Below are 115,343 nucleotides of genomic sequence, written 5' to 3' on the forward strand. Positions count from 1 at the left end.
GGATTGGCATCCGTAATTCTATCGGCTTCCGCTCCTCGCTTATTGATAATATATAGATCTGGAAAGTGTTGGAAGTTTTCTTTTTGAAATACTAAGGTGGTTCCATTTTTAGCCTTGTCCACACCGGTAATCAAAAAGTTATCAGTTTCAATCAAAGACTGTTTTTTGCCGTTTTTAGGGTTTAGGCTAAATAAGGAACTCGACTTGTTGGTTTTGTCAAATGCCGAAATCAAGATGCCTTTATCGTAATAGGTCGTTTTTGTACGATACTCTGGGTCAAGTCTAAAACTGCGGAATTCAATATTGTTTTCTCTGCCCGTTCTAGTGATGTTTTTAGGTTTGTCAGTTCCTGAAAGTTCCAAACTCCAAATATCATATTGATCGTAAACCAAAGCCTGACCGTCTTTTGTAAATCCACCAAACCCATAAGCTCTCGGAAGCATAGGTCGATCATTTTTTTCGTCAAAGAAATTGACTGTAAGATTCCTGGTGAGATTGACTTTTGTATTGGTTTCGAGATTTAAAGACCACCAAGATTTTTCTTCTTGGTCATAATAAACAGCATGTTTGTGATCTGGCGCTAAAATTGGTCGCCCAGAAGTCCCTTTTAAGGCCAAGCGTTTCTCTCCAGTATGGGTATCTACAATAAAGTAGTCCTGTAACGATGGGTAGTCCCAAGAACGCTCAATCTGGTAAGGTGAATTGGTGTATCCCAGAACGTAACGCTGTGTATGTTCTTGATCAAAACTTATATATTCCATGCGTTGATCGTGCAGCGAAATAATTTTTTGGGTATCAGTATTATAAAACGATTGATAAGCCTTGTCTTCCAATTGTTTCAACTTAGCTTTTTGTTCAGGTTGGATAAGTTTATCGTGATAGGACCAAATATCAACCTCTGGAATTTCATCGTCCAAAAATGTAGTGTCTCTATGGAAATGGCGTTTTGGTCTTGAATAGAAAAAGAGCCGTTTGCCATCTTTCGAAAAATAGGGACGTTGTACGGCACTCAGCTCCCAATCTTTTCTCAAATTTTTCCCTAAACTGTCCACAATCTTTATGGGCAATTTGTGGTTGACATAGAACAATTCGTATTTCAAGGAATCGGATTTAACGGAATCTTGTGCTGCCAAGAAAGCCATTTGCCTACCAGTATGATCAATGCTCAAACCTTTATAAGTATAATGACTACTGTCCAAAAGTGTTTGGCTGCCATTCTGAACGTCATATAAAAACACCCCTAAATCCGTTTTCTTTTCACCTTCGGAAGTGGAGAAAATAAACTGCTGCCCTTCTCTTGGAAGCTGAAAATCCTTGAGTTGGAATAGGGTATCACGCGATTGTTTTTTGATATTGTAAACAATCCCATAATCTGCTTTTTCTGCCAAACGTTTAATAGGTTTCTTCTGATCTTTTTTCACTTCTGAAGAGTCTGCTTTATCCTTTTTCGGAGGTTCGTTTTTATGGTGCTCCAACACCACCCATCCAGAAGATTCTTTAGGAATTTTATAAGACTTGATGCGCATCATGGAATCAGTCAGCTGATTCTTTCGAACATCATAAACAAAAAAGTCATCTTTGGTGCGTTGGTCTTTTTTAACATCTTCTTTTCTTTCTTTTCTCTCCAATCTATAAGCTAGTTTTCGTAGAAAAAACACATAATGGCCATCATGCGAAATGCCTGTTTTATATCCATTTTTAAATTGAAAGGTTTTACCCGTTCTTACATTGTGGATCTTTAAATACCCATCGCCTCGACCTGTGCTTGTTGAGATGGTGGTTACCACAATATCACCATTATTGGAGACTTGCGTATGGTCAATTTTTTTCCAAAGATCATAATCCTTGTGGCTAAGAGATTTTTTTTGTTGTGCGTGGCTTGCGCTAACTGCAAATATCAGAGCAAGCAAGAGAAATCTTGTAAACATATAACTTAGTTTTGGCAGTGAGGATTTAAAGCGTTTCAATTCCGGATTCAATCGGTTTTTAAGTTTCGAAAAGGAATTAACGTTGAAATAATCACTTATTTCGTTGAATAAATTGGAAAAAACCTATGAATTGTAAAACTACAATTTATTTTAAATATTGAGAAGTTAGCCATGGCACTGGTCCACAACTTTAATCTTTGGTATAGTATACAGAAAGTTTAAAGCAATACCAGTCAAAAAAATATGCTTTGCGCCAATCTAAATGTATTGGCATGTGCATCAATAATGGTTTTGATCTCAGGTGAATAACCGCCGCCCATACTACACATTACCGGTATTTCATTGTCTTTACAGGTTTGCAGTACAAAACGGTCGCGTTCTTTACAACCTTCAATAGATAGGCTTAGTTTACCCAATTTGTCAGTTTCAATCACATCTACACCAGATAAATAGTAAATGAAATCTGGATTTTCCGCTTGAATCAATTTTGGTAAAGTGTCTTTAAGAATAGAAAGATAGGTATTATCATCGCAACCATCCTCAAGCGCAATGTCCAAATCGCTGACCTCCTTTTTAAACGGATAATTACTTTTTCCATGCATGGAAAATGTAAAAACGGAAGGGTCGTTTTCGAAAATTTTAGCCGTACCGTTGCCTTGGTGCACATCCAAATCCACAATTAGAATTTTCTCAGTCAACTGCATCTCTTGCAGATAGCGCGCTGCAATGGCCTGATCATTTAAAATACAAAACCCCTCACCGCTATCGGCATACGCATGGTGTGTGCCCCCGGCAATGTTCATGGCAATTCCGTGGTCTATGGCCAATTGGCTGGCTTTTACAGTGCCATCGGCAATAATTATTTCACGTTTGATCAATGCTTCACTTAGTGGAAATCCGATTTTTCGAGCAGCCCTTGCATTTAAAGTGAGGTACTTTAAATCGTTTAAATAGTCGGCAGTATGGACATTCAGGATATAGTGATCTTCCAAAGTAGAAGGTTCAAAAAAATTATCTTGAGTGCAGGTGCCTTCATATAGTAATTGATCGCGGAGCAATTCATATTTGAGCATTGGAAATCGGTGACCTGCGGGTAATGGGTGTTTATAAATAGGGTGAAAAGCGATTTTGAGCATCAGACAGTCTAAGTTATCCGTCAAAGATAAAACATCTTCATGGAGGCACAAGTGCTTTTCAAAGTACTGTTGTTCCGAATCTGAATTTAACTACAACCCATATTAAAACTGCATCAATTCAACTAAGGTTTAGCACTACACTTGATAGACCTGACAGATTTCTTACGAATACTAAGTCGTTATCTACGAATCCTAAAACACCCCCAATTTAACGTCAAGTTACTAATACATTAGTACTATAAATCAAACCATTAAAACCATTTATCATGAAAAATATCGTTCCATTTCTCGTTTTGTTGATTAGCATTTCCTTTGCAAACGCACAGGAATTCCAAAAAACCGATGCTTACCAAGTTTCAATAAATCCCATAGTCAATGACAAAGAACACACGCTCTACAATGTGCGTGTGGCTCTCACCGATCGGCCGGAAAACCTTGTGACCAACTTTAGAATCATGTCACCAGAAGGCATAAAATCGATTTCCATACAAAGTCTTAAACAACCAGATTTGTTAGATGTGGAAGAAATTATAAAAATGGAATTGACCTATTTTGAACCTCAAGCCTGCACCATTTCTAAATACGTTTTGGTAAAAGAAAATGGTGCCTACATCGATTTACCAGCTATTGTAAATATGAAAGAAAATTATCCAAAAATCGAAACCACTTATGTATTCCCAAATCAAGCATTGGGGCAAATCAATAAAATTATCACCTTGGAAATTACGTATTCTGATGCGTTTTCAATTGAAAATATTGAGGTGATAAAGGCATTTGCATGGCAGGATAATTTTGACACCTCGCATAAAGTCTCTGCACTGTATTAATTATAAAAATCCGACAGGTATGAAATCACTTATAATCCTTTTATTATCATGTTTTACTGTCATGTCTTGTGATGATACTTCAACTGATCATCTTGAAGAACCTACAAAAACTATTCAAAAACAATCGGTGGTTTTTATCGTTGGAATTGATGAGGATGACAACTCTTTTTACAAGAATGCAAAAGCGCATTTCAGTCAGCAGAACATAACTGTTGTGGAAGATATTCGTGCACTTGATGCTATTATTTTATGGCTTAATAACAATGCTGACGACAAAATTTATGACCAAATCCATATAGCGAGCCATAGTAATCCATGGGAAGAGATGACATTGCTAACATCTGAAGATGGTGAGCGAATAACCGCAGCATCTCTTAAAAATAAGGCACTGCCACAACCAAGTGATGGCATCACAGAAAACACAAAAATCATCATTCATTCTTACGGATTGGGTGCAAATAAAAACTTGATAAAAGCGTTGAAATTGGTTTTCTCATCAGATGTTATGCCAAGTATTTATGCTTCTGAATACTTTAGCGTTTTTGGAGGTCAGTTTGCTTCACATTATTTGGCACAACCATTTTATGTGTTTTACTCAACGACAAACTCCCCTGGAAACAAGGCGCTTTCCAACGAAATAGCTCAGAAATATCCAAACGCAAACCTTAATTGGTTGACGGCCTTAGGTACTCATGAAGAAACAACAGCAGGAGCAATCTATTCTTATCGTTTTAATATTCCTATCGATTGGGAAATTGTTTTTGATGATGCATCCGAAATTCCGCAGTTGACTACTGCTGACAGCATAATGGATTATATTTTAGAAAATGATGAATTTTCCTTTGCTCTATACGATTTGGGAATTCCGATGGAAAAATTCCAATGGACCAGCAGCAGTGAGGAAAATATTTTAAAAATACAAGGAAACACAACAGTCCTCACGGTCCTTATGCCAGTAATGAATACTTATGAACCAGCCGAATATACAGCTCCAGAGTTTACGCATGCACGTTTGTTTTCTCAATTTTAGGATTTTATACCGCAGAGTTAGGCATAGTTGATAAGTTGTTATTTAAATTATCAAAATCGGCTTTTATAAAATCGTTTTAATAAAACGTTTAGAATACGATATTAGAAAAACACTTCCAAGTCTACTTTGTTTATATTTGTTTGTATCATTTCACAACTATGACATTACCCATTTCCCGAATCTTTTGTGTTTTTCTATTCTTAATTTCAATAGGAATTGGCTTTGGACAGAACAACCAATTGCGAGCATATACCTTGGAAGATGGCTTGCCACAATCGCAAGTTTATGCCATTGAGCAAGATGCCATTGGGTATTTGTGGTTGGGGACACAAGGCGGCGGCCTGGCACGTTTTGATGGCGACACTTTTAAAACCTTCAATGAAAATGATGGTCTCGCTTCCAATTATGTTAATGTTTTGAAATTTGCCAACGACACTTTATTCATTGGTAGTAGGCGCGGACTTTCAATAAAAACAAAATCTGGTTTAAAAAACTATGAAGGGCCACAAGTCACCCATATTTTTCGACATCAGAACCATACTTATTTGGGAACAAAAACTGGTGTCTATCGCTATACCACATCAAAATCACTGGAAAAGTTAATATTGAATCCCACTATAGATATCAGCCAAGTCAATGCGATGCACTTTGATGGCTCCTATTTTTGGATAGGATCCGACGAAGGGCTTTTCAAAAGTAAGTTGCTGACTCAAGACTCAAATTTTGAGAGGGTAGAAAAATACAACTTTACGTCTCTTGTTCAGTACAATTCCAAGTTGATGGCTTCAACGTTTACCCACGGAATTCTGATAAAAAATCTTGAAAATGGTACTGACGAATGGATTGAAGAGTTGCAGCGCATCAATAGTCTATCCATTATAAAAGATCAGCTTTGGGTTGGTGCAGAGGGTGATGGCGTCACCGTTTTGGATATGATAAATTATCAGATTCAGAATTTCATTGATAGTCGCTCTGGGCTTGCGGTGTCGCACGTTCGCGACTTTATACTGGACCAACAAGGCACGATTTGGATTGCCACGAGTGGCGGTGGATTTTACAAATATTTTGAGGATAAATTCACTCATTTTGATAGTGAAAGTGGCTTGCAGGGCAACCAAATCTATGCGGTTCACAGCGCCGGCAAAGCATTATGGATATCCAATTCAGAAGCTGGTTTGGTGAAAATTGACTCTTTGGGACTTCATCCTGTTCCAAGAATCAGAGGTTTTGATCATGTAAAAATTAAAACTATCAGGCATGATGCGAATGGTAATATTTGGGCAGGATCAGATGGAAAAGGCTTGCTGTTTCGGGAGCATACCACGCGTGATAGTTTGATTTTAAATCGTTCAGATTTTAATAACCTAAACTTTCATACTGTCCAAATTCCCGAAATTAAGAACCATGTCCTTAATACTTCCACTGGATTTCCTTCCGATTGGATTAGACAGTTGCAAATTGAAAAAGATACAATTTGGGTAGCCACCCATAGTGATGGAATCGTGAAAATGCAATTTGATTCGGCTATGGAAAAAGCTGAAATTCTAAAAATCTATGGTAAAGAAGATGGGCTTGAGGATCTTTTGCTAAAAGACATGAAGTTAGATGGGCAAGGGCGACTTTGGTATGGCACGCAAACGGGACATGTTGGCTTTATTGAAAATGATCTTGTCAAGGATTTGGGGCAAGTTTTAGATGATAAAACAGCCATCAATTCTTTGTTGTTACGAGGTAGCACAATGTATCTGGGAACCGCAGGAAATGGCGTGTGGTTTGCTGATGTTAATGATAGGATGGTTTTTAACAAATTGGTGGGCGATAAGCAATTGACCTCGAGCAATTGTAACCAGCTTATTTTTGATAGCGAAAACAATCTTTGGGTTGGTTCTGAAAGAGGGGTTGATAAGGTGGTTTTAAATCAGGATAACAAGATTGTTGATGTCTTTCATTATGGCAGAAATGATGGCTTTTTAGGTATCGAAACCACTTTAAATGCTGTGGATATGGACCATAATGGCAATTTGTGGTTTGGCGCCGTTTATGGGCTTAGCAAATATGAGGTGGGTCAGGATCTTGAAGAAGTACATTCCAAACCTACTATCGATTTTGAATCCGTTGAAGTGGACTATCAGCCTATTGATTCCATAGCGTATTATACATCTAACAAAAACGCCATGGTTTTGCAGTTGAATCCTGATCAAAATCAAATAGCATTTGTCTATCGAACGGTCGATTTGACCCATCCAAAAGATATTCAATATCGGTTTAAACTGAATGATGATTCTTGGAGCCCATGGTCCAAAATCAATCAGCAAAACTTAGTGGGTTTGAGTTATGGTCCACATATTTTTTACGCACAATCACGGGATTATCGCTGGCAAAATAGTGAGGTTATCGCATTTCCTTTTAATATTGAAACGCCTTTACATCAGAAATCATGGTTTCAATGGTTGGTCATTGGGGTGGCATTAGTTCTGATTTTAATGTTTGGTTGGATGTATTTGCGTCGCTTGAAACGGAAAAATATTGAAGCACAAGAACGCTTACAAATCCAAAACCATTTGTTGACCTTAGAACACAAAGCACTGCAATTGCAAATGAATCCGCATTTTATTTTTAATGTACTCAACGGAATTAAAGCCATGGGAAACACCAATCCCCAAAAAATGAACACGACCGTCAATACTTTTGCGACCTTGTTGCGTGATGTTTTAAACAATTCCAGAAAGGACAGTATTACTTTAGCGCAGGAAATAAAAACCTTAACCCATTATATTGAAGTGGAGCAATTGATGTCTCCCAAAGCTTTTGTTTATGACATTCAAGTGGATTCCAATATTGATCCGGAAGAAATTTTGATTCCACCCATGTTGATTCAACCATTTGTTGAAAATGCCATCAGACACGGAATATTGAAAGGGCCGAGAGATGGCGAGTTAAAGATACTATTCAAGACGGAAAACGACTTTTTAACTTGCACAATCATGGATAACGGTAGTGGTATTTTTAATTCGCAAAACAATAAAACAGCTACCGATCATCAATCTATGGCGTTGACCGTAACAAAAGAGCGTATCCAATCACTTTCTGGAAAGGATACCCTGAAATTAGAGGAGATCACATCAAATAACCAAATTTTAGGAACAAGAATTAGCTTTCAGATTCCGCTTAAAACAGACTTTTAATCACTATGCTCACAGCAATTATTATAGAAGACAATCCAGACGCACTTCAATTACTGAAAAGTGACATTGAAACGCATCATCCCGAAATTGAGGTGATCAACACTGCCCAGAGTGTTGTGGAAGCGGCTAAGATACTGCGAAAATCACAACCAGATATTTTGTTTTTGGACATCATGTTGGGTGATGGCACTGGATTTGATATTTTAGAGATTTTTCCAGACCTGTCAAGCAAACTCATCTTTGTGACTGCAAGCGACGAATATGCCATTCGTGCATTCAAATTTGCTGCCATCGACTATGTCCTGAAACCCTATTCTGAAGACGACTTAAACAAGGCCATTCAGCGTGCCAAAGCACAATTGCAACCCAACAAGGAACGACTCACTATTTTAAAGGAAACCTTGGCAGCTCCAGAAGCCAAACCCGATAAAATTTCGTTGCACACCTTGGATAAAATCATTATTGTCAATCTTGATGATATCATACGATGTGAAGCCGATAACAACAATACCATCTTTTATCTAAAAGATAGCCCAAAGGTTTTTGTGACCAAAACGCTCAAATATTTTGCCGATATGTTGGACAGTTATGAGTTTTTACGTGTACATCAAAGTCATTTGGTCAACATTCAATTCATCAGTGCATTTATCAAAACGGATGGTGGTTATTTATTATTGAAAAATAAGGAGACCGTACCAGTGTCTGTTCGAAAAAAGGCGGAAGTGATCGAGATCTTGGATCGAATGCATGGATAGGACCTGGAGGTTTGGCTGATTATCGCTATTAGTCTGTGCTGAGTAAGTTTTATGATGTAAAAATTATTATTTTTTTAACATCATAATAGATTATCTTTGTAATCTAAAATTAGCATGATGTTTGCGTTAAAAGCTGCCATACTTTATTTTTTTGGATGGTTTGTGTTGTTTGGATCAGCTGACCCCACGACATTGCCAAGTGCATCTTATACGCCTGTAGATAGTATTTCTGCACCATACGATCAAGATCATAGTCCGTTGTTTTTGGATGCTGTTTTTGAGGTTAATCAGGCATCTACACATGAAACACCATCCGTAAAAACCTTTTCGCAGCCAACTGATGCGTACCAACGAACAGTAGCTGCATCCTCTTATTCCCTTTCATATTATAATATTGGCCAACAAATTGTGGTCAACTTCACTATAAAGGATATGATTTTTCCTTTTCATTGTTTTACATAGGCTGATTTTTTTCTCGTTTAAAATCTTATAGGTGTCAATCACACCTCTTCAAGTCTATAACATAATACCAAGTTAACAATGTCATGTTGTATTCAAGCTTGTTCATTTTCCGTTCTATTTCCTTGTTTATAATTCCCATAGCTAAGACTATGCAAATTAATCACAGCGAATAGAACAAAAAGGCAACATCGCTTTCTGTACGACATTACAAGATTAAATTGGTATAATTTAAAAATATAAAACAATGGATATATCATTAAATATGGTGATGCTCATCGTAGTACTCATCGTTATCGTTCCTTTTGCCTGGTTTATTTGGGCAGAAAAAAGTGCCGTTTCTAAAAAGAAGAAAACATTCCAAAAAATTGCACAGTCAGAAAATCTAAAATTCACGAAGGTTGAATATTGGAACAATCACTGCTTGGGTTATGACGGCCAAGAAAACATCTTGTTATATAACAATTTAAGCACTTCAGATTCTGAATTTCAAAAAGTGGAATTGGATGATGTCAGAAAATGTGTTATCAATAAAATTAATAAAGATTATAAAAATGGTGATAAGCATTATTCTGAAATGGTGCGTCTGGATTTAGAGTTTACTTTTGTGTCCAACAAGCCTCCAATGACCATTACGCTATTTAATGTGGACGATAATTTTTCACAAAATCAAGAAGTAGCACGTGCCGAAAAATGGTTGGCATTGATCAATAAACATAAATACAACAAAAACAATATTGTAGCGGCATAAATAGCACAGACTCATAAAAAGCCATCTCTTATAGACCTTTTGATCATTTTTAATTGGAAGTATTACGGAGATGGTTTTTTTTACTTTTATCTCTTTTAAATTAAAACTGATTAGGTAATAGTTGGAGCCATATTGAATTTCTGAAATTTAGTTTATAATGACCTCCATTTTTGTTTTATTGGGTACAATTAAAGTTAAGACGATATACTTATGTGCATCTATTTTTGCTTCCAAAATTTTGACACGTTCTGATAGCTATCGGATTCACCAATTTTCACGGATTCCTTCCTGAAAAGTTGTAAAATTTTTTTGCTATCTATTTCACGAATGCAACGGACTTTTAGTCTGTTATAAAAACCCCTACAAGGACATCTGTCTGGCTGACCCGCGAAATGGCGTCGAAAAAAAATATGGTACTTTAGTCCCTAGTAGATTAGTTATAAGTAAATCCGAAAATTAAGTTTTTAATCCAAATTCAAATAGCGTGTAGTCAATGTTTTAAGCTTAAAGTCTTGAGTCTTGGGTCTTTTAGCGCAGCGGTCCTGTTTCTTTTCTCTGACATTATTTATCTTTCATAAAAATTTTTCCTTGGCGATATTTCGTGTCAATTAATCGTCTACTTTTGACAAAAATTAATTAGGCTATGTTGCTCGCTAGTTTTCTTATTGTTTTAGGATTTGTTCTTTTAATAAAAGGTGCAGACTGGATGGTCAGTGGTTCTACACTGTTGGCCAAAAAGAATAAAATTCCAGATTTGGCCATTGGATTGACCATAGTAGCCTTTGGAACTTCCGCACCTGAATTGGTTGTAAATACAGTAGCCTCTTATGAGAACCATTCTGATATCGTGTTGGGAAATGTTATTGGAAGCAATAATTTCAACCTGTTTATGATCTTGGGTATTGTGGGACTCATTTTTCCAATTGCTGTCCAATCGTCTACGGTTTGGAAAGAAATTCCGATTTCATTTTTTGCGGCTTTAGTATTTTTGGTATTGGCCAACGGCTATCTGTTTTCTGATATCGGCCTGTCCAGAATTGATGGAAGTATCTTGCTTATATTGTTCTTACTCTTTTTATTTTATATCTATAAACAGATGAAAGGTGATACATCAAGCGATGAAATTGCTGTGATTACAGCATCCAACTTTAAAATCTGGGGTTTGATTGTTTTGGGATTGATTGGGTTGATTGTTGGAGGCAAATTGATCGTGGACAATGCGGTGACCATCGCTAGCGATTTGGGCGTGAGCGAAAAAATTATTGGATTGACTATTATTGCTGCTGGAACTTCGTTACCAGAATTGATGACCTCCGTAGTAGCAGCCATGAAGAAAAACAGTGATATTGCCATCGGAAATATAATCGGCTCCAATATTTTTAATATTTTTCTAATCCTTTCAGTGAGTTCGCTTGTGCGCCCAATTACTTTCAGTTCAGTTTTCAATACCGATGTTTACCTATTGTTGGGCGGAACCATATTCGTGTTCGTGGCCATGTTTACAGGTAAAAAGAAAACATTGGACCGATGGGAAGCCGGACTGCTCTTATTGGTTTTTATTGGATACACTGCATACCTTGTAAGCAAAGAATTGCAGTAAATTCCTATTTATGCAATTTTAGCTGGATACGCTTCCGCGGAATATCTACATCCAAAACCTTAACGATGACCTGTTGGTGTAAGGCAACATGTGCGTTCACATCAGAAACGAAAGTATCCGATAGGTTGGATATATGAATCAAGCCACTTTCTTTGATACCGATATCTACAAACGCTCCAAAATTGGTCACGTTGTTGACAATTCCAGGTAATAATTGGCCTTCCTTCAAATCATTAATGCTTTTAATGTTTTGGTCAAACGTAAACACTTTGGCTTGCTCTCGAATGTCCAATCCTGGTTTTTCCAACTCTTTGATAATGTCCTGAAGCGTCGGTAACCCCACAGTTTCTGAACAGTATTTCTTTAAATTCAGTTTTTGAAGTTCTGTTTTGTTGCCGATTAAATCAGATACTTTTTTACCTAAGTCCTTTGCCATCTTTTCAACTATCGCATAGCTTTCAGGATGTACTGCAGAATCATCCAACGGGTTTTTGGCCGATTTCACCCTTAAAAATCCAGCACCCTGCTCAAAAGCCTTATCGCCTAAACGCGGTACTTTCTTGATGTCTTTTCGTTCTGAAAACGCCCCGTGTTCGTCGCGGTAATTGACGATATTTTCGGCCAATTTAGGACCGATGCCTGATACATAGCTCAATAAACTTGCACTTGCGGTGTTGAGATTTACGCCAACGGCATTCACGCAACTTTCAACTACTACGTCTAATTCCTTTTTTAGTTTGGATTGGTCCACATCATGCTGATATTGACCAACGCCAATGGACTTGGCGTCAATCTTGACCAATTCGGCCAAGGGATCTTGCAATCGTCTTCCGATAGAAACCGCGCCTCTAACCGTCACATCATAATTGGGAAATTCATCACGTGCTATTTTTGATGCCGAATAAATACTGGCACCAGCTTCACTGACCACAAATACTTGAATGTCGTTTTTAAATCTTATTTTTCGTATAAAAGCTTCAGTCTCTCTTGAGGCTGTGCCATTTCCAATAGCAATCGCTTCAACATTATAAGCTTCCGATAGCGAGCTTATTTTTTTCATCGCACCAAGTGTATCATTTTTAGGTGGATGTGGATAAATGGTTTCATTGTAAAGCAATCCGCCTTGGGCATCGATACATACCACCTTACATCCCGTTCTGAATCCGGGATCAATGGCGAGTATACGTTTTTCACCTAAAGGCGAACCCAGAAGCAATTGCTTTAAATTCTTTGCAAAGACTGAAATGGCAGCTTCATCGGCTTTTGACTTTGCATCTTGAAGTGCTTCGTTGGAAAGTGATGGCAACAGTAATCTTTTGTAAGCATCCTGAATGGCGATTCTAATCTGTTCAGTACTTTCGTTGTTGGAGCGGATGATTCGGTCTTCAATTTTGGCCAGAGCTTTGTCATCATCAATGGTGATTTTATATTTAATAAAGCCTTCGGTTTCGGCTCTCAGAATAGCTAACAACCGATGCGATGGTATGCGACTCAATGATTCTTCCCAATCAAAATAATCACGGAATTTTTGTGCCTCATCGCTTTCTGCTTTTGATTTAACGGCTTTTGTTGAAATCATCGCAAAACGTGCCAATTGATGACGGATATTATTTCTGATATCGGTGCGTTCGTTGATCCATTCCGCAATAATATGGCGTGCGCCTTCAAGTGCTTCTTCCGCTGAAGCGATATCACCTTTGATATATTTATAGGCAACCGATTCTAGGTCCGACGCATTCTGGCTCATCATAATTTTAGCCAAAGGTTCCAATCCGTTTTGTCGCGCCGTGTCGGCTTTGGTTTTTCTGCTTTTTTTAAAGGGTAGGTATAAATCTTCGAGCAGAGTCAAGTCTTGTGCCGCCTCAATCTTTTGTTTTAATTCTGGTGTTAAGGCCTCTTGCTCTTCAATTGCTTTTAAGATGGCTGTTTTACGCTTTTCCAGAGCTTCAAATTGCTCCTTATATTTTACGATATCACCAATTTGAACTTCATCAAGATTGCCTGTGCGTTCTTTTCTGTATCGAGAAATAAACGGAATGGTGGCATCTTCATTTAATAATTCGACCGTGTTTTTAACTGAAGATTCAGGAAGTTTTGTTTGGGAAATAATATATGGAATCAGCTGCATGACTTGGGTTTTTATTTTATTGAATTGCAAATATAGTTAGATAATATGTGATAAAAAGATACGACAGATGCCGTATAGGAAAACAGGATTACAGTTTTTAAATTTGTGAGTATGCTTAGGAAACTTCTTTTTTTTAGCCACTTTTTAGCACTCCTGCTCGTCCTACATCATATATTGATGCAATGGGTTTTTGATATTGGATTTCAGCAATCCTTATTATTCTGGATAAAAATGATTGTGGTTATTTCAGGTTTGTTGATTGCGATTCGATTTTTCAAGACCTTAAAATGGCGGCAGTTTTATTTTGCGCTTTACCCTTTGGGAGTGGCCATTTTTTCGTTTGGTTTTATGTTTCGTGGTATTTTGGGAGGGATCCTGATGTCTACAATCCAATATCCCATAATAGCAGATGAGGTAGCTTATCAAAAAGAGAATATCACCATTTATACCAAATACACAGGGTTTTTTAGCAGGTGTTGTACCTATAGAATAACAGCTTCCTATTATAAGATTTTAGAAAAGGAAATTGGAGATTTTAGGACCGAAGGGCAGGATAGGCTAATTGTTAAAAGTTTAAAGAATACAACGACGCAACTCACGGTGACTTTTGAAGATTATCTATTTGATGAGACGCTTCAGGAGCTTGAACTTCAAGATCGTGTTTTGGTTTTTGATAAGTAAATATACGGCATTTGTCGTATGGTGTTGAATGTGTTTGAAACCTATGTTTGTTGTCAATAACATGAAATTATGAAAAAATTACTACAGATGGTGATGCTTTTATCACTGACGACGACAGGGTTCTCCCAAGGAAAAATAGATTTAGAGTCATTCTCTTATCCTGTACTCACTAATTACCTCTATTACGGTATTGGGAATGCAGAGCGCACGAAGGATGTCAAAGAACTACACCTGAATTTTATGGATGGTGGTCGCTATTTTTCTTATTATTTTGATGGTCAAGGGCGTTTGTTAAAATATATTAGCAAATTCAGCAATGAGCTGATTCAATATCATTATGAGAATGATCGTATTACCCATGTGGAGAAGAAAGATAACTATGGGAGTTTTAAAAAACCAGTGGTTTATAGCCCAGACGGGAAGGTGTATTCACATCCGAGTCTCATAGGTAGCTCAGGCAATCGGGTCTTATATTACGAATATGATAATCAGGGCAATGTTGCGAAGATTTGGGAACATTCTAAAAATAATTTAGAGCCATCTGATCTAAACGATATAAAGCCAAGCTACAGTTTTAAATATGACGATAAGAATCGTCTTATTGAAGCTGATTATGGGTTTTCCGTTGAAACATACACTTATAATTTCATATACAGTACTGTTGTTGAGGTCACGGAAAGATCTGTTAGTACTTCTGGAAACAGAAAACCAATAAGTAATGCATTTAAATACAATGATTATGGTCTTTCTGGTAGTTACGCCATGGACCAAAAGGGCAATTGGATTGCTCGTGATATAAACAGGAAAAAAGAAATTGTATTTCGAAGAGTGGTGTACGCTGACGGAACAATTTCCGAATATAAATTGAAATAATATCCTATAAAAACCCTGTGGTTTGTAATCTCCCATTAAGTTTCTTTCAATTTTCCAAAGCCATTTATGCTAATGATAGGGAAAGGATGAGCAATTTTATAGAGACCGAAGCAATACCATTATTTTGAAATATTTTGTTTAAAACCATCAGAAAATAAAACCCTAAAACCCATGAGACAATTAACTATTCTTTTTTCATTTTTTATTTGTGCAAATGTATTTCCACAAAAAATAGATTGGATCAATGCACCAAATAACCCGATACCATTAGCATACACTCTTAATCACTTTCAGTTGAAGGACGATGTCAAAACAAGTGAAGTTTTTGGATTCAATAGTATATTGTTTACAAGATTTAAATATCATTTTAATCAAAATGGATTTATAGAGCAGTCCGTTTATGTTAATAAAAATGAACCTTTAAAAAGTACTTACACCACCTACTTATATAATAATGATGGGACCGTTGCCTCTAAAACAGATACAAGAGAAAACCAAATTACCTTAATTGTAACTTATAAATACAATAAGAAAAAGCAGCTAATCGCGTCTTATTTTGACAATAAAAAGAATCCACAACCCAAATACTATGATGAATTTGAATATCACAGCAATGGATTTCTTTCAAAGCATACGCAATTTAAAGATGAAAAGGCAATTTCAATGGATACTTATGATTACGATAAATTGAATAGGTTAATACAAGAAGAGTCCTTTAAAAATGGAAAGCTGACAAAATCAAGTGTTTATCATTATAACAATACCTCAGATACCATTCTCGAAGTTACAGTAAGCAATTCCAATTTTAGGGATTCGCGCACTGATGAGGTTACTGAAGTAAAGACCTATAACAATGGGTATTTGGTAAAAGAATCTTGGGGCACCTATACCTTGAAATTTGATTCACAGAACAATCTTTTGGAATCGTCATTTAGAAAATTGGGAAATAATTTTGGAGGGAAACGATTTATAAACATCTATTATAATCCTGCTCACAATAATGCCGATAACTTTATAGAGATAGGATGTGTGGCCGGGAATTGTTTGGATGGGTATGGCACTTACCTGTCAGGAGATGGATATATAAAAGCATTTTTCTCTAATTCAGCAATTAATGGTTTTAGTTTCTCTGTTAAAAACGACGATCCAGAAACAACCACTCTACTTATTGCAAATTCTGGTCAGCCTGTTAAAACCATCAGGTTTTCTAAAAATCGAATGCTTGAATATGTCAACTTTATAGAGGGAAAGATATCAGGTAAGTATTACTATGTCAAGGAAGGAAAAACAACCATTGCTGAAGTTGAAAATGGCAGTATCCGAACAAAATACGATAACAATAAAAACGATGGTTCTGTCCGATGCATCACGGGCGATTGCGAAAATGGATTTGGTAGCATTCTCTTTGAAAACGGAGATTTATTTGAGGGTTTCTTTAAAAACGGACAATCTACAGAGGGAATTCTGAAACTTTCAAGTGGCCATAGTTATATAGGTGCTTTTGCAAATGGTAAGAAATTTCAGGGTTCGGGGGTGCTATTATTTCCAAATGGCGATAAATATATGGGATTTTGGGAAAATGGACTTCGACACGGACAGGGCGTTTATCAATTCGCAAATGGAATGGAACAAGCAGGCATATGGAACAATGATGAGTTAAAAACTAAAATGTAAATCTGATGAAAAAACTTTCTTTTATCACACTGGTTTTATTTATCACAACTGGTTTTGCTCAAAAAATAGATTTGATAAACGCACCAAAAAATCCGGTTGCTTATAATTATAAAAAAGAACATTTTGATTTAAAAGGTCCTGTTTATTCCTTTAAAAATAAAGTCTTCTCAAAGGCAGGCTTGTTGATTTTTGACAATGTTTTTGGCGGAAATTCCTTTTATTATGATGCAAATGGACGTCTTACCCATACATCTGAAGGGAATGAATTTAAGTATGGATCCAATGGTTATATCGAGTCTTATACTTATGCTTCTTTGGGCATAAAAACAACGCAATATTTTTATAACGACAAAGGCTTGTTGGTTGCGGAAAAATTTGATAAGGCATCAAAAACGAATGATTATGAATATACCTATGACAGCCAAGATAGAGTCATTAAAAGCTATAGGAATGATAACAACTATACCACCTATGCCTATGAAAAAAGGGGAGATGATCTCATTATTCAAGAAAATGACGTAAGGGACGGTCTCGCAACACTAAAAACTCTTAAATATACCAAAGGCATACAAGTATCCTATGACGATGTTTTGATGAGTACTTATAATAAGATGGATGCCTATGGCAATTGGACAAAGGATTACAGTCCAGTGATTTTTTATGATGACCTCAAAAGCAACGGCAATGTGTTTACAATGATATATACCAAACAAAACAACTATACAATAGATAAACTAATGGACTGTGAATTCTTTTTAAATGGTAAACAAACGGATGCTATATACAGACGCTCGTCGAAGGCTAATGAAGTAATCATCTATAATCCATTTGATGAGAAATATTACATCATTAAAAATGCGGTAGATGACTCCCGATCTGGTCAAGTACAAGCCTTTACGGAAGTAATTATATCAACACCAACTTATCTTGAGTTCATCGAATCTTCATCTTACAAATTAGTTCATAGGGGTGCAGAGTATCAAAATAACCTTTATTTGAGGTCAGGAAGTCTTGTGGTGAGAACGTATCAGAATAATTATATCGTTTATGATAAATTTGCAGATAAAACTTTTTTTGCACCATATGATCCTGATGAAAATTTTAACATCTACGGACTCAAAAATGTTGAAGGAACCAATATCATCTACATTAGGAAAAACAAGGAAAATGGCTTTATTGCATTCGATAGAGGAAAGCCTGTCGAATCAACATATACCTTCGGTTATGATGGGAATGATGGCGTTTTATACAACGGCCAAACGCCAGAATATTATTTGCCTCAACTTAAAACCAGCAGTGTGGGAGTAGTACATCCTGGGAGAAAATATAATGCGTCAACTGACAAACGAGCTGGTACGGATTACTCAAATACGGCGACTTCCACATCATCTACTTCTGCCTGTATTACTGGAAACTGCACTGAAGGTTTTGGAGAGATTAAAACCCAACACGCCACACTTACAGGGTTTTTCTCAGGCGGGAAAGCCAATGGTTATGGCAAAGAAGTCTATAGCGATGGAACAGGATATTATCAAGGAGAATTCGTTAGTGGAGAACGGCATGGTTTCGGAATGTACACGTGGAATAGTGACCAAAGCTATTATATTGGACAGTGGAAAGAAGGCCAGCTTCACGGCTACGGCTATTTAAAAAAGGGAACTCAAGTGCTCCAAGCAGGGTACTATGAAAACGGAAAACTGACACGTAATCTGTTGAGCCAAGATTATATCAATCAACGAGCGGTGGGAAATTGTATTGGCGATTGCCAGAACGGATTCGGGTATTACCAATTTTCAAATAATGATAAATATGTGGGGTTTTTCACCAATGGACAGTTTAATCATATTGGAGCCTATACTTGGGTTTCTGGAGATGTTTTCATTGGAAATATTAGAAACAGTGAATTTAGTGGTCAGGGCATACTCTATTATAAGTCTCTAATGACGACGTATTATGGCAATTTATCAAATGCTACAAGACAGGGCATGGGCGTTTACTATAATAAATCGGGAAACATTGAGAGTAAGGGCTACTGGGATAAGGGCATACTCAAAACTTCATTTTAGGGGTTCAATATTGCGATGAGGCTTTTGGCGAGTTGTCCTTTATTTCCATCACTTCAAAAAATATTTTCAATAATAGGAATGGGATTATAGAAAAAATGACGGCATGGTCTGTAAATAAAATGAATTTTTTAGAAACTAAAAACCAAAGCAATATTCCGAGAACTATTGATACGTGCAAGGTGATTACTCCTTTTGATAATGATGTATTGAGATTAATTTGTTCAGAACCAATGCGATAAATAGCAATTTCTCTTAATAAAAAGGTAAGCAAAGTAATATTAAAGAATGTGTTTTTAAAGAAGAGCACTTCTAAATTCATGATGATTAAGTCATGATCTTTCCAATTGATTACCAATCCAAAAATTACAATGATAAAAACGATATAAATAAAAAGGAAAAACAATCTCGGCTTTATTCCATTAAGAACTTGAGCTGGGTTTTGGAATAGGTCTTTTTTAAAGTGATACCGTAATCTATAAAACACGGTCTTTAAAAATTCATCCCACCAAAACAAGTAGATAATATAGAATACAGAAATGTTCTTATTGTAAATGGCAACAATGGTGATAAGGATCATTGCTGCTAAGGACAAATATTGTGATAAGCGTGCGTGTGGTTTGTGCATCAATAAATTAGCTCTGGGTTTTAAGTGTCTAAAATAACCCAAATTCAGTTCGATGGCCTAAATTTTATTGAATTTTTGTCTTTTTGTATAAACATCACGATGTCCTATTCAATAGTTCAAGGAACGTCGTTAGGTACTCATGCACGACTTTCAGAACGACTATTTTTCACTAAAAAACTAATCATAGTGCTGTGTTGTTTTCCAAAAGATTAATCCCTTACTTTTTTCAAAACGTAGAGATCTTGTAAGTCTCCAGTGTTTTTATTGCCTTCACTGTCCAATAATGTCAGTGTGTTTTCACCAACAAAAAACGGATTTCTGTCATTGGATAATAGGATTCTTTGGCCTTGATCATCCCATTCAAAGGTGCCTTTGGTTTCAATTGGCGTCGTTTCTTTTCCTAAATAGGTTTCCTGGATAATATAGGTGTTATCACTGTTAATGGTAACAACGGTTTTGATGCCCTCACAATCGGCGCATGGCAATTCGCCTTCATATACGCCATCCCAATCTAAGGAGGTCATGCTGTTGTCTCCCGTAGCTTTCATCTCCACTTCCTCTATTTGAGGCTCCTCGATTGCTTGTGTCTCTTTTTTCTTTCCAGAATTACAACTTGTAACGAATAAAATAAGCGTTATACATAAGGTGTTTATAATATTGGTTTTCATTTTTAGTGTTTTAATTATAGTTAATCTATTGAAATTTATTAAAAAGGGAATTGATTTAAAGGAACTTTAACAGTCTGGTTAATTAGCATTTTTATCTGTAGAAGGCTCGAATGACGCTAAAATATAGCCGTTCTCATCTACAAATGTCAATTCGCCGTCGGTAATAGTATAACTGACCGCTTTTTTTAAATTGCTCATAAAAACGTTCTCAATACTGCTTCCTTCACAATATCTCATGGTGGCCATCATTTGGGAGAATTCTATTTGTTGGTTATCTTTAAGGATATAAGTACCGCCAAAAGAATTACAGCCCCCATTCCCACCGATACCATTGTCTTTGGACGATAGCTTTATATAAGGCTGTTCCAACTCTGTTTTGCTCAGATTCAAGACGTCTCCATTGAGTTTGGTCAATACCCATTTTGTGCCAACAAAGGCAGTCTCCGAAGTGCTTGAAGGCTCTTTTGGGGGCATTTGCGATTTGCAGTTAAATAAAAGAAAGCAAACCAATACTGATAAACTAAATATATATTTCATGATGGACGAATTTAAAATGTGTTTATCAAAGTTAAGGAACTATTTTAAGTCATATCCGAAATAAAATAGCTGTTTTGCTATAAATCGTAAATTAGCTAATCTGTAAGCCGTTAGGAACTTTGGACTTAGTGGCTGTGTCAGGATTTACAAATACCAATTTTCCGTCTTCAGATTCAGTCATCAATATCATGCCTTGACTTTCAACACCTCTTAATGTTCTTGGTGCTAAATTGACCAATACCGTCACACGTTTTCCAATAATTTCTTCAGCAGTAAAGGATTCGGCAATTCCAGAAACTATCGTTCGCACATCAATTCCAGTATCAACTTTCAAAACCAATAACTTATTGGTTTTTGGCATTTTTTTGGCTTCTATAATGGTCCCTACCCGCAAGTCTAATTTTGAGAAATCTTCAAAACTGATGGTTTCTTTTTGTGGCTCTACTTTTTTGTTAGCGGCTTCATTCGCTAATTTGCTGGCCATAAGTTTATCTAACTGGGCCTGAATGGCCTCATCTTCAATTTTTGAAAATAAAAGTTCTGCCTTGCCGATTTTATGTCCTGTAGGAAGTATTACAGTCTTAGATGAAATATCCGTCCATGAATTTTTGGCTTCACCTGAGTGGATGTTCAATATGTGTTTCAGTTTATCAGCAGTAAAAGGTAAAAAAGGCTCGCTCAATGTTGCCAATGCTGATGCTATTTGAAGCGCTACAAACATGATGGTTTTGGTGCGTGCTTCGTCGGTTTTAACCAATTTCCAAGGTTCTTCATCTGCCAAATATTTATTGCCCAATCTGGCCAAATTAATGAGTTCCTGACTTGCTTCCCTAAACCGGTAGCGTTCAATGGAACTTGCAATCACATCAGGGTAGGCCTTTACTGCCGCCAATGTTTCTTGATCAACCGCACTAAATTCTGATGGTTCAGGAGCAACGCCATCATAATATTTATCGGTCAAGACCACGACACGATTGATGAAATTGCCAAAAATAGCCACCAATTCATTATTGTTTCTTGCCTGAAAATCTTTCCATGTAAAATCGTTGTCCTTGGTTTCTGGCGCATTTGCAGTCAATGCATAGCGCAAGACATCCTGTTGATTAGGAAAGTCTTCTAAATACTCTGGCAACCAAACCGCCCAGTTTTTTGATGTGGATAGTTTGTTGCCTTCCAAATTCAGAAATTCGTTGGCAGGAACGTTATCCGGTAAAACATAAGAGCCTTCTGCTTTCAGCATGGCAGGGAAAATGATACAGTGAAATACAATATTATCCTTTCCTATAAAATGCACCAATTTGGTGTCTTTATCTCTCCAATACGGTTCCCAATCTTTTCCAACGCGTTCGGCCCATTCTTTGGTAGAAGAGATGTAACCAATTGGCGCATCAAACCACACATATAAAACTTTACCATCAGCGCCTTTAAGCGGCACTGGAATGCCCCAGTCTAAATCTCTGGTCACCGCTCTTGGACGTAAGCCATCGTCAATCCATGATTTCACTTGTCCGTAAACATTAGATTTCCAATCTTTTTTATGGCCTTTTAAAATCCATTCTCTCAAAAATTCCTCGTGCTTGTCTAAAGGTAAAAACCAATGTTTGGTTTCTTTAAGCGTTGGTACATTACCACTTATAGCCGATTTCGGATTGATCAAATCAGTAGCATTTAAACTGCTTCCACATTTTTCGCATTGGTCGCCATAAGCTTCCTCATTACCGCATTTTGGACAAGTGCCCGTTACAAAACGGTCAGCTAAAAACTGGTCAGCTTCTTCATCGTAAAGTTGTTCGGTGATTTCTTCAATAAACTCACCTTTATCATATAAGGTTTTAAAGAATTCTTGAGCCGTTTCATGATGGACTTTAGCCGTGGTACGTGAATAGTTGTCAAAACTGATTCCGAAATCCTCAAATGATGTTTTGATAATGCCATGGTATTTATCAACAATATCCTGAGGTGTCACGCCTTCCTTTTTGGCTTTGATGGTAATGGGTACACCGTGTTCATCACTTCCGCAGATAAAAATAACATCTTTTCCGATGAGTCTTAAATAGCGGGTGTAAATATCAGCTGGCACATAAACTCCGGCTAAATGACCAATATGGATGGCTCCGTTGGTATAAGGCAATGCTGCGGTAATGGTATATCTTTTAGGTTGATTCATCAACTAATAATTTAATGGTTGTTGCAAGTAACGAGACGAAATAACAAAGTTTAGTTTTGAATTTACAGATTGCTTCGTTTTACTCGCCATGACGCTTATTTTTAGAAGCCACAAAAGTACACATTTTGACCTCGATTTGGAAAAAAAATGTATTTTTACATTATGTCGAAAATCTCATTTACCCTCGTATTAAGTTGCCTTGTTTTGATTTTAGGAATTCAAGACTTCTCGGCACAAGAAAAACCAGCATTCATGAAAGAGCAAACGCTTGTGCGTCCTCCATATTTAAAAGCTGGAGACACGGTTGCCATTGTTGCTCCTGCAGGAATTTTAAAAAACAGACAAGCAGATATTCAACGCGCTCAAGAGTTAATGACCAGTTGGGGCTTGCATACTGTTTTGGGCGATCATTTGTTTTCTACAGCCAATCATTTTGCAGGCACTGACGAGCAACGTTGTGCCGATTTCCAAAAAGCTATGGACGACCCTACCATTAGTGCTATTTGGGCGGGACGCGGTGGTTACGGAACGGTAAGGATTATAGATAAATTAGATTACACCAAATTCAGAAAGAAACCTAAATGGGTGATTGGTTATTCAGACATCACAGCACTGCATAATCAATTGCACAATCAGGGATTCGAATCTATGCATGCCATGATGGCGGCAGGCGTTACAGAAGATCTGAACGATATCAAGGAAACGGTCGCTACCTTTAAAGATGCTATTTTTGGGAAACCTTTGGCTTATACATTAGAAGGTTCAAGCTATAACAAAGTAGGAACGGTATCGGGCGAATTGATAGGTGGTAATTTAACTTTATTGCATACCATGTTGGGCTCTAAAACTAGTATGGATACCTCAGGGAAGATTCTTTTTATTGAAGAAATTGGGGAGTATGCTTACCATATTGATAGAATGCTACAAAGTTTAAAGCGTGCAGGTTATTTTGACAATTGCAAAGGAGTGATTGTGGGCGATTTTTCCAAAATGAGAAAAAATACCACGCCTTGGGGAAGCTCCGTTGAGCAATTAATTTTGGATGTACTGGCAGACTATGATTTTCCAATTGCGTTCAAAATGCCAGCGGGTCATGAAGATGATAACAGAGCCATGATCTTTGGTCGAAATGTTGAACTTTCGGTTGGGAAAGAGGTGTCAACATTGAAATTTGACAAGTAGATCTGTTTTAAGCAGAATACTACTGCTGGTTGCAAACTGAAAACTCGTGATTTTATATTAATTTATATCAGGATGGCCCTGAAGCTTCGGGCTGCTATCGCGTGAATTATGGCACACCACAACGAACTCGGTAAAATTGGCGAGAAACTTGCCGCCGAATACCTTCTCTCAAAAGGGTATGAAATTGTGCGCAAAAATTACTATTATCAAAAAGCTGAAATTGATATCATAGCAAAGCACAATAATATAATGGTCTGTGTAGAGGTCAAAACCCGGAACTCCGACTTTTTTGGTGATCCTCAAGATTTTGTAACACCCAGCAAAATAAAATTATTGGTAAAAGCAATGGATGCGTTTATTGTTGAAAATGATATTGAATTGGAATCGCGATTTGATATTATCGCCATCTTGAAAAATAAAACGAAAGAAGAGTTGACGCATTACGAAAATGCATTTTATCATTTTTAAACCTCTACGAAGCATGGTGCTTATGAAACCAATCTATACATCTATTTTCGAGTTATTTTTTTACTTGTAATTTAAGAGAATGAAATCTACAATTTGATTGCAGTTACTTCAATTTCTACTGCTGTTTTATCCACTGGACTTAATTGTGAGTCTTTTTCTTAATTCTCTGTAGAAGGCTTAAATACTCCAAAGCTTGCCTTAATCGAAAAAACTATGGTTTATTCAGAACTCGGGTTAAGTTCACAAGGTTCTTGATTCTTAATAGTAATTATCTGTTAATAAAAATTATAGACCGAAAATTCAAAGTAACATATTTTCAGTGTAAAGCGGTTTTGATTATATCATCAATTAACATTAAAAAATTGATTTTCTACACAGATCCTTTTAGGGGTCTCAAATTATACAGCATATTCTGAACCTAGGTTCATCTTTATGAAACTAAGGCAATTAATACGGAATAACGCATGACAATTGTCATCTTTTGGGATATAATATTTGATAACATTTGGGGCTTATTTATTAAAAAAAGAATACATTATGATCATATCTAAACAAATCCATAGTTTTCATATTCCTGTTATGGGTTTAGCTTACACTATTGATAGCCCAATTCGTGTTGCCCATTTCGGAATTTCATCCGTCATTTCTATTATTGATGATGAATTAATCGAAAAGATGAACGCTTTTTATAGTCAAAAATTTAGCTTGCCTTATCAAGAAATATCGAAAAAAGCTGAAGATTATCGTGCTAAGCGTATCACTGCCTATTTGAATTTAGTGGACACTATCGTGAAAGATAAGTTTGTAAAATTCAAGGAGGAATTATCAGAAAGCAAATCGGCGCTGGAAAACTTTGTAGCAATGCTTCCTAATAAGTCAAGCATTAAACAAGGCCTTTCAAAGATGTTGGAAGAAGGGGTTTTCATTAAGGAAACAATTAAAAAGTATATAGATGTCCATTTGTCTCCTGGAGAGATTGATGTAAACATCATGACTAAAATTGATAAAGACAACTTTAAAGGCTCAGAGCAATTGCCAATCGAATTTAATGACGCCCATGCATCATTGCGCGGTTTTGCAAATAGTAATTTGTCGTCATCTGTTGTGCTTTCCGCAGGAATGAACCCAAGATTATACAGCTATTTTGAGAATTTCAAAGATTTTTTTCCCGATGCTGAAGGACATCTAAAAAAGAAAATTATTTTAAAGGTGAGCGATTTCCGTTCTGCTTTGATACAGGGAAAATACTTAGCTAAAAAAGGATTATGGGTTTCTGAATACCGAGTGGAATCTGGTTTGAATTGTGGTGGGCATGCATTTGCTACTGAGGGGTATTTACTGGGACCTATTTTGGAGGAATTTAAAACAAAAAAAACGGAATTGTTACAAGACACACATGATGTTTTTGTGAAGGCTTTGGTTGATAAGGAGATTGCTGTCCCTGAGCATCCTTTAGAAGTAAAGATTACGGTTCAGGGAGGTGTTGGCACCGCAGCTGAACATAACTTCTTGATTGATAATTATCAAGTAGATTCTGTGGGTTGGGGGACTCCTTTCTTATTGGTTCCGGAGGCGACCTCTGTAGATGATGAAACGCGAAAATTGATGACAGAGGCTAAGGAAGCCGATTTGTATTTAAGTAATATTTCGCCATTGGGTGTGCCTTTTAATACACTGAAGGGGACCTCCAATGAGTTCTATAAGCAAGCCCGTATTGATAATAATAAAGCGGGTAGTTCTTGTCCTAAAAAGTTTTTGGCCTTAAGTAAAGAGTTTGGACCTGAAGGTATTTGTACGGCTTCAAAGAAATATCAAGATGTGAAACTGTCAGAACTTGATTCCAAAAAGGAAACTATGACCGCTTCACATTATGATATTGATAGAAATAAAATTACAGAAAAGGCTTGTCTTTGTGTTGGCTTGGCTAATGCCTCCTACCTTGAAAACGAAATTCCAATAAAAGGACAGCAACAGGGTGTGGTGATTTGCCCAGGACCCAATTTAGCGTATTTTGATCGGGAAGTTTCGCTATCGCAAATGATACAGCATATTTACGGTGAAGCTTCTGTGCTTTCGGAAACGTACAGACCAAATATGTTTGTAAAAGAATTGAAAATGTATGTGGAGTATCTAAAAAATGATATTGCAACCTTTACGGATCAGTTATCTGCTAAAAACATTAAAAGATGGTCGGCCTTTAAAAGTAATTTATATGATGGAGTTGCCTATTATCAAAATTTATTTAATGAAGCGTTTCATTCAAATTATGATAAGATCCAATCGGATATTATGATTTATAAAAACGAAATTGATAGAATTGAAATTCCTGTTCCGTAAATCGGACAAAAAAATCAGTTTTTTTTGATGAATTTGCGATACAGATATAAACCTAACTTCTCCTACTTTTGAAGGAGAAGTGGGTTCTGCTTTCGGAGAAAAGGGGAAAATGAGGTCGTAGGTGGTTTTTTAATTATCTGAATGTAGAGATCCCTGTTGTAGTATATTTTTGAGCACCGTAGATCGGCAGGACTGAATTTACCTGTAAAAATTCATTTCATCCACATATTCCCATACGTGCTCCGGTAACATGGGCTTGACATTTTTGTTCGCTTTGATGGATTTCCTAATAAATGTAGAGGATAGCTCCATAATAGGAGCCTCCACACGATGAATTTTTGGATGTTCATCAAATTGAGTTTCAACTTTTCCTTCTGATATTCTTGGATAAACATAAATATGGTGATTGGCCAAGATCAGTTCGTAATTTTTCCATTTATGGAGACTTTTCAGATTGTCTTCTCCCATGATCAGTGCAAACTCATGCATTGGGAATTTTTCCAGTAAATAGGTGAGTGTATTGATTGTATAATTGGGTTGCGGCATTCCAAATTCAATATCGTTGGCCCGCAATTTAGGATAATCGGCTGTGGCGCGATATACCATTTCAAAACGATCATGATTATCTAGCAAGGATGCTTTTACTTTAAACGGACTTTGGGGCGTGACCACAAACCAAACTTGGTCAAGATTACTATGCTCGGCCATGTGGTTGGCAATGATGAGATGTCCAATATGAATCGGATTAAACGTACCAAAATAAAGTCCAATTTTCATTTTTCTGTCGTTATTTTACTGAATTTGGTTCATTTACAAAATCGGATACGAGTTTGTAGGATTCAGCAAGTGCTTTCTCAAGATCATCGTTGATTACAGTGACATCAAACAAAGGTGCCGTCGCTAATTCTGCTGAGGCTTTTGCAATTCGCATATTGATTTTGTCGTTACTTTCCGTTTGGCGCTTTTTTAAACGAATTTTCAATTCGTCAATACTTGGCGGTTTTACAAAAATGGCGATGGTTTGGTCAGGGAATTTACGTTTGATACGTAAGCCTCCTGAAACATCAATATCAAAAATGACATTTTTTCCTTTTGCCCAAATACGTTTGACCTCAGTTTTTAAGGTGCCGTAAAAGTTATCACGATAAACTTCTTCCCATTCTAAAAATTCGTCATTTTTAATCCGGTTTTTAAAGGCTTGTGCGTCTAAAAAGTAGTAATCTTTACCATCGGTTTCATTGTTTCTTTTTTCTCTGGAAGTTGCCGAAATTGAAAACTCCAAATTCAATTCTTCTTGCTTCAGCAAATGCCTCACAAGTGTTGTTTTGCCGGAGCCCGAAGGCGCTGAGAATACGATGAGTTTGCCTTGACTGGGGATGTCTTTAAGTTTTGTCACTAATTTATTGTTTTTAATAGATAACTTTCTGAGTACAGGAAGTTCGATTTTATATATTTATCATCTTTCAATCCACTACAGATTGTTTGCTGAAGACTACTCACAGAACATTTAGTAGTTGTTCTTTAATCTTTTCCAATTCATCTTTCATCTGAACCACCAATTTTTGCATCGGTGCATGGTTACTTTTTGAGCCAATGGTATTGATTTCTCGTCCCATTTCCTGGCTAATAAATCCTAATTTCTTACCGTTGGAGTCATCACTGTTGAGCGCTTTGATAAAATAGTCCAAATGGTTTTTTAGACGTACTTTTTCTTCCGTAATGTCAAACTTTTCGATATAATATACCAACTCCTGCTCAAAGCGGCTTTCATCTACTTTTTCCTTTAATTCTGCAACACCTTTGTGTAGACGTTCTCTTACTGCTTCAATCCGATCGGGATCCATGGCAATAACTTCATCCAATAAATCTGATATGTTTTGAACCCGATCAAAAAATTCCGATTCCAAGCTTTTGCCTTCATCCACCCGGTATTGCTGAATTTTCTCCAATGCCGAATTGATTTCTCTAGCAATTTCCTCCCATTCGTCTTCATCCATCTCGTCGCGCTCGGTAGTGACAGCATCTGGCAATCGAATGGCCATTTTTAGTAATTCAGTTTCATCGCCATCGACCACTTCCTTCAATTGCTTGATGTACTGTTTTACAACCGTTTTGTTGATTTGTGTTGAGGTTTCTTCACCAGTAATTTCCATATACAAGGTAAAATCAACTTTTCCACGTTCAAGTTTTGAAGCAATCAGTTTTCGAATGGCCAGCTCTTTCTCTCTGTATAAAGATGGCATTCTCGTATTGAGGTCGAGGTTTTTGCTGTTGAGCGACTTAATTTCTATGGATATTTTTTTTGTTGGAAGCTGAATTACAGATTTTCCGTACCCGGTCATGGATTGTATCATGGACTTATTTTAAAAGTTGCACAAAGGTAATGAAAATCATCAGTTCTATTGAGCTAATAAGTGGATGGAATTGTGGCCGAGACATTTAAAAATTCTAAATTTGCATTCTTAAATTAATAACCAAGAGATAGGATTATTGAATTCATGGTGATTTTTTAATTTCTTAAATCAGATCTATGTTCTAAAATCTGTTCTCTATATTCGATAAAATATGTATCTAAAGAATTTTGAAATACGTTGGAGTGATGTTGATGCCAATAGACATTTGGCCAATTCGGCCTATGTAAATTTTATGAGTCATACGCGTGTGGCTTTTTTTGAAGACCATGGATTTTCATTGACAAATCTCGCCAAATTTCAAATCAGTCCTGTCGTTTTTTATGAGCATATCTTTTATTTTAAGGAAGCCTTTTTAGGCACGCCCCTAAGAGTAAGTCTTGAAGTTACTGGGTTGAGTGAAGACGGTATGTTTTTTAGGATAGAACATAATGTCTATAATGACAAGGGAGAAAACTTAGCCAATTGCGAACTTTTGGGCGCATGGATAAATTTAAAGTCTCGACAACTAACTGGACTGCCATCAGAATTTTTGGAAGAGATGGATACTTTTCCAAAATCAAAAGACTTTAAGGTTTTAACGAAGGAAGACACCCGTAAATTTGGAAAGAAACCCGTGAATTTAAGTTGAGACTTTCGGCCTTTTCGTCACCAAATAAATACCTAAAAATATTAAGGCGGAGGCTACGACTTTTACGAGAGTCAAATTATCGCTTCCCATCATGATTGCAAATATTCCTGCAATTACGGGCTGTATATAAATAAAGATACTCACCGTTGATGCCCGCAAATGCACCAGTGCCAATGGATTTAACAAATTTGCAATATAAGTGGCGCCAATGATGACGAAGGCAACTGCAAAAAACACATACGGACTGAAACTTGGGAAGTCAATTTCCATAAGCTCAGAATAACCGAATGGCACGACCATAAAAAATGAAAAGAGAAACAACCATTTCAGAAAGGTCAGCGGATGGTATTTGGCTGTTAATTTTTTTACCAGAATAAGGTAAATTGCAAAAGAGGTGGCGTTGATAAATATCAGGGTATTCCCTAAAAGAACATTATCTTCACTACGAAGAGATTTTCCATAAACGGTCAAGATGATAGCACCGGCAAATCCGATAAATACTCCCAAAATCTTCATTGAAGTGAGTTTTTCATTCAGAAAAATGGCAGACAGGATCAGCACTAAAATCGGAGAAGTGGTTGAAATCACGGAGGCATGAATAGGTGTGGTATGTTCCAAGCCTTTAAAAAACATGAGCATGTTTATGGCTATTCCAAAAAGAGCGGCAATAAAGAAATGGATATAATCCTTTTTATCAATCTTTTCTTTGGGCCCCATAAAACTGAATAACCAAAACAGTAAAGTAGCACCGCCCACTCTTAGCACTATAAATGCGAATGGTTTGACAAAACCACCTGCCATCACATCTTTGGCAAAGGTATAATTTAGACCATACATTAACTGCACAATAAAAGCAGCAATGAAGGCATAAGTTTTAACTTTCATGAATTGCTTTCTTTGCAGCCTCTATGGTTTTGGCACTATTGCCAATAAAAATTTGATCATTATAAACCACAACCGGTCTGCTTAAAAACGTATAATGGTCAAGAATATAGTTTTTGAAATCTTGCTCTGTCAGGTTTTGGTCTTTTAGCCCCAAAGCTTTATAGCGTTGCGCCCTTTTGCTGAATAATGCTTCATAACGCCCCGATAAATTATACAGTTCTTCCAATTGTGCAGGGGTAATGGCATCGGTCTTGATATCTTGAAATTCAAAATCTGTTGGCAATTCTAAGGCTTTGATGATTCTTGTACAGGTGCTACACGATTTCAAGTAATATATTTTTTTCAAAATAAGTGGTGTTACAGGTTAAAAATAATCTGTCAAAATAAAGCAATCTTAACTACAATACCAACTGCTTAAAAAGTCTGAAATAGGGTAATTACAATGGATGAGCTCCGTTTTAAATTGAAGCATTAGAGACTTACTTTTAAATGGTCTTTTATTTGATCATAAGGCAAATTTATTTTTGTCGTGCCTTGAGCATAGGAAGCAACTTCGTAATTATTGTAGAGCAGCACCAATCCGTTGGTGGAAAACCCTATATTGGATGGTAACTGAAAATCCTCACCAAAGAAAAAGTCTTCCATGGGTTCATCGTTATCCTTTGGTTTAGTTTGTTCTCTAAAAGCTTTCTCTGCAATTATTTTAAACTGGTCCAGATTCTTGATGAGATCCTCTTGTTCTAAAAGAGTGCCTGTTTCTGGATTGAAATTCAGATAGGTTGTCCTGCTATTGCCATGGGCTCCACCGGTATCAGTATAGGTTAATAGACTTATACAAATAATCTCTGCCGATTCATACATCACTTCACCATTCACTCTGACTTCCCATTCTTGGCTGCTGTCTTGAAAATCCTCTTTAAACGATCTAAACTCCCTGTCAAATTGCGCAACGGCTTCAGAAACGGAGATGTCATTCTCTGGTGTATCGGCCATGTTCATCTCATTGGCAATGACGTGTTCTATCTGTTGGTTAATTTTAGTGGCAACAGATTTTGTTCCGATGGCTTTTGGATAGTCAATAGCAATTTTCGCAGCTGTTGTTTTTTCGATATGCTTCGTTTCGAATGACAATTTCACGTCTTTATTACAAGCTGATAATATCAATGCAGCAATCAGGATGAGGCTTAGTTTTTTCAAATTTTTGAGGTTTGGTTAAACAATCAATAAAGGTATTACATCCTTTTGTAACCAACCACTTAAAGGTTAAATTTGTTGTGAACAAAATCAGATGTTATGAAATTCAATACAAAAACCATTCACGGCAATCAGGAGCATGATAAGGCTTATGGTGCTGTGATGCCGCCGATATATCAAACAACAACCTATGCGCAATCTACGCCTGGAGGCCATAAGGGCTATGAGTATTCAAGATCTGCCAATCCAACTCGTACAGCATTGGAAAATTCATTTGCAAGTATAGAAAACGGTACACATGGTTTGGCCTTTGGATCTGGCTTGGCGGCTATTGATGCGGTAATGAAGCTTTTAAAACCCGGTGATGAGGTTATTTCAACCAATGATCTTTATGGCGGAACTTATCGGTTATTTACAAAAATATTTGAAGGGTTTGGCATTAAATTCCATTTTGTTGGGATGGAGAATGCCTCAAAGATCGAATCTTATATCAATAAAAACACCAAGCTGATCTGGGTGGAGACACCCACCAATCCAATGATGAATATTATTGATCTTAAGGCCACAGCCGCGGTATCAAAAAAACATAATATTTTATTAGCGGTTGACAATACTTTCGCAACACCTTACTTGCAGCAACCGTTAGATTTGGGTGCTGATATCGTCATGCATTCCGCCACCAAGTATTTGGGGGGCCATAGCGATGTGGTTATGGGAGCACTTATTGTAAAAGACAAAGCCCTTGCAGATAGATTGTATTTTATCCAAAATGCAAGTGGTGCGGTGTGTGGTCCTCAAGACAGCTTTTTAGTGTTACGAGGAATTAAAACCTTGCACATTCGTATGCAGCGTCATTGTGAAAATGGAAAGGCTGTAGCCATCTATTTAAAGAAGCATCCGAAGATTGAAAACGTATATTGGCCAGGTTTTGAAGACCATCCTAACTATGATATTGCAAGAGCGCAAATGAAAGACTTTGGCGGAATGGTATCCTTTACAACAAGAGGAAACGATTACAAAGAAGCCGTCAGGATTATTGAAAATTTGAAAATTTTTACCTTGGCAGAGTCTTTAGGTGGGGTGGAATCTCTGGCGGGGCACCCCGCAAGTATGACGCATGCGAGTATACCTAAAGTGGAGCGCGAAAAGATAGGGGTGGTAGACTCCTTAATAAGATTGAGCGTTGGAATTGAGGATGAAGAAGATTTAATTGCCGATTTGAAACAGGCGATAGGTTAGTTGAAAATCTTTAGAATTATGGACGGTTCTCTGTAGTTGAGGATTTTAATACGCCATTAAATGTTAATCAAAGTAATGGATGTAACCAATATTTAACCATAACATATAATCATTGGATTTATTGGAAGACAATTTATGGTTTAAACCATCAACCTCATCACTAAAATATTGCTGCCACCTTAAATCGAGCATTAAATCTGAGTAATAAGAAACTTTGTATCGTGTACCGATACTTCCCACAAGGGAGAAAGTGGTTCCTTTTTGGGCATTTACAAATTCGGTATCCCTAATAGTGCCATCGGAGTAGCGATACCAAGGCCCATAAAAATTATCTAAATTTCTTGGGTTTTTATCACCATAGGTCGTGTAAACCTTGGGGTTATAGGCTGTAAAATGCACGCCAAAACTCACGAACGGCGTAAAGGAGTTTGTTGCGTAAGAAAACTCTCTAAGACTGAAGGGGAAGTAATCCAATTGGACTCCAATATCGAAATTTTCGGTTTCGCCGGTGTGCGCCCTTAACTTATCAGCATTCACGCCTGGTCGGGCGGGGTCTGCCCATTTCCCAAAGTGTTTTAGTTTAGCTGTATTGTAAGAAAGTTCACTACGTAGTTTAAAGTGATCATTGAAATATTTGAAAGGTTTAAATCCAGGAACATCTTCAAAATTCATGAAGTGGACAATACCAATGCCAAAACCTGTATTGCCAGTAGAACTCTGAAAATCACGACGCTCACCAAAATCTGATTGGAAGGCTACAGGACCAACTATGATACCAAATTCATTAGAGAACCTATTTTGGGCAAAGCCTGATGAGATACCCATAATAAATACAGATACTATGGATAACTGTTTCAAACTAAGCGTCATATAGTTTTGTTTAATTGGGTGGAATAGCTGTTAACAAATATATGAAAACAGATTTAACTTGCAAACAAAACATTAGCTACCCGAAGATTAAGTCTTTAAATTTATTTTATGTGTTGAGATATTGATTTTTTTAACCCTTATTTCCAACAGAAATATACTAATCGCTTAATGAATCTTCTTTAAATTACGAATATCATAATTTTCGAATATTGATATAATAATTTATTGAGAAAAATGCATGAAAACTTTTAATATGCCTATATTTGTGAGACAAAAACCGACAAAAACTGATAATAAGTTAATAAATGACAGATAAATTAGTATCCTTTTTAGATTATGTACAAAAAAACAACCCAAACGAACCAGAGTTCTTACAAGCCGTTCACGAAGTAGCAGAAACCATATTGCCTTATATAGAAGAAAATCCAAAATATCAAGACAAGATGTTGTTGGAGCGCATGGTTGAGCCTGAACGCACTATTATCTTTAGAGTGGCTTGGGTGGATGATCAAGGTAAGATTCAAGTAAATAGAGGCATAAGGGTTGAATTCAATTCGGCATTAGGGCCTTATAAGGGTGGGTTGCGTTTTCACCCAACCGTAAATCTAAGTATATTAAAGTTTTTAGGATTTGAGCAAACCTACAAGAACTCGCTTACTACACTGCCTCTAGGTGGTGGAAAAGGAGGTTCTGACTTTGATCCAAAAGGTAAAAGCGACAATGAAGTGATGCGTTTTTGTCAATCATTTATGAATGAGTTGTACCGTCATATTGGCGAAAGTACAGATATACCTGCTGGCGATATTGGTATTGGCTTTCGGGAAATTGGATATATGTTTGGCCAGTACAAAAAAATACGGAATGAATTTACAGGAATATTGACAGGTAAGGGCTTGTCTTATGGCGGATCCTTGATCAGGCCAGAATCAACAGGCTATGGCTGTGTGTATTTTGTAAGAAGTATGTTGGCCCTTCAGGACGAAACATTGAAAGGAAAAACCATCTCCATTTCAGGAGCGGGAAATGTCGCGCAATATGCTTGTGAAAAAGCCACTGAGTTTGGAGCAAAAGTACTTACAATGTCGGATTCTTCGGGGTATATTTATGATCGTGACGGTATAGATGCTGATAAATTAGCTTTTATCATGGATTTGAAAAACGTGAGACGTGGCAGAATAAGCGAATACGCAGATGCCTATAAATCGGCAACATTCCATGAAGGAAGACCTTGGGCAGTTAAAGCGGATATTGCTTTGCCATCGGCAACACAGAATGAGCTGAATGAGGAAGAGGCCAATATGCTCATAAAAAATAAAGTCATGGTTGTTGCCGAAGGGGCCAATATGCCATGTACACCAGAGGCCATTGAAGCCTTCCAAAAAGCTAGGGTTTTGTTTGGACCAGGAAAAGCTGCCAATGCCGGTGGCGTTGCCACTTCGGGATTGGAAATGAGCCAGAACGCCTTAAAGCTATCCTGGGATAGAGAGAAAGTAGACGGAAAATTAGTGACAATTATGGAAGATATCCATCAATCTTGTGTGACTTACGGACAGCAGGAAGATGGTTTTGTTGATTATGTTAAGGGAGCTAACATTGCTGGATTTGTAAAAGTGGCAGATGCTATGCTGTCACAAGGGGTCGTATAATTTATCAAGAGAATAATAATGTTAAGGCCTCAATAAAATTTTATTGAGGCCTTATTTGTGTTCTTAATATATGAATAACCTAAAAATGTCGTTAGTAATAAATATCTTTGGCATCTATTGGTATTCTATGATAAAACAGATTACATCCGTTTTTTTATTCCTTCTTGCACTTTCATCACATGCACAGGATTTTTCAACATTATGGCAAGGTTATTTTTCCTTTTATAATATTAAAGACGTTGTGGTTGGTGATAATAAAGTATATGGCGCTTCTGAAAATGCAATTTTTATCTATGATTTGTCAACCAATGAATTAGAAACCCTAACCACCATCGAAGGCTTATCGGGCGAAACCATTTCAACCATTGCTTATAGTCAAACTTATGAAACCTTATTGATTGGCTATGAAAATGGACTCATTGAAATTGTTTTAGGCTCTGAGAATAATATATTGTCGGTGGTAGATATTGTTGACAAACAGACTATTCCGCCAAACCTTAAACGCATCAATCACTTTAATGTTTCTGACAGTTTGGCCTATATCTCTACTGATTTCGGCATTTCGGTCTATAATTTGGAACGCCTGGAGTTTGGAGATTCTTATTTCATTGGAAATGGTGGAAGTCAGGTTGCTGTGAATCAAACCACATTGTTGAATAATGTTATTTATGCGGCTTGCGGAAACAATAATGCCATTAAGATGGCAGAATTATCAAATTCAAACCTCATCGATTATCAGCAGTGGCAAACCTTAGGAAATGGAAGTTTTCTTTCGGTTGAAAGTGTTGGAAATCGGCTCTATGCCGTCCAATCCAATCGTGTTGTTTATGAAATTTCCAATGGTGGATTCAACGCACTTTTTACCTATTCAGATTTACCGTTGGATACAAAAGCGGTCAATGATAATTTAGTAATTACTACTGAAAACAACGTTTATGTCTATAATAGTAGTTTTGATGCTTTGGCCACGGCGGCATTACAATCAGATTTGAATACAAAATTTACCGCGGCTACAGTTGCTGACAATGTAATGCTTATTGGAACCAGTAGTATTGGCGTGTTAAAATCCACTCTCTCAAACCCTACGTTTTATGAAGTCATAGGTCCGGAAGGGCCACTTATGAATGATGCTTTTAAAATTGAAGCTGGTAATGATAATTTATGGGTAACTTTTGGAGATTATAGTGCGTCGTATAATCCATCACCCATACGCAGTTATGGTCTCAGCCATTTGGTTGAAGGTCAGTGGATCAATACACCTTTTGAAAGTCTATTGACTGCCCAAAACTTAAATTATGTCGCTGTTAATCCTTTCAACCCATCCCAAGTATTTATCAGTGCTTTTCAACAAGGCATTTTGGAACTAAATGATGATGTGCCAACAGTATTGTACAATCAGAACAACAGCGGATTAGAAACAATAACAGCTAACAACCCTTCAATAAGGCAATCAGGATCTCAATTTGATAGAAATGGTGTGTTATGGACCTTAACCAGTCGCGTGGATAGACCGTTGAAATCCTATGATCCAAGTACTGGACAATGGCGGGGCTATAGCTTCAGCGAAATTATTCAGGATCCTATTAATGACGAGTTTGGTTTTGGTGATTTAGTGATTGATAGAAGTGGCACCAAATGGATAGGCGCATATAAAAAGGGTATCATCGGTTTCAATGAGAATGGTAGCAAAATCAGGTTCTTGAACTCTGAAGAGCAGAATATGCCTGATAATACAGTAATGGCAGTTGCCATTGATAATAACAATCAACTGTGGATTGGTACTCGAAACGGATTGAGGGTGCTTTATAATACGAGCAGCTTTTTTGAGGCGCCCAATCCAAGTGTAAAGGAAATTGTAGTACTTGACGATGGTATCCCTCAGGAATTGTTGTTCAACCAATTTATTACAGATATCAAAGTTGATGGCTCCAATAATAAATGGATTGGAACTTTAGATGCTGGACTCTTTTATTTCTCTCCTGACGGACAACAAACCATATATCACTTTACTACAAAAAACTCACCATTGCCTTCCAATGCTATAAAGGATATTTCTATTGATGCGCAAAATGGGAAGGTTTATATTGCAACTACAAAGGGCTTGGTGTCTTTTTATTCCGGTGGCTCCAAGCCAGAAGAAGAATTGTCCAATGCTTATGCTTATCCAAATCCGGTGAGACCAGAATATGATATTCTTGGAGCTAACAATCTAAATGATATTAATAAGGGCGTTAAGATCAGGGGCATCACAGAAAATGTTAATATAAAAATTACGGATATTGAAGGTAATCTGGTGGCTGAGGCACAATCAAGAGTTAATTTAAGAGCTACTCGTTCCAATTATAATTTTGCAATTGATGGCGGAACTGCAATTTGGAACGGAAAAAATTTAGCCAACAATATTGTGGCCTCTGGCGTCTATTTGATTTTGATTTCTGATTTGGATTCTTTTGAAACCAAGGTCATAAAATTGTTGATCATCAGATAATCCTCTTATTCAAACCGCTTATGTTAGTTAAAACCAACGCTATTGTTCTTTCTAAGATAAAGTATAGAGACCACGACGTCATTGTTAAATGCTACACCAAAAACAGAGGCATCGTCAGTTATTTATTGCGAGGAATTTTAAAAAGTAAGAAGAGCAACTCAAAAATTGCCTATTACCAACCTTTATCACAACTGGAAATTGAAGAGAACTATCGAGCCAATCAATCTTTGCAATATATTAGAGATGTTAAGTTAAGTGTGCCGTATCACAGCATGCATACCAATATTCTCAAAGGGGCTATTGTTATGTTTTTATCAGAAGTTCTATCGGCTACGTTGAAAGAAGAAGAGGCCAATCCGTCGTTATACGAGTTTTTGGAAACCACGCTGCAATGGTTGGATCACGAAACCGAATTTGCTAATTTTCATTTACTATTTTTATTGGAACTTTCGAAACATTTGGGGTTTTATCCAGATGCCACACAATCCACCTTTCCCTACTTTAATTTGCGATCAGGAAGTTTCGAACTTTATCCGCAAAAACCTTATACCATCTCAGGTCAAGATTTATTGCTATTAAAACAGCTTTTAGGCATAAAATTTGATAGTTTGAATGCTTTAAAGCTGCATTCAAAACAACGACAATCTTTTCTGAATTTATTACTGTTTTACTTTGAACTGCATCTATCAGACTTTAGAAAACCAAAATCACTTCAAGTATTTAATGAAGTATTCCACTAAAACAAGTTTTACACTATGAGATTTTTATTTTTGATAAGTGTGTTCCTCTTCATTTTTGCCAAGGGCCACTCACAGAATATTAAGATCTTAGAACCATCTACAAACCTACCCATTGCTGGGGCCGCCATTTATAATGCTTCTAAAAGTAAATCGACAATGTCAGATATTGATGGTGTTGCCAATTTAAGTCAATTTACATCAGATGAAGTGCTTTTTATTGAACATTTGCTTTATATAAGTAGCAGTTATGTCGCGGCGGACATAGCAAATAAAACAATTTATTTAAGACCAAATATTGAAGGTTTGGATGAAGTTGTGGTCTCGGCTTCAAAATTTCAACAGAGTAAACGTGATATTCCTCAAAAAATCATCAATATCAATGCAAAGTCCATTGCTTTTTCAAATCCCCAGACCAGTGCGGATTTATTGGAAAATAGCGGCAACGTATTTATTCAAAAAAGTCAGATGGGCGGAGGAAGTCCGATGATAAGGGGATTGTCCACCAATCGACTGTTGATGACAGTAGATGGTGTACGCATGAACAATGCCATTTTTAGAGGGGGCAATTTACAGAATGTGATTTCTATAGATCCATTTACCGTTCAGAATACTGAAGTTACCTTGGGTGCAGGTTCTGTGGTTTACGGAAGCGATGCCATTGGTGGGGTGATGAGCTTCTACACGCAAACGCCACAACTCTCTTATTCTGATTCGCTCTATTTCAAAGGACATGTTGTTGGAAGATATACCACGGCCAATAAAGAGAAAACAGGCCATTTGGACTTCAATTTAGGAATTAAAAAGTGGGCTTTTCTTACTAGTTTGAGCTATACTGATTTTGACGATTTACGAATGGGAAGTCATGGCCCCACGGACTATATCAGGCCAGAATATGTGCAGACTTCTGATGGTGTTGATAAGGTTGTACCCAATCCTGATCCTTTAATACAAATCCCTACAGGTTATGATCAGATCAATTTTTTGCAGAAGATAAGGTATGAGCCCAAGGAGGATTGGAGCTTTGATCTGGGTTTATATTATACTACAACCTCAGAGTATTCGAGATACGACAGATTGATTCGTTACAAAAAAGATACTTTGCGGTCGGCCGAATGGAATTATGGGCCACAGCGTTGGTTTATGGGAAATTTGCAGGTGACCAAATTGAGTAGCAACTCCAATCTTTACGATAAAATTCAATCTACAGTAGCCTATCAGAATTTTCAGGAAAGCAGAATGGATAGGGATTTCAATAATACCAAACGGAATATCAGGGAAGAGGCGGTGGATGCACTTTCGTTCAATCTTGATCTCGAAAAACAACTTGGCAAAAGAATGGAGTTCTTCTATGGCTTGGAATACATTTACAATCAGGTCCTGTCTACCGGGATGCAAGAAGACATTCAAACAGGAATTAGCGTGCCAACAGTATCACGTTATCCCAACGGCTCCGATTGGCAGTCTATGGCCGCCTACACAAGTCTTAAGTTTAAACCCAATCCAAAATTTGTATTGCAAACAGGTATTCGCTACAATCATGTGATGATTCATGCTGATTTTAAAGAAAACAATGACTATCTCAAATTGCCATTTACCACGACTAAGATCAATACCGGCGCTTTTACCGGAACAGCAGGTGTCAACTGGAATCCAAACCAAACCTTAAATATGAGATTGAATGTATCATCGGCATTTAGGGCGCCTAATATTGATGATATTGGAAAAGTTTTTGATTCTGAGCCTGGAGCTGTAGTCGTACCAAATGACGATTTGAAACCTGAATATGCCTACGGACTTGAATATGGCGTCAAACTCAATTTCGAGAATGTGTTTATTTTGGACATGGCCACTTATTATACACATTTGGACAATACTTTGGTCCGTCGGGACTTTGAATTAAATGGAGCGTCCGAAATCATTTATGATGGCGAGATGAGCACCGTACAGGCCATACAGAATGCCGCGGAATCCCGCATTTATGGTTTTGAAGTCGGAATGCAGGTCAATTTTACCAAAGCATTAAAATTGAAATCTCATTATAATATTATCGGAGGTGAAGAGGAAGGCAATGATGGAGAAAAAAAACCATTGCGCCATGCCGCTCCACAGTTTGGAGCCACCCATCTGATATGGCAAAACAACAAGTTCCATATTGATGGTTTTGTTAAATATAATGCGGAATTGTCTTATAATCAATTAGCGCCTTCCGAACAAAATAAAGATTATATCTACGCATTGGATGCCAATTCTAACCCCTATTCACCGTCATGGTACACACTGAATTTAAGGACCCAATATGAATTTAGTGATGCGCTATCTCTAACGGCAAGTTTGGAAAATATTACCGACCAACGCTATAGACCATACTCTTCGGGAATTGCAGCCCCTGGGCGCAATTTGATTGTGGCTATAAAATATACGCTTTAAGAGTTAAGACTTTAGATTCAAGAACCAAGAACCAAGACGGTTCAATTGAATGCCAAACTCGAAACTTGAAAGCTCAGAACCCAGAACTTAAAACAAAACGTTTGGAAATTATTTGTCCGTTGGAGAGTTTGACACGGGCGATATAAGCGGCTTGACTTAAGCTGTTGAGGTCATAGATTTCAGTGGCTTTACTCCCTTTTAAATAATTAAGAGTTCTACCCATTACATCTATAATTTCAACGGATTTAATGTTGAGGTTTTGCCCAACAGAAAATTCGACATGCCCGTTTCTCCGTTCAATGATTGAGACTTCATTTGTATCTAAAATATAATCAGAGATAGATAGGGTTTGACTTTTAAAAACAATAACGAAACGATCATTGAATTCGCCAGTTTCTGAAGTGAAATGATAATCGGACACTGATAAATTATGATGAATATTCAGTAAATTATCCTTTAGAAAGAGTTCATTGTCATCAAAAAACTGACCTTGCAGTTGGGCAACGGACAATGAATATAGGGTTGGCTGTGTTATGGAGGTTTTAAATCCGATAGATACTTCTTCATCCGAAGATAAGCTGGAAACAGCTTTGCCTTGAATGGCATATTTCTTATTGCTATCTGTGATTTCTGTGTAGATAATAGCGCCCAATCCCGTTGAACGGTTACGTTCAGCATCATAGGCAAATCCATCAACGCCATCAGTTGCGCCTTCTACGTAAGCCACTAAGATTTGATTAAAGATGCCATTATCTGAGGTAAGGTTGATCCAGAATTTATTAGGTACATCAGAAGGAGCATTTCTAAAAAACTGAGAGTTGCTAGTAGCGTCTGCCATTCTCATGGAATTTTTGAAGGTCAGTGTGCCACCGTCATGAATTCCAATTACAAAAAAGCCTTGGCCCGAAGGAATGAAGTCAGAAGGCATTTCGTCTTTGCCCCCTGCTATGTTTCCGCTTCCAACCGTAATGATGGCGTAATCATTTCTATTAAAGTTGAGCACTTGATTACCTGGATTGCTTGCTAAAGGTGGACTCGCTTGAGACCAAAGATAAGCGGCACCAGAGATGACATCAGAATTCTGACTATGAACGAGTTTATAATCAATAGCAGATGGGTAAGGATTACCAATAAAATTCCAGTCATTATCGGTTGCAATGGTATTGGTATGAATGGTGACAGAAATATTTCCGTTATTGAATTCACCATTAAAAGTCGTTGTATCAATCCTTGGGAAAGTTCCAGAATTGTTTGAAGTGGATGCATAGCCTACTCCCGGAATCATCCGTCCGGTAGCCAACTGCCAATCGTCGCCATTATCATCTACGTCGTCACCATTGGTATCTTCATAGTTGGCTGCCTCAAAATAAAACCGTCTGCTGGGAGAAGCCATGCTCAATACAGATTCGACGGTTTCATTGGTCACGGGTGAACTCCAATAGGTATAATCATACCAATTTTGTTTTTCTGCTGTATGTTTTCTCACGCGCGCGGAAGCTGGTATTTCCAATGTGAAGGTTCCTGCATTTGCATCGTCACCACGCTGAATAAATGCTGCATTACTATCGACAAAGATGTCTCCAAAATTTGTAGGCGAATTGCCTTTGACAAGCACATCGGTAATGACTTCTACGTAATAATCTTCTGTGATATCTAAGGTAAATCCGGAATTGACCACAAGATTACAGGCCGTAAAACTTCCCGAGGTGGGACTTGTTGTGTAATTCCCGTTAATAATTGCCGTGGTATTTTGGTCTGGAATTGATGGATTCCAAGTGAAACCATCCCAAGTGGTTTGATTGAGTTTTAATCTTACGGCATTGCTCGCCGAATAGCATGTGGCATTGTTCTCACGGATTTGTACGTAATATTGATAACCGTCCAAATCAAGAGTACTTAAGATATTTAAATGGTCAGATTGTTGACCGGAGTAGTCAAGATTGGTCGCAAATATCTCAACCCAATTTGCGGTTCCAGGAGCATTATAATACCACTGATAGGTCAAGGGATGTCCACCTGGAACACCTTCAACACCCGAGACAGTCAATGTTGCATTCAAAACACAACTTGAGCTTGGTGCCATTGGTTGAAGGGTAACCAAAGGCGATGCACCGCCTGAAAAATCAAAATGTCCAATATCTGAGTAGTCGTTTGTAGGGCAGGAGCTGGGGCCTGAACCTACCCAGTCAATAACATTCCAATCGCTCAAATTAAAAATTGGATTCGGTAGGAGCAACGCTGTATTCAGTCGTCTAAAGTTAAAGCCACGGTCACCGGTAATCAAGGTAGCATCCATCCAAGTATTATCCATGTAAACCCCAAATTCATCCACAACTTCTGTTCCGTTGGACTTTAATAATCGGATAACATCGTGTTCATTATCTTTTTTGTTGATGCCGCTAATAAGAGTGCTTGTTAGTGCCGCAAATTGACCATTTCCACCATCTTGTGGACAAGAGTTTGAATTGGTCGGATTTGCAGCAGCTCCAATGGCTACAACATAGGTTGAATTGTTTGCTAAAGCGACATCTTGAAGTGGAATTGTACTAGTAGGATCGCTTGATCCATTGTTATAAATACCTAAAGAGTACTCTCCCAGTGGCACCGAGACACCGGTACCATTATAGATTTCTATATAACTTAATCCGCCTACCGTAGCGTCAGTAACCTCGCTGATAAATAGGTCGGAAAGCGCGGCGCTTCCTTCGCATCCTCCAACTTGGCTGTCTATAATGGTAAAGGGAATTGAACTTGTACATCCAATACTGTTCACAACTACAATATGGCCTGTTGCCGCATTTTCTGGAATGGTCACTTCAATAGAAGTCGAATTAATTAGTGTGGTTGCCATAACAATGCCGTTCATACTTGCGGAAGTAGCGCCGTCAAAATTGGTTCCGGTTACGGTAACGATGGTTCCTGTAGGGCCATGTATTGGACTTGCCATATGGCTTGTAGTGATGCAAAGTCCTGTCCCTCTAATGGCGAAAGTATAAGGATTTTCATCACTGTCGTTGTTGACTATGGAGACGATTGCGTTTCTTACCCCAGCTGCCAAAGGAGAGAATTCAATTTCTAAAATTGAAAATGTCCCAGGAAAGATTGTTGCTGTTGGATGAACAGTGATGGTAAAGTCGTCAGGATTGGCGCCTATTATACTCACGCTTGGCACAGAGAGATCTAAATTGCCAAGGTTCAGAATTCTGTAAGATTTAGACTGTGATGCCCCTACGTATTGCGCCGCAAACAGTGTATTTCTTAAACTAAAAGGTGACATGTCGCCATTGACGATCTCTAAAAAAGGATGGACGTTGGCCTCAACTCTAATTTCAGGAGCCATAACATTCAATACCCCTGAAACATAAGTGTTCCCATCCCAAAAGTTACCTGCTGATCCATCTTCCAGAATACCACCATATAACCAAATCCCACCATTCAATCGAAAACGGGTGGCGTAGTAGTAGGTTCCAGGACTAGTGATAGCAGCACCTAAATTAGCGCTGTACTCATCATTCTGTCCATCGTTACAGTCAAAGCAAGCTGCATTATAAGTGGCAGGAATCCAATCGGTCCAGGTATTCGGATTTGAATTGGTAAGACTATAGCCTATCTCTGCAATAATGCCCAGGCCTTGTCCAGCACCGGGAGTGATGCCCTGTTCATACACTTGTCCATAGACATCAAAAGCTTCCCCTAAGTTAATGGTCCCAATACCTGGGAATTGCAGATTGCAGAAATCGACGGTATCGACACTTAATTCGCCGCTTTGGTTGGAAGTTCCATTCCAAAAGCCACCGCCAGTTTCACTATAACCACCATAACGGTATGGACCACCATCCAATTGAAATCGGCTGGCGTAATAATAAGTGCCTGACGGCAATGTTGGCCCGATGTTGGCAACATACTCATGGTTATTACCTGTTTGTGTGCTATAAGTAGCGGGCAGCCAAGTCCAATCAGGTGAATTAGGGTTGTTGTTCACAGTGTTATAGCCAATCCAAGCATTCATCCCAGAATCTGGTCCCGCTGTTTCCGTAACGCCTGCCTTGTAAACTTGGGCATAGACACTAAATCCGGTCCCAACCGTAATATTTCCATTTTGGGGAGATTGCAGATTACAGTAGTCTACTGTGACTGTTGATGCCGCAGTCCATGAAATGTCATCAATAACAACCTGATATGGGGTGATGTTTCTTATTTCTATGATGACATCGCCAGTGATATTGATGGCGTTGACTGTGAAAGTTTGTACTGTTGTATTGTCCCAAGTTATAGAAGTGCCCTGAGAAATGCCGTTGACAAATAGTTCAACTTGTCTGTTTCCAGATCCAGTAAATCCTTTTAAAAGTCGGCAAGAAAAACTACCGATGCCATTGGGTACCGAAGAAGAAGTAATTCGACTTTGGTCTGAAATTCGTCTCAACATTAAGCCGCTTCCTGTGATAGGAAAACCTCCTTCGTTGCGAGACTGAACATAGGTCCAGGTTAATCCGTTATCACCAAGAAAAACGCCGTCAGAATAAGATGCAGAGGCATTAGAATTCGTGAAACTCTCTGAGCCTTGCCCATACCCGGACAGACCAATGCATAAAAATGCTACCAATAAGAGGGCGTATTTTTTAATCATGAGAAAAATTAATTAATACGTATTGCTAACACAGATCACCAAATATAAGCTAAAATGTCTTACGTTCAACAAGTTACAATTTATTAGGAATTATAAAATAGTTGTTATTTTTGCATATGTTTTCGAAAAAAACCTATACCGTCGATGAAGCTTTAAAAAGGATGGAACGCTATTGCAGTTATCAAGAGCGCTGTCATAAGGAAGTCATCCAAAAACTACGAGGCATGGACATGATTCCTGAGGCCATTGACCATATTGTGGTAAAATTGATGCAAGACAATTTTCTAAGTGAAGAACGCTACGCCAAAGCTTTCGTCAGTGGGAAATTCAGGATAAAAAAATGGGGGAAACTGCGTTTGACGCGTGAGCTTAGACAAAAGGATATCGGAAAAACTCTTATTAACATGGCGCTTCAAACCATAACCGATCAAGAGTATATGGAAACTTTCCATGCGCTTGCGGAAAAAAAGGCAGAAAGTATTAAGGAAACCAACGTTTTAAAGAAAAAGAAAAAATTGGCAGATTACCTTTTTTATAGAGGGTGGGAAAGCCATTTGGTGTATGATAAGGTGAATGAGGTGTTTTAGGCAGGAGGCATGAGGCATGAGGCATGAGGTATTGGGGTTTGTGGTGAGAGACGATTAGCGATTAACGATTGGAGATTTTTTGAATATCGAATGATGAATGATGAATATCGAATGATGAAGTTTGAATGATGTCCCTGACAATCCAAACTACTCATGCAAGATCACATGGTTCAAAAGTATCTGCGAAAATCTGCGTAATCCGCGGGAATCATTTCTGAATTTAAAGATATGAGTGATGAGAAAATCGCGAAGCTTGATTGACGATTAGCGATTAACGATTGAAGATTTTTGATTTTTGGATGACGAATAATGAATGACGATTAACGATTGAAGATTTTTGACAACCAACAACCAACAAACCGACAACAGACAACAGACAACAGCCAACCCACAACAGCCAACCCACAACCCACAACAAAAAAAAACTGCATCATTCCGAAGAACCATACAGTTTTAAATATATATTAAATTATCGATTATAAGTTGAAAGAGGCACCAAGATTAAGCACAAATTGGTTGTAGATATAATGCGCAGGATTGGTGATGTTGGTTTTATATTTTGCAATTGGGAAAACAGCTTCTGTAAAAACCCCAAAGCCATCGGAGAAAAAGTAACGTGCGCCCACATGGCCACCAAAATTTTTCAAACTCAAGTTCAAACCTGGGTAAACGTCAAAGTTATCGTCAACATTCAAAACGCTTCCTAAATGGGCATTGAATCGGCCTTTAATATCAAAACGGTCTCCAAAATTCGCGTTCAATTCCTCTCTCACCCCTAAAGCGTATGCTCCTGTAATACCCACAGAGATGTTTTCGCCAAGGCCATAATCATAGCTCACGTCAATTCCAGTTGCCTTATCTTGGAAGTTGGCTCCAATTTGGAATTTATTATCAGTATTTCCTATAAAGGCTTGGGCATTTGCAAAGGAAAAGCTTAAGACGCATAAGATTACAAATAGATTTTTCATGGTAAAAGATTTGTATTTAATTTTCGGGCAAAGATAACTATGTTTTTTAATAATGTGCTAAGTATTTAGTCTAAACTCTTTTGTGTTCTGCTAATGGCTTTTTCGTTTTTCCAATCAATCCATTTCTGACCTTTTAGCTTGCGCATCAACGTATCAAAATGGCGCATGATCACAATATTATAAATGGCTTTCCCAAGATTCTTAGGGTTTCTGGCAATAGCACGTAAGCTCATCGAAAAGCCGGGAGTGAGGTATTTCATATAATGCCAATAACCTTCTGGCATATACAAGACTTCGCCGTGGTTCAATTCAGTTTTATAACCTTTTGCTTTTCTAAGCGCTGGCCATTTGTCCAAATCAGGATTTGAGAAATCAATATCCTCACGGGTAATCAAGGAATGCGGGATTTTATAGAGGTAGTCATTTTGCTTCTGGTCAAATAATATGCACAACTTTTTTCCTTCAAAATGAAAATGGAAAATATTGGCCAAATCAATATCATAATGCATAAATGTATGCGAATTCTCCCCGCCAAAAAATAGCATTGGCAAGCCTTTCATCAGTTTTAAACCAAAATCCGGATAGGAATAGTCCTTTTGTAGCTGTGGAACTTCCTTTAACGCATTCCATAAAAAAATCCTGAACTTCGTAGGTTCACGTTTCAAAAGATCAATATAATCTGCCATTTTCATCGTGGCATGTGGCTCATTAAAACCGTCCTCATGATGCACTGGCCGATCATCATATAATGGTACAACTTTGTCTCCGGCAATGTCCTTAATATAATTCAGGCGCCACTTTTCATAGGCGGGCCAATCTTCAATAAAGCGCTCAATCACCACAGGCTTTTGAGGCTTGAAATAATGGTTTATAAAATCCTCTTTGGTAATGGTCTTTACACGAGGGATGTCTTGTAGGTCTAGTGCCAATACATTGAGATTTAGCCTGCAAAGTTAAGCATTCGAAAAGGAATTTAAAAAAAGGAATGTTAAATGTTCGGAGTTTCATGATTAGGTGCAGTGGTGGTGTAAGCGCTCATAATTCCCATTAATAAATACGAAAAAGGAAACTTTTCTATAGATTGCATCCATTCACCACGGTCTAATCATTAGGACGTTCAGCTTTGTTAGAATATTTGATACTCGTTTTTTCCACAACGGCCCTCAAAAAAGAAGACCTGCCATTATTTGAAAGGCAGGTCTCCAATTCAATATCTTCAGGAGGCAGCGCAAGTTTAATTGACTTTAGGCCGGCGCAACCCATATTGGCAATTATCTGTTTAATACTTTATTTCTTAAAGAACTAAAAAAAGCATTACTCTTCCTGTTTAGTATCATTTTTAGTATTGTCAATAGTGTTTTCGTCAGTTGTAGTGGTGTCCTTACCTTTTAAATACCCCGGTAAGTCCATTCCAGCCATGTTAAACATGTCTTGTAATGGTGGCACCGACTTGTACATTCCGGAAAGGAAATTGGCCGTTGATGATTTACCATCGCCATTGCTGCCGTTTTCCCAGACGGTAACCTTATCGATTTTGATGTTTTTAATAGCTTCTGCCTGTGTTTTTACCAATTCCGGCAGCTTATCGGCAATCAATAGCAATACCGCATCTTTTGAATTGTTTCCGGCAGCTTTCACAATTTGGTCTAAACCTGCCGCTTGTTTGGTCAAGACTTCATAGAGACCTTGGGCCTCTGCTTGTGCCTTGAACAGTATGGCATCAGCTTCACCTTTTGCTCTTCTACGGATACGCTCTGCTTCAGCCTCAGCGTCAATTTCAACTTTTTGCTTGTCTATTTCAGCCGGTACAATTATATCGGCCATTTGAGAGGAACGCTCGCGCTCTGCTCTGGCTATTTCAGCTTCTTTTTCCGCAGCATAAGATTCTTCCAAACCTTTTGCTGTCTGCACTTTTTCCGCTGCTGTAGCCACACGCTCCGCTTCCGCTTCACGTTGACGTCTTAAGGAGTCTGAATTGGCCACAGCAATTTTAGCCGTATTTTCACCTTCAACAGCTTGAGCATTGGCAGCAGCAACTTGCGATCTTTGATCCTGAACCGCGTTGGCCTCACCAATAGAGCCGTCTCTTACTTTTTCAGCCACCGATTTACGAGCAGCATTTATCGCATGTGCAGCAGCTTCTTTACCTAAGGCTTCAATATATCCAGATTCATCAACAATATCAGTAATATTGACGTTTATCAATTTAAGACCTACTTTTTTCAATTCTGATTCTACACTTTGTGAAATGTTTGTCAAGAATTTATCTCTGTCGTTGTTGATTTCTTCAATGTCCATCGAAGCTACGACCAAACGCAATTGACCGAAAATAATTTCTTTTGCCAATTCTTGAACATCAGACATGGCCAATCCCAATAAGCGTTCAGCCGCATTCTGCATCACACCTGGTTCTGTTGAAATACCAATGGTAAATCTGGAAGGGACGTTGACCCTAATGTTTTGTTTGGAAAGTGCATTGACCAAATTGACCTCAATGGACATTGGTGTCAGGTTCAAAAACGAGTAATCTTGAATAACTGGAAATATAAAGGCGGCACCACCATGGATACATTTGGCAGATTGGCCACCGCCAACTTTACCGTACACTACCAAAATCCGATCGGATGGACAGCGTTTATAACGTCTGATAAGGATAATTAAAAATACAAAAATAAAGAGTATCGCAACAATGACTGCAATGGGCAGCCCTAAACTAAACGTCTCTTGTGTCAGCAGGAATCTCATAGGTTGTTGGTTTAAAGGGTTCTATTGGTTTAATGGTTTGATCGACAATAAGAATGCCGTTGCTGGTAACATCAACGACTTTAATAATGGTGCCAGATTTTAATTCTGTGAAGGAATCCGTAAGCGCCTCAAGTTCGCGCAATGTACCTTGGACTCGTACACTGACCTTACCCATTTTTGAACGGTTTTCGCCAATGGTGAGATAGACTTCGCCAATGGCACCAATGGCATTTTTGTAATTTAATGTCCCGCTATCGGCGAGTTTTCTCATATAATGGAACATGGCCGCCATAATGGTCATCATGGCGAGACCTGCAATTACGGAAATTAAGACGGTGATGGATTTTGAAAAACCTTCGCCAATGCATGCAATGCCAGACCATCCAAAAATTGTGAAAAAGCCAATGAGATTTTTAAGTGAGATGAATTGAAATTCAATGCCAGTATCTGCATCAATGGACGTGTCAACATCATCAAAATCTTCACCACCCTCAATGCCTATAAGGGTCATAATAACAATGATCAGAAATACGAGAGATCCAATAAGGGCAATCACCCAATAAAATTTGGCGAACAATTCTAAATCTGAAAACCACTCCATCATAATCGGATAATTTTGAATTTATATTGAAATATAAGACCTTTAAAAATCTTAGACCATTTTTTTCGATAAAAGACGATTATATTTAAACCGATTTCTCAAAGCATGGTACGGTATGACCCCATAAAATTATAGTCAACCTTTTAATTATATGTAGATGATTGGAAGCTTTTGTTACAAAATTTATTTTTTTTAACCAAATGCTGTGATAGACGCTATTGACTTTATTTTAAATCAAACTCAGTGTCGCACATTTCACATCTGTATTTGTGCTTGGTATAAAATGGCAATGAAGAGAACAGAACACCAAATAGGAACCAAAAAAGTGATTTCAGGTCTTTGATAGTGGAGAATAGTTCTATATAAGAACTTTTACAATTAGGACACCGGATGGAATTTCCCGCATCATCCAAGGAATATTTTTGAATGGCATTCAGTATGTTTTGTGCCTCTGCTGCTTGATAGGATAATACTTTCAATTTGATTCCACCAATAGCTTTGCTTACCAACGGATCTGTATCAATGGTAAGATTATCAGATAAAAAAACTCGAATTCCATCAGATTCCAGTCGGCCTTTGATAATCTGTGCCTCCGTAGAATATTGGAATACGGCAACAGTTGTAAAGGTTTCGTTTTTCATAGGCCTAAATGCGCTAATTTATAAATTTTGGATCAAAGACGACAAGTATTTTTAGACATGTAATAACCCTGAATTTCTATCTTTTTTTAAATCATTTTGTAAAGATACGAAGCCCTCAAAGGTTTTAAAAACCTGTGAGGTCTATTCTTTACAGACAGATCTTAAATAATTAACACAGAAATTACCAGGTCTTAATAATTTTTTAAAATCATCGTATATTTACGAATCAAATTCTCAAGCCCATGATTCGTATTGTTTTCTCCCTCGCTTTTTTTCTGTATGCTTTCGTTTTACAAGCGCAAGTATCTTCAACATACAGTATTTCTTTTGAAAATGCCGTACATCACGAAGCCACTATCAACGCAACCTTTACCAATCTAAAAGAGGATGAAGCGACATTTGCCATGAGCCGATCTTCTCCTGGTAGATATGCCTTACACGAATTTGCGAAAAACGTGTACAATGTAAAAGTGACAGATGGCAAGGGTAATGAGCTTAGCCCTACAAGACCAGATCCATACTCCTGGCGGGTCAAAGGCCATGATGGGACCATAATGGTCAGTTATACCTTATTTGCCAATCACGGCGATGGTACCTACGCGCAGATTGACGAAACCCATGCGCACCTTAATTTACCAGCCACCTTTATCTATGTTCCGGAACTGGAAGCACAAGAAATTGAAGTAACGTTTGAGGTGCGTGAGGATTTGAATTGGAAAATTGCAACCCAATTAAAACACCAAAAAGAGAATACCTATTACGCGAAAGATTTTCAATATTTTATGGATAGTCCGGTAGAGATTGCCAATTTCAGAACACGTGCTTTTAAGGTAGAAGATCAGACGATAACTTTTGTATTGCATGACGATGCCGCTAGCGATGCACAATTGGATGCGTATTTTGAAAAAGTTAAAAAAGTGGTTTTGGAGCAAATGCAGGTCTTTGGCGAATTGCCTAATTTTGATTATGGTGAATATATATTCTTAGCTTGCTATATGCCAAATGCCACTGGGGATGGAATGGAACATCGAAACTCTACGTCTATTCCGAGTTCAAGGAGCTTATCTAAAGGCGGTCTTGAACTGAATATTGGCACGGTAGCCCATGAGTTTTTCCATATTTGGAATGTGGAACGTCTCCGACCAAAATCTTTGGAACCTTTTGATTTCTCAAGAGCGAATATGAGTGGCGATTTGTGGTTTGCCGAAGGGTTTACCAGTTATTATGATGATTTGTCTTTAGTGAGATCAGGAATTATAAGTCGGGAGAAGTATATTCAAGGACTGGTCCGAACATTTAACTATGTGTGGACGTCTCCTGCAAGGCAATTTTTTACGCCAATAGAAATGAGCTACCAAGCGCCGTTTGTGGATGCCGCACGGTCAGTGGATGCCACTAACAGGGAAAACACTTTTATCTCCTACTATTCTTATGGAAGTATGTTAGGATTGGCTTTAGATCTTTCCTTAAGAGAAAGAAATTTAAGCCTTGATGATTACATGACTATGGTTTGGAAAGCTTATGGTAGAACGGAAATACCATATACGGTAGAGGATTTACATGAGAGCCTGAACACTTATGCCGGAAAGGAATTTGGCGATCATTTTTTCAATAACTATGTTTACAAAAGTGGCATGCCTGACTATGAAACTGTAATGGAGCCGATGGGCATGACTCTTATAACCAAAAATGATATTGAGTTCGGTGCATCGGTCAGAAATCAGCGTTTGGTGAGTAATGCTAAAATGGGTTCCTCCGCCTATGAGGCCGGTTTTCAAAAAGGTGATAAAATTCTTAAGATTGGAGCAATCACGATGGACGGACAAGCAAGCATAAATGCTGTGTTAAGTACGTTTAAAGTCGATGATAAGATTCCGGTAGTATATGAGCGATTCGGATCTGAGCATGAAAATATGCTTACTATTTCTACAGCTATTTCCTATGATATGAAACTGATTGAAACCGACGAGAAGAAACTCACAAATAAGATCAAAGCGAACCGGTCGGGTTGGCTAAATTCTAAAATTCAATAAAGTTAAATCGAAAAAAATCACGCAAAGTGCGTGATTTTTTTTATTGATATTGAGCGTATTTTGATTAGTCAACCAAAACAATCACTTTGTTATCTTTCATTTCTACAGTACCGCTATTAATGTACATTACCCAACTGCCATCTTCTTGTGTGAATTGGGCTTCTTGGCCTTGAGCAATCTCTGCGTTGCCCTTGAACTTCACGGGGCCTTTTCCAAGAATGGAAACAATAGCGTCGTGATTGTTCAGCATTTGGAATTCACCATTGATACCCGGTACGGTAACGCTTTCAACATTACCACTTACGAGTGAGGCTTCTGGGGATACAATTTCTAAATACATAGTTTTATAGTTTGCAGTTGCAGTCCTCAGTCTGCAGTCACTGAAGACTGAAGATTGAAGACTGCCTACTTTTTTTAGGCTTCAGCAAGCATTTTTTCTCCAGCCTCGATAGCTTCTTCAATAGTTCCTTTAAGGTTGAAGGCGGCTTCTGGTAGGTGGTCTAACTTACCTTCCATGATCATATTAAATCCTTTGATGGTTTCTTTAATATCAACCAATACCCCTGGGATTCCTGTAAATTGCTCGGCAACGTGGAATGGTTGTGATAGGAAACGTTGTACACGTCTTGCGCGTCCAACGGCCATTTTATCTTCTTCAGAAAGCTCTTCCATTCCAAGAATAGCGATAATATCCTGTAGTTCTTTATAGCGTTGCAATAACTCCTTTACGTTTTGTGCGCAAGTGTAATGTTCTTGTCCTAAAATTTCGGCGGTTAGGATACGTGAGGTAGAATCCAATGGATCTACTGCTGGATAAATACCTAACTCAGCAATTTTACGAGACAATACCGTGGTAGCATCCAAGTGGGCAAACGTTGTTGCCGGTGCAGGATCCGTTAAGTCATCCGCCGGAACGTAAACCGCTTGTACAGATGTAATGGAACCTCTTTTTGTAGAAGTAATACGCTCTTGCATGGCACCCATTTCAGTGGCCAATGTAGGTTGGTAACCTACCGCAGATGGCATACGACCCAATAAGGCCGATACTTCAGAACCCGCTTGTGTAAAACGGAAAATATTATCAACGAAGAATAAAACGTCTTTTCCTTGAGCTTCACCAGCGCCATCACGGAAATACTCAGCAATGGTCAATCCTGATAATGCTACACGAGCACGAGCTCCAGGAGGTTCGTTCATTTGTCCAAATACAAAGGTTGCTTTGGATTCTTTCATGATGCTTTTATCCACTTTGGATAAATCCCATCCACCATCTTCCATAGATTGCATAAAGTCGTCGCCATATCTAATAATGCCAGACTCCAACATTTCTCTCAAAAGGTCATTTCCTTCACGAGTTCTTTCTCCAACTCCAGCAAATACTGAAAGTCCACCGTGACCTTTTGCAATATTATTAATCAACTCTTGGATCAAAACCGTTTTACCAACACCAGCACCACCAAACAAACCAATCTTACCACCTTTTGCATAAGGCTCAATCAAATCGATTACCTTGATTCCTGTGAATAAAACTTCTGTTGAAGTTGATAGATCTTCAAATTTAGGTGCTTGTCTATGGATAGGTAAACCAGCTTCGCCAGCTTTAGGTAAATCACCTAAACCATCAATAGCATCACCGATAACATTAAACAAACGTCCATAAACATCTTCGCCAATTGGCATTTGGATAGGAGCACCGGTAGCATGTACGTCAGCACCTCTGCTTAGTCCATCAGAAGAATCCATCGCAATAGTTCTAACAGTATCTTCTCCAATATGAGATTGGACTTCTAATACCAATAAAGAACCATCAGGTCTTTTAATTTCTAAGGAATCATAGATTTTTGGAAGCTCTGAACCTGCTTCAAACGCTACGTCGATTACTGGGCCAACGATTTGTGCAACTTTACCTGTAACTTTTGACATTACTTATCTGTTTAATGTTGAATTAACTATAAAAGAAAAACTTAATTGTCCAATCTTGTTGGGCAGTCTGTTTTTCGCGCTGCAAAGATATGATTTTTTAACTAATTATAAAGTGCTTTTATAGGCTTTTTTAATCAAAAAAAACACCTTCTTTTGAAAGGTGTTTTAATCTTTGGCGCATCATCTTTATTATCTTAATGCCGGATTATAATTTGTTGGATATTCACCTGGCTTTGCTTTATAACCAGCTGCAACAAAATTGGAACCGTATTTGGCGTCAATAGCTTTTAAGAACTCATTTGCCATAAGCGAATAGCCTCTTGATGTTAAGTGTACACCATCCAAACTTATTAATCCACCAGTAACTAATGCTGTAGTGAAAGTAAAGTCACCATCAGAAAATCCAGTTTCTGTTGCGGTTTGTAAAATACCTTTAAAATCAACCAAGGCTAAATCTTTTTGGTCTGCTATAGCTGCAATGGACTGGTTGTATAAATCAGTAGCAGCTTTGATATCTGCCTGCTCACTCGGAATGAGGACCCACTTGTCAGCTAATGGCAAGGTGACGCCCTCTACTGAAAATTGTCCTGCCAGTTCTTGAGGTAAGCCTTGAGCCATTAAGGCTTGAACCGAAGCCATATTTACGGTGCCAATAACACTGCTGCTTGGTAGTACTAAAAGATCATCGGCAGTAGCCTGTCTTGCTTGACCATAAGTATTTGCCAGCAGGCCTGCCACCAATGGTGCAGCTTCTGCGGGTAAACCAAATTGAGCTATAAATGCTGGAAAAGTAGGACTTGCATTTAATGCGCCTGCTATTTGTGGCGCGATATTAGTTAAACTTTCATCGTTAATGACCACGGCACTTGCCGCTGTTTCTGAAAATTCAATAACTCTTGAAGGGTCAATGACCGTGAAAATTTGATTCAAAGCTCCGAAAATTGAATTCAATAATGGAATTTGAGGACCAAAAGAAGGGTTGGATGGATCTAATGGATTGTGTGGTACGGTCGTAAAATGCGCTAAGTTTGTAACGTAAGGCACATTAGTGACAACCCCTTTAGCGCCATTACTTGTTAATGCATTCACTGCAGCTGAGAATGAAGCAGTAAACACATCAGGATCTGTAATATCGTTGCTTCCGTAAGTTGAAGGGTCTAAGTTGCCCAATTGGTAAACGCCTGTACCTCCAGAAGTAGCATAAGCCAACACGTCATTACCACCAATTTCTGAGAGTGTAAAAAATGTAGGGTTTTGTGCAACAGCATCTCCAAGAACTGTGGCTGTCGCGCTTGAAGCCATACGTCCAAAATAAGGGTTTAAAGCAGCATAGCCAGGAATACCTAAATGGAAACTTTTGGCGCCAGGAATACCATAATTATTAAACGGGCCTGATAAGACCTCTGTTATTTGAGTTGTTGGTACGGCATTTAAAGGTTTTGGTGCTGGACTTGGCCCTGTTAAATCTAAATATAATCGTGGTGCTACCACAATATCAGAACCCAAAACAAAACCTCCAATATTATCTTTCATTAATGGTTGTGAAAAGGTACCACCACCGACATTTGAAAATATTCCAGACAGAATATTAGGGAAAGAGTTTTCCTGCCCCTTGATAAAGAGCGCATTGTCTGTGTATCCAGCAGAGAAAGAGGCGCCTACTGCTACGTACGTTGATAAGTCAACAGAGCCAGCAGTCAATTCCGGTAATGGCTCGGGCGCTGGGTTGTAATCATAGTCGTCATCACTACAGGCTGTAAAAGCAATCAGGATAGCGGACAGTAGTAAATATTTTATATTTTTCATTGTGAAATTTGTTTTATAGGTTGTTGATAGTCCATGATACATAATACATAGATCCGATTGATCCTGGACCAATAGCCGTAAAGTACTCTTTGCCAAGAACGTTGGTTGCACCTGCCTTGAATGTAGATTTCAATGAAGGAACGGTAAAGTTAATCTGTGCGTCAAGTGCGTGGTAGGCCGGAATGTCTCCGTCTCCAAAGGTAGCTTGCCAGTAGTAATCGTCACTCCATCTCCATGCGGTATTAAAACCAAAGTTTTTAAACAACTCCGTATTTCCGAAATTGACTTTTACTTTATGTTCTGGGGTATTAAAACTTGTCTTAAAATCTGGGAATGCGGCTTGATCGAAATCTTGTTTAGTGTAGGTATAGCTGCCTCCTAAATCGAAGTTTCCAAATACTTTTGTAGAAAGCCCTATAGACCCACCGTAAGAATTGACATCTGCTTTAGAATTTGTATAGGTTTGATAGGCTTGATAATCGCCATTAGCAATAGCCATAACAGAAAGTGAATTATCGCCTACAGTACCATAAAATGGAGCAATGACCACTTCACCGGAAATAAAATCTTGATACTTGTTGTAATAAACGCTCATGTCCACAATTACACGATCAATTTTACCTCTATAACCTACCTCAGCCGTTGTAATCTTTTCTGGAGTTACAAGCGCTGAATTTCCAATCTCTAAATCGGCAGGATTTCCAGATTGTGCAAAGGCAGTTGCCGAAGACGCCAAATAAGAATTTGTATAAGCAGCACCTCCTGACTGGGATATTTGTGCAGGCTGTCCGAATCCAATTTGACCAGCAGCACTGATATCATAATCTCTAACGTAACGGTCTAAGTTACTTGGAGCAGATCCTACTAAGATAGCACGACCGGCATCAAGACCTATAAATAAATCCTGAGTGGTTGGGTTTCTGAAACCTGTTTGTACAGAAGCTCTAATATTATGGTTTTGATTCACCGTAAAACCAGCTGAGATTCTTGGAGATAAGAAACCGTCAAAAAACTCAGACTTGTCATAACGTGCAGAACCTGTCAATTTTAATTTCATTTCAGCACCTAAGTCAAATTCTTTCTGTAATTGGGTATACACTCCAAATTCTGAATACGGGATAGAGCCGTCAAAATCTGTGTAGATGGTTCCTGAAGAATTCAATTCATATTTTCTGTAAGAACCACCAACTTGGATGTCAATGGCATCCCATAAGTGACTGAAGTTGTAATTAGCATCAGCGTGATAATACTTAGACTCATCTTTAAATTGAGAACCGGTTGCAAAGTCAGGATCTTTAATAATTCTATCAAAAGCTGCTTTAAACTCCGGCGTACCAGGCACTAAGCGTCCCGTTTCTGCGACGGCTCTTGCTGCAGCATGTGCTTCCGCTTCCGTAGCACCACTGAAGGTTGCGCCAGCAAAAGTTTGAATGTACTCGCCAAACCATTGCTGATCTGATTTCCACGCCCGGTTAATATTAATTCCAGTAAAGACCATGTCGTAAGAATCACCCGCGTTATCGGAAACCACATAACCTCTAACGAAGAAATTGTCATTTCTTACTTCGAGTTTATGTTGTTGCTGGGTAAAATTTGTAATGGCATATCTATTGGTACCTTGATAAATTGTGGAGCCTGTTCCAATTTTACCAACATATTGAATTTCAAAATCATTGGCCCAAGGTCTTAAGTATAATCCCCAGTCTGCTTTGACACTTTCTGCATTATAATCGGTTAGATCACGCTCTTCATATCCCGTTCTACTGACGAGAACATCAGGAATAACACCTAAACCACCCGATGCGGCTCTAATATTGGTAGATACCTCATCACCATAAATATTGTAGCCATCGTAATCGATACTTGCTCTAGTGGCACCACCGCCCGGTTTCCCGTCGTAGTTATTGGCAGTCCAGTCGGTTCCTTTCAACCATCCAAAGTTTACTTTTGCAGCAAAATAGTCGCTGAATTTATAGGCCATTCTTATTCCGGAATCTCTATAAGTGTTATCGCCACTAGCGTCTTGAGAAGTGATACCTTGTTTGTGATAGCCGCTAATTCCTTGAAAATCGAAAGGATTTTTACTACGCATAAAAAGTATACCGTTAAAAGCATTTGCACCATATAAAGCAGATGCAGCACCTGGTAGTAATTCAACACTTAAGACATCGGTTTCATTCATGCCCACTAAATTCCCTATTGGGAAGTTCAATGCTGGCGATGAATTGTCCATCCCGTCTACCAGTTGCATAAAACGCGTGTTGGCAAAAGTTGCAAAACCTCTGGTATTAATAGATTTAAAGGTTAAACTATTCGTGTTGACATCCACACCTTTTAAGTTTTCCAATCCATCATAAAACCCAGCCGATGCTGTGTTTTTAATCTCCTTAAGACCAAACCTCTCTACCGTTACTGGCGATTCAAAAACGCGTTCTGGTGTTCTGGAAGCCGAAATGACCACCTCGTCCAAGGATGTTCCTTCTTGAAGTTGAAAGTCGATGGTTTGGGTGGCTGAAGTCACTTGTTTTGTTACCGACTCAAAACCGACACTACTTACTTGTATGGAAAATGGAGGCGATTGGGATGTGGTTAAACTGTAGTCTCCATCAAAGTCTGAAATAGTCCCAGTGGAAGTTCCTACAATAATAACATTGGCACCGGGTAAGGGTTGACCAGTTCCATCGGTTATTTTTCCGGATACTGTAGTTTGCGCATAAGTGAGCGTAACACTTAACAGCATCATAATCTTAAGAATTGTTTTCATTTTAGGGAATTAGTTAATTTTGGTTACCAATATAAATAATTAAATGGTATTTCGAATTGTTTTTTATTAAAAATTATGCATGCATAGTATTAATTGGGCGGAGCTATGCTTAGCTGTTTGTATACTTTAGACATAAAAAAAGACTAAAATCTACTCTTCTGTAGTTCTTAGTCTTTTGGGTTATGCTTAGAAAAATCAGTTGCTGGACTATTATTCTACAGTCACTGATTTTGCAAGGTTTCTGGGTTGATCAACATTTTTGCCTAACATAACTGCAATATGATAAGACAATAGCTGCAATGGGATAGTTGTTAGTAAAGGCGATAGGTTCTCTAAAGTCTCAGGAACTTCAATCACATGGTCGGCAAGCTCTCTCACACTAACATCACCTTCAGTTACAATACCGATAATCTTTCCTTTTCTGGCTTTGATTTCCTGAATATTGCTGACTACCTTTTCGTAGTGCCCTTTTTTGGTGGCAATGATAATGACAGGCATATTTTCATCAATTAGCGCAATAGGACCATGTTTCATTTCAGCGGCAGGGTAGCCTTCAGCGTGGATGTATGAAATTTCCTTTAATTTTAGAGCGCCTTCCAAAGCCACCGGAAAATTATATCCCCTACCTAAATAAAGCATGTTGTGGGAGTCTTTATACAATTGTGACACGGCTTGGATGTGCTTATCTGCTTCTAATGCTTTAGTAACTTTTTCAGGAATGAGTTCCAATTCATGCAAATGTCTACGATAATCTGAACTTGACATCGTGCCTTTGGCTCTAGCCAATCGTAAGGCAATTAAAGTGAGAACCGTAATCTGGGTGGTAAAGGCTTTTGTAGAAGCAACACCAATTTCAGGTCCTGCATGCGTATAGGCTCCGGCATCAGTTTCTCTAGCAATGGATGAGCCTACCACATTACAAACGCCAAATACAAATGCACCTTTTGACTTTGCCAACTTGATAGCGGCTAAGGTATCTGCTGTTTCACCAGATTGAGAAATGGAAATCACAACATCCTTTTCAGTAATGACAGGGTTTCTGTATCTAAATTCTGAAGCATACTCTACTTCAACAGGAATCCTTGCTAAATCTTCAAAGATATACTCTGCAACCAATCCTGCATGCCATGAAGTACCGCAAGCTACAATTATAATACGGTCCGCATTTAAAAAACGCTTCATATTATCTTCAATGCCAGCCATTTTAATGATGCCTTCATCGGCTAATAATCGCCCTCTATAAGTATCTTTTATAGCTAAAGGTTGCTCGTATATTTCCTTTAGCATAAAATGGTCATAGCCACCTTTTTCTATTTGTTCTAAGTTTAGTTGTAACTTTTGAATATAAGGATTGACCAAGGAGTCATCTTCTATTTTTCTGATTTTAATATCTTTATCCAGCCTCACGATGGCCATCTCATGATCTTCAAGATAGATGGCGTTGTCTGTAAATTCAATGAAAGGTGAAGCATCACTCGCAATAAAAAATTCATTTTCTCCAATGCCTATGGCTAATGGACTACCTAATTTGGCAACGACAATCTCATTAGGTTTGGTTTTATCAAAGACGGCTATGGCGTAGGCTCCGATAACTTGATTTAAGGCAAGCTGAACTGCTTTGCCGAGTTTGATATTTTCGTTGGTCATTACATCCTCAATCAAGTTAACCAGTACTTCCGTATCTGTATCTGATTGAAAGGTGTAGCCGCGTTTTACGAGTTCTTTTTTTAGCGAATCATAATTTTCAATGATTCCGTTGTGAATGATCACTAAATTACCAGAATTGGAATAATGAGGATGTGAATTCACGTCATTAGGAACACCATGGGTGGCCCAGCGGGTATGCCCAATGCCCAGTTTTCCACTGGTGGATATTTCCTTTTCCAAACGTTCCTTTAAATCGGCCACCTTACCTTTAGTTTTACATAAGTTAAGATCATGACCATCATATAAGGCAATGCCTGCACTGTCATAGCCTCTGTACTCTAAGCGTTGCAATCCTTTTAAAACAATAGGATAAGCCTCTCTGTGGCCTATATATCCGACAATTCCGCACATCTTGTATTAGGTTTTAGGTTGAATACTAATTATTTGGTTCTGTATAAAAGATCTCCAAATATAACTTTTTATTCTCATCTGAAGCCGCTGTATTATTACCGTATAGAACTGTGCCTTTGGGTGATAAAATAGAACTTACCGGCAGTTTTTTCACGGCATTGCCATCAGAGTTCAGTATAGAGCCTTGCGCTACGGAGCCTTCCAGATTTACATTTGTAGACACTGCCAGTCCTAAAGTAACATTTGTGGAATCCTTCATTAAAAGGTTCTTGATATGTTCGGTGATTTTGATTTTGTATTTAACGCCTTGTGAATTTTCATCGTCACCAGCATGTTGTAATTTCCCAAGGTGATTAATTCTGGCGTTATCTGCGGAGTCAAAATCGTAATCCAATAAGGTTTTATTATTTTTGGTATCGTAAATATAGAGTCTTTCTGGTTCTTGACCTTGTGTAAGGTTTTGATCTACATAAAAAACCAAATTGGCTTCATTGATCAATCTTTTCGCTTTTACAAATTTTCCCGAAGCGTCCGTTTGTACATAGTCATTTTTGAATGCTTCAAAAGCAGTCATTGTGCCCTCATCCGTATCTACATCTGTGCCTCCAAACAAATTGATCACGGCCATGGCGCCCTGGCCTCCTTTAAGATAAAGTCGCTCGTCGCCTGTAGTAGGATTGCCTTCAGGAATTGCCATTGTAAAATCGTTATCTAAAAAGTTGATAATATTGCTCGATGCAGTAATTGTACTGGGATTGAAGCTTGGGAAACCCAATCGGTAAGTTCCCGTTATCCGATCAGCATCTGTTGCCCCTCCGGCAGGGGGAGAGCTGTAATGAAGCGTAATATTGGCATTGTTTGCACCAAAATTAAGCAACATCATCGTGCCATCATTGTTCACGGCTTCCGCTTCAAAGTAAATACCTCTAAAGTAATTTTGAAAGGTGTTGACGTTGTTTAGTACGGGATCACCTTCTTTAAGCATGATTTTATTTTTCCAAAAGGTGGTGTCCATTTTAACGCGTAAGGCCGGAGCCAAACGTGTAATTTCCTCCCCTTTTTTAAGAATGATTTCTTTGTTGCTGGGTTTAAAGCTATCAATGGCTTTTATAACCGTGCCCTGTAAAGATGCCAGGGGAATTTGACTTGAGGCCGATAACGAACGGTCAGAATAATACTTCTGAGGTTGATCAAACCCTGAATTCGGATCAAAATTCCTTAGGAAATAGTTGTTTTCATAAAGCTTAAGATTGAGCATTCCATCACCATAAACAGAGTCTAATTTATAAGACGTGACTTCATTTTCAATACCCGTTGATTTGCTGAAATAAGGAATGGTCAACACTACAGAATCCAATCTTACATCCTCAGGAAATGTTGGCGCTAATGTAGTTGGCGACAATTGCGTTACCAAACTGGCGGTGGTATTTCCATAAGTAAGGTCTTTGTAAAAACCAAATAAATTGGATGGTAAGTTGTTGGTCTGAATAGGCTTTAGCTTGTTGGTGTAGGCAATAACGTCATATTTAGCGTCAGCCACACCAAAATTATTAAGACCGGAAATGTCTGAATCTAGTGATACAAAATCTTTATCGCAGGCCATAAATGTTGTCATTAATATGGCAAGGATAAATAGGTTTTTCAAGGCGATTTTTTTGTTTCTCATTACAATGTGTAAGTGGATTTAGAAGCGAGTTGTAGGTTCCGAATTATTTGAGCACTTTGGTATTATAGAACTCGGCGTAAGGCTCAGCAAAATCTTCCTGAGAGAAATAGTCCAAAACCGGTTTTTCTGATGCTTTTAAATACTCCTCCAATTCTGGGTCCAGTTCATAAGAGCCCTTTATAAGCGCATCGGAGAAGTCAATAGCAATCTTCATCATATTAATAAAACTGGGCTTTTCTATGACTTTAATTGCCGATTCATCGATATTATCAAATTTTACTTTCTTGATCATATCTGTATTTAACGTCCCGTCGAAGCTTTGATTGTATATGGAGGTCACAATTTTGCTATCGGCAAACAACGGCTCATTTTTATAATACTCCTTCAGGTAGACAGGCAATAGCGATGCCAACCAACCATTCACGTGAATGATGTCTGGTGCCCAATTGAGTTTTTTTACAGTTTCAATGACCCCTTTGGCAAAGAATATAGCGCGTTCGTCATTATCTGGATAAAGATTTCCATCTTCATCGGTCAGTGTTGCTTTTCTCTTAAAATACTCTTCGTTATCAATAAAGTAAACTTGAATTCTTTCCTTAGGAATGGACGCCACTTTTATAATCAAAGGCATATCCAAGTCGTTAATGACCAAATTAATCCCTGACAGTCTAATAACTTCATGCAATTGGTGTCTACGCTCATTTATGTTTCCATACCTAGGCATGAATATCCGTATTTGTCCACCTTGTTTATTCACCATTCTTGGAGCTTCAAATGACATTGAAGAAATTTCAGTTTCAGGCAAATAAGGTACAACCTCGGAAGACACGTACAATATCCTCTTATCTTTCATAAATCACGGAGTTTAAAAAAAATTAAAATTAAAACACGCAAAAGTACAAAATTTTATGCAGATTGATGGTAAAATCTTAAGTTTGCACGCTGTTAATTTTTTGTTATACAATGATAATTTGCCATAAAAGAGAAGAGTTAAGACAGGTTGTTGATGGGCTGAGGCTTAAAAACCAATCCATTGGTTTTGTGCCTACAATGGGTGCTTTACATGATGGGCATTTGTCATTAATAAGAAAAGGATTGGAGGAAAACTCGCGAATGGTGGTCAGTATTTTTGTAAATCCCACACAATTTGACAACAGCTCAGATCTTGAGAAATACCCCAGGACCATTGAAAGTGATTTGGAACTTTTGCACACCTTATCTGAAGAATTGATCGTTTACGCGCCGTCGGCGGAAGACATCTATGGCGATACGGTTTCTTCAGAACATTTTGATTTTAATGGCTTGGAAGACCAGATGGAGGGGCAATTCAGAAAGGGCCATTTTGATGGTGTTGGTACGGTTGTAAAACGATTGTTTGAAATTGTACGGCCAGATACGGCTTACTTTGGAAAAAAGGACTTTCAACAGCTTCGAATCATTCAAGAGTTGATAAAAACACATCAACTTGCTGTAGAAGTGAAAGGAGTTGATATTTTTAGAGACCAAGATGGTTTAGCGCTGAGTTCAAGAAATGAACGTTTAAGTAGAGTTGAACGCGAAGCGGCGCCATTTATATATAAAACATTAAAAGCTGCCAAAATGCGTTTTGGCACGGAAAGTGCAAATAAAGTCACGAAATGGGTTGAAAAACAGTTTGCTCAGCATGATGTGTTGGAGTTGGAATATTTCACCATTGCTGATGAGGCAAGTTTACAAACCGTTCAAAGAAAATCTAAAACTAAATCATACAGAGCGTTTATTGCTGTATTTGCCGGAGATGTCCGACTTATAGATAATATAGCGCTTAATTAATTATCTTTGCCAGATGCAAATACAAGTTGTAAAATCAAAAATACACCGTGTCAAATGTACCGGTGCTGAGCTAAATTATATTGGGAGCATTACCATTGATGAAGATTTAATGGATGCCGCTAATATTATTCAAGGCGAAAAAGTACAGATTGTCAATAACGACAACGGAGAACGCTTAGACACTTATGTGATTCCTGGTCCAAGAAATTCTGGTGAAATCACCCTAAATGGTGCTGCTGCTCGAAAAGTGGCTGTTGGCGATACGCTGATCTTGATTACTTATGCGTTTATGGAACTGGAAGCGGCCAAGACTTTTAAGCCGTCACTCGTGTTTCCTGACGAAGCGACCAACTTACTCAAATAAGATTGAACGCCAAGACCAAAAAAATATTAAGGATCGGACTCCCGATTTTATTGGCCGCGTTTTTTGGTTGGTACACCTTTTCAAAATTACCCATTGATAAAATTATCCCGTATTTCAAATCGGCCAATTATGGTTGGATTGCTTTAGGGATGTGTCTTGGGTTACTCAGTAATTTATCACGTGCTTTCCGATGGAACTATCTATTGGCTCCTATGGGTTACCGAGTCAAGTTGCCCAATAGTGTCATGGCGGTTTTTATTACCTATTTGGCCAATTACGGCATTCCAAGATCAGGGGAAGTGCTAAGAGCTGCAGTTTTGACAAATTATGAGGAGGTCCCATTTCAAAAGGCATTTGGTACTATTATAGCTGAGCGAATGGCAGATATGATTATTCTATTGAGTATTGTTGCTATCACACTTTTGATCCAATTTGATTTTATTTTTGAACTGTTACAGACCTCGTTTCAACCAAATAAATTGATTCTTTTAGGAACCGTTGGGATTGTCTTTTCAGTGCTTGTTTTTTTATACCTTAGAAAGAGCCAATCTAAAATTGCCTTAAAAGTGAGGCAATTTGTGCGTGGTCTTTTGGAAGGGGTCTTGAGTATTTTTAAGATGGAACAGAAATGGCTATTTATTATCCATACTCTATTTATTTGGACGATGTATGTGTTGATGTTTTATGTGACCACTTTAGCGGTAGACGATTTAAAAGGCGTGTCTATGGGGGCATTATTGATAGCCTTTATTGCTGGTAGTTTTACAATTGCTGCTACAAATGGTGGCATTTTTGTATATCCATTGGCTATTGGTGCTGCGTTTTCAATCTTTAACATTCCAGAAAACCCGAGCATTGCGTTTGGATGGATTATGTGGGCCTCCCAAACCCTTATGATTATTGTGCTTGGGAGTCTGTCTTTCTTGTTTTTACCTATCTATAATGCCAAGAAAAAATTACAATAAAAAGCGCGGCGCTTTGTTAAACATTTAAAAGGCGTGGTGGAACAATCCGAATTATTTTTTACCTTGCCATAGCTAATATTAATCCCTAATGATATGCAAAAGATTACCTTTCTACTCGTGTTTCTCATCGGCACCTCAATGGGGGCGCAGGTTATTTATCAACCATTTGATTCCGAAAAACTTGGGGAAAGGAGAGAGCTAAAAATTCAATTACCTCGTAATTATAACCCCGAGGATAAATCGCAATACCCTTTAATTATTGTTTTGGATGGGGATTATTTGTTTGAGCCTTTTGCTGGAAATGCTGATTATCAAGCGTATTGGGGAGAAATGCCTAAAGCGGTAGTGGTAGGAATCAATCAGAAAAACAGTCGTGAAAAGGATCTGTTTTACGACAAAGAAATCTTTTTTCCTGCTCATGAAGGGGCTTCTTTTTTTGAATTTATTGGGATGGAGCTCATTCCATATATAGAAAGCAAATACAATGTCTCAAATTTTAGAATTGTGGCAGGGCACGATCTTAGTGCAAATTTTATCAATTATTATTTATTTAAGGATTATCCCATTTTCAGGGCGTTTATTTTGCTAAGCCCAGATTTGGCACCTGAAATGACCATAAGAGTACAAGAGCGCCTTTCGACACTTAAAACCGACACCTTTTATTATGTAGCAACCGCTGAAAATGATATTGTCGATTTGAAAGAGCGGATTATTGGGCACAACTCACAATTGGAGGCCCTTAGCAACCCGAAAGTCCATTATAAGTATGATAATTTTGAGGGTGCCGACCACTATTCATTGGTGGGGATGGGTATTCCTAAAGCACTAAACGACATATTTTCTTTATATAAACCTATAAACAGACAAGAATATACAGATCATGTTTTAACCTATCCTGAGGGGCCATTTAAGTATCTTGAAAAAAAGTATGCAGACATCAAGTTTTTTTACGGATTTGAAAAGAAAGTGGTGGAGAACGATATAAGAGCAGTAGCATCTGCAGCGCTGCGAAATGATGATCGAGATGCTTTGCGGGATTTATCAAGATTGGCAAGAAGGGAATTTCCGGAATCCATGATCAGTGCCTATTATACAGGCATGTATTTTGAAAATGAAAACAATCTAAAAAGAGCTCTGCACAACTATCAATCTGGTCTGCTTTTAAACGCTTCCGATTTTATTGACAAGGATATGTTGTTGGATAAAATCTACTCTATTAAGGATAAAAATTAGCACAATCGTGCATTTCATCGAATAATTTATACAGATCAACTATATTTGTATATATTTACCATCCCAAACCTTAAACCTACTTACGATGAAAAAAGCCCTACTTTTTCTCTTCATCATGTTGTGTGCTATATCTATAAATGCACAAACTGTTTATGAAAGCTTTCAATCGCGAAAACTAAATGCGACGAGAGACTTAAAAATCCGGCTTCCTAATAACTACGATCCTGAATCCAATTTAAAATATCCTGTAATTATCGTTTTTGACGGCGATTATTTGTTCGAACCAGTGGTCGGACAGGTGGCATTTCAAACTTATTTTGATAAAATGCCTGAATCCATTGTTGTTGGATTGTTGCAAGGAAAAGAACGTTTCTATGATAGCTACCATGATGAGGTCACCGGACTGCCCATAGAGTTGGGAGCAAGGTTTTACGAATTTATCAGTACAGAGCTGATACCACATATTGATAGGAATTATAAAACCAGTAAGTTTAAAGTGGCTGTTGGTCATGATCTCATGGCTAATTTCATGAATGCTTTTTTGTTAAAGGAGGATCCGATTTTTAAAGCCTATGTCAACTTGAGTCCTGATTTTAAGGGCGAAATGGATGATAATGTCAGCAGCAGGTTAAAATGGCTGAAGGATGATGTGTTTTATTATATGGTGACCAGTAGTGATGATGTAGCACCGCTTCGTAATGGGATTCTTGATGCCGATCAAAAACTGAAACAGATAGACAATAAAGCCTTAAAGTATTATTTTGATGATTTTGAAGGGCTTTCCCACTATACTTTGGTTACGGGTGGATTGTCTCAAGCATTGGATAAAATATTTGAGCTTTATAAACCAATCAGTGACCGGGAATTTAAAGAGGATATTCTTACTTACGAAGGGACATTAGATACTTATATCAGTAAGCGTTACAAAAAAATTGAAGATTTATTCGGAATTTCCAAACCTATTTCTGAGGATGAATTTGAGAAAATTATAAAAGCTGCCGAACAACGGGATGATGTCGCATCGCTTGAGAAAATTGGAAAACTGGCCAACAAACAAGATCCAACAACGTCTTATGGCACCTATTATATGGCGCTTCATGCCGAACGGATTGGAAAAACCAAACGCGCTAAAAAATTATATGAATCTGCATTAGACTTGGAGTCGACCCCACATATCAACAAAGATCTTATTCTTTTAAAAGTTGAAGGGCTTACGGTGGCTGGTGATGATAAAGAAAGTGATATTGATTAATATACCTTTAATTACATTTTATAATTAGAACTAATATCACAAATAGTTTTAATTTAGCTCAAACTTTTAAGGATGGCTAAAATTAAAACAACGTTTTTCTGTCAAAACTGTGGCAGTCAATATTCTAAATGGCAAGGACAGTGTACGGCCTGTAAAGAATGGAATACCATTGTTGAGGAGGTCATTCAAAAGGAAGAGAAATCCAGTTGGAAAACGCCATCCTCGGCCGTAAAACGTGTATCGAAGCCTCTGCGCATCAATGAAATTGACGTTTCGCAAGAGGCACGTATGAATACTGAAGATCAGGAATTCAATCGGGTGCTTGGCGGCGGCATTGTTCCAGGATCCTTGATCTTGTTGGGTGGAGAGCCAGGAATTGGTAAAAGTACACTTCTGCTTCAAATCTCTTTAAAGTTACCTTATAAAACTTTATATGTTTCTGGTGAAGAAAGCCAACAGCAGATCAAAATGCGCGCAGAACGCATTACTCCCAACAGTGCCAATTGCTATATTCTGACCGAAACCAAGACTCAAAACATCTTCAAGCAAATTGAGGCCGTGGAACCAGATATTGTGGTGATTGATTCCATTCAAACTTTGCATACTGAATATATTGAATCGTCTGCTGGGAGTATTTCACAAATTAAGGAATGCACCACAGAGCTCATAAAATTTGCCAAGGAGACTGACACTCCGGTTGTTTTAATCGGCCATATTACCAAGGATGGCAATATTGCAGGTCCAAAAATATTAGAGCACATGGTGGATACCGTCTTGCAGTTTGAAGGCGACCGAAACCACGTCTTTCGAATTTTAAGAGCCCATAAAAATCGTTTCGGATCGACCAATGAATTGGGCATTTATGAAATGCAAGGCTCTGGGTTACGAGAAGTTTCCAATCCGTCAGAAATCTTAATATCCAAGAAAGACGAAGAGCTCTCAGGCAACGCTGTGGCATCCACTTTAGAAGGCATGAGACCGTTGATGATCGAAGTCCAAGCCTTGGTCAGCACCGCTGTTTATGGTACGCCACAGCGCTCGGCAACAGGATTTAATGCCAAACGATTAAATATGCTATTAGCAGTATTGGAGAAACGTGCAGGATTCCGATTGGGTGCTAAAGACGTTTTTCTGAACATAACAGGAGGCATATCGGTAGATGATCCTGCCATCGATCTCGCCGTGGTGGCTTCAGTATTATCATCCAATGAAGATGTGGCCATCCCTAAAGATTATTGTTTTGCCGCCGAAGTTGGGCTTTCTGGAGAAATCCGTCCGGTGCAACGCGTGGAACAACGCATCTTAGAGGCTGAAAAATTGGGTTTTTCGATGATTTTTGTCTCCAAATACAATAAAATCGCTCTTAAAAATACGGGAATCAAGATCCAATTGGTTTCTAAAATTGAGGATTTGGTGAGTTTTTTGGTTTAGAAATTATAAGCCAGAATCCGATTCTGTGCCTACTTATCCTTATTGAACACATCCAATTATATGCTAGCGCCTAAATTAAAACGTAATTATGAAAAATACATGCGCTCTTTTACTAATTGGAGTTTTAATTTTAAGCTGTTCCAATAGTAATGATGACGGTATTGACTGTTCGCTTTTTGATCCAGAATTTCCACAATTGTATATTCGGTTGGTTGATGAGGCTGGTATCAACTTACTTGAAAATGGCACATTCGACCCCGAAAACATAATTGTTGAAGCTGACTTTCCAAACCCCGGATTTCGATACATTCCACCAAATAAATATGCTGAGCCCGATGCTGATATCAGAAGATATGATAACACTATTTTCTTGTTTATTGCCAATAAACTGAATTTTGAGTATGTAATTAATTTGAACGATACCACCGCTGTCATTTTGGAATTTGAGTCAAGATTTGCTGAACTTCCTTGTGGAGTATCCTATTTCATTCCGACTGAACTTAAGTTTAATAATCAACATATAGAATCAGAAAACGAAGCATCTGAACTTGTCTTTTTAGCAGAAATTAAACTATAAAAAACGGCTACAACAAAGATGCGTATAAACAGTGATTGGTACCCACTGGTTGAAAAAACCTTAGCTTTGTTGGTGTTTTCTGATAGTAAATCTAAGGCATTAAGTAGGCCTTTTTAATAACCAACTCTTCGGATTTCTTTTTCCAACATTTAGGACTTCTAATTTATCAAAAATCATTAATTTCGCACTTCGATTAGAATAAAGGAAATAATGAGATTTACTGAGTATAAAGGACTTGACTTACCGAAAGTTGCAGAGGAAATTGGCGATTATTGGAAAGAAAACGACATTTTTGATAAAAGCGTGACCACAAGGGAAGGCAAAACACCATTTGTGTTTTTTGAAGGACCGCCTTCGGCCAACGGGCTACCTGGGGTGCACCATGTTTTGGCACGTGCCATAAAAGATATTTTTCCACGTTACAAAACCATGAAAGGCTTTCAGGTAAAGCGTAAAGCAGGATGGGATACGCATGGCTTGCCAATTGAATTGGGTGTTGAAAAGGAACTTGGGATTACCAAGGAAGATATCGGTAAAACCATTTCCGTAGAAGATTATAACGCGGCCTGTCGTAAAGCAGTCATGCGTTACACAGATGTTTGGAATGACCTTACTGAAAAAATGGGTTATTGGGTTGATATGGACAATCCGTACATTACCTATGAGCCAAAATATATGGAGAGCGTTTGGTGGTTGCTCAAACAAATCTATGATAAAAAACTGATTTACAAAGGATACACCATTCAGCCTTATTCACCGAAAGCGGGTACGGGTTTAAGTTCTCATGAGCTCAATCAACCAGGAACCTATCAGGATGTCACGGATACAACAGCGGTGGCACAGTTTAAAGCTAAAGCCGATTCACTTCCAGATTTTCTACAAGATGAGGGCGATATCTACTTTTTGGCTTGGACGACCACGCCTTGGACATTGCCAAGTAATACCGCATTGACCGTTGGGCCTAAAATTGATTATGTGTTGGTGGAAACCTATAACCAATACACTCATGAACCACTAAATGTCATCCTGGCAAAACCTTTGGTCAATAATCAATTTGATGGGAAGTTCAAAAGGATTGAAACGAAACCAGAGTTGTTGGAATATACCTCAGGCGATAACCTGCCTGCAGGCAAGGCGGGAAAAATCCCATATTATATTGTCAAGGAATTTAAAGGAAAAGATCTGGTTGGAATTACCTACGAGCAATTATTGCCCTATGCGCTTCCACACGAACATCCGGAAAATGCTTTTAGAGTAATTGCTGGCGATTTTGTAACAACGGAAGATGGTACAGGAATTGTCCATACGGCGCCAACTTTTGGTGCGGATGATGCCTTGGTAGCCAAACAGGCGGTTCCAGAAATTCCACCAATGTTGGTAAAAGATGAAAATGGAAACCTGGTGCCATTGGTTGATCTACAAGGGCGATTTAGAAAGGAAGTCAAGGATGAGCTTTACGGTTTTGCTGGAGAGTACGTCAAATCAGAATATCTGAATGATGACGAATTGGTTTCTGAATACGAAAAGCAAAAAGTGAGCTTACAATCGGTGATCTCCAACCTTAAAGAGTATTTGAGTGTTGATGAACGTTTGGCGCTCAAATTAAAAAATGAAAATAAGGCCTTTAAGGTCGAAAAATATAAACATAGTTACCCAAATTGCTGGCGTACAGATAAACCAATTCTGTATTACCCATTAGATTCTTGGTTCATTAAGGTAACGGATGTCAAGGATAGAATGTTTCAATTGAATGAAACCATCAATTGGAAACCGAAATCTACTGGAACAGGTCGTTTTGGGAATTGGTTGGCCAATGCAAACGATTGGAACTTGTCACGTTCACGGTATTGGGGAATTCCATTGCCAATTTGGAGAACTGAAGATGGTAAGGAGGAAATCTGTATCGGATCGGTAGCTGAATTAAAGGCTGAGATGCAAAAAGCTGTTGAGAAGGCATTTATGTCATCTGACATTTTCGAAGATTTTGAGGTCGGCAACCAATCGGAAGATAACTACGCAAAAATAGATTTACATAAGAACATAGTTGACGAGATTGTTTTGGTGTCTCCTTCAGGAAAACCAATGAGACGTGAAGCTGATTTGATTGATGTGTGGTTTGATTCTGGTGCTATGCCCTATGCACAATGGCATTATCCGTTTGAAAATAACCAACTCATTGATGGAAAAAAAGCCTTCCCTGCCGATTTCATCGCAGAAGGTGTTGACCAAACCCGTGGCTGGTTTTATACACTGCATGCTATTGCTACCATGGTTTTTGATTCCGTTGCTTATAAAAATGTCGTTTCTAACGGATTGGTATTAGACAAAAATGGACAGAAAATGTCCAAACGATTGGGGAATGCCATAGACCCTTTTACCACTTTAGAAGACTATGGGGCGGATGCAACCCGTTGGTATATGATAGCTAATGCCAATCCGTGGGATAATTTAAAATTTGATTTGGAAGGTATTGAAGAGGTCAAACGTAAGTTTTTTGGAACGCTTTACAACACCTATTCCTTTTTTACATTATATACCAACCTTGATAATTTCAATTATTCAGAAGCTGATATACCTTTAAATGATCGACCAGAGATTGATCGATGGATTTTATCAGAATTACATACTCTAATCCAAAAAGTTGATGAGTATTATGCAGATTACGAACCGACAAGAGCGGCTCGTGCTATTTCAGATTTTACTCAAGACCATTTGAGTAACTGGTATGTCCGATTGAGCAGAAGACGTTTTTGGAAAGGCGATTATCAACAGGATAAGGTGTCGGCATATCAAACCTTATACACCTGTATGGTGACCATTGCAAAATTGGGTGCACCAATTTCACCGTTCTATATGGATAGGCTTTACCTTGATTTAAATGCAGTGACTAAGAAAGAGACTTTTGAAAGTGTTCATTTGTCAGATTTTCCCGTCTATGATGAAGCGTATGTAGATAAGGAATTGGAGCGTAAAATGGAGGCCGCGCAGAGCATTTCTTCTTTGGTATTATCGTTAAGAGCGAAGGAGAAAATCAAGGTTCGGCAGCCTTTGCAGAAAATCATGATTCCTATTTCCAATGATGCTCAGAAGAACGAGATTTTAGCAGTGGCAGATTTAATAAAATCGGAAGTCAATGTCAAAGAAATTGAAGTTTTGGAAGATGCTTCAGATATTTTGGTAAAGCAGATAAAACCTAACTTTAAAGTGCTTGGACCTCGTTTTGGAAAGGACATGAAAGCTGTAGCTCAGGTGATTAGCGGTTTCGACGCTGCAAATATCAGAGAAATAGAACAAAACGGTACTTTAGATATGGAAGTTAATGGAAAAAGTATTAAATTGGAGCTTTCTGATGTAGAAATTACCTCACAAGATATTGAAGGATGGCTTGTTGCAAGTTCAGGCCCATTAACAGTAGCCCTAGATGTGACTATTACAGATGAATTAAGAAAGGAAGGGATTGCAAGAGAATTGGTAAACCGGATCCAAAATTTAAGAAAAGATTCGGGATATGAGCTTACTGATCGTATTGTAGTTCACTTCCAGAAAGATGAACCTATTATTAACGCAATAAACAAGAACTTAGATTACATAAAAACCGAAACCTTAACCGAAGAGTTGGAAATTTTGGAACACTTAAATGACGGTATAGAAATTGCTTTTGATGATGTAAATACCAAGTTGTTTATTAAAAAATTTTAAAATTATGGCTGTAGATGCAAACGTTAGATATTCTGATAAAGATTTAGCAGAATTTAAAGTGTTGATTCAAGATAAAATTGAAAAAGCAGAACGAGATTTAGACCTGATCAAGAGTGCGTACATGAATGACCTCAACAATGGTACAGATGATACGTCGCCTACCTTTAAGGCCTTTGAAGAAGGTAGCGAAACGATGAGTAAAGAAGCCAACTCGCAATTGGCAATTCGTCAAGAGAAATTTATTAGAGACCTCAAAAACGCCTTGATACGCATTGAAAACAAAACCTACGGGGTGTGTCGAGTTACTGGGAAGCTTATTGGTAAAGAGCGTTTAAAGCTGGTGCCGCACGCTACCTTGAGCATTGAAGCTAAAAACATGCAACAGTAACATTCTGATAAAAATAAGAAAGCGAAGATCTAGCACCGCTGATCTCATAAAGATATTTGGGCTTTTAAAATAAAAAACACTTCTTAATACAGGAGTGTTTTTTTTATCGGCCATACCAAGTTATACACTCAAATGTCTCACAAAATGAGGCGCTTATAGTTGGTTGGATGCCAATAATTGGGCCATAGCTAAAACCTTCCTTAATTTTTATTTAAAAAACCTGCCTACTATCGATAGCTTTAGCCTAGGGGGAACGTATCAAGTTAAAAGTGTTATGTAGTATTTAAAAGCGACCTTACTTTCTGTATGACATGGTAAAATAAAATTAGTATTAAAAAAAATCATATTTTTAACTCGACAATTAAAAAACTAATGGGTATAATACTATTTTTACACTTTAGAAAAAGCTTGCTACTATTGAAACTGTAAGAGTTTCAAATATAATTGTCATTAACAAAGATTCCACTTTCGTAGGAAAAACTATGTCCCTAAAAAAAGCGACCCTTTTAATCATCATTATTTTATTGATTGATCAAATTAGTAAGTTTTATATTAAAACCCACTTTGTCCTACACCATAGAGTTGAAGTGTTCGACTGGTTTCACATCTTATTTGTTGAAAATGATGGGATGGCTTGGGGTACAAAACTGAGCGATTTTATAGTTGGTATTTCAGATCGTACGGCAAAACTGGCATTGACCATTTTTCGTATTGTAGCGGTAATTGGCATTGGCTATTGGTTGGTAACTTCGGCAAGAAAAAGGGGACCTCATATCCTCATTGTGGCCATAGCCTTAATTTTTGCCGGTGCCTTGGGCAATATCATCGATTCGGTTTTTTATGGGATCATTTTCGACGATAGTTATAATCAGGTGGCGTCGTTTCTTCCAAAATCAGGATATGATACCTTATTTCACGGAAAGGTAGTAGATATGCTGCATTTTCCAATTTGGAAAGGCATTCTGCCCGATTGGATCCCGTTCTGGGGAGGTGATTATTTTACTTTTTTCGAACCCGTCTTTAATGTAGCCGATATGGCCATTAGTACAGGAATTGGAATGTTGATTGTCTTCAATAAAAAAGCATTTCATCAAGATAAAGAAGAAATTATCGAGACTGTTTATGTTGAGAAAGAATAAATAGTATTTGGAGTTACGCAATAATCTAAAGCCACATCACTTTCAAAAACATCGTCAATGCTGTCTTCGGCTTCAAAGAAAGATAGCCCTATTTTAAGAGTTTCAGGTTGACACTCTGAAAGAAAATTATCGTAAAATCCTTTGCCATAGCCAACACGATGTCCGTGCTTGTCAAAGGCTAAAAGTGGCACAAAAACTACATTTATTTTATCAGAATCAATCTCAATTCCGTCAACTGGCTCAGGAATATTCCAGTCGTTTTTTTTGATCACAGTAGTATCCAATAAGAGATAATGAATCATGCGCAAACTCTCAAAATCAGTTTTTGAGATGACTATGTTTTTATCCTTTCCTGATAAAATATTCAGGATATAATCAGTATTGATTTCTTTGTGCTCCGTAATGCTCAAAAAAACGTGATAAAACGATACCTTCCAAATGGGAAGTTGCAGCAACTGGTTGGCAATGGTCAGACTGAACGTTTCAATGGCTTCTGAAGAAAGTGCACTACGCTTTTTTTTATACAGTCGTCTTAATTCTGATTTCGTCATAACTATTCCATTAATCACTTACCACTTTTGTTATGTGAAAAAGTGCATCACCTTGATAAACCAAAGAGGCTTCGTTTACATTTATAACATAGCCTTCAAGTGTCGTTTTGACTTCGTGGTACACCTTGCCGTAGGGATCTGTAATTTGACCCAAAACATCATCCACCTTTACTTTGGTGTTTACAGAGACTACAGATTTGAACATCCCAGATTGCTTAGCTCTGATCCACTTGCTCTCTTCAATAAAAACGGTGGGCAACTTTGGTCTATTAGCTTTAATACGATGATGTAACATATCATAATGTGCCAAAATACGCTTCACACCTTCCACGCCAACTTTGGAGATGTTATCATCCACAAAAAATGACTTCCCTCCTTCATAAAGTAAAATCGGTTTGCCCAGTTGAAAGCAGGCATTTCTAAAGGATTTCGCGATATGGTTGGAGTACAAGACAAATGGCGCTCCAAAAACACGGGCTAAATCATCAAGTTCTGGGTGATTTTTAACAATTCGTATCTGTGCGGCATTAAATCGGCTCGCGCCACCGGTATGGAAATCGATAATCAAATCCACATCTGGAATAATCTCATGCATCAACCTATGGGCAACACGGCTTGCCAAAGACCCATTGGCAGATCCTGGAAACATCCTGTTCAGATCCCGTCCATCGGGAAATGCGCGTTTGCTATTTAAAAACCCGAAAATATTTAAAATCGGCATACAAATGATGGTGCCACGTTTTGGTCGATTGATACGTCTTGCAATCAATTGCCTAACAATATCAACACCATTTATCTCATCACCATGGATGCCCGCAGAAAATAAAATGGTAGGTCCCGGGGTTTTTGAGCGTTCAATAATTATCGGAATTTCAATCTTTGTGGCGGTGTGGAGTTTCGCAATATTAAAATTAATTTCCCTTGAGGCACCTAACGGAATTTCCTCACCTAAAATGGTGATACTATCTTTATTTTCTTTCAACATAATTCAAGTTAAACGTTACGTTCAATATATCTTATGATGCTTTTGGCGATATCTTTTTTTGTGGCAGATTCAATGCCTTCCAGTCCAGGAGATGAATTAACCTCCAAAATTAATGGACCTCTTGCCGATTGTAACATATCCACGCCGCAAACCCCCAATCCGAGTGCCTTAGCCGCTTTTAGGGCGGCATTTTCTTCTTCGTCAGTCAGCTGAATGATTTCTGCACTACCACCTCTGTGGAGATTGGATCTGAACTCCCCATCCTTCCCTTGTCGTTTCATGGCCCCTACAATATTGCCGTCTACAATAAAAGCTCGGATATCTGCACCTTTGGCCTCTTTGATGAATTCTTGGATAATGACCCGCGCCTGCAATCCGTGAAAAGCTTCAATTACAGATTCCGCCGCATTGTTGGTTTCTGCCAGTACAACACCCAGACCTTGGGTACCTTCTAAAAGCTTGATCACCAAAGGTGCGCCACCCACCGAGGCGATGACCTCAGCAACATCTTTAGTGTAATTTGAAAACACCGTTTTAGGCATGCCCAATCCCGCACGCGAAAGCACCTGAAGACTTCTCAATTTGTCCCGAGATCTTACCAAGGCTTGAGATTCTACCACAGAAAACACTTTCATCATTTCAAACTGTCGTACTACCGCCGTCCCGTAAAATGTAACTGAAGCACCAATTCTTGGAATGATAGCATCGATATTTTCTAAAATACGCCCCTTGTACAGGATGGCAGGGTTTTTCTTTTCAATAATGATATCACATTTCAATGGGTCAATCACCTCGCATGTATGTTTGCGTTGTTTGGCGGCCTCCACAAGCCGTTGAGTAGAATATAAATGAGGGTTTCTGGATAAAATAATAATGTTCATTGGGTCTAATTTGCTTTAAATTATTAGTTATAAGTATTAATGTGAAGACATAACGGTACTCACCCAATGCTTATTTGTTTTTGTTGTTATAAGATATGTTTTTTTGGGTTACATCCACGATAAACTTTTTGCTTATAAATTTCCGACCAATTAGAATCGGAAATCGCATGTCCTCTCTCGTGCTTAAAGTAAGCGAGATACGGTATTTTTTTTCAAATAAAATTATGGTGGTCTTTACTTTATAGCGTTCTTGGACAAGACCATTGCTACTCTTGACTTTTGCCAAGGTATAGTCTTTAAATCGGATTTCCTTTCCGTTATAATGCGGATGGCCTTTATCATAGAACAAACACACCAATTCGTCATTGTCAATCCAAACTTTATGGGTATGGATGGAAGAGGTATAGGCACCTGTGTCTATTTTGATGTCAATATCAAAAAGATCAAGTGCAGGGAAATCTGCTTTATCTGTTCTGCCTATAGTCTTTTTGGGCATCTTTGGTAATTTCAATTGGGGTCGCAAGATAATAAAAAATCATGCCTTTATAGAAAGTCTTAAAATCCTTTCCATTGAAAAGTTTTGAAGATATAGTATCTTTGATTTATGAGTAAGCCTACTTTAGAAATCCAATTGCAGACCTTGCCCCATCAACCTGGGGTGTATCAATATTTTGATGCCAATGGTAAGCTTTTATACGTAGGTAAAGCCAAGGACTTGAAAAAACGAGTCAGTTCTTATTTTACTAAACAGCATGATTTTGGGAAGACCAAAGTACTGGTTAAAAAAATAGCCACCATTAAACATATTGTGGTTGAGACGGAGACGGATGCCTTGCTTCTTGAGAACAATCTCATTAAAAAATACCAACCACGTTACAATGTCTTGCTCAAAGATGACAAATCCTATCCGTGGATCTGCATCAAGAAAGAGCGCTTTCCTAGAGTGTTTTCTACCCGTCGGATGATTAAGGATGGTTCAGAATACTTTGGACCGTACACGAGTATGAAGACGGTAAAAACACTTCTTGATCTCATTAAAGGCGTCTATATGCTAAGAACCTGTAATTATGACTTGGCGCAAGATAAGATCGATGCCGGAAAATTTAAGGTCTGTCTGGAATATCATTTGGGCAATTGCAAAGGTCCGTGTGAGGGCTATCAATCGGAAGCCGATTATCAAGAAGATATTGCAGCCATAAGGGAAATCTTAAAAGGAAATTTCAAGGATTCGTTATCGCAATTCAAACGTCAAATGAAAGCGCATGCTGAGGTTATGGAATTTGAAGCGGCTCAACGCATCAAGGAGAAAATTGATATTCTTGAAAATTACCAGTCAAAATCCACTGTGGTCAATCCCAAAATCAGTAATGTTGATGTGTTTTCAATAGTTTCTGATGAGGGTTATGCTTATATTAATTTCCTGCAGCTGTCTTACGGGTCCATCATTCGTTCGCATACTATGGAAATCAAAAAGAAACTGGACGAAACAGATGAGGAATTGCTGCAGCTGGCCATTACTGAAATCAGACAGCGGTTCCACTCTATCTGTAAGGAGGTTTTTGTGCCTTTTGAAGTTGATTTAGGTGAAGACCTTAAAGTTACCGTTCCGAAATTGGGTGATAAAAAACGAATTTTAGATCTGTCAGAACGCAATGCCAAATATTACCGGATGGAACGTTTCAAGCAAGTCAAGATTATTGACCCTGACCGTCACGCCAATCGGATCATGGCACAAATGAAGACCGATTTACGTCTTAAGGAAGAGCCGCGCCATATTGAATGTTTTGACAACTCCAATATACAAGGTACCAATCCAGTGGCGGCCTGTGTCGTTTTTAAAAACGGTAAACCGAGCAAAAAGGACTATCGCCATTTTAATATCAAAACCGTTGATGGCCCTGATGATTTTGCTTCCATGGAAGAGGTGGTGTACCGACGGTACAAACGCTTATTGGAAGAAGAACAGCCCTTGCCACAACTCATCATTATTGATGGAGGCAAAGGTCAATTGTCCTCCGCCTTAAAAAGTCTGGAGCTATTAAATTTAAGAGGAAAAATTGCGATCATCGGAATTGCGAAACGTTTGGAAGAATTATTCTATCCAGATGATCCAATTCCCCTATATTTAGATAAAAAAAGCGAAACCTTAAAAGTCATTCAGCAATTGCGGAATGAAGCCCATCGGTTTGGGATTGAACACCACCGTAATAAACGCAGCAAAGGAGCTCTGACCACAGAGTTGGAGTTGATACCTGGAATTGGAGAACAATCTATTGTGCAATTAATGACGCATTTTAAAACAGTTAAACGGATCAGTAAAGCGAGCTTTGAAGAGCTGGAACCAGTTATAGGGGCTTCAAGAGCAAAAAAGATACTTGACTTTTATAACAAATAGAGTACCTTGTTTGTATATAGATTAATCAACAAAACCCTCATAATAAAGTGTTGGAGACTGTAGATTCTAATAATAAAGCATTTGAAAAAACTCACATACATCATTGTTTTTATGTTGTTTATATCCTTCTCGGTGGAGGGGCAGGACAGCCTTGCGCATAAGTCGCAAAAAGCGCCCAAAATAGGATTGGTGTTGAGTGGGGGCGGCGCTAAGGGGTTTGCACATATTGGGGTGTTAAAAGTGATTGACAGCTTAAATATTAAGGTTGATTATATTGCTGGTACCAGTATGGGTGCCATTGTTGGCTCATTGTATGCGTCAGGGTATTCCGGCAAACAATTGGATTCCATCTTTAGTTCACTCTATTTTGATGACGTGATCAACGATAATCTTCCAAGGTCGGCCAAAACCTTTTACGAACGGGACAATTCAGAACGGTACGCCGTGACCTTGCCCTTCACTAATTTTAAGTTAAAGCTGCCATCAGCCTTGTCAAGGGGTCAAAACGTATTTAATCTGCTATCAAAATTGACCTTACCGGTAACCGATATTTCAGATTTTGATAAACTGCCAATCCCGTTCTTTTGTATGGCTACCGATGTAGAAACGGGCAAGGCCATCATTTTAGACCACGGAAATCTGGCCCAAGCCGTTACTGCCAGTGGAGCGTTTCCTTCCTTGTTTCAACCGGTAATTATTGAAGACCAGGTGCTTATTGACGGTGGTGTCATAAATAATTACCCTATTGATGAGCTCAAAGCCAAAGGGATGGATGTCATTATTGGCGTGGATGTCCAGGACGGATTGGCCAAACGTGAAGACTTGAATTCAGCACCTGCAATTTTGCTCCAGATCAACAATTATCGCACGATTAGTGATATGATCGAGAAGGTCAAAAAAACCGATATCTATATTAAACCAGACATCACTGATTATACGGTAGTCTCTTTTAGCGAAGGCAGAAAGATAATTGAAAGTGGGGCAAGGGCGGCACGCACCAAACTTAACGAAATTGAGAATCTTCCAAAATATAAAAACTCAAGAGGTGTAACTGTAGATCTCACGTCCAAAGACAGTATCGCTATCAATGAGGTTAAGATCTTTGGGAATGACAGATATACCCGTGCCTATATTTTAGGTAAAATGAAGCTTGTTGAAGATTCTAAAGTCAGTTACCCCGATTTTAATGAAGGTGTCAACAATTTGGTAGCCACCAATAACTTTACCACATTTTACTATGAATTTGAAAAGACAGACAAACCAAATGTCTATAATTTATTGGCGACGGTAGATGAAAGTGACGTGACCAGTTTTTTGAAATTTGGACTGCATTATGATGATCTCTACAAAAGTGCGGCCTTGGTCAACTTTACTAAAAAACGAGCTTTATTGGATGATGATGTGGTTTCTTTAGATTTGATATTGGGTGACCATGTGCGCTATAATTTTGAGTATTATATTGACAAAGGATTTTATTGGAGTATTGGCCTGCGTTCAAGATTTAATCAATTTAGCAGAAATGTAAATGTCAAGTTATTCTTGGATGATTATGAGCAATCACTTACCGGGTTGAACAAAATTGGTGTTGAACTTCAGGATCAAACCAATCAGTTTTATTTACAAACCATGTTTAGAAAGGACTTTGCACTGAGTTTGGGTGGCGAGCATAAGCGACTGAAAATAAAATCGGAGACAGTTTTAGTGAATGTTCCAGGTAAGAAACAATATTTTGAAAACACCGATTATCTATCTCTTTTTGGAACCTTAAGATTCGATACTTATGATAATAAATACTATCCAAAAACGGGGATTTATTTCAGTGGTGATTTTCACCTATACCTGCACGCCTCCCATTTCAATAAAGAATTTAATAAATTCTCTATGGCCAAGGCAGACATAGGCTATGCTTTTAAGTTTTCTGACAAACTATCGACTAATATTTTCACCCAAGGTGGATTTAAAATTGGCGACACTAGCACGCAGTCACTCGATTTTGCTTTGGGCGGTTATGGTAATAATTTCATCAACAATTTTATTTCTTTTTATGGCTACGACTATATCACGCTTACCGGAGATAGTTTTGTAAAAAGCACTTTGAGTTTAGATTATGAACTTTTTAAAAAGCACCATATTACCGTAGCAGCCAACTATGCCAATATTGGTTATGGACTTTTTGAATCTGGTACTTGGTTCTCATCACCTAATTATTCGGGATATGCACTTGGTTACGGATTGGAAACCTTTTTGGGGCCATTGGAAGCAAAATACACCTATTCTCCTGAACTTGGTGAAAGTATTTGGTTGTTTAATTTAGGGTTTTGGTTTTAACACTTCGACTGCGCAGTGTGACAGTCCGATGTCAGGGTGAGAGCAAAGTTAAGGGTGAGCGCTTCCGACTATTCGGAACGAACCCCTTTATGTTCCCAAACCATAATTCAGCCTATCCAGCCCTTGGACTGCGCTCTGTGACACCACTATTTCAAGATTTTAGAGTTTGTAAGCTACTTTGAACATTATAATTCTCGGCATTATAAAGGTTTTACTGTCACTGATCAAAAAACTGTTGAATGAATTCTGTTGCTTAAACCGCATATCGAATAAATTAGTAGCGTTGATTTCAAAGCCCCACGGACTATCCTCCAATTGATAAAATAAGGACGCGTTTGCTGTATCAAAGGTGTTTTTGGTGTTGTTACTTTTGTTGTGATAGCTATCAAAGGCATAATCTGCCTTAAAGATGAAGTCCCTTAAGAAATCATATTGTAGAATGGCAAAGAAATTATCGTTTTCAAAATTACTGATCACATTGGACGATCGGTAGGCATTGAAATCTTTTTTATAACCGATTTCTATATTGGGAAATTTTTTAAAGAAGGTCTCCGCACTGACTGTTGAGGAAACGGATTTTGAAATATTCAGATGTGTGTCATCATTCAAAATTTGGTAAAAGTCATTATAGTTGAAGTTGCTTCGCAATTTGTAACGGATCTTATTGATTTTTTTTGAAATGCCCCCGTTAACGCTCCATCTATGTTCTGGCAAATCAAAGAAAACTGGCGTGCTGTATTGTTCAATGCCCTGTAATTGGGTGACATTCTTAAAGTGCTCCACCTTTTTATTGAAATTTGTGCTGAGGTTAAGGTTCAGGTTTTTAAATAGACTGAACTTGTGATAGTTCAAACTCACCGAATGGTATAATTGATTTTCCAAAGTGGCATTGCCTTTATAAACACTATTGAAATTGTTCAATACGAAATGGTTGGCCAATTGTTCAATCCCCGGGAAACGTGCATTGAGGCTGTATTTGAAATTGATTCTTTCGCTGTTGTTGAATTCTATTTTTGTGGTGAATTGGGGCAATATCAGAGCCTTGGTGTGATTGCTTTTCTCCTCAAACTGTTGCGTCTGCCAATTGTAAAAATGGGCGTAGAGCATCGGTTTGAACGTGGCAATCCCAATCTGGAACTTGTATTCCAAGCCCACAAAGGTGTTCAGGAAATCATATCCAAAATCATTGCCAAAACCTGCCTTGTTGAAGTTGTTGATGGTGCCATTGCTCAGCTGTTGCAAATCCTGATTGTAAAATTTCGTAAATGCCGCATTAACGCCCACACTTGTATAAATATGATTAAAATTATTGAGTACCCAATAGTCTTTTACAATAGCATTGAGGTTGTGTGCGCTACTGCGTTTGGTTTGTAAAATATCATAAAGTTCATCATCTTCCAAGGGGATCAAACCTTGTAGGATTTGTTGGTTGGTCAGCCATTCCGTTAGCGGTTTGTCATTTTGAAACGTATAAGTGGCTTCTAAAGTACCCGTATGGTTTTTGGATAGTTTCCGACTGTAGGTGATGTTCTGTTTAAGGTTCAGGGCATTGATATCAGTATTAGTGGCAATGCTATTGTTTTGAATGGGGTTGATGGTATTTATCAATCCATGACTGTCATTATTGGTGACTTTAATAAAACTATTGTAGGCAAAATCTTCCTCAAAACTTGGCTTATAATTCAAGGTGAGTTTGCCAATGGTAAAAAAGTTATTGAAGTTGTTGGTCGTGCTTCGATTTTCAAAATAGGGATCTTCGTTGTTCAAATACTCACTTGTAATATGGCTCTCGGTATCGGTCTTACTGTTTGAACTGATGATATACCCGCTGATATCCGTTGCCGTATTGATAGCCTGCCTAATATTTAAAGCCCCAAATTGGTTGGTGTTTGCAGTATAATCTTGATTGTTGAGGTAGCGTGCAAAATCACTATTGAACAAATCAAAATAACTGCTGGCGTCACTAAGGAGTTTACCAAAACCACCTTCAAACTCCAAATAATCACGAAAACCAAAGCTTTTAATGCCTTGATTGTTGAGGTCGCCAATAAAATTGACGTTGGTTTTAGGGCTGTAATAAAAAAGATTAGGATGTACTAAATACCGATCCTTAATGCCTGCGCCAACCTCAATATCTCCAAAAGTAAATTTCTTCTTGTCTTCCTTTAGTTTGATGTTCATGGCCATGTCTTCATTGTCCTGTAAGCCTTTAAGCATGGCCACCTCGTTGTAATTGTCAAGTATTTCTACTTTTTCAACCGCGTCTGCAGGAATATTATTGACCGCCAATTTACTGTCGCCTGTAAAAAAGGTCTTGTTCTCCACCAAAACCTTGGTCACTTTTTTGCCCTGTACGGTAACATTGCCCGCTCTATCCACTTCCACTCCTGGTAATTTTTTCAGGGCATCCCGTAGTTTTCGCTCTTCACCGGTAACAAATTTGCTTACATCATAGGTGATCGTATCTTTTTTGACCACAATGGGAGGCGTGTAGTTAATGGTGACCTCATCCAATTGGTCTGGATTTTCTTTAAGGACGAAATTCTGTATGAGATTGTCTTCCGTGGTGGTCAACACCTTTGTATAAGGTGTAAACCCAAGAAAGCTCACCGTTATGTTATAGGTTTGGTTTTTGGAGAGGCCAAGTTTGTAACTGCCATTGTCTTGGGTAATGGCGAAGCGCACTTCTTCCTTATCATCATCAGGGATGGCTAATACATTGGCATAAGCCAATGGATTTTTAAGGGTGTCTGTGACTTTGCCTGAAATAAAAGTAGTTTGACCTAATAGCGAAAAAGAAAATAATAAAAACAGATATTTGAGTTGCTTTTGAGCTACGATTTTAGAAAATTTAATTTTCAAAATGAAATTTTTAGTTCTCACCTCTCATTTGCATCATAATCTTTCTACCGATTTCGTTAAACTCCTCCTTGCTCACTTTTTTACCTTTGCTTGGAACAATTATTATTTCTTCTTCGTTAGATAAAATTATTTTTTTTGCATAAAAATAGTGCCCTCTTTCTATAATTGCTAATATAAGTCCGGGCAAACCACCATAATTTTTTGGACCAAACTGAAATGGCAACTCGGGGGCAAACCATGCTATAATTTCAGATTTAACATTTATATGGTTTTCTACTATCGCGATAGCCTTATAACATAAATAATCACCTATTTTTTTTGATTCATTGGAGATTTTCCAAACAAAAGGATTAGATTCATCTTTAATTAAATAATATTCATCGAAAGCATATAATTGATGTAGACTTGTATTTTTTTCAATGTTGTTATAATATATGCCATATGAAACCGCTCTTTTTAAATTGGGATTTGCATCATTTTCTAGAAACGGCATTAATTTAAAATTTGATTCTATGGTATTAAAACGCATTTCATATAATTCTAAATCTGAGGAAAGAGCACTCTTAATTGCTGAGTTTTGTTGAGAAATAATCGATTTTATTTGTGAGTCTTTAATCTTAGAAGTATCAATAGGCACGGAAACTATGGTCTCTCCATAAGTAATATAACCACTTTTTACTTGTGCAGATAAATTAATCGAATTTAAAAAAAGTATTAAAATCAGTATGTTTTTCATATTTAAAAAAAATGCTCTTAATAAATTTCACGCCTAATAAGGGCTTGTTTAAATTAATTAATTGTTACAAGTGAATCACCCGCACTACCTCCATTTCCAACACACCCATCATATGCCCAATTACCTGCTTGCCATGCTTCATAATGGGTGTATCCTGCGTTTTCGTAAACATTTGCCACAGCAATAGCCAAACTATTACAATCTGCCTGTTGGGAATATGCAGTTGCATTTAAAGCACTCCCCATAAACAGTATTAAAGCTAAAACACTAAATATTTTCTTCATAATTTCTAAATTTTTAAAACCTACATTTTTTAATAGGTTTGGTTATTAATTTGTTTTTCCTACAAAGTCTTAAAAATTACAAAGTCGTGTATTACAAAGTCTTAAAAAAAATAAACCAGCTGGCTTTTGGATCAATCCAATGTCGTCTTTAATGGCCAAGAAGCGACTTTGTAATGACTCCAAAAACCATCATCAACAATGTAAACATAAAAGAAAAAAAATGCTTGATACAAATTTTTCTTACATTTATTTTAGTGTTTCATATTGACAATAAATTGGTTAGGTTGTTTAGCCTTACCAAGTATTGTCAATGTTGAGAACTACGGGAAAACCGTAATCTGAATTATTTTTAGACGTTTTCTTAATTTTTATTAAAGTATGGATTAATAGGGTTGATTTTATGGTTTATGAAAACATAATTCATATTAAATAACCAGTTTATAAAATTGATTAAAAACTATTATTTCTATAATAACAAAACGGACATCTTGACTATCATCTTCAGGGATGGCGAGAATGTTAGCGTAGGCCAATGGATTTTGAAGGGTGTCTGTTACTTTACCTGAGACTTTGATTTGTTGGGCATAAGAAGAAAATCCTGCTGTTAGAAACAGGATTTTTACTTTCAAAAAAAAATTTCATTTTTTGTTTTTGCGTTTTGGACGTCTGTTTTGCATTGCATTAACTGATAATTCATCCAACACTTCTTGAGTAATTAATTCTCCCTTAGGCAAATCGCCAATGATTTCATCTTCTTTATAAAAGGAAATATTCTTTACCACATAGGTTATCTTATTGTCTGTTAACTCTAAAATTAATCCAGGTAATCCAGAATATCCTTTAGGGCCAAATCTATATGGAACTTCGCTTGTATACCAAGCAGTAACATTTTTTTTAAACGTCCCAGAAGGATTAACTATCTCGTATGAGCAGTAGGCTTTATAGCAAGTATATTTGCCTATCTCTTTCTTTTCATTTGTTAGTGTCCAATTTAAATCACTAATTTTATTATTAATAATAAAATTTCGTCCAAACATTTCGCACCATCTTGAGGTTAAATCATTCTTCAAATCGCACCTATATTCAGAGTTACTTTCGACAAAGACCTTTGCCAGTTTGAAATGAAGTTCATCAACATCAGAATTCATATCAGTTGTTGCCCAATAATAGGATTCATTCTGTGAAGCTTTCAATCTCATTGTCAATAACCTGACAACTTTAAATGCTTCGTTGAGTAAATCCTTGTTAGAAGAATTGTTATTTTTGTCTTTTCCGTCAATAAAATCACCGTTTGGAATGGTTTTATAATCTACGATGATATATTGTGCATTAACAGAAAAGTTAAAGCCAAAAAATGAAATAAATAAAACAAAAAACCTTAGTTTCAATTGCTATTTTTTTAATGAGTTGCCCAATATTCGGCTGCTGCGTTGTTTACATCATTGATACAATCTTCCATCATGGCAGTCCCTAAATTGTATGAAAATTCTGCTGAATTGCCTCCGTCCATAGCATCTTGTTCAATCGATTCGGCTAGGTCATAACAATGGCCATAGCCAAATGATTGAATTAACATTGAAGAATTTTCAAAAGAACTTCCAGCAAAGAGAATGACTGCCAAAAAACTTAACATTTTTAATTTCATAATTTCTAAATTTTAAACCAGAACATTTTTTAAATGCAGGTTAGTTAATAACTCGTTTTTTCTACAAAGTCTTAAAAATTACAAAGTCGTGTTTTACAAAGTCAAAATCTACAAAGTCTTAAAAAAATAAACCAGCTGGTTCTTGGATCAATCCAGTTTGTTTCAAACAGCTAAGAAGTGACTTTGTAATGACTCCAAAAACCATCATCAACGTGTCAAACATAAAAAAAAAAAAAATGCTTAATACAAATTTTTCTTACCTTTATTTTAGGTGTAATCCGCTGTTGCTAAGGGTTGTGTGTTTTTCATGCCTTACAACATAACGCCATTGTTGAAAACTACGGGAAAACCGTAATCTGAATTATTTTTAGATGTTTTCTTAATTTTTTTTAAAGGATGGATTAATAGGGTTGATTTTACGGTTTATGAAAACATAATTCATATTAAATAACCAGTTTATAAAATTAATTAAAAACTATTATTTCTATAATAACAAAAAGGACATCTTGACTATCATCTTCGGGGAGGGCCAAAATGTTGGCGTAGGCCAATGGATTTTGAAGGGTGTCTGTGACTTTGCCAGAGACTTTGACTTGTTGGGCATAAGAAGAAAATCCTGCTGTAAAAAGCAGGATTTTTAAAATTTCTTTAACTTTTGATAAAATATTAGCCACCAATATATTCTTTGAAATTTTCTTTTGTGATTACGGGTTTTAGACTAAAATATTCATCTCGAGTGATTTCTTTTCCTTTTGTCGGCTTAACTATTTCTGTACCAGCTTTAGGGTTAAAGTTTAAAGATTCTATGTAATACGTGAGCATACCAATCTTTAATTCGAAAATTAAGCCGGGTAATCCACCAAAATTGTTAGGGCCTAAATTAAGTGGTATCTCAGGACAGAACCATGCTTGAATTTTCTTAAAATGATCTCCTTTTGTTAAACTTCGAGCTTTAATGGTCGTCACCGCCTTATAGCATAAATACTGATTTATTTTTTTTTCTTCATTCGTGATTTCCCATTTTAAATCTTTTGTGGATGAAGTAATTAAATAGATACGATCAGTGCTGACTTGTTCAATAAGTTCCTTTGTATCATTGTTTCTGTAAAAGACGGAACTAAAAGACTTTATTATTGAATTGTAACCCCTCTCATTTGACATGCCAACGTTTTTACCTTTATCCAAATAGAATAGTGACTCAGAATCTTTAAAATCTAAATTGAAGTACAAACTATCTCTGATAAGACTCATAGAGTTCATTAGTTTATAAAAACTCTGTTTAGCCTGAGAATGATTTTCTTGAGATTTCAATTCATCAGTTACAATTCTGTACACAATGTTGCCTTTATTCTGAGCATCAATAGCTGAGAAATAAAAAAAACAAAAAATAAATAAGTAAATCGGTCTCATTAATTATTTAATTTACACATGAATCCCATAAGTCATCGACATTCCAGCCCATACATCCTGCGTAAAATACATTACCTAGACAAGTTACTTGGGCTTCACTAAAACCTTGGTCATCCGCAACCTCCATCTGCTCAAAAGTTGCGTCAACACAATCATTGGCAGTTACTTCTTTAGCCGTTTGATTTTCTTTCACAATAGAATTATCCAAATTGATCATTCCAAATGTTAAGCCGAAGCTAAATAAAAATGTAACTAATACGATTTTCTTCATAATTTCTAAATTTTAAAACCTACATTTTTTAATAGGTTTGGTTATTAATTTGTTTTTCCTACAAAGTCTTAAAAATTACAAAGTCGTGTTTTACAAAGTCAAAATCTACAAAGTCTTAAAAAAATAAACCAGCTGGTTCTTGGATCAATCCAGTTTGTTTCAAACAGCTAAGAAGTGACTTTGTAATTACTCCAAAAACCATCATCAACAATGTAAACATAAAAGAAAAAAAATGCTTAATACAAATTTTTCTTACATTTATTTTAGGTGTAATCCGCTGTTGCTAAGGGTTGTGTGTTTTTCATGCTTTACAACATAACGCCATTGTTGAAAACTACGGGAAAACCGTAATCTGAATTTTTCTTGGTGTTTGTTGTCTTAAAAATCTTCCTTGTTTTGTTTTTAGGAATTTGTCACTTTCACGACATGCAGTGTGATGTTTTGGCGTTTAGGATTCGAAAGTTCAATTTTAACACTTCGACTGCGCTGAGTGTGGCAGTCCGATGTCAGAGTGAAGACAGATGTCAGGGTAAGCGCTTCCGACTATTCGGAACGAACCCTCTTCAAATTCCCAAACCATAATTTAGCCTATCCAGCCCTTCGACTGCGCTCAGGGTGACAGGTGAATTGAGAATTTGGTACTTTGACTGAACTCAGTATGACCACTATTTTGAATTTTTCAAAGGTTATAAACGACTTTGAGCATTATAATTCTTTGTGAAATAATATTCATCACATTTCAAATTCTTTTTTCTATATTTGTGACATGACCACACAGTCCTGGACCGGTTTACTTCTTTACCTTCAATTCCTTATGAAAAGGAATCCAGAATAATTATACCGCATTGTATCGTTCTTAATCAACTAAGAATAGCATTTATTTCATATCTTTATAAGGCAGTTTTGTTGTCATCTAATGTTGAGTTTTGATACCCACAACCCACAACCGACAACCCACAACCGAAAACAGATAACCCACAACCAATAATAACTCAAAGACATGCCATTTTATCATAAACTCGGGAAAATTCCCCCAAAAAGACATACCCAGTTCCGTAAACCGGATGGGACTTTGTATGCGGAACAGTTGTTTGGAACCATTGGTTTTGATGGGATGTACACCAACTCCTATCACGAACAGCGCCCAACCCAAGTCAAAGAAATTAGAAAGCAATATAATGTGGCGCCTAAAATTGCCAAAGCCAATCATATCCAATCCTATCGTCTGCGCGGATTTGAGGTGAAACCAGAAAACGATTATCTGGAAAGCCGTAAAACCGTACTTACAAACTCAGACTGTAGTATTATATTGGCCGCACCAAAACACTCTACCAAAGATTATTTCTATAAAAACACCGATGCTGATGAATTGATTTTCGTTCATAAAGGCACTGGTAAATTACGTACACACCTCGGAAATCTCGATTTCAAATACGGCGACTATCTGTTGGTACCAAGAGGCATCATCTATAAAATGGATTTTGATACTGAAGACAACCGCTTGTTTATCGTAGAATCCCGCCGACCAATTTATACGCCCAAACGTTACCGAAACTGGTTTGGACAATTGTTGGAGCATTCGCCGTATTGCGAACGGGATATCCGAAAGCCGGAAGAGCTGGAAACCTATAATGAAACGGGAGAATTCTTGATCAAGGTGAAAAAGCAAGATGATATTTTCGAAATGGTCTATGCTTCGCATCCATTTGATGTGGTAGGTTATGACGGATACAATTATCCGTATGCGTTTTCCATCCACGATTTTGAACCGATAACCGGACGCATTCACCAACCGCCACCGGTGCATCAAACTTTTGAAACTGATGCCTTTGTGGTCTGTAGTTTTGTGCCGCGGTTGTATGATTACCATCCGTTGAGTATTCCTGCGCCCTATAATCACAGTAATATTGATAGTGATGAGGTGCTGTATTATGTGGATGGCGATTTTATGAGTCGGAATGATGTTGGCCCAGGCCATATCTCGTTGCATCCCGCAGGTATTCCGCACGGACCACATCCAGGATCAGTAGAACGCAGCATCGGAAAAACCAAAACCGATGAATTGGCTGTGATGGTTGACACGTTCAAGCCTTTGAAAATTACGGAAGAAGCATTGAAGATTGCCGATGAGGATTATTTTAAGTCGTGGCTTTGAAGAAGAAAATAGAATATAGAGAAAAGAACAAAGAAAATAGATCCATGATTTAAGAGTCAAGAGTCAAGAGTCAAGACAGCGAAAACTAATAGATGGCATTATTAGGGAAGCGCAATAAGGATCAAACTAAAACAAAAAATTAGGCCATTGCCGCATATTTTAAACTAACAACCATAAGAAGAAATTGAAATATAGAATAAAGATCAGGGAGGTCTCTTTTCTATTCTCTTTTTTCTATGGTCTTAAAAAAACAATCATGAGTAAAGACATATCTTCCGTGGAATACGGACTAGAAAAAATTTTTGAAGGCGCAGAAGACTTTTTGCCGCTTCTCGGAACTGACTACGTAGAGTTTTACGTGGGAAATGCGAAACAAGCAGCACATTTTTATAAAACGGCTTTCGGATTTCAATCCTACGCCTATAAGGGTTTGGAGACAGGGTCAAGGGATACCGTGAGTTATGTGCTCAAACAGGATAAAATCCGATTGGTATTGACCACGCCACTAAATAGCCAATCGCCCATCAATGACCATATTGTCAAGCATGGCGACGGCGTAAAAGTGATTGCCCTTTGGGTGGACGATGCCCGAAGTGCCTATGAAGAAACCACCAAACGCGGTGCCAAATCTTATATGCAACCGAAAGTTGAAAAGGATGAGCATGGTGAAGTGGTCACGGCCGGAATTTATACTTATGGAGAAACCGTCCATCTGTTTGTGGAGCGTAAAAATTATAAAGGTACTTTTATGCCTGGGTTTAAAGAATGGAAGTCCGACTACAATCCTGAGTCAACCGGATTAAAATTTATTGATCATATGGTCGGTAATGTGGGCTGGGGCGAAATGGATACTTGGGTCAAATGGTATGAAGAGGTCATGGGCTTTGTTAACTTTTTATCTTTTGACGACAAGCAGATCCATACCGAATATTCAGCCTTAATGAGTAAGGTGATGAGCAATGGCAACGGCCGTATCAAATTCCCGATCAATGAACCTGCAGAGGGTAAAAAGCGCTCGCAAATTGAAGAATACCTCGATTTTTATGAAAGTCCGGGGGTGCAGCACATCGCTGTGGCCACGGATGATATCATCACTACAGTTTCGCAATTGAAATCACGGGGCGTAGAATTCTTATCTACCCCACCAGAAGAATACTATAAGGCAGTGCCCGGACGTTTGGAAACCTATAGTCATGAATTGCGTGAAGACATTGAAAAACTAAAAAGTTTAGGGATCATGATTGATGCCGATAAAGAGGGCTATTTGTTGCAGATTTTTACAAAACCTGTACAGGATAGACCAACCTTGTTTTTTGAGATTATTCAACGCATGGGTGCCAAAGGATTTGGAGCAGGCAATTTTAAGGCGCTCTTTGAATCGATTGAGAGAGAACAGCAATTGCGAGGCACTTTATAAGCCAAACGCTAACAAATATTTAACGTTTAAAACTCCGCATTAATTTGACGGAGTTTTATTGTTTTAATACTTTTGGAACGCTAATTGTAATTCTTGAGGATATATACGAAATCTTAGTAATTAAGGTTATACTTACAATTATTTAAATTATGAAAAAAGTAAATTTAGTTATAGCGCTATGCTTCGTAATCCTCAGCGTCTCTGCGCAACAAAAACACGCCTTTCAGGAAGGGGAGTGGTTCAAGTTCAGAATGAGTTACAGTGGGTTCCTAAAAGCAGGGAACGCAACTTTAGAAGTAAAAGAATCTCGGTTAAACGGCCGCGAGGTTTTTCATGTAGTCGGCAAAGGTTGGACTACTGGAGCAATCAGATGGTTTTTTAAGGTCAAAGACCGTTATGAATCCTATTTTGATAAACAAACCGGAATGCCCTATAAGTTCATCAGGAATATTGATGAAGGTGGCTACACCAAAGATATTGAAATAGAATTTGACCATGTGGCCTCAAAAGCACATGTCAACAATAAGAAAGAGAAAAAGAAAGCGTCATTTACCATTGAAGAGAATGTTCAAGATATGGTTTCAGCGTTCTATTATTTAAGAAACAATTATAATACTAATACCATCAGTGAGGGTGATGTTGTGAGTTTGAACATGTTTTTTGATGAAGAAAATTATAATTTTAAGCTCAAGTTTTTAGGAAGAGAGGAACTAAAAACGACATTCGGCACCATCAAAACCCTTAAGTTCAGACCCTATGTGATGGCTGGACGGGTGTTTAAAGAGAAGGAAAGTTTGACTTTATGGGTCAGTGCTGACGACAATAAAATTCCGTTGCGAATCCAGGCCGATTTGGCGGTGGGCTCCTTGAGAGCAGATTTAGAAGCTTTTAAAGGCTTAAAACATTCATTTAAAGTACAGTTTTAGAACATATGTCCAATTCAGAAAATTTCGATCCGATACTGCAGGAACTTCAGAAAAAATATACTGCAATTGAGCAGGACACTCACACCTATTTGGAAGGCTTACTCTACAGTAAGCCTATTACGTATTGGGATTATATCCAAACCGATGCTTTGTTGAATCTACAAATCCAAAGAACAACACTTCCTGATGAAATGGTGTTTATTGGCTACCATCAAATTAACGAATTGCTGTTTAAGATGATTCTTTGGGAAATTGAACAGGTTTCCGAGAGTACTGCATTGACGGCTGAATTCTTTACCTCTAAATTGATGCGGGTGAGCAGGTATTTTGACATGCTGACCACCTCGTTTAACATTATGAGAGAAGGTATGGACGTGGACCAATACATGAAATTCAGAAGTACCTTAACACCGGCCAGTGGTTTCCAAAGTGCACAATACCGACTGATTGAATTTGCCTCTACTGAGTTGATCAATCTTATTGGTTATCGCTTCCGTAAGGATATTGACCGCAATACACCTTACACTCATGCGTTTGAACATTTGTATTGGCAAGCGGCAGGAAAGGATTACCACACGGGGAAGAAATCCATTTTATTGATCAATTTTGAAAAACGTTACAAGGCGGAATTCCTAAGATTTATGGAGGCTCATAATACTAAAAATTTATGGACCAAGTTTAAGGAATTGCCAAAGGCTGATCAGGAAAATGAGGAATTGGTGAAGGCCATGCGTCATTATGACCATACGGTCAATATTACCTGGGTGTTTGCGCATTATAACGCGGCGAAACACTATATTGAAAGTGGTTCTGGCGATGCTGAAGCTACAGGCGGAAGTGATTGGAAAAAATACATGCATCCAAAATACCAAAGACGCATATTTTTTCCTCAACTTTGGACCGAAAAAGAATTGGAAAATTGGGGAACGGAATAATAAAAGTGAAAGCGTTAATGTATCAAAAAAGTTTAATAGTATTAGTTTTATTGGCATTGCTTATGTGGTCGTGCAAAGAAGAGCCTGAACCAATCAATCCAGAGCCTTTTCAAACCTATATACCACCGGTTGAGTTAAGAGAATTTGGATTTAACCTGAATGATTATGTGGTTAAACGCGATACGATAAGATCGGGCGATAGTTTTGGAACCATCTTGCAAAGAAACAACATGAACTATCCCAAAATTTATCAAATTGCCGAAAGTGCCAAGGATTCTTATGATATCAGAAAACTGCAAATAGGTAAACCATATACCATGTTGTTTTCTAAGGATAGTTTACAAACCCCGCAATGTTTTATTTATCAAGAGAATAATATTGATTATGTGGTGATTCATTTTGCGGATTCGATTGTGACCTATAAAGAGAAAAAACCTGTTACCATTGTGACCAAGGAAGCTTCAGGTATTATCAATAATAGTTTATCCGTAACTATGGATTCTCAAGGCTTGCCACAGGCGCTGATTGGAGAAATGGCCGATATTTATGCTTGGAGCATAAATTTCTGGAAACTACAAAAAGGCGATAAGTTTAAGATCATTTACAAACAGCGTTATATTGAAGACTCTATTTATGCAGGGTTGGAAGGTATTGATGCCGCTTATTTTCAGCATAAGGATGAGGACTTTTACGCGTTTAAGTTTCAGACCGATACACTTAGCAAAGGCGGAGATTTCTTTGATGAGGAAGCCAAAAGTCTTAAGCGTGCCTTCTTACAGGCACCGGTTAATTTTGGCCGTATCTCTTCCCGTTACAATCTTAATAGACGTATTGCCTATTATGGCTATGCATTGCGCCCACATAAAGGCACTGATTTTGCGGCGGCCATAGGGACACCTATTTTGGCTACGGCTAATGGGACTGTTACAGAATCTACACGAAGAGGTGGGAATGGAAAGTACGTTAAAATCAAACATAATGAAACTTACAGCACCCAGTATTTACACATGCGGAACCAAGCGGTTAAAAAAGGACAATACGTGAAACAAGGCGATGTGATTGGTTATGTGGGTATGACTGGGAATACCAGTGGTCCTCACGTATGTTACCGATTTTGGAAAAACGGAAAACAAGTGGACCCATTCAAGGAAAAATTGCCTTCAGTAGAGTCCGTTCCCGACCATCTTATTGATAAGTACAATGAGTTTATTAGTCCGTTAAGAGATCGACTGAAAAGTATTCCATATGAATATCAAAATGAAACAACTATAGAACAAGGCTATTCCATAACTAAAAACTAACTCATGGCGCTACCAAAAATCAACCCAATCCATACCAAAGCGTGGACAAAACTTCAGGAACATTTTAAAAGTATTAAGGAGGTGCACATGGCGCAATGGTTTTCAGAAAATGAGAACCGTGCCTCAGAAATGACCATCAAATGGGAAGATTTTTATGTGGACTATTCTAAAAATAGGATGGACGCCAAAACCATGGACTTGTTGTTGGAGCTTGCCGAAGAAACACAATTGAAATCGGCAATAGATAAGCTATTTCAAGGCGATATTATTAATGAAACAGAAGGTAGGGAGGTCTTGCATACGGCTTTAAGAAGCCCAAAATCTGCCAAGATCATGGTAGAAGGTGAAGATATCATGCCTGAGATCCATGAGGTAAAAGCAAAAATTAAAAACTTTACGACTGACATTGTCAACGGGAAAAGAAAAGGTTATACCCAGAAAGCCTTTACAGATGTGGTCAATATTGGCATTGGTGGTTCTGATTTGGGGCCTGCCATGGTAGTGGATGCGCTTCAATACTATAAAAATCATTTGACCACACATTTTGTAAGCAATGTAGATGGCGATCACGTGAATGAAGTTTTGAAAAAGCTCAATCCAGAAACCACGTTATTTGTTATTGTTTCCAAAACCTTTACCACACAAGAAACACTATCCAATGCGAATACCATCAAGGATTGGTTTTTAAAATCAGCTGCTGAAACTGATGTTGCCAAACATTTTGTGGCCGTATCAACCAATATCGAAAAGGTAAAGGACTTTGGCATTGATGAAAACAATATTTTCCCGATGTGGACATGGGTGGGCGGACGTTTTTCATTGTGGAGCGCTGTTGGCCTATCCATCAGTTTGGCGGTAGGTTATGACAATTTTGACAAGTTGTTGGCTGGCGCTCACAACATGGACAATCATTTTAAATCGGCAGAGTTTAAGACAAATATTCCAGTGGTTTTGGCTCTTATTGGTATTTGGTACACCAATTTCTTTGAATCAGAAAGCGAGGCCGTCATAGGTTACTCACAATATTTAAATCAGTTTGCCACCTATTTGCAACAGGCCAATATGGAAAGTAACGGCAAAAGTGTGGATAGAAATGGCGACAAGGTTACCTATCAAACCGGTAATATTGTTTGGGGCGAGCCTGGAACCAATTCACAGCACGCCTTTTTTCAACTGATCCATCAGGGCACCAAGCTTATTCCGGCCGATTTTATTGGATTTGCAAAATCACTTCATGGCAATAAGGATCATCAAGATAAATTGATGTCCAATTTTATAGCTCAAACTGAGGCCTTATTGAATGGGAAATCAAAAGATGAGGTGATTGCTGAATTTAAAGGTCAAAACACATCTGAAGAAACAATAAAGCAGCTAACGCCATTTAAAGTGTTTGATGGCAACAAGCCAACCAATACTATTTTGATAGATCAGTTGACACCTGAAAGTTTAGGAAAGCTGATTGCCCTTTATGAGCACAAGATCTTCGTGCAAGGGGTTATTTGGAATGTATATAGTTATGATCAATTTGGGGTTGAGCTCGGAAAGCAGTTGGCCACAAAAATTTTAAAAGAAATCTCATCAACAGATACTATTACGAATCATGATAGTTCAACACTCAATTTATTAGAGCATTATAAGAATTTTAGTTAAAGTTTGTTTAAAACTTCTGTAAAACTTATTTTATTATGCACGCATCGTTTCCTGTAAATCTCTTAACTTCGTCCTGTTAAAAATTTCTTAACGTTTTAGTAATATTAAATCATAATAATGGCTTAATTTTGCGCAAAATTTAAAATCTAATTTTAAACATTAAAAATGAAAAAACTTACTCAATTCTTAATGATGGCTGTAGCTTTACTAACTACTGCAGTCATGACGGCTCAAGTAACTTCTTCCAGTATGAGTGGTCGGGTTACAGATGCTGAAGGACCGGTTATGGGTGCAACAGTCATCGCTACCCACGTGCCTTCAGGAACGACTTACGGATCGATTACCAATGATGATGGTCGGTTCAACTTACCTGGGATGCGTGTTGGCGGACCATACACTGTAGAAGTGTCTTATATTGGATATGGGACAAACACAACAAGTGATATTGTAATTAGCTTGGGTGCTGGTTATATTCATGATGTGGTTTTAAGTGAAGAAAGCGTTTCTTTAAGTCAGGTCGTTATTTCTGCTAAAAGAACAAGGTTTTCAACAGAAAAAACTGGTGCAGTAACCAACATCTCAAATGCACAGTTGTCTGCAATGCCTACCATCAACAGAAGTATTACTGATATTGCTAAGATCTCTCCTTACTCAAACGGGATGAGCATTGCTGGTGGTGACGGTCGTTCTACTAACTTTACGGTAGATGGTGCCAACTTTAACAACAACTTTGGATTGAGTTCAAGTCTGCCGGCCGGTGGAAGTCCAATCTCATTGGATGCTATTGAAGAAGTTCAAGTAGTTGTTGCGCCATTTGATGTGCGTCAAACTAATTTTATTGGTGGTGGTATCAACGCTATTACTAAATCAGGAACCAACAGGTTTAAAGGTTCTGCCTATGCGTATTACAACAATCAGGATATGCGAGGTAACCGAATTGGAGATGTTCAATTTGGTGATCGTGACGATGAGTCAAAAACAATTTATGGTTTGACTTTAGGTGGTCCGATCATTAAAAATAAGCTGTTCTTTTTTGTGAATGCTGAAAAAGAAGTACGTCCAGGACAGGTTGTAAGCTGGAGACCATCTGAAGATGGGGTAGCTGACCTTGACATGTCACTTTCCCGAACCAGTATTGCTGATATGGAACGTGTAAAACAACATTTAATTACCAATTACGGTTATAATCCTGGATCTTACACTAACTATCCTTCCGATGAGAGCAACAAAAAATTCTTGGTGCGTTTGGACTGGAATATCAATTCTACCAATAAATTGAGTGTACGTTATAACTACGCTAAAAATCAAGGATGGAATGCTACCAACGGTAACTCAAATAATGCAGGCTTCCGTAACAGAGGGATGAACCGTATTTCAGAGCACTCTATGGCATTCTCAAATTCTACCTATTCTATGGATAATATTGTAAATTCATTGTCTTTAGATTTAAACAGTAGAATTTCTGACAAACTTTCTAATCAGTTGCTTGTAACCTCTTCAAAAATTGAAGATGCACGTGGAACAAATTCATCGCCTTTCCCATTCATTGATATATTGAATGGTACTAATCCAGATGGAACCCAAAGTCAAGAACCATATATGTCTGCCGGTTATGAGTTGTTCACCTGGAATAATGCGGTTAACAATAATACATTCACCATTATTGATAATTTGACTTATTATTTAGACAATCATAAAATAACTGCAGGTTTAAGTTACGAGCACCAATTGGCAAACAACTCTTATATGAGAAATGGTACTGGGTACTATCGTTACGCTAGTGTTGATGACTTCCTTAATCAAGCCGCTCCTACTGACTTTGCACTAACTTATGGTTACGATGGTGAGAAAAACCCAACAGCTGAGGTTGCTTTCAATCAGTTTGGACTATACCTTCAGGATGACTGGGATGTGAATCCAAATTTCAAATTATCTTACGGTATCCGTGCTGATTATTTAAAATATGAGGACAATATCTTAAGAAACAACGCTATTTACGATTTAGATTTTGGTGGAAAACGTGTGGATACGGGCAAATGGCCAAAAGCAAATGTGCAAGTATCTCCAAGAGTTGGATTCTCATGGGATATTAAAGGTGATCAAAGCATGAAACTTCGTGGTGGAACTGGTATTTTCTCAGGAAGATTGCCATTGGTATTCTTCACCAACATGCCAACCAACTCAGGAATGGTACAAGGAAGTTATGCTGCCGTTACCAGATATAACACTGATGGTACAGTAAATACAGGAGGTTCTGATTTAGCTGTTTTAGATAGATTAGCAGGACCAATGATTACTGATGTGGATGAAATGATTGATAGATTGGGTCTGCCAAGTACCATTAGACCAGAAGATGGAGAGTTGCCTGGTGACGTTAACGGTGTAGATCCTAATTTCAAAATGCCACAAGTTTGGAAAACCTCTTTAGCATTTGATTATGAGGTTCCGGTTGATTTCCCATTGTCGGTTACATTAGAAGGTATATACACTAAAAACATTAATGGTGTTATGCTTAAAAACTACGACTATAAAGACGTAGATGATACATGGGAACGTTTTTCAGGATCTGACAACAGATACATTTATCCTGATAGAAGCGATTTGACCTATGTTGGTAGAGATGCGTATGTATTGACAAATACTAGCGAAGGATGGGGAGCGATTGGTAATATTACCGTGAACGCAGAGCCAATTGAAGATTTACGATTAATGGCTGCTTATACCTATACTGAGTCTCAAGAAATTACTGGAATGCCAGGAAGTAATGCCGGATCTGCTTACGGTGGATTAATTGGTGTTAACGGACCGCACATACCAGAACTTCAACGTTCACAGTATGTTGTGCCAAATAGAGTCATTGGATCAGCAGGCTATAAACTTCCTTGGTCTAACAACCTATTGGAATCAGCTACGTTTATCAATGTGTTCTACTCAGGTGCTTCTTCTAACGGATACAGTTATACGTATTCAAATGATATGAATGGTGATGGGAACAATACAGATTTAATTTATATTCCAAAAGGTAGAGGAGATATTCAATTTGTTAGCACTGCTGATGAAGATGCCTTCTTTAATTTTATGGCGCAAGATAAATACCTTAAAAACAACAAAGGTAAATATGCTGAAGCCAATGCCGTACGCGCACCGTGGGTTCATACTTTCGACTTAAGATTGACCCGTGAGTATTATTTCAATGTTGCGGATACTAGAAACACATTACAGTTCAGTTTGGATTTCTTGAATGTAGGTAACCTTATTAATTCAGAATGGGGTGTTAGTCAAAGAAACAATATCGCTAATAGAGGGCAAATTTTGAAGTATGAAGGTAAAGATGCCAATAACGTCCCTTCGTATTCTTTTGCAAAATCTAGTGGTGACTATATCACTGATTCATTTGATTATAACTACTATTATGGTGAAACTTGGAAACTTCAAATTGGAGTTAAGTATTCATTCTAAGAAAACAATCAACCTACAGCAACCTTAAGTTGTTAGTTTGTATAAAAGCGTCCATCAAATTGATGGACGTTTTTTTTATGACAACTATTAAAAGATTTCTTGACGCCGATAGGATATAAAATCTAATTTAAATTGCATCAGTATTAAGTAGTTTGCGCACTTCTAAGCTCGTGATTCCAGACTTCGGAGCTATGCGTCCATTTGATTACAGTCGTCTTATTGCAAGGCTTTGTGCGCCGTAGAGTGTAAAGTAGTGCCTCACGCTATAGATTTGTTTTACATTGAATGGTTTTTCGAGCTTCTATTTTTAATTCAGATCATTAGCATTCAATAGAGCTTCATAGGAGCAAATTCTCAATGCAAGCCCCCTGTGATAATTCCAAGAGCCCATATGTCGTCATCATTATAGAAACGATTTAAATATTATTATCAAAGCCCCAGCGGGGCGAAATATTAGTGGAAATAGAAAAACGCAAACCCAAAGCCCCAGCGGGGCGACATCTTAATAGGAATGATTTAGATATTATTATCGGAGCCCCAGTGGGGCGTAATATTAGAAATATAAAAACGCAAATTCAAAGCCCCAACGGGGCGACATATCCAGAACCACGGTAAATACAGAGCCAAAGCCCCAGCGGGGCGACATCTTTATCGTCAATCAATGCCAAGGCCATTAATTATAAATTACGGTTTCGTTATGCGGATATATTGATGATATCAAACTTTAGTGTCATTAAAATAAAAAAGCCACTATATCTTTTTAAAATGAGTAGTGGCTTTTGTAGTATAGATTAGTTTGCGCTAAGCCTAAAAGGTTTTCTGCTTACTTACCTGCCGGGTAGGAAGGCCCAGGAATTGGTAAGAATCAGGAAGACGCAAATCTATAGCCCCATAGGGGCGATATCTTAATGGCACCAAGGCAAATACATAGCCAAAGCCCTGTAGGGGCGACATCTTTATCGGAGCGCCTTTATTTTGACGAAAATTAACGACATTGTTGGTGTTTTTCAACAACGCTCCAATAGCGACCAGGCCTTAAAGAAAAAATTAAAAAAGCCCCTACCACTTTTAGAAAGAAGTCGGGGCGTTTGTAGTATAAAATTAGCTTGCGCTGAACCTAAAAGGTTTCCTGCGTCGCAGGAATAAGGCTTATCCTAAAGACACACGTTTAAAGTCAGTTACTTTAACATCGCCATAAGAAGCAACATATTTGGCAACATTAGACTTTTCGTCTTTAATAAACGTTTGGTCCAACAAGGCTTTCTCCTGGTCAAGTGTCGTGTTGTCTGATTTGAAACGATCCATTTTTCCTGGAATAATTTTGTCCCAGATTTGTTCTGGCTTCCCTTCAGCTTTCAATTCCGCTTTCGCATCTTCTTCAGCCTTTGCCAATACTTCTGGCGTTAATTGTGCCATAGAAATGTATTGTGGAATGTTTTTAAGCGTTTTGTTCATACGCGCTCTTTCTTCATTCTCTTTTTGGATCTCAGCAATTCTTGCTTCAGTTTCAGATGCAATAAAGGCCGGATCAAAATCTTTGTAAGATAATGTTGTAGCGCCCATAGAAGCGACTTGCATCGCCACGTCTTTTGCTAATTCCTCAATCTTATCAACTTTGGCAGAAAATCCGACCAATGCAGCAATCTTGTTAATATGAACGTAAGCACCAACATATGGAGCTTCCAATTTCTCAAAAGCATTCAAATCAATTTTTTCACCAATCACACCTGTTTGCTCAATCAATTTGTCGGCAACAGTCATGCCACCAAAATCAGCAGCAAGTACTTCTTCTTTAGAATTAACCGTGATTGCAATATCGGCAATCTCATTGGCCAATGCGATAAAAGATTCGTTCTTACCAACAAAATCCGTTTCACATCCAAGTACAATGGCAACGCCCACAGTTTGGTCGTCGTTTATTTTAGCAACAGCAGCACCTTCACTGGATTCTCTGTCAGCTCTCTGGTCGGCAACTTTCTGACCTTTTTTACGCAAGATGTCAATGGCTTTGTCAAAATCGCCTTCCGCTTCAACCAAAGCTTTTTTACAGTCCATCATTCCGGCACCTGTAGTTTGTCTAAGTTTATTAACTTCTGCAGCTGATATTTTTGTCATAATTTCTAAGTGTATTTTATTAAAAAAGTCGTTCAATTAATTTTCAACAAAGAAAAGAACCAAACGACTTTAAGATGTTATATTAATAGGTTTATTCTTCTTCGTCAGCGGTTACTTTCTTGGCAACTGCCTTCTTTTCTTTTTTCTCTTCCTTTTCTACCTTATCTTTTTTCTCAGATTTTCCTGCTTTCTCTTCTTTGCCTTTTTTCTCAGTTTTATCTGATTTACGTTCAGCAAGACCATCAGCAACGGCAGAGGTAATAATCGTTAAAACTTTATCTATAGATTTTGAAGCATCATCATTGGCAGGAATTACATATTCTACTTGACGAGGATCAGAATTCGTGTCAACCATTGCAAAGATTGGAATGTTTAACTTTTGCGCTTCTCTAATAGCAATGTTTTCACGTTTGATATCCACTACAAATAAAGCACCTGGCAAGCGGGTCATGTCTGAAATTGAACCTAAGTTTTTCTCCAACTTTGCTCTTAAACGGTCAACTTGTAAACGTTCTTTTTTAGACAATGTCAAGAATGTACCATCTTTTTTCATTCTATCAATAGAGGCCATTTTTTTAACGGCTTTTCTGATCGTTACAAAGTTGGTTAACATTCCACCTGGCCATCTTTCAGTAATGTAAGGCATGCTTACAGCACCTGCTTTTTCAGCAACGATGTCTTTAGCTTGTTTTTTTGTAGCAACAAATAAAATTTTCTTTCCTGAAGCTGCAATTTTATGAAGCGCTTCTGCGGATTCTTTAATTTTTGCAGCTGTTTTGTAAAGGTTGATGATATGGATGCCATTACGCTCCATATAAATGTAAGGAGCCATATTTGGATCCCATTTTCTTGTCAAGTGACCAAAGTGTACACCTGCTTCAAGTAATTCTTTAACTTCTATACTTTCCATTTTGTAATAGTTTACGTTCTGTTGAATTAGCAATGATAAAGTGGTTTCCACTGTGGCGGAGCGCCTTTACCATTTAGATGCTAAACTAAATCTTCACGCTTTAACGTGATAGACAACATTAACTGGGTTATTTTTTTGTGCTGGAAGTATTCCAGCACGGGTTTAAAGGTTTCGTAAACAACAAGATTGCGATGCTCATCACGAGACCATCAATCAAGTTGCGGATGTTAACGTTTAGAGAATTGAAATTTCTTACGTGCTTTCTTCTGACCGAATTTCTTACGCTCAACCATTCTTGGGTCTCTTGTTAACAATCCTTCTGGTTTCAAGATGCCTCTGTTTTCTGCATCAACCTCACACATAGCGCGAGATAATGCCAAACGGATAGCTTCTGCCTGACCGGTAATACCACCTCCATATACATTGACTGTAATATCAAAGTTGCCATCATTGTTAGTCATGGTCAATGGTTGATTTACCTTGTACTGCAATGCAGCATTTGGAAAATAAGCCGCCATGTCTTTTTTATTAACTGTGATGTTCCCTTTTCCTGGGGCAACATACGCGCGAGCAACAGCCGTCTTTCTACGGCCAATTTTGTGAATTACTTCCATTTAATTGAATTCGTTTAAGTTAATTGTCTTAGGTTTTTGAGCAGCATGTGCATGCTCAGTACCTACAACAACAGTTAGGTTACGGAATAAATCTGCACCTAATTTGTTTTTAGGGAGCATTCCTTTTACTGATTTTTCTACTACTCTAGACGGATCCTTTCCGAATAGTTCCATAGCAGTTAAAGATTTCTGACCACCTGGATACCCTGTGTGACGAATGTAAGTCTTATCGTTCCACTTGTTTCCTGTTAAGTTGATTTTTTCAGAGTTGATAACAATTACGTTATCTCCGCAATCAACATGTGGTGTGAAGCTAGGTTTGTGTTTGCCTCTTAAAAGTTTTGCAACTTTAGAAGCCAAACGACCTAATGTTTGCCCTTCAGCATCAACCAAAACCCACTGCTTATCTGCAGTAGCTTTGTTAGCTGAAATCGTTTTGTAGCTTAATGTATTCACACTAATTAATTTTTATAGATCACGCCAAAGGCGCGACGAGTTAAACATTCCTCTCTTAAAAAGAGTTTGCAAATTTACGATAATCTATGTGATTACCAAATAGTATGATGCGAAATTTGTTGATAAAATCACTGAGCCTCAGATTCTTTTAGTTTTTGGATAAACACAGCATCTTTTATGGGGCCTGAAGACGGAGTAGATGCTCAGAATCAAAATTTTAGGGTTTTTTTACAATGTGGATATTTCATCAGATTTAACGGGTTGATTCTTGGCTGGTGTTTGAGGTTATTAACATTTTGATCATGGTCTAAAGCCCAATGTGTCGTCTCTAAAATTAAGTTTGAATTTGTTTAGACGATTTCCTATGAAAAATGAGCATCCTGATACCGTTTGATAAATAAATAAAATATTAATTAGAAACTTCTACAGGCTCCGAGTTCTTAATCCGGATGTTGCCCCAATAGAGTATGATTACAGAAACGCTTGCACATAAAAACATAATTCCTGTCATGGGGAGCGGCGTTTCGTTACTGAGCATAGATACCAATGCGGTAATCAAGGCACCAATGCCTAATTGGAGCGCTCCCATAAGGGCGGAAGCTGTTCCTGCGCTCGCTTCAAAGGGTTCTAAGGATAGGGCCGAGGTGTTTGGGAAGGCGAAACCTTGGGTACTCAAGAATAGAAACACCAAAACAATCATGGAATACATTTCAATGAGGTGAAATATTGTGCCGAAAAATAGCAGTGCCCCCGCCACCATTTGACATAGCAGGGTGGCTTTTACAATTTGTTGGCTTGTGTATTTTTTTAGAACATATGTATTGACCTGGCTGGCGGTCACTAAGCCCATGGCAATAATCCCGAAAATCCATCCGTATTGTCTTTCAGAAACGCCGTAAAGTTCCATAAATACATGGGGCGAACCAGCAATATAGGCGTAAAGGCCACTGGCGGCAAAAGATCCCGTTAAAGTATAAGTATAGAATTGAGGTGTTTTAAAAACAGTCCAAAACTTTGTGAGAATGGGTCTCGGTTTTAAAGACATGGTAGTGTCTGGCGGTGCGCCCAAAGGAAGCCAGAAATAAACAAGAATAATATTAAGCGCTACCAGTACTGCCAAAATTATAAAAATAGAATGCCAACCCCAATGTGCGGTAGCAAATCCGCCAAGAGTGGGAGCTATAATGGGCGACACGGCAATGACCAGCATCAGGAGACTGAATATCTTTGCGGTCTCGGTTACCGGAAAGAGGTCACGGACCAAAGCTCTGGCAGCCACCATTCCGGCGCATCCTCCCAGGGCTTGTACAAATCGAGCCAGAATCAGGGAATCTACCGTAGTGATATAGACAATATAGACAGAAGCAAACAAATAGATAAACAGCCCAACCAAGAGTGGTATGCGTCTCCCAAACCGATCCAATAGCGGACCGTATATCAGTTGTCCCACGCTCACGCCAATAAAATAGCTGGATAGGGAAAGTGCCACACGACCCGTAGTTGAGTTAAGATCTCGCGCTATCTCAGGAAATCCTGGCAAGTAGAGGTCAATAGAAAATGGTCCCAGGGCAGAGAGGAGTCCCAGAATGAGGATGACAAGATTTCGTTTTTTATGTTGCATTTTAAAATTAACAGTTTGCAAAATTACGAAAGGCGTTTCGGTTTAAACATAATATTAAGACATCATTATGGGAATATGTCGTAGGGACAGGTCGTGACCTGTCCATATCAACGTCGTGACCTGTCCATATCAACGTCGTGACCTGTCCATATCAACGTCGCGACCTGTCCTTATGAACGTCGCGAGCTGTCCCTACCACATAAATTTTATATATTTAATAAATAATCCATTCAGCCATATCATGAAAAGCAGAAAGCGTAATAGAATGTTAGGATATGATTATTCGCAGGATAATTTGTATTTCGTCACGAATTGTGTGAAGGGCATGGTTTGTTGTTTGGGTGAAATTATTCCCGTGGCACGGACAGGTCGCGACCTGTCCGTACGCGATATGTCCGAGCATGCGCAAAATATAAATAAAAATAATCCATCCAATCCCCATAAAATCATGGCATTAAATCCATATGGCGAAATCGTCCGGGATAGATTATTATGGTTGGCCATTCAATATCCGTATGTTGTGTTGCATAATTTTGTGGTCATGCCCAATCATGTTCACGTCCTCCTCGAAATAGATCGTTTAAGAGTTCAGGATAAAGTCATTAAAATAAAATCCTTGTCCAGTCTATTCGGTGCATTTTAAACCATATCCTCAAAATTAATCCATCGAGCAGGGTTTTTGGATTTTTCATGGCAACGTTCCTTTCACGATCATATCATCCGATCGGATAAAAGTTATCATAATATTTCCTTTTATATTGATCAGAATCCCTCCAAATGGAGAGCAGATAAGTTTTTTGATTGATTTATAAACTGATTTTAATTGTAGCCTCCTCCGGGAAATCGTGTTTTGAACATCCATAGCAAAAATGATATAATGACGTAGGAATTACTCGTGAGTTGTATCTACTTCGAACTATTTATTGTATGATTTCGAAAATTAATACAATTCACCCACCATTCCAGTGCCGATCGCAGTATAATGTTTGCCACTTTCAGAATATGATTTACTTCCTTTTTTTTCGACTTAATGCATCTATCCTTATCTTTGATAAAATTCAAAAATTTAGATTGTGGCTGGACATAGTAAATGGGCAAATATAAAGCGCCGGAAGGGAGCTCAGGACAAGAAACGTGGAAAGGAATTTACACGGGCAATCAAGGAGATTTATGTAAGCATAAAGGAGGGGGGTACTGGCGATCCTGATGCCAATCCTGCATTGCGGAACGCTATTGCCAACGCTAAGGGCGTCAACATGCCCAAAGACACTATAGAGCGGGCCATTAAGAAAGCCAGTGGAGATGATGCCGATACATATGAGGAAGTGTCCTTTGAAGGCTATGGACCAAATGGGATTGCTTTTTTTGTGGAATGTACTACCAACAATACCAATAGAACAGTGGCATCGGTTCGTTCTATCTTTTCTAAAAATGGCGGCAGTCTGGGCGTAAATGGCTCGGTAGAATTTTTGTTCGAAAGAAAAAGTGTGTTTACCATTGAAGAAAAATCGTTACCCATGCCTCTGGAGGATCTCGAATTGACGCTTATAGACTATGGGGCCGAGAAATTTGAGTTGGAAGAAGGGTTCTTGACCATCTTTGCCGATTTTACTGATTTCGGAAAAATGTCCGAAGCTCTTGAAAAACTTGAGATTGAAGTCACCCAGTCCACATTACAACGCATCCCTTTGACCACAGTTGAACTCTCTGTTGAAAACGCAAAGAATATTTTGGAACTCGAGGAAAAGTTTGAAGAAGATGACGATGTCCAAAATGTTTACCACAACCTCGACATCAATGATGAACTGATAGCTGCGATGGAAGCAGATGAATAGGTGGTTTTTGCTTGCTATTGCCAAATGAAAAGATGGAAGTCAGATACTGGATGCAAGAGGGAAGTGCCTGCAGATGTTTAAGACGGAGATCGTTTAAAAATTTTAATGAGCGCTTATTGAAATTGGGAGATACGCCAAGTTAAGTACTATAGGTAGAAAGCTGATCCATTTTGTCTATTACGGGGTGTTGAAGTGTTCTTGCTGGAGACAAAATTTCAACTTAGAGAAGCTGTAATGGGAATTCCAAATAATAACAATAGAATTGGATTTGTAACCCCTAACGCAGGCTTATCTAATGAATTAGAATCGCGCTGGGGTTGAAACAATCATATTTTAAACGTCATATCTTGGAATCCATACGTTCAAACGCCATCCATGAAGAACACTTCAAGCCTATCCAAACTATTGAAACTATACGCTATCTTGGGAAGTCCTGGCAACTATGGATCTATTAAAAATGGTTTCAGTTCAGGGCACAGGCCCAGAATAGGGGTGACGAGATATCATTTTTTGATTTGTAAAATGCTGATAAAAGCTTGCGGAATTAAGAAAGCAGAATCTATTGCTTTTCATTAGTGTAGTACAAATTGATAATGACTCCAAAGGAATTGTAAATTAATGACTGCAAGGATTTTTACCAATCATTTTATGATTAGGGACATGACTAAACATTACGTTTTCATCTTGAGAAAGCGCTCTGCTATCCATAAAATCTGAACATCCCATATTGGTGGTTGTGTTAATCTAACCTCCTCTTAATGGTCCGTTTAGATTTACTCTTAATCTCACGATTTCTTTTATTCAACTTCGTTGTCTTTTTCTGAATTTTGACTCTGGCCCCAACAGATTCTAATAGATTTTTTACTCTTTCGGCAGTTTTTAAATTGATGTCTTCTTGAACGATGTCAAGTTCATTCACAATTCGCTCTGCTTCTTTCAAACTTCCAGTTCTAATTTCGCGTACAACTTTACTTACTGCTGTTTTATTGGTTCCTGCACTCAATAATTTCACTGAATAACCTGCATCAGATAGGTCTTGGTTAGTGTTGGATATCGATGGATTGATAGGACGGACCGATAGCTGATTATTTGATTCCACACTGGCATTTTGAGGGTTTGGAGAAGTCATGTTTTCAATTTTTGCGCTCGCACCAACGGATTCTAATAATCTTTTTATGCTTTTAGCAGTTCTTGAATTGAGGTCTTCCTGAACCACGCCAAGATGATTTACGATTTGTTCTGCTTCCTTCAAGCCACCCCCTCTAATTTCGCGTACAACTTTAATCACTGCTGTTTTATTGGTTCCTGCACTCAATAATTTCACTGAATAACCTGCATCAGATATGTCTCGGTTAGTGTTGGATATCGATGGATTGTTAGGACGGACCGATAGCTGATTATTTGATTGCAAACTGGCATTTTGAGGGTTTGGAGAAGTCATGTTTTCAATTTTTGCGCTCGCACCAACGGATTCTAATAGTCTTTTTATGCTTTTAGCAGTTCTTGAATTGAGATCTTCCTGAACCACGCCAAGATGATTTACGATTTGTTCTGCTTCCTGCAAACTACCCTCTCTAATTTCGCGTACAACTTTAATCACTGCTGTTTTATTGGTTCCTGCACTTAATAACCTTACCAAAAACATGTCATCGGATAAATCCCTTTGGAGCATTTTGATTTTTACAATCGCACCCAATTTTTTAAGTTGTTTGGCGAGCGCATTTGCCTCATTAATTTTTAAATCAGTATTTACAATGCCTCCATAATTTACTAAATTCTCTATATGATCTATTTTTTCCTCTCCTAGATAACTGATTAAAAACCGCGTAATTTCCGATTTTCTATGTCCCACAGGAGATAAAAACACCTCATATAAATTTGAAGTCGTGTTTTTATCATCATCCATTGCAATCAAATGATCAGCCAATTGACAATTAGGCATCATCAGATTCATCTCTGACATCATGCTTTTAGATTGCTCATAATTTTTTACATATAAAGCATTCAATCCTTTAGAATTTCCAAGAAACGACATTAATAAAAACAATCCAGTGATTATAATTCTTAAAGGGTCGTTGGTGAGCGTCTTCATGATCTGATTTATTAAAAAAAAGTTGATCCAACTTTTCATGATTTAATGAATTGACTCGTAAGCTACCTAAAATATGACAGATAAATAGGTGACGAATTAAAATTATTCAGGTTAAAAGCGCCTGTTCTTCTCATCTTTTAATTGATTTATACCCAATATATCATATTATCTGCCATTTGTGTATAGTGGAAAACCCAATGTATATTGATTAACTTCAACTCAAGAAATTTTTGTGCTCATCAACTCACTCAGTGTGCAAGTGAATGGAAATGCAGAAGCATTCCCAGTTTTGTAATTCGGTAATTTATTAAAATCCCATGTATTGTTCCCAAAAAGATTCTTATCAACTTTTTCTATTTTAATGACCAAGTAGTTTTTCTTTAAATCAGAGGTACTTTTTGATTTTGGATAACCTGTTTTTTCTAAATTTAATCTATTATATACTTGTAGACCTCTGCTGACAATTTTCCATAAATCATATGAACCGCTTGATTTATGAGTGCGAAGAAGAAGATATTTTGCTGAAACTGTTTCTTTGTCTAAAACTAAAGATTCCCGACCTTAATCCATTCGGAAATTATACGTTCCATTTTTTGAAATCCAATTATATTGAGCCTGTGTATTATCATCATTTAAATACTCAGGAATTGGTTCAGTAATTTCATTAAGGGTATCATTTTTCTAAAACTTGAAATTTTTTGTTTGCTAAATTTTCACGTTGCGAAGCTGTATTTAAGAAGTGTTTAAAGCCAATTTAACAATGAGATGTCGCTAATAGCACTGTGTTAGTGGTAATTTCGACTTAGCGATGCGTATCATGAATTCTTATGTGTGAAAATAAAACTGGATATGTGTGCTAATGGGAATTTGGCATCAAAACAAGTAAATGAGAATTGATTTTTATAGTATCTTTCCATAAAATTATACTTCTCATGAATACATTTAAAGCCGTTCATACAGAATATTTGAGACCGTCAAGAACTATTGAGACAGTTCTCGTATCGAATGAAAAATTAAGTCAAGTATTCTTTGTTTATAATTATGAAGGAAACTCTTTTAGAGTTTTTAAAAATCATTTAGATTTGATACTGTTCTTTCAGGATAAGGCTGAAGCCGATTATGAGTTTGGAACGGAGCTGGAGCTGGATGGGTTTTTGGGTGAGGTGAATTTATCACACTAATTCAAAGCTTATAATAACCGCATAGTTAGCTTGCTGTACAGTTAAAGTATAAGAAGGCAGTTTCGGTCATTTTGTAGATTTTTAACACTTGGAAAATTGAGTATATTTGAAAAGGAAAGATATGAGAACAACTTGCCTGATTTCAATTGATGGATAGAGAAGGTGCTAATAATATTGGAATAGAGAAGTTGAGGGTTTTCGGTGCGGAGTACGGGAGATATTCTTGATAAATAGAAATAATGATTGTGATTTTTCTATAGTAGGCATTATAAAACAACATGTATCATGACAAAGAAATCTGGCATGACAAAAAGATGTTCAATATCAAAAGATTAGTCGGTTCTACAATGGTAAAACGGAACATAACTGTTAAACATTCTGACGAGAAATATTCATTTACTAAAGCTTGTAAATTATTTATTGACGTTGCAAGGGGTTTAGTTTCAAATAAAAACCAGGTGTGATAAAAAAATGTTGTTTAAAATACGAATAATATGAAAATGCTTCACGTCGTTTGTGCCATCATCTATAACGATGATGAAATTCTTATAGCTCAACGCAGCGACAAAATGGCTTTGCCTCTTAAGTGGGAGTTTCCTGGAGGAAAGGTAGAAAGAAGTGAGGAAAAAAAAATGGCCCTACAGCGCGAAATAAATGAGGAATTAGCTATGGAGATTGAAGTTGGGGAAGCCTTAGAGCCTGTAATCTATCATTATAAAAGTTTTTCCATAACCCTTTATCCGTATATCTGTAATTCCTCTTCTAAAGCATTTATAAAACGTGAGCATCGGGAAATCCGCTGGGAAAAGATTGAAAATCTCAAGAAGTATGACTGGGCGGCGGCGGATGTCCCAGTGGTGAAAAAATTAATAACAGAAATAAATAAAATGTAATGATTGAGGGAGTTTACGAAAGTCTGATCACAGAAACGTTAAAAGAAAGGTTGTCTTCCTTAGATCGAAATCAATTTTTTGTAGCTGATGACAAACAATTGGATAAAGAGGAGGCTATTCATTTTCTGACAATACATTTTACTAAGGCTTTAAAAAATGCTTTAAATCTGATCAAAGCCGATAAGAAAAAATTTGTTTCACGGCAGATTGAGATTACGAATAAACTCTTAAGCTATTTATCAGAAAATATTTCTGATTATGAATTTTCAGAAGACCTTATCGCAGATGGAGGTTTTATTCTTGAGGGCATTTTGGATAAATTAAATTCCGATTATAAAGATGTCTCTTTGCAATTAAAAGAAATAATGCCTGCTACTCGTCTTGTCCAAAGCGAGCTTTTCGTAGGAGGCAATCAAGGGGTTTCTCTTGACTCTGAACTTAAGAAGGAAATTCGTTCTGCAGATCGAATTAACTTATTAGTTTCGTTTATTAAATGGAAAGCTATTGTTATTTTACAAGAGGCTTTTCAGGAATTTACGGCTCGTGGA

The 115,343-nt window shown here is 37.8% G+C and carries 93 protein-coding genes (2 of these 93 cut by a window edge); 47 read left to right on the forward strand and 46 right to left on the reverse strand.

Annotation, left to right across the window (positions count from 1 at the left end; genetic code table 11):
- Both H3Z82_RS05000 and H3Z82_RS05005 read right to left on the reverse strand, forming a co-directional pair.
- Positions 1 to 1,928 carry the 5' portion of an alpha/beta hydrolase family protein gene (locus H3Z82_RS05000; RefSeq protein ID WP_182203205.1) on the reverse strand. 889 nt of this gene lie to the left of the window's left edge, so 1,928 of the gene's 2,817 nt are visible here — the first part of the coding sequence; its start codon is at positions 1,926 to 1,928; the stop codon falls past the left edge of the window.
- 233 nt (positions 1,929 to 2,161) lie between these two features.
- Positions 2,162 to 3,064, reverse strand: a complete 903-nt coding sequence (locus H3Z82_RS05005; RefSeq protein ID WP_182203208.1) for a histone deacetylase family protein — start codon at positions 3,062 to 3,064, stop codon at positions 2,162 to 2,164.
- Between the two features lie 266 nt (positions 3,065 to 3,330).
- Here H3Z82_RS05005 and H3Z82_RS05010 point away from each other — a divergent pair, with 266 nt between their 5' ends.
- The 7 genes from H3Z82_RS05010 to H3Z82_RS05040 all read left to right on the forward strand — a co-directional run bounded on the left by H3Z82_RS05010 (position 3,331) and on the right by H3Z82_RS05040 (position 11,671).
- Positions 3,331 to 3,891, forward strand: coding sequence for a hypothetical protein (locus tag H3Z82_RS05010; RefSeq protein ID WP_182203210.1), 561 nt, complete (start codon positions 3,331 to 3,333; stop codon positions 3,889 to 3,891).
- A gap of 19 nt (positions 3,892 to 3,910) precedes the next feature.
- The gene (locus H3Z82_RS05015) at positions 3,911 to 4,921 is read left to right on the forward strand and encodes a hypothetical protein (RefSeq protein ID WP_182203213.1); all 1,011 of its coding nucleotides are present in this window, start codon (positions 3,911 to 3,913) and stop codon (positions 4,919 to 4,921) included.
- 158 nt (positions 4,922 to 5,079) lie between these two features.
- Positions 5,080 to 8,106 (forward strand): sensor histidine kinase, encoded by a 3,027-nt coding sequence (locus H3Z82_RS05020; RefSeq protein WP_182203215.1) that lies wholly within the window; start codon positions 5,080 to 5,082, stop codon positions 8,104 to 8,106.
- 5 nt (positions 8,107 to 8,111) lie between these two features.
- The gene (locus H3Z82_RS05025) at positions 8,112 to 8,861 is read left to right on the forward strand and encodes a LytR/AlgR family response regulator transcription factor (protein WP_182203218.1); all 750 of its coding nucleotides are present in this window, start codon (positions 8,112 to 8,114) and stop codon (positions 8,859 to 8,861) included.
- Between the two features lie 114 nt (positions 8,862 to 8,975).
- Complete coding sequence (locus tag H3Z82_RS05030; RefSeq protein ID WP_182203221.1) at positions 8,976 to 9,323, forward strand: hypothetical protein; 348 nt, start codon at positions 8,976 to 8,978, stop codon at positions 9,321 to 9,323.
- A gap of 244 nt (positions 9,324 to 9,567) precedes the next feature.
- A complete protein-coding gene (locus H3Z82_RS05035; RefSeq protein ID WP_182203223.1) occupies positions 9,568 to 10,071 on the forward strand; it encodes a hypothetical protein in 504 nt (167 codons plus the stop codon).
- Between the two features lie 643 nt (positions 10,072 to 10,714).
- Positions 10,715 to 11,671 (forward strand): calcium/sodium antiporter, encoded by a 957-nt coding sequence (locus H3Z82_RS05040; protein ID WP_182203225.1) that lies wholly within the window; start codon positions 10,715 to 10,717, stop codon positions 11,669 to 11,671.
- A 4-nt stretch (positions 11,672 to 11,675) separates the two neighbouring features.
- On the opposite strand, the gene H3Z82_RS05045 is transcribed toward H3Z82_RS05040, so the two are convergent.
- Complete coding sequence (locus tag H3Z82_RS05045; RefSeq protein WP_182203227.1) at positions 11,676 to 13,799, reverse strand: Tex family protein; 2,124 nt, start codon at positions 13,797 to 13,799, stop codon at positions 11,676 to 11,678.
- A 111-nt stretch (positions 13,800 to 13,910) separates the two neighbouring features.
- Here H3Z82_RS05045 and H3Z82_RS05050 point away from each other — a divergent pair, with 111 nt between their 5' ends.
- The 4 genes from H3Z82_RS05050 (at position 13,911) to H3Z82_RS05065 (ending at position 19,093) form a co-directional block, all read left to right on the forward strand.
- Entirely contained in the window at positions 13,911 to 14,480 is a 570-nt protein-coding gene (locus H3Z82_RS05050) for a hypothetical protein (RefSeq protein WP_182203229.1), read from the forward strand.
- A 69-nt stretch (positions 14,481 to 14,549) separates the two neighbouring features.
- Complete coding sequence (locus H3Z82_RS05055; RefSeq protein WP_182203231.1) at positions 14,550 to 15,353, forward strand: hypothetical protein; 804 nt, start codon at positions 14,550 to 14,552, stop codon at positions 15,351 to 15,353.
- A gap of 171 nt (positions 15,354 to 15,524) precedes the next feature.
- Positions 15,525 to 17,027 (forward strand): MORN repeat-containing protein, encoded by a 1,503-nt coding sequence (locus H3Z82_RS05060; RefSeq protein ID WP_182203233.1) that lies wholly within the window; start codon positions 15,525 to 15,527, stop codon positions 17,025 to 17,027.
- A gap of 5 nt (positions 17,028 to 17,032) precedes the next feature.
- Positions 17,033 to 19,093 carry a hypothetical protein gene (locus H3Z82_RS05065; RefSeq protein WP_182203235.1) on the forward strand — a complete coding sequence of 687 codons (2,061 nt, stop codon included), beginning with the start codon at positions 17,033 to 17,035 and terminating at the stop codon, positions 19,091 to 19,093.
- 4 nt (positions 19,094 to 19,097) lie between these two features.
- Here the strand turns inward: H3Z82_RS05065 and H3Z82_RS05070 are convergent, their stop codons facing one another.
- From H3Z82_RS05070 to metG, 4 genes are all read right to left on the reverse strand, one after another.
- Positions 19,098 to 19,718, reverse strand: a complete 621-nt coding sequence (locus tag H3Z82_RS05070) for a hypothetical protein (protein ID WP_182203237.1) — start codon at positions 19,716 to 19,718, stop codon at positions 19,098 to 19,100.
- A gap of 209 nt (positions 19,719 to 19,927) precedes the next feature.
- Entirely contained in the window at positions 19,928 to 20,386 is a 459-nt protein-coding gene (locus H3Z82_RS05075) for a copper resistance protein NlpE (protein WP_182203239.1), read from the reverse strand.
- Positions 20,387 to 20,464: 78 nt separating this feature from the next.
- The gene (locus H3Z82_RS05080; protein ID WP_182203241.1) at positions 20,465 to 20,923 is read right to left on the reverse strand and encodes an META domain-containing protein; all 459 of its coding nucleotides are present in this window, start codon (positions 20,921 to 20,923) and stop codon (positions 20,465 to 20,467) included.
- A 91-nt stretch (positions 20,924 to 21,014) separates the two neighbouring features.
- Positions 21,015 to 23,090, reverse strand: coding sequence for a methionine--tRNA ligase (metG, locus tag H3Z82_RS05085; RefSeq protein WP_182203243.1), 2,076 nt, complete (start codon positions 23,088 to 23,090; stop codon positions 21,015 to 21,017).
- A 162-nt stretch (positions 23,091 to 23,252) separates the two neighbouring features.
- Between metG and H3Z82_RS05090 the strand changes: the two genes are divergently transcribed.
- The 3 genes from H3Z82_RS05090 (at position 23,253) to H3Z82_RS05100 (ending at position 27,077) form a co-directional block, all read left to right on the forward strand.
- On the forward strand, positions 23,253 to 24,272 hold the full coding sequence (locus tag H3Z82_RS05090) for a S66 peptidase family protein (RefSeq protein ID WP_182203246.1): 1,020 nt from the start codon (positions 23,253 to 23,255) through the stop codon (positions 24,270 to 24,272).
- A gap of 108 nt (positions 24,273 to 24,380) precedes the next feature.
- Positions 24,381 to 24,740 (forward strand): YraN family protein, encoded by a 360-nt coding sequence (locus H3Z82_RS05095; RefSeq protein WP_182203248.1) that lies wholly within the window; start codon positions 24,381 to 24,383, stop codon positions 24,738 to 24,740.
- Positions 24,741 to 25,277: 537 nt separating this feature from the next.
- Positions 25,278 to 27,077: a hypothetical protein gene (locus H3Z82_RS05100; protein ID WP_182203250.1), complete on the forward strand. Its 1,800-nt coding sequence runs from the start codon at positions 25,278 to 25,280 to the stop codon at positions 27,075 to 27,077.
- Positions 27,078 to 27,275: 198 nt separating this feature from the next.
- Here the strand turns inward: H3Z82_RS05100 and nadD are convergent, their stop codons facing one another.
- From nadD to H3Z82_RS05115, 3 genes are all read right to left on the reverse strand, one after another.
- The gene (gene nadD, locus H3Z82_RS05105; RefSeq protein WP_182203251.1) at positions 27,276 to 27,854 is read right to left on the reverse strand and encodes a nicotinate (nicotinamide) nucleotide adenylyltransferase; all 579 of its coding nucleotides are present in this window, start codon (positions 27,852 to 27,854) and stop codon (positions 27,276 to 27,278) included.
- A 10-nt stretch (positions 27,855 to 27,864) separates the two neighbouring features.
- Positions 27,865 to 28,473, reverse strand: a complete 609-nt coding sequence (gmk, locus tag H3Z82_RS05110) for a guanylate kinase (RefSeq protein ID WP_317172425.1) — start codon at positions 28,471 to 28,473, stop codon at positions 27,865 to 27,867.
- A gap of 100 nt (positions 28,474 to 28,573) precedes the next feature.
- Positions 28,574 to 29,431: a YicC/YloC family endoribonuclease gene (locus H3Z82_RS05115; protein ID WP_182203253.1), complete on the reverse strand. Its 858-nt coding sequence runs from the start codon at positions 29,429 to 29,431 to the stop codon at positions 28,574 to 28,576.
- A gap of 211 nt (positions 29,432 to 29,642) precedes the next feature.
- Between H3Z82_RS05115 and H3Z82_RS05120 the strand changes: the two genes are divergently transcribed.
- A complete protein-coding gene (locus tag H3Z82_RS05120; RefSeq protein WP_182203255.1) occupies positions 29,643 to 30,119 on the forward strand; it encodes an acyl-CoA thioesterase in 477 nt (158 codons plus the stop codon).
- Here the strand turns inward: H3Z82_RS05120 and H3Z82_RS05125 are convergent.
- From H3Z82_RS05125 to H3Z82_RS05135, 3 genes are all read right to left on the reverse strand, one after another.
- Positions 30,111 to 31,004: a DMT family transporter gene (locus H3Z82_RS05125; RefSeq protein WP_182203258.1), complete on the reverse strand. Its 894-nt coding sequence runs from the start codon at positions 31,002 to 31,004 to the stop codon at positions 30,111 to 30,113. The genes H3Z82_RS05120 and H3Z82_RS05125 overlap by 9 nt on opposite strands.
- The gene (locus H3Z82_RS05130) at positions 30,994 to 31,350 is read right to left on the reverse strand and encodes an arsenate reductase family protein (protein ID WP_182203260.1); all 357 of its coding nucleotides are present in this window, start codon (positions 31,348 to 31,350) and stop codon (positions 30,994 to 30,996) included. Before H3Z82_RS05130 ends, H3Z82_RS05125 begins: the two co-directional genes overlap by 11 nt.
- A 125-nt stretch (positions 31,351 to 31,475) precedes the next feature.
- Complete coding sequence (locus H3Z82_RS05135) at positions 31,476 to 32,201, reverse strand: DUF3298 and DUF4163 domain-containing protein (RefSeq protein WP_182203262.1); 726 nt, start codon at positions 32,199 to 32,201, stop codon at positions 31,476 to 31,478.
- 96 nt (positions 32,202 to 32,297) lie between these two features.
- Between H3Z82_RS05135 and H3Z82_RS05140 the strand changes: the two genes are divergently transcribed.
- Complete coding sequence (locus H3Z82_RS05140; protein WP_182203264.1) at positions 32,298 to 33,437, forward strand: cystathionine gamma-synthase; 1,140 nt, start codon at positions 32,298 to 32,300, stop codon at positions 33,435 to 33,437.
- Positions 33,438 to 33,500: 63 nt separating this feature from the next.
- Here the strand turns inward: H3Z82_RS05140 and H3Z82_RS05145 are convergent, their stop codons facing one another.
- On the reverse strand, positions 33,501 to 34,307 hold the full coding sequence (locus H3Z82_RS05145; RefSeq protein WP_182203266.1) for a THC0290_0291 family protein: 807 nt from the start codon (positions 34,305 to 34,307) through the stop codon (positions 33,501 to 33,503).
- A gap of 305 nt (positions 34,308 to 34,612) precedes the next feature.
- On the opposite strand from H3Z82_RS05145, the gene gdhA reads away from it, so the two are divergent.
- From gdhA to H3Z82_RS05165, 4 genes are all read left to right on the forward strand, one after another.
- Positions 34,613 to 35,953, forward strand: coding sequence for an NADP-specific glutamate dehydrogenase (gene gdhA, locus H3Z82_RS05150; RefSeq protein ID WP_182203268.1), 1,341 nt, complete (start codon positions 34,613 to 34,615; stop codon positions 35,951 to 35,953).
- Positions 35,954 to 36,038: 85 nt separating this feature from the next.
- On the forward strand, positions 36,039 to 38,441 hold the full coding sequence (porZ, locus tag H3Z82_RS05155; RefSeq protein ID WP_235982374.1) for a type IX secretion system anionic LPS delivery protein PorZ: 2,403 nt from the start codon (positions 36,039 to 36,041) through the stop codon (positions 38,439 to 38,441).
- 20 nt (positions 38,442 to 38,461) lie between these two features.
- Entirely contained in the window at positions 38,462 to 39,181 is a 720-nt protein-coding gene (gene recO, locus H3Z82_RS05160) for a DNA repair protein RecO (protein ID WP_182203270.1), read from the forward strand.
- Between the two features lie 15 nt (positions 39,182 to 39,196).
- Complete coding sequence (locus H3Z82_RS05165; RefSeq protein ID WP_182203272.1) at positions 39,197 to 41,608, forward strand: TonB-dependent receptor plug domain-containing protein; 2,412 nt, start codon at positions 39,197 to 39,199, stop codon at positions 41,606 to 41,608.
- Positions 41,609 to 41,681: 73 nt separating this feature from the next.
- Here the strand turns inward: H3Z82_RS05165 and H3Z82_RS05170 are convergent, their stop codons facing one another.
- On the reverse strand, positions 41,682 to 46,235 hold the full coding sequence (locus H3Z82_RS05170; protein WP_182203274.1) for a choice-of-anchor D domain-containing protein: 4,554 nt from the start codon (positions 46,233 to 46,235) through the stop codon (positions 41,682 to 41,684).
- A 116-nt stretch (positions 46,236 to 46,351) separates the two neighbouring features.
- Here H3Z82_RS05170 and H3Z82_RS05175 point away from each other — a divergent pair, with 116 nt between their 5' ends.
- Positions 46,352 to 46,822: a regulatory protein RecX gene (locus H3Z82_RS05175; RefSeq protein WP_182203276.1), complete on the forward strand. Its 471-nt coding sequence runs from the start codon at positions 46,352 to 46,354 to the stop codon at positions 46,820 to 46,822.
- Between the two features lie 476 nt (positions 46,823 to 47,298).
- Here the strand turns inward: H3Z82_RS05175 and H3Z82_RS05180 are convergent, their stop codons facing one another.
- The 5 genes from H3Z82_RS05180 to H3Z82_RS05200 form a co-directional block, all read right to left on the reverse strand.
- Positions 47,299 to 47,790, reverse strand: a complete 492-nt coding sequence (locus tag H3Z82_RS05180) for a DUF6646 family protein (RefSeq protein ID WP_182203279.1) — start codon at positions 47,788 to 47,790, stop codon at positions 47,299 to 47,301.
- A 65-nt stretch (positions 47,791 to 47,855) separates the two neighbouring features.
- On the reverse strand, positions 47,856 to 48,719 hold the full coding sequence (locus H3Z82_RS05185) for a cupin-like domain-containing protein (RefSeq protein WP_182203281.1): 864 nt from the start codon (positions 48,717 to 48,719) through the stop codon (positions 47,856 to 47,858).
- Positions 48,720 to 49,104: 385 nt separating this feature from the next.
- Positions 49,105 to 50,535 carry a flotillin family protein gene (locus H3Z82_RS05190; protein ID WP_182203283.1) on the reverse strand — a complete coding sequence of 477 codons (1,431 nt, stop codon included), beginning with the start codon at positions 50,533 to 50,535 and terminating at the stop codon, positions 49,105 to 49,107.
- The gene (locus tag H3Z82_RS05195) at positions 50,504 to 51,139 is read right to left on the reverse strand and encodes a hypothetical protein (protein WP_182203285.1); all 636 of its coding nucleotides are present in this window, start codon (positions 51,137 to 51,139) and stop codon (positions 50,504 to 50,506) included. The genes H3Z82_RS05190 and H3Z82_RS05195 overlap by 32 nt, the downstream gene beginning before the upstream one ends.
- Positions 51,140 to 51,360: 221 nt before the next feature.
- A complete protein-coding gene (locus H3Z82_RS05200) occupies positions 51,361 to 51,777 on the reverse strand; it encodes a DUF2007 domain-containing protein (RefSeq protein WP_182203287.1) in 417 nt (138 codons plus the stop codon).
- 242 nt (positions 51,778 to 52,019) lie between these two features.
- Here H3Z82_RS05200 and H3Z82_RS05205 point away from each other — a divergent pair, with 242 nt between their 5' ends.
- Entirely contained in the window at positions 52,020 to 53,810 is a 1,791-nt protein-coding gene (locus H3Z82_RS05205) for a M61 family metallopeptidase (RefSeq protein ID WP_182203289.1), read from the forward strand.
- 64 nt (positions 53,811 to 53,874) lie between these two features.
- Here H3Z82_RS05205 and H3Z82_RS05210 read toward each other — a convergent pair whose 3' ends face one another.
- From H3Z82_RS05210 to H3Z82_RS05240, 7 genes are all read right to left on the reverse strand, one after another.
- Positions 53,875 to 54,150 (reverse strand): F0F1 ATP synthase subunit epsilon, encoded by a 276-nt coding sequence (locus H3Z82_RS05210; protein ID WP_182203292.1) that lies wholly within the window; start codon positions 54,148 to 54,150, stop codon positions 53,875 to 53,877.
- 74 nt (positions 54,151 to 54,224) lie between these two features.
- Positions 54,225 to 55,733: a F0F1 ATP synthase subunit beta gene (atpD, locus tag H3Z82_RS05215; RefSeq protein WP_182203294.1), complete on the reverse strand. Its 1,509-nt coding sequence runs from the start codon at positions 55,731 to 55,733 to the stop codon at positions 54,225 to 54,227.
- A 189-nt stretch (positions 55,734 to 55,922) separates the two neighbouring features.
- The gene (locus tag H3Z82_RS05220; RefSeq protein ID WP_182203296.1) at positions 55,923 to 57,539 is read right to left on the reverse strand and encodes an SGNH/GDSL hydrolase family protein; all 1,617 of its coding nucleotides are present in this window, start codon (positions 57,537 to 57,539) and stop codon (positions 55,923 to 55,925) included.
- 13 nt (positions 57,540 to 57,552) lie between these two features.
- Entirely contained in the window at positions 57,553 to 60,303 is a 2,751-nt protein-coding gene (locus H3Z82_RS05225; RefSeq protein WP_182203298.1) for a TonB-dependent receptor, read from the reverse strand.
- Positions 60,304 to 60,513: 210 nt separating this feature from the next.
- Positions 60,514 to 62,361 (reverse strand): glutamine--fructose-6-phosphate transaminase (isomerizing), encoded by a 1,848-nt coding sequence (gene glmS / locus H3Z82_RS05230; RefSeq protein ID WP_182203300.1) that lies wholly within the window; start codon positions 62,359 to 62,361, stop codon positions 60,514 to 60,516.
- Positions 62,362 to 62,386: 25 nt separating this feature from the next.
- Entirely contained in the window at positions 62,387 to 64,027 is a 1,641-nt protein-coding gene (locus tag H3Z82_RS05235) for a DUF4270 domain-containing protein (protein WP_182203302.1), read from the reverse strand.
- Between the two features lie 43 nt (positions 64,028 to 64,070).
- A complete protein-coding gene (locus H3Z82_RS05240; protein ID WP_182203304.1) occupies positions 64,071 to 64,880 on the reverse strand; it encodes a glycogen/starch synthase in 810 nt (269 codons plus the stop codon).
- A gap of 110 nt (positions 64,881 to 64,990) precedes the next feature.
- Here H3Z82_RS05240 and panC point away from each other — a divergent pair, with 110 nt between their 5' ends.
- The 10 genes from panC to H3Z82_RS05290 all read left to right on the forward strand — a co-directional run bounded on the left by panC (position 64,991) and on the right by H3Z82_RS05290 (position 76,887).
- Positions 64,991 to 65,839: a pantoate--beta-alanine ligase gene (gene panC / locus H3Z82_RS05245; protein WP_182203307.1), complete on the forward strand. Its 849-nt coding sequence runs from the start codon at positions 64,991 to 64,993 to the stop codon at positions 65,837 to 65,839.
- 13 nt (positions 65,840 to 65,852) lie between these two features.
- Positions 65,853 to 66,203: an aspartate 1-decarboxylase gene (panD, locus tag H3Z82_RS05250; RefSeq protein WP_182203309.1), complete on the forward strand. Its 351-nt coding sequence runs from the start codon at positions 65,853 to 65,855 to the stop codon at positions 66,201 to 66,203.
- A gap of 2 nt (positions 66,204 to 66,205) precedes the next feature.
- Positions 66,206 to 67,168 carry a lysylphosphatidylglycerol synthase transmembrane domain-containing protein gene (locus H3Z82_RS05255; protein WP_182203311.1) on the forward strand — a complete coding sequence of 321 codons (963 nt, stop codon included), beginning with the start codon at positions 66,206 to 66,208 and terminating at the stop codon, positions 67,166 to 67,168.
- A 93-nt stretch (positions 67,169 to 67,261) separates the two neighbouring features.
- On the forward strand, positions 67,262 to 68,401 hold the full coding sequence (locus H3Z82_RS05260) for an alpha/beta hydrolase (protein ID WP_182203313.1): 1,140 nt from the start codon (positions 67,262 to 67,264) through the stop codon (positions 68,399 to 68,401).
- Between the two features lie 85 nt (positions 68,402 to 68,486).
- On the forward strand, positions 68,487 to 69,653 hold the full coding sequence (locus tag H3Z82_RS05265) for an alpha/beta hydrolase (RefSeq protein ID WP_182203315.1): 1,167 nt from the start codon (positions 68,487 to 68,489) through the stop codon (positions 69,651 to 69,653).
- A gap of 72 nt (positions 69,654 to 69,725) precedes the next feature.
- Entirely contained in the window at positions 69,726 to 71,084 is a 1,359-nt protein-coding gene (gene radA, locus H3Z82_RS05270; RefSeq protein ID WP_182203317.1) for a DNA repair protein RadA, read from the forward strand.
- Positions 71,085 to 71,172: 88 nt separating this feature from the next.
- Positions 71,173 to 71,661, forward strand: a complete 489-nt coding sequence (locus tag H3Z82_RS05275) for a hypothetical protein (protein ID WP_182203319.1) — start codon at positions 71,173 to 71,175, stop codon at positions 71,659 to 71,661.
- A gap of 210 nt (positions 71,662 to 71,871) precedes the next feature.
- The gene (gene ileS / locus H3Z82_RS05280; protein ID WP_182203321.1) at positions 71,872 to 75,360 is read left to right on the forward strand and encodes an isoleucine--tRNA ligase; all 3,489 of its coding nucleotides are present in this window, start codon (positions 71,872 to 71,874) and stop codon (positions 75,358 to 75,360) included.
- 4 nt (positions 75,361 to 75,364) lie between these two features.
- A complete protein-coding gene (locus H3Z82_RS05285; protein WP_182203323.1) occupies positions 75,365 to 75,748 on the forward strand; it encodes a TraR/DksA family transcriptional regulator in 384 nt (127 codons plus the stop codon).
- A gap of 482 nt (positions 75,749 to 76,230) precedes the next feature.
- Complete coding sequence (locus H3Z82_RS05290; protein WP_182203324.1) at positions 76,231 to 76,887, forward strand: lipoprotein signal peptidase; 657 nt, start codon at positions 76,231 to 76,233, stop codon at positions 76,885 to 76,887.
- On the opposite strand, the gene H3Z82_RS05295 is transcribed toward H3Z82_RS05290, so the two are convergent.
- The 4 genes from H3Z82_RS05295 to H3Z82_RS05310 form a co-directional block, all read right to left on the reverse strand.
- A complete protein-coding gene (locus H3Z82_RS05295) occupies positions 76,869 to 77,438 on the reverse strand; it encodes a 5-formyltetrahydrofolate cyclo-ligase (protein ID WP_182203326.1) in 570 nt (189 codons plus the stop codon). The genes H3Z82_RS05290 and H3Z82_RS05295 overlap by 19 nt on opposite strands.
- A 10-nt stretch (positions 77,439 to 77,448) precedes the next feature.
- Positions 77,449 to 78,423, reverse strand: a complete 975-nt coding sequence (locus H3Z82_RS05300) for a succinylglutamate desuccinylase/aspartoacylase family protein (RefSeq protein ID WP_182203328.1) — start codon at positions 78,421 to 78,423, stop codon at positions 77,449 to 77,451.
- A gap of 8 nt (positions 78,424 to 78,431) precedes the next feature.
- Positions 78,432 to 79,304 carry a 30S ribosomal protein S6--L-glutamate ligase gene (gene rimK / locus H3Z82_RS05305; RefSeq protein ID WP_182203330.1) on the reverse strand — a complete coding sequence of 291 codons (873 nt, stop codon included), beginning with the start codon at positions 79,302 to 79,304 and terminating at the stop codon, positions 78,432 to 78,434.
- Positions 79,305 to 79,374: 70 nt separating this feature from the next.
- Positions 79,375 to 79,800: an ATP-dependent zinc protease family protein gene (locus tag H3Z82_RS05310; protein WP_182203333.1), complete on the reverse strand. Its 426-nt coding sequence runs from the start codon at positions 79,798 to 79,800 to the stop codon at positions 79,375 to 79,377.
- 108 nt (positions 79,801 to 79,908) lie between these two features.
- On the opposite strand from H3Z82_RS05310, the gene uvrC reads away from it, so the two are divergent.
- Positions 79,909 to 81,699, forward strand: a complete 1,791-nt coding sequence (uvrC, locus tag H3Z82_RS05315) for an excinuclease ABC subunit UvrC (RefSeq protein WP_182203335.1) — start codon at positions 79,909 to 79,911, stop codon at positions 81,697 to 81,699.
- Between the two features lie 81 nt (positions 81,700 to 81,780).
- Positions 81,781 to 84,027 (forward strand): patatin-like phospholipase family protein, encoded by a 2,247-nt coding sequence (locus H3Z82_RS05320; RefSeq protein WP_317172426.1) that lies wholly within the window; start codon positions 81,781 to 81,783, stop codon positions 84,025 to 84,027.
- A gap of 159 nt (positions 84,028 to 84,186) precedes the next feature.
- Here H3Z82_RS05320 and H3Z82_RS05325 read toward each other — a convergent pair whose 3' ends face one another.
- The 9 genes from H3Z82_RS05325 to H3Z82_RS05365 all read right to left on the reverse strand — a co-directional run bounded on the left by H3Z82_RS05325 (position 84,187) and on the right by H3Z82_RS05365 (position 91,235).
- Positions 84,187 to 86,889, reverse strand: coding sequence for a carboxypeptidase-like regulatory domain-containing protein (locus H3Z82_RS05325; protein ID WP_235982375.1), 2,703 nt, complete (start codon positions 86,887 to 86,889; stop codon positions 84,187 to 84,189).
- A 10-nt stretch (positions 86,890 to 86,899) separates the two neighbouring features.
- Complete coding sequence (locus tag H3Z82_RS05330) at positions 86,900 to 87,625, reverse strand: GLPGLI family protein (RefSeq protein WP_182203337.1); 726 nt, start codon at positions 87,623 to 87,625, stop codon at positions 86,900 to 86,902.
- 53 nt (positions 87,626 to 87,678) lie between these two features.
- The gene (locus H3Z82_RS05335) at positions 87,679 to 87,909 is read right to left on the reverse strand and encodes a hypothetical protein (RefSeq protein WP_182203340.1); all 231 of its coding nucleotides are present in this window, start codon (positions 87,907 to 87,909) and stop codon (positions 87,679 to 87,681) included.
- A 425-nt stretch (positions 87,910 to 88,334) separates the two neighbouring features.
- Positions 88,335 to 88,538 (reverse strand): hypothetical protein, encoded by a 204-nt coding sequence (locus H3Z82_RS05340; RefSeq protein WP_182203342.1) that lies wholly within the window; start codon positions 88,536 to 88,538, stop codon positions 88,335 to 88,337.
- A 9-nt stretch (positions 88,539 to 88,547) separates the two neighbouring features.
- Entirely contained in the window at positions 88,548 to 89,297 is a 750-nt protein-coding gene (locus H3Z82_RS05345; RefSeq protein ID WP_182203344.1) for a GLPGLI family protein, read from the reverse strand.
- Positions 89,298 to 89,308: 11 nt separating this feature from the next.
- Positions 89,309 to 89,554: a hypothetical protein gene (locus tag H3Z82_RS05350; RefSeq protein WP_182203347.1), complete on the reverse strand. Its 246-nt coding sequence runs from the start codon at positions 89,552 to 89,554 to the stop codon at positions 89,309 to 89,311.
- A gap of 464 nt (positions 89,555 to 90,018) precedes the next feature.
- Positions 90,019 to 90,228 (reverse strand): hypothetical protein, encoded by a 210-nt coding sequence (locus H3Z82_RS05355; RefSeq protein ID WP_182203349.1) that lies wholly within the window; start codon positions 90,226 to 90,228, stop codon positions 90,019 to 90,021.
- Positions 90,221 to 90,964 carry a GLPGLI family protein gene (locus H3Z82_RS05360; RefSeq protein WP_182203351.1) on the reverse strand — a complete coding sequence of 248 codons (744 nt, stop codon included), beginning with the start codon at positions 90,962 to 90,964 and terminating at the stop codon, positions 90,221 to 90,223. Before H3Z82_RS05360 ends, H3Z82_RS05355 begins: the two co-directional genes overlap by 8 nt.
- A 7-nt stretch (positions 90,965 to 90,971) precedes the next feature.
- On the reverse strand, positions 90,972 to 91,235 hold the full coding sequence (locus H3Z82_RS05365; RefSeq protein WP_182203354.1) for a hypothetical protein: 264 nt from the start codon (positions 91,233 to 91,235) through the stop codon (positions 90,972 to 90,974).
- A gap of 1,000 nt (positions 91,236 to 92,235) precedes the next feature.
- Between H3Z82_RS05365 and H3Z82_RS05370 the strand changes: the two genes are divergently transcribed.
- The 7 genes from H3Z82_RS05370 to H3Z82_RS05400 all read left to right on the forward strand — a co-directional run bounded on the left by H3Z82_RS05370 (position 92,236) and on the right by H3Z82_RS05400 (position 103,078).
- A complete protein-coding gene (locus H3Z82_RS05370) occupies positions 92,236 to 93,390 on the forward strand; it encodes a homogentisate 1,2-dioxygenase (protein ID WP_182203357.1) in 1,155 nt (384 codons plus the stop codon).
- Positions 93,391 to 93,646: 256 nt separating this feature from the next.
- Positions 93,647 to 94,807, forward strand: a complete 1,161-nt coding sequence (gene hppD, locus H3Z82_RS05375; protein ID WP_182203359.1) for a 4-hydroxyphenylpyruvate dioxygenase — start codon at positions 93,647 to 93,649, stop codon at positions 94,805 to 94,807.
- 149 nt (positions 94,808 to 94,956) lie between these two features.
- A complete protein-coding gene (locus H3Z82_RS05380) occupies positions 94,957 to 95,733 on the forward strand; it encodes a DUF3108 domain-containing protein (protein ID WP_182203362.1) in 777 nt (258 codons plus the stop codon).
- Between the two features lie 5 nt (positions 95,734 to 95,738).
- Entirely contained in the window at positions 95,739 to 96,668 is a 930-nt protein-coding gene (locus tag H3Z82_RS05385) for a tryptophan 2,3-dioxygenase family protein (protein ID WP_182203365.1), read from the forward strand.
- A 17-nt stretch (positions 96,669 to 96,685) separates the two neighbouring features.
- A complete protein-coding gene (locus H3Z82_RS05390; RefSeq protein ID WP_182203368.1) occupies positions 96,686 to 97,969 on the forward strand; it encodes a M23 family metallopeptidase in 1,284 nt (427 codons plus the stop codon).
- 3 nt (positions 97,970 to 97,972) lie between these two features.
- Complete coding sequence (gene pgi / locus H3Z82_RS05395; RefSeq protein ID WP_182203370.1) at positions 97,973 to 99,619, forward strand: glucose-6-phosphate isomerase; 1,647 nt, start codon at positions 97,973 to 97,975, stop codon at positions 99,617 to 99,619.
- A gap of 165 nt (positions 99,620 to 99,784) precedes the next feature.
- On the forward strand, positions 99,785 to 103,078 hold the full coding sequence (locus H3Z82_RS05400) for a TonB-dependent receptor (RefSeq protein ID WP_182203372.1): 3,294 nt from the start codon (positions 99,785 to 99,787) through the stop codon (positions 103,076 to 103,078).
- Positions 103,079 to 104,227: 1,149 nt separating this feature from the next.
- Here the strand turns inward: H3Z82_RS05400 and tsf are convergent.
- The 5 genes from tsf to H3Z82_RS05425 all read right to left on the reverse strand — a co-directional run bounded on the left by tsf (position 104,228) and on the right by H3Z82_RS05425 (position 108,794).
- The gene (tsf, locus tag H3Z82_RS05405) at positions 104,228 to 105,193 is read right to left on the reverse strand and encodes a translation elongation factor Ts (protein WP_182203374.1); all 966 of its coding nucleotides are present in this window, start codon (positions 105,191 to 105,193) and stop codon (positions 104,228 to 104,230) included.
- A gap of 91 nt (positions 105,194 to 105,284) precedes the next feature.
- Positions 105,285 to 106,103, reverse strand: a complete 819-nt coding sequence (gene rpsB, locus H3Z82_RS05410) for a 30S ribosomal protein S2 (RefSeq protein WP_182203376.1) — start codon at positions 106,101 to 106,103, stop codon at positions 105,285 to 105,287.
- Between the two features lie 227 nt (positions 106,104 to 106,330).
- The gene (rpsI, locus tag H3Z82_RS05415) at positions 106,331 to 106,717 is read right to left on the reverse strand and encodes a 30S ribosomal protein S9 (protein ID WP_182203379.1); all 387 of its coding nucleotides are present in this window, start codon (positions 106,715 to 106,717) and stop codon (positions 106,331 to 106,333) included.
- Complete coding sequence (rplM, locus tag H3Z82_RS05420; protein ID WP_182203382.1) at positions 106,718 to 107,173, reverse strand: 50S ribosomal protein L13; 456 nt, start codon at positions 107,171 to 107,173, stop codon at positions 106,718 to 106,720.
- 409 nt (positions 107,174 to 107,582) lie between these two features.
- Positions 107,583 to 108,794, reverse strand: a complete 1,212-nt coding sequence (locus H3Z82_RS05425; RefSeq protein ID WP_182203384.1) for a Bcr/CflA family multidrug efflux MFS transporter — start codon at positions 108,792 to 108,794, stop codon at positions 107,583 to 107,585.
- A 241-nt stretch (positions 108,795 to 109,035) separates the two neighbouring features.
- Here H3Z82_RS05425 and H3Z82_RS05430 point away from each other — a divergent pair, with 241 nt between their 5' ends.
- From H3Z82_RS05430 to H3Z82_RS05440, 3 genes are all read left to right on the forward strand, one after another.
- Positions 109,036 to 109,437: a hypothetical protein gene (locus tag H3Z82_RS05430; RefSeq protein WP_235982376.1), complete on the forward strand. Its 402-nt coding sequence runs from the start codon at positions 109,036 to 109,038 to the stop codon at positions 109,435 to 109,437.
- A gap of 430 nt (positions 109,438 to 109,867) precedes the next feature.
- Entirely contained in the window at positions 109,868 to 110,629 is a 762-nt protein-coding gene (locus tag H3Z82_RS05435) for a YebC/PmpR family DNA-binding transcriptional regulator (RefSeq protein ID WP_182203386.1), read from the forward strand.
- Between the two features lie 375 nt (positions 110,630 to 111,004).
- Positions 111,005 to 111,205, forward strand: coding sequence for a hypothetical protein (locus H3Z82_RS05440; protein ID WP_182203389.1), 201 nt, complete (start codon positions 111,005 to 111,007; stop codon positions 111,203 to 111,205).
- 163 nt (positions 111,206 to 111,368) lie between these two features.
- On the opposite strand, the gene H3Z82_RS05445 is transcribed toward H3Z82_RS05440, so the two are convergent.
- Positions 111,369 to 112,721, reverse strand: coding sequence for a ribosomal protein L7/L12 (locus H3Z82_RS05445; protein ID WP_182203391.1), 1,353 nt, complete (start codon positions 112,719 to 112,721; stop codon positions 111,369 to 111,371).
- Between the two features lie 932 nt (positions 112,722 to 113,653).
- Here H3Z82_RS05445 and H3Z82_RS05450 point away from each other — a divergent pair.
- The 3 genes from H3Z82_RS05450 to H3Z82_RS05460 form a co-directional block, all read left to right on the forward strand.
- Complete coding sequence (locus H3Z82_RS05450; RefSeq protein WP_182203394.1) at positions 113,654 to 113,902, forward strand: hypothetical protein; 249 nt, start codon at positions 113,654 to 113,656, stop codon at positions 113,900 to 113,902.
- A 494-nt stretch (positions 113,903 to 114,396) separates the two neighbouring features.
- Positions 114,397 to 114,795, forward strand: coding sequence for a (deoxy)nucleoside triphosphate pyrophosphohydrolase (locus tag H3Z82_RS05455; RefSeq protein ID WP_220459132.1), 399 nt, complete (start codon positions 114,397 to 114,399; stop codon positions 114,793 to 114,795).
- Positions 114,795 to 115,343, forward strand: partial view of a DUF3427 domain-containing protein gene (locus H3Z82_RS05460; protein WP_182203396.1) — the beginning only. 2,598 nt of this gene lie beyond the right edge of the window; the window shows 549 of its 3,147 coding nt (coding positions 1–549); it begins with the start codon at positions 114,795 to 114,797; the stop codon falls past the right edge of the window. Before H3Z82_RS05455 ends, H3Z82_RS05460 begins: the two co-directional genes overlap by 1 nt.

Source organism: Gelidibacter maritimus, from assembly GCF_014062315.1.
Taxonomy (GTDB): Bacteria; Bacteroidota; Bacteroidia; order Flavobacteriales; family Flavobacteriaceae; genus Gelidibacter; species Gelidibacter maritimus.

Excerpts from the sequence above, each read along its gene's own strand:
- H3Z82_RS05030 (WP_182203221.1), top strand. The coding sequence starts at position 8,976 with ATGATGTTTGCGTTAAAAGCTGCCATACTTTATTTTTTTGGATGGTTT.
- H3Z82_RS05125 (WP_182203258.1), bottom strand. The coding sequence starts at position 31,004 with ATGAAAGTTAAAACTTATGCCTTCATTGCTGCTTTTATTGTGCAGTTA.
- H3Z82_RS05275 (WP_182203319.1), top strand. The coding sequence starts at position 71,173 with ATGAAAAATACATGCGCTCTTTTACTAATTGGAGTTTTAATTTTAAGC.
- H3Z82_RS05235 (WP_182203302.1), bottom strand. The coding sequence starts at position 64,027 with ATGAGAAACAAAAAAATCGCCTTGAAAAACCTATTTATCCTTGCCATA.
- H3Z82_RS05020 (WP_182203215.1), top strand. The coding sequence starts at position 5,080 with ATGACATTACCCATTTCCCGAATCTTTTGTGTTTTTCTATTCTTAATT.
- H3Z82_RS05445 (WP_182203391.1), bottom strand. The coding sequence starts at position 112,721 with ATGAAGACGCTCACCAACGACCCTTTAAGAATTATAATCACTGGATTG.
- metG (WP_182203243.1), bottom strand. The coding sequence starts at position 23,090 with ATGAATCAACCTAAAAGATATACCATTACCGCAGCATTGCCTTATACC.
- H3Z82_RS05195 (WP_182203285.1), bottom strand. The coding sequence starts at position 51,139 with ATGATGGAGTGGTTTTCAGATTTAGAATTGTTCGCCAAATTTTATTGG.
- H3Z82_RS05295 (WP_182203326.1), bottom strand. The coding sequence starts at position 77,438 with ATGACGAAATCAGAATTAAGACGACTGTATAAAAAAAAGCGTAGTGCA.
- H3Z82_RS05055 (WP_182203231.1), top strand. The coding sequence starts at position 14,550 with ATGAAAAAATTACTACAGATGGTGATGCTTTTATCACTGACGACGACA.
- H3Z82_RS05300 (WP_182203328.1), bottom strand. The coding sequence starts at position 78,423 with ATGTTGAAAGAAAATAAAGATAGTATCACCATTTTAGGTGAGGAAATT.
- H3Z82_RS05165 (WP_182203272.1), top strand. The coding sequence starts at position 39,197 with ATGAGATTTTTATTTTTGATAAGTGTGTTCCTCTTCATTTTTGCCAAG.
- H3Z82_RS05225 (WP_182203298.1), bottom strand. The coding sequence starts at position 60,303 with ATGAAAACAATTCTTAAGATTATGATGCTGTTAAGTGTTACGCTCACT.
- H3Z82_RS05400 (WP_182203372.1), top strand. The coding sequence starts at position 99,785 with ATGAAAAAACTTACTCAATTCTTAATGATGGCTGTAGCTTTACTAACT.
- tsf (WP_182203374.1), bottom strand. The coding sequence starts at position 105,193 with ATGACAAAAATATCAGCTGCAGAAGTTAATAAACTTAGACAAACTACA.
- H3Z82_RS05260 (WP_182203313.1), top strand. The coding sequence starts at position 67,262 with ATGCAAAAGATTACCTTTCTACTCGTGTTTCTCATCGGCACCTCAATG.
- H3Z82_RS05065 (WP_182203235.1), top strand. The coding sequence starts at position 17,033 with ATGAAAAAACTTTCTTTTATCACACTGGTTTTATTTATCACAACTGGT.
- H3Z82_RS05145 (WP_182203266.1), bottom strand. The coding sequence starts at position 34,307 with ATGACGCTTAGTTTGAAACAGTTATCCATAGTATCTGTATTTATTATG.
- H3Z82_RS05210 (WP_182203292.1), bottom strand. The coding sequence starts at position 54,150 with ATGTATTTAGAAATTGTATCCCCAGAAGCCTCACTCGTAAGTGGTAAT.
- H3Z82_RS05010 (WP_182203210.1), top strand. The coding sequence starts at position 3,331 with ATGAAAAATATCGTTCCATTTCTCGTTTTGTTGATTAGCATTTCCTTT.
- H3Z82_RS05025 (WP_182203218.1), top strand. The coding sequence starts at position 8,112 with ATGCTCACAGCAATTATTATAGAAGACAATCCAGACGCACTTCAATTA.
- H3Z82_RS05350 (WP_182203347.1), bottom strand. The coding sequence starts at position 89,554 with ATGAAATTAAAAATGTTAAGTTTTTTGGCAGTCATTCTCTTTGCTGGA.
- H3Z82_RS05015 (WP_182203213.1), top strand. The coding sequence starts at position 3,911 with ATGAAATCACTTATAATCCTTTTATTATCATGTTTTACTGTCATGTCT.
- H3Z82_RS05450 (WP_182203394.1), top strand. The coding sequence starts at position 113,654 with ATGAATACATTTAAAGCCGTTCATACAGAATATTTGAGACCGTCAAGA.
- H3Z82_RS05360 (WP_182203351.1), bottom strand. The coding sequence starts at position 90,964 with ATGAGACCGATTTACTTATTTATTTTTTGTTTTTTTTATTTCTCAGCT.
- hppD (WP_182203359.1), top strand. The coding sequence starts at position 93,647 with ATGAGTAAAGACATATCTTCCGTGGAATACGGACTAGAAAAAATTTTT.
- H3Z82_RS05455 (WP_220459132.1), top strand. The coding sequence starts at position 114,397 with ATGAAAATGCTTCACGTCGTTTGTGCCATCATCTATAACGATGATGAA.
- rpsI (WP_182203379.1), bottom strand. The coding sequence starts at position 106,717 with ATGGAAGTAATTCACAAAATTGGCCGTAGAAAGACGGCTGTTGCTCGC.
- H3Z82_RS05170 (WP_182203274.1), bottom strand. The coding sequence starts at position 46,235 with ATGATTAAAAAATACGCCCTCTTATTGGTAGCATTTTTATGCATTGGT.
- ileS (WP_182203321.1), top strand. The coding sequence starts at position 71,872 with ATGAGATTTACTGAGTATAAAGGACTTGACTTACCGAAAGTTGCAGAG.
- H3Z82_RS05180 (WP_182203279.1), bottom strand. The coding sequence starts at position 47,790 with ATGAAAAATCTATTTGTAATCTTATGCGTCTTAAGCTTTTCCTTTGCA.
- H3Z82_RS05385 (WP_182203365.1), top strand. The coding sequence starts at position 95,739 with ATGTCCAATTCAGAAAATTTCGATCCGATACTGCAGGAACTTCAGAAA.
- H3Z82_RS05050 (WP_182203229.1), top strand. The coding sequence starts at position 13,911 with ATGCTTAGGAAACTTCTTTTTTTTAGCCACTTTTTAGCACTCCTGCTC.
- H3Z82_RS05060 (WP_182203233.1), top strand. The coding sequence starts at position 15,525 with ATGAGACAATTAACTATTCTTTTTTCATTTTTTATTTGTGCAAATGTA.
- porZ (WP_235982374.1), top strand. The coding sequence starts at position 36,039 with ATGTCGTTAGTAATAAATATCTTTGGCATCTATTGGTATTCTATGATA.
- H3Z82_RS05390 (WP_182203368.1), top strand. The coding sequence starts at position 96,686 with ATGTATCAAAAAAGTTTAATAGTATTAGTTTTATTGGCATTGCTTATG.
- rimK (WP_182203330.1), bottom strand. The coding sequence starts at position 79,304 with ATGAACATTATTATTTTATCCAGAAACCCTCATTTATATTCTACTCAA.
- H3Z82_RS05335 (WP_182203340.1), bottom strand. The coding sequence starts at position 87,909 with ATGAAGAAAATATTTAGTGTTTTAGCTTTAATACTGTTTATGGGGAGT.
- panC (WP_182203307.1), top strand. The coding sequence starts at position 64,991 with ATGATAATTTGCCATAAAAGAGAAGAGTTAAGACAGGTTGTTGATGGG.
- H3Z82_RS05285 (WP_182203323.1), top strand. The coding sequence starts at position 75,365 with ATGGCTGTAGATGCAAACGTTAGATATTCTGATAAAGATTTAGCAGAA.
- H3Z82_RS05035 (WP_182203223.1), top strand. The coding sequence starts at position 9,568 with ATGGATATATCATTAAATATGGTGATGCTCATCGTAGTACTCATCGTT.
- H3Z82_RS05005 (WP_182203208.1), bottom strand. The coding sequence starts at position 3,064 with ATGCTCAAAATCGCTTTTCACCCTATTTATAAACACCCATTACCCGCA.
- H3Z82_RS05075 (WP_182203239.1), bottom strand. The coding sequence starts at position 20,386 with ATGAAAACCAATATTATAAACACCTTATGTATAACGCTTATTTTATTC.
- panD (WP_182203309.1), top strand. The coding sequence starts at position 65,853 with ATGCAAATACAAGTTGTAAAATCAAAAATACACCGTGTCAAATGTACC.
- H3Z82_RS05200 (WP_182203287.1), bottom strand. The coding sequence starts at position 51,777 with ATGAAAAACGAAACCTTTACAACTGTTGCCGTATTCCAATATTCTACG.
- glmS (WP_182203300.1), bottom strand. The coding sequence starts at position 62,361 with ATGTGCGGAATTGTCGGATATATAGGCCACAGAGAGGCTTATCCTATT.
- H3Z82_RS05425 (WP_182203384.1), bottom strand. The coding sequence starts at position 108,794 with ATGCAACATAAAAAACGAAATCTTGTCATCCTCATTCTGGGACTCCTC.
- H3Z82_RS05045 (WP_182203227.1), bottom strand. The coding sequence starts at position 13,799 with ATGCAGCTGATTCCATATATTATTTCCCAAACAAAACTTCCTGAATCT.
- H3Z82_RS05380 (WP_182203362.1), top strand. The coding sequence starts at position 94,957 with ATGAAAAAAGTAAATTTAGTTATAGCGCTATGCTTCGTAATCCTCAGC.
- H3Z82_RS05040 (WP_182203225.1), top strand. The coding sequence starts at position 10,715 with ATGTTGCTCGCTAGTTTTCTTATTGTTTTAGGATTTGTTCTTTTAATA.
- H3Z82_RS05140 (WP_182203264.1), top strand. The coding sequence starts at position 32,298 with ATGAAATTCAATACAAAAACCATTCACGGCAATCAGGAGCATGATAAG.
- H3Z82_RS05430 (WP_235982376.1), top strand. The coding sequence starts at position 109,036 with ATGAAAAGCAGAAAGCGTAATAGAATGTTAGGATATGATTATTCGCAG.
- nadD (WP_182203251.1), bottom strand. The coding sequence starts at position 27,854 with ATGAAAATTGGACTTTATTTTGGTACGTTTAATCCGATTCATATTGGA.
- H3Z82_RS05290 (WP_182203324.1), top strand. The coding sequence starts at position 76,231 with ATGTCCCTAAAAAAAGCGACCCTTTTAATCATCATTATTTTATTGATT.
- H3Z82_RS05100 (WP_182203250.1), top strand. The coding sequence starts at position 25,278 with ATGATCATATCTAAACAAATCCATAGTTTTCATATTCCTGTTATGGGT.
- H3Z82_RS05095 (WP_182203248.1), top strand. The coding sequence starts at position 24,381 with ATGGCACACCACAACGAACTCGGTAAAATTGGCGAGAAACTTGCCGCC.
- atpD (WP_182203294.1), bottom strand. The coding sequence starts at position 55,733 with ATGTCAAAAGTTACAGGTAAAGTTGCACAAATCGTTGGCCCAGTAATC.
- H3Z82_RS05080 (WP_182203241.1), bottom strand. The coding sequence starts at position 20,923 with ATGAAATATATATTTAGTTTATCAGTATTGGTTTGCTTTCTTTTATTT.
- H3Z82_RS05240 (WP_182203304.1), bottom strand. The coding sequence starts at position 64,880 with ATGAAAGATAAGAGGATATTGTACGTGTCTTCCGAGGTTGTACCTTAT.
- H3Z82_RS05220 (WP_182203296.1), bottom strand. The coding sequence starts at position 57,539 with ATGAAAAATATAAAATATTTACTACTGTCCGCTATCCTGATTGCTTTT.
- H3Z82_RS05120 (WP_182203255.1), top strand. The coding sequence starts at position 29,643 with ATGTATCTAAAGAATTTTGAAATACGTTGGAGTGATGTTGATGCCAAT.
- H3Z82_RS05115 (WP_182203253.1), bottom strand. The coding sequence starts at position 29,431 with ATGATACAATCCATGACCGGGTACGGAAAATCTGTAATTCAGCTTCCA.
- H3Z82_RS05190 (WP_182203283.1), bottom strand. The coding sequence starts at position 50,535 with ATGAGATTCCTGCTGACACAAGAGACGTTTAGTTTAGGGCTGCCCATT.
- H3Z82_RS05265 (WP_182203315.1), top strand. The coding sequence starts at position 68,487 with ATGAAAAAAGCCCTACTTTTTCTCTTCATCATGTTGTGTGCTATATCT.
- pgi (WP_182203370.1), top strand. The coding sequence starts at position 97,973 with ATGGCGCTACCAAAAATCAACCCAATCCATACCAAAGCGTGGACAAAA.
- uvrC (WP_182203335.1), top strand. The coding sequence starts at position 79,909 with ATGAGTAAGCCTACTTTAGAAATCCAATTGCAGACCTTGCCCCATCAA.
- H3Z82_RS05175 (WP_182203276.1), top strand. The coding sequence starts at position 46,352 with ATGTTTTCGAAAAAAACCTATACCGTCGATGAAGCTTTAAAAAGGATG.
- H3Z82_RS05205 (WP_182203289.1), top strand. The coding sequence starts at position 52,020 with ATGATTCGTATTGTTTTCTCCCTCGCTTTTTTTCTGTATGCTTTCGTT.
- gdhA (WP_182203268.1), top strand. The coding sequence starts at position 34,613 with ATGACAGATAAATTAGTATCCTTTTTAGATTATGTACAAAAAAACAAC.
- rpsB (WP_182203376.1), bottom strand. The coding sequence starts at position 106,103 with ATGGAAAGTATAGAAGTTAAAGAATTACTTGAAGCAGGTGTACACTTT.
- recO (WP_182203270.1), top strand. The coding sequence starts at position 38,462 with ATGTTAGTTAAAACCAACGCTATTGTTCTTTCTAAGATAAAGTATAGA.
- H3Z82_RS05310 (WP_182203333.1), bottom strand. The coding sequence starts at position 79,800 with ATGCCCAAAAAGACTATAGGCAGAACAGATAAAGCAGATTTCCCTGCA.
- H3Z82_RS05440 (WP_182203389.1), top strand. The coding sequence starts at position 111,005 with ATGAAGAACACTTCAAGCCTATCCAAACTATTGAAACTATACGCTATC.
- H3Z82_RS05070 (WP_182203237.1), bottom strand. The coding sequence starts at position 19,718 with ATGCACAAACCACACGCACGCTTATCACAATATTTGTCCTTAGCAGCA.
- H3Z82_RS05090 (WP_182203246.1), top strand. The coding sequence starts at position 23,253 with ATGTCGAAAATCTCATTTACCCTCGTATTAAGTTGCCTTGTTTTGATT.
- H3Z82_RS05365 (WP_182203354.1), bottom strand. The coding sequence starts at position 91,235 with ATGAAGAAAATCGTATTAGTTACATTTTTATTTAGCTTCGGCTTAACA.
- radA (WP_182203317.1), top strand. The coding sequence starts at position 69,726 with ATGGCTAAAATTAAAACAACGTTTTTCTGTCAAAACTGTGGCAGTCAA.
- H3Z82_RS05370 (WP_182203357.1), top strand. The coding sequence starts at position 92,236 with ATGCCATTTTATCATAAACTCGGGAAAATTCCCCCAAAAAGACATACC.
- H3Z82_RS05330 (WP_182203337.1), bottom strand. The coding sequence starts at position 87,625 with ATGAAAAACATACTGATTTTAATACTTTTTTTAAATTCGATTAATTTA.